Below are 115,343 nucleotides of genomic sequence, written 5' to 3' on the forward strand. Positions count from 1 at the left end.
CACTCGTAGGGCAAATGCTGCCCGAGCCGACCGAAGTCGCACGGTAGCTGGGCTTCCAGGAGATAGTTGAGGTGAGCGGATAACACGGCGCCGCAAAGTTAACACTGCGGCTCACGGTTTACAACCGCTTCTGCGCTAACAATGAAAAATGCCGTTCAGCCTTAACTGAACGGCATTACGCCCGTGCGGGGCTTTTTCGTTTCGGAGGCTGGGTACGGCTACCAGCGGTCAAGGGCGATTCATCCAATCACGCCTAAGCCGTGCTTGCTGATGACCTGCAATAATCGTGCGGCCATCCCGCTTGGCTTCTTGTCGCCACGTTCCCACTGCTGGACCGTGGAGGTGCTGGTGTTCAGGTACACCGCGAAGACACTCTGGCTGACATTGAAGGCATTGCGAATTCGAGAGATGTCTTCTGCGCCGTAATCCGGTGCCTTCTCGATGCAAGTCGCGTCGAAATCCTTCATCGTTTTCTTGTCGATGATGCCGGCGTCATGCAGGCCGCTTGCGGCACTGTGAATTGCCTCGAAGGCATCGCTTTTGAAACGGGTCTTAGCCATTGCAAATCTCCACAAATTCTCTTGACCTGATCATGCGCTCGACGTCGGCATGCTTCATGGTGTTGTAGGCCGAGGCCAGCTTCCTGAATGCCTTGAGTTCTGCGTCATCGATGTTTTCCCGGTCCTTCTTCGCGAAAAGAAACACAAAGATCCAGAAATTTCCGATCTTGTTGAGCACGATTCCTCGCTTCTGGTTTCGGTCGAGGCGCTTTTTCCAGACGTTGCCGCCGAGATCGTCGCCTTGTCCTGCCATCAGCGCTTTCGCGGCCCGGCAGAGTTCCTCGTCATCGATGTCCTTGTCGGCTGCTGCCTTGCTGAACCACTTCGTCTTGAAGACCCGCTGAAAGAGTGCTGTCATTTTTCTTGGTGGAAGTCAGATGCGCAAACCATAGCACTGAGTGCTATATCGCGCAATAAGACGGCGCTCAACAATCGGCCGCTTGTGTGCGTCAGCGCAACAGACGAATTGCCGCATAATCCACGCTGTACTCCGAACGCCCTCCGCAGATTGTCATGCCCACGTCTTCCAAGCCCACGACCCGGCCCGCTACCGCTTCCCGCGCCAGGTCGGCCACGCAGCCCACTGGCGAGACCACGGCCACGCGGCAGTCGATGGACGACGGGGTGCGTCCTCCGCTGCAGTCGCGCAGCGAGCAGAGCCTGGCGAAGATGGTGGCGGCCTGCCGCGCGCTGGCAGAGGAGCGCGGCAATCTCGACGATATTTCCCTGAACGAGGTCGTCACGGCGGCAAAGTCGTCGATTGGCGCGTTCTACGGCCGCTTCAAGGACAAGGAAGCGTTGCTTGGCTATGTGCTGGAAGTGGCGCTGCGCGAGGCGGAGGGCGTCATGCAGCGGTCGATCGCGGATGAGCCCGTCTGGCAGGCGGGGCCCGCGCAGAAGATCGTCGAGCGCATCGTCGGCAACTATGTCAGCCAGTTCAGGCTGAACCGTGGGTTGTTCCGGGGGTTCCTGCGGCACTACTCCGCGCGCGATTCGCGCGACAATCCGATGCGCGAAGCCAATCGCCGGACATACGCACTGGTGGTGCCCTCGCTGGCAGCGCAGCTTGGCGACAGGGATCAGGACACCGCGATCTTCGAAGTCCGCGCCGCGCTCCAGTTCATGGTGGGAACGCTCGCCAACATCCTGCTCAACGACCCAGGCCCCCTGCACCTGGACGACGACGCACTGGAGCCTCATCTGCATCGCATGATGATCCGCTACCTCGGGTTGCCGGAAGCCGCCGCGCCGGTCGAGCGCCGCCGCAAGCGCTGATCGTCAGGCACCAGGCACCGGGGCGCTCCTCCAGCGAAACCCTATTAGTGTTTGCCCTCTGCTGTCTGAACCGAAAAATAGCACTACCGTTCGTATTCCGGCCGGCTGGCATGTGCCGTCCCGCACGCACACTGTGGTGCGTGTGCGCGTACGCAAGGAGATCACGAGCATGGCAGAAATGCTGACATCGTCACGAGGCAGCGCGGTTCCGCAAGAGGCTGCGGACAGCGATCAGTCCCACGTCTACCAGCCGCGCAAGGCCTGGGCAATCGCCATCTGGCTCACGGCATTCTCGGCGATCAACTTTCTCGACAAGGTCGTGCTGGGCATGCTTGCCGTGCCGATCATGGAGGATTTCCACCTGACGCCCACGCGGTTCGGTGTGATTGCCGGCAGCTTCTTCTGGCTGTTCTCGCTGTCGGCCATCGTGGTCGGCTTCATTGGCAACCGCGTGGCCACGCGATGGATCCTGCTTGGCATGGCATTCGTCTGGTCGGTGGTTCAGCTTCCAGTGGCCTACGCCACCAAGGCATGGGTACTGCTGGCTTCGCGGGTGGCGCTGGGAGCCGGAGAGGGGCCCAGCTTCCCGGTCTCGGCGCATGCACTCTACAAGTGGTTCCCGCATGAACGGCGCAACCTGCCGGTGACGCTGATCAACCAGGGCGCGGTCATCGGCCTGCTTCTGGCGGGTCTGCTCGTGCCCTACATTTCGCGGAACTGGGGGTGGCGCAGCAACTTCATCGTGCTGGCGCTGGCATCGGCCGTATGGGGGCTGGGCTGGCTGTGCTTCGGCCGCGAGGGCACGCTGCATGCCGACGCGGGGGGCAAAGCCGGGCTCGATGGCGGAGCCCCACTGCGCGATGCCGTGCCCCGACGCGTGTCCTACCGCAGGCTGCTGAGCGACCCCACGGTGCTGTCGAGTTGCTTCATCGGCTTTGCTGCCTACTGGAGCCTTGCGCTGGTGCTGACGTGGGTGCCTTCGTATCTGGAACAGGGTCTTGGGTTCGACCGCACCGCCGCCGGAAGAGTATTCGCGCTGCAGGTGGCGTGCGGCATTCCCATCAGCATGACGCTGAGCTGGTATTCGCAGCGCATGCTGCAGCGAGGCGCTTCCACGCGCGCGGCGCGAGCCGTATTCGGCTGCGTTTGCGTGGGACTTGGCGGACTGGGCCTGCTGGCGCAGGCGCTTATCCCGATGGAGACTGGCTACAGGATGGCGATGTTGACGATTGCCGCAACGCTGCCGAACATGGTGTTCACGCTCGGGCCGGCCATCCTGGCGGAGATCACTCCCGATGCACAGCGCAGTGGCATCGTCGCGCTCAACGTTGCGGTCTCGACCTTCGCTGGTGCGATCGCGCCGGTAACCATGGGATGGTTCGTGCAGGCGCATGGCAGCGGTGCCCCGTCGCACGGATACGAGCTAGGTTTTGCGGCGGGCGGCGCGGTGATGCTGGCAGGGTGCGTGGTGGCCTGGATATGGCAGCATCCGGAGCGCTCGCAGCGTCGTCTGGCTGGCTAGTGACAAGGAGGGCAGTCCGCGCGTGGCCGGATGCGTAGCAAGCGTAAAAAAAGCCCGGCGGGCATCGGCGCCAGCCGGGCGGGGTTGCGCAAGGCGCTTCAGTGACTGGCGCTACTGGTGCTACTGCCGCTATCTCCAGCCTGCCTGATGGTGTCCGTCACGTGGCGGCGCGCGTCGAACTCCTCCGCCACCTTGTGGTCGTTAGCGAACTGGGCCTCGACATCGACATTGGCGAATTCGATCGCGCCCATGTCGGCGAATGCATCCTGCACGCGCTGGCTCCACAGGCCGATGTCCTTGACCGTCGGCACGATCCGGCTGAACAGGCGCTGGCGGAACAGCCGCATGGTTTCCGATTCGCGCACGGCCTGCGCGCATTCATCTTCGGGCAAGCCCAGGCGGCTCCAGACTTCCTTCTGGTCGAAACGATCGCGCATCAGGTAGCAGGCTTCGATCACGAAATCCTCCCGCTCGCGCCGCTCGGCCTCCGTCACTTGCGGATAGAGCCCGCGCAGCGCAGTGCGTCCGAAGGCAACGTGCCGTGCCTCGTCCTGCATGACGTAGGCGTTGATCGATGCAGCAAGCGGATTCTTCGAGTAGTCGCGAATGCGCTGGAACGCCGCCAGCGCCAGCCCCTCCACCAGCACCTGCATGCCCAGATAGCAGAAGTCCCAGCGCGAATCGCTGAGCGTGGTTTCCAGCAGCGACTTCAGGCCAGCCGTGATCGGATAGAGCAGCCCGACCTTCTCGTGCAGCAGGCGCGAATAGGCCTCTACATGACGTGCCTCATCCATCGTCTGCGTGGCAGCGTAGAACTTTGCGTCCATGCCCGGCACCATCTGCACGATGCGCGCGGAGACCATCAGCGCGCCTTGCTCGCCATGCAGGAACTGCGACAGCGAATGCGCCTGCTGATGGCGGCGTACTTCGATGCGATCGTTGTGGCCCAGCTTGTCCCACAGCTTGGTGCCGTAGATCGGGATCATGCGATCGTCGAGTTCCTGCGGGTTCTCCGGGTCCAGTTCCTGGGACCAGTCGATGCGGTCACTGGCATTCCATTGCTGCTTCTTGCTGGTCTCGTAGAGCTGGAGCAGCTTCGACGAGCCGTCGTCGTACTCCCAGTTGAACTCGGTCGCTACCTGGCTGCCTACGGACCAGCCGGTCTGGACCACAGGCAGTGTGTAACGGTGCATCGATGTCATGACGTCTCCTTTGGCATGCCGTGGGGTTTGGCCGATCATCGTGACCTGCTGTGCCGGAGCCGGGAAGATCGGCCTTGTTCTTGCGGGGGCTTCCGACTATAAACAGAAGAATAATTCTGTTTCTGATTAAAGCAAGGAGCCGATACAGGTTCCCGCAGGTTCCCGGAAAGAGGAGACACGCATGCAGTTTCATTGCCTGAGCGTTGCCGATGTTGTCGTGGAAACCGAAGACGCGCGCTCCTTCGCGCTGGCCATTCCGGAGCCACTGCGCACATCGTTCCATTACCGTGCGGGTCAGCATCTGACGTTCCGGGTAAGCATTGGCGATGAAGTGCTGACACGCAGCTATTCGCTTTCCAGCTCGCCGGAGGCACCGGGGCTGCCGGTGGTGACCGTCAAGCGGATTGCGCAGGGCAGGGTGTCGAACTGGTTTCACTCGCATGTCCGTCCCGGCAGCGTGCTGGAGGTCAGCGAGCCAACCGGTCGATTCGTGTGCGATGACGGGGGCTCGTCGCTGGTGTTCTGTGCCGCAGGCAGCGGCATCACGCCAATCCTGTCGATGATCCGATCCGCGCTGGCAAGTACCGGGCGCTCCATCACGCTGTTCTATGCCAATCGCGATGCCGGGAGTGTGATCTTCAGGGAAGCCATTGCCACCCTGGCGGCTGCGTATCCGCAACGGCTCAAGGTGCTGCTGCATTACGACGACCAGCACGGCATTCCGGATACCAGCGTCCTTGGCGACCTGCTGCGGCGCGCCGCCGATTTCCAGCTCTATCTCTGCGGCCCCGCACCGTTCATGGCCACCGTTCAGCAGGCTGCCTGCGAGGCGGGTGTGCCGGGCGCGCGCGTGCATCTGGAACGATTCGATGCGGCGCCATTGGCTGCTTCCGATGTTGCGCCGGTCACGGGGACGAACAGCGCGTGCGATGCCCAGGTGGTGATGAAGGGCGAGCAGCATGCCGTGCGTGTGGAGGGCGGCCAGTCACTGCTGCAGGCGATGCTGGAAGCGGGGCTGGATGTGCCCTACGCCTGCGAGGAAGGCTACTGCGGGTCCTGCGCGGCGAAGTGTCTCGATGGCGAGGTTGTCCACGCGCACAACGACGTGTTCAGTGCGGACGAGCTTGCCGCCGGATGGATACTTGCCTGCCAGGCGCGCCCGCGCCAGGGCAGCCCGCTGACCATCACCTACGACGTATGAACCCGACGATCCCAACGATCCCCATGCAGACCGTGGAAGGATTGCGCGCACCGCGCCAGGAGCGCAGCGAGGCCTCCCTGCGCGCCATGCTGGCGGCGGGGAGAGGGTTGATCAACGCATCGGGAAGCCTTACGGGTTTCTCGCTGGCCGAGCTGACGCAGGCGGCTTCCACGTCGGTAGGCGCGTTCTACACGCGCTTTCGCGACAAGGAGACGTTCTGCGCGCTGGTGCTCGAAGACATGCTGGCCGAACTCCGGGCCGGACTCGATGCGCAGATGGCGCATGACGATGTCTGGCGCGACGGGCCGGCCGATGCCATCTGCGCACGCATCATTGCGTTCTATGTCGCCACGTTCCGCTCATACGCCGGCCTGTTCGCCGCCTACCTGCGTCATGCCGCAAGCGGCGGGCCGCTGTGGGGGCCGATCCGGGAAGCCAACCAGCGCATTCTCGATGTCATGGTGCCCTGTCTGTCCAGCCGTCTCCGCGTGGAAGGCCGCGACTGGGCTGACGACGAGATCCGCATGGCGATCCGGCTGGTGGTCAGTACGCTGACAAGCATCGCACTGGAAGTGCCGCATGGCATCGGCCTGCAAGACAAGGGGCTCGAACCCCGTCTGGCCGCGCTGCTGCAACGCTATCTGGCCGGGCCGCCGCATGTCGCGGCTCCATGAACCATCGTTGGTCCCACCAAGGAGACACAGAAGATGAAAGCCGCAGTGATGGAACAGGCAGGCGCGCCGCAGGTCATCCATGACGTTGCCATTTCCGAGCCAGGCCCGCACGAGGTGCTGGTGCGAACGGCCGCCGTGGGGCTGTGCCATAGCGATCTTCACATGATCCAGGGCACGTACCCGCTGCCGCTGCCGGCGGTGCTTGGGCACGAGGTGGCGGGCGTGGTGGAGGCGGTTGGGGCGCAGGTATCCGGGCTGAAGGCGGGCGACCACGTTGTCGGGTGCCTGTCGGTCTATTGCGGCCACTGCGCGATATGCGCATCGGGGCGTCAGGTGCTGTGCCAGAACCCGGACGTCAAGCTCCCGCCGGGCAAGGCCAACCGCTTGCGGCTGGCAGGCAATCCACTGAGCCAGGTATTCAATCTTTCCGGCTTTGCCGAACAGATCCTGGTGCACGAGAACGCGCTCGTGAAGATTCGCGACGATATGCCGCTCGATCGCGCGGCACTGCTTGGCTGCGCGGTCATTACCGGCACAGGCGCGGTCTTCCATAGTGCCAAGGTGCCGCCCGGCAGCAGCGTGGTGGTGGTTGGATGCGGTGGCGTTGGGCTATCCGTGATCAACGGCGCGGCGATTGCCGGCGCGGCGCGCATCATCGCAGTGGACATGCTGCCAGCCAAGCTGGAACTGGCGAGCCAGTTCGGGGCTACCCACGTCGTCAATGCAAGTGAAGGGGACCCGGTGGCGCAGGTGATGAAGCTGACTGGCGGCGGCGCGGAATTCGCGTTCGAATGCATTGGCCTCAAGCAGACCGCCGAACAATGCTATGCGATGCTTGCGCCGGGCGGCACGGCGACTGTGATCGGCCTGTTCCGGCCAGACGCGAAGATTGAACTGCCCGCGCTGGATTTCCTGCGCGAAAAGCGCATCCAGGGCTCGTTCATGGGATCGAATCGCCTGAGCCTGGATATTCCGCGGCTGGTCGAGCTGTACATGCAGGGCAAGCTGATGCTCGACGAACTGATCTCGCAGCGGATCTCGCTGGAAGAGATCAACGAGGGCTTTATCGCCATGCAATCGGGAAGCGTGGCGCGTAGTGTGATTACGTTCCCGGGTGTCGGGGGGCAGTAAGCCGGGGAGCTTGGACTAAGCCGCGCCGCGCTGAGATATGACGCGGGATACGGCGCGGCTTCGTCATTTTGGCTGGCTGCTATTGCGCCGTCCAGCCGCCATCCATCGCCCAGGCCGCGCCGCGTACCTGATCGCCGAACGGTGAGCACAGCATCAGCACCAGGTTGCCCAGTTGCTCCGGCGTGACAAACTGCCCTGAAGGCTGCTTGTCCGACAGCAGGCGTGCCTGCGCCGCATCACTCGAAATGCCGTCACGCGTGGCGATGGTGTCGATCTGCGCGGCCACCAGTGGCGTCAGCACAAAGCCGGGGCAAATCGCATTGCACGTCACGCCAGTCGCGGCGGTTTCCAGCGCCGTGACCTTGGTCAGGCCAACCAGGCCATGCTTGGCCGCAACATAGGCGGCCTTGCCGGTCGACGCGACCAACCCATGCACGGAAGCGATATTGACGATACGCCCCCAGTTCTTCGCGCGCATGGCGGGCAGCACGTGGCGGGTGGTGTGGAAGCTGGACGTCAGGTTGATGGCCAGGATGTCGTCCCACTTCTGCGCCGGGAATTCCTCCACAGGCGCCACGTGCTGGATGCCGGCATTGTTGACGAGGATGTCCACGCCGCCAAAGCGCTCGCGCGCCATGGCGATCATCGCTTCGATCTCGTCGGGCTTTCGCATGTCGGCAGCGTGGTGCGCCACTTGCGCGCCAGTGGTCTGGATTGTGGCGAGCGCGGACTCCACGTCGCCAAAGCCGTTCAGCACGATGTTCGCGCCAGCTTCCGCCAGCGTGTGGGCGATACCCAGTCCGATGCCGCTGGTGGAGCCGGTGACCAGTGCGGTCTTGCCTTGCAGATTGACCATGGCGATTCCTTAGACGAGACCAGTCATGTAGAACACGAAGATCACGAAGAACACCGCCATCGTCTTGATCATCGTGATCGCGAAGATGTCGCGATACGATTCCCGGTGCGTCAGTCCGGTGACTGCCAGCAGCGTGATCACCGCGCCGTTGTGCGGCAGCGTATCCATGCCGCCGCTGGCCATCGACACCACGCGGTGCAGCACCTCCAGCGGAATCTGGGCGGCTTGCGCGCCCTGGATGAAGACTTCCGACATCGCGGCCAGCGCAATGCTCATGCCGCCCGATGCCGAGCCGGTGATGCCAGCCAGCGTGCTGACGGACACCGCCGCGTTGACCAGCGGATTGGGAATGCTGCGCAGCGCGTCGCTGACCACCAGGAAACCCGGCAGCGCGGCAATCACGCCGCCGAAGCCGTATTCCGATGCGGTGTTCATCGATGCCAGCAGCGCACCGGACACGGCGCTCTTGGTGCCTTCGGCAAAGCGCGCGCGCACGGCGCCGAACGCCGTCACCAGCACCACCACGATGCCGAGCATCAGTGCGGCTTCCACGGCCCAGATCGCGGTCACGCTGGCGATCTTGGTTTCAACCGGCTTGGCCAGGCCCGGCAGCGACACGCTGTTGGCTTGGCCATACCAGAGCGGAATCATGCGCGTGAGCCAGAAGTTGGACACGCCGACCACGACCAGCGGCAGGATGGCCAGCAGCGGCGGCGGCAGCTTGCCGCCTTCCACGCGCTGCGGTTCGTTCAGCAGGTTGGTGCCGTAGCCCTCGCCGTTCGCGGCGGCTGCACGGCGGCGCCATTCCAGGTACGACAGGCCGACGATGATGATGAACAGCGAACCGGCCACGCCAAGCGCGGGCGCGGCCCACGACGTGGTCTTGAAGAACGTGGTCGGGATGATGTTCTGGATCTGCGGCGTGCCCGGCAGCGAATCCATCGTGAACGAGAACGCGCCCAGCGCGATGGCACCCGGCATCAGGCGCTTCGGAATGTTGCTCTGGCGATAGAGCTCCGCAGCGAACGGGTAGACCGCGAACACCACCACGAACAGCGACACGCCGCCGTAGGTCAGCAGCGCGCAGACCGCGACGATCACGGCATTGGCGCGCGAACGGCCGATATAGCGGATCGCGGCGGCCACGATCGACTCGGAGAAGCCCGAAAGCTCGATGACCTTGCCGAACACCGCGCCAAGCATGAACACGGGGAAGTAGAGCTTGACGAAGCCGACCATCTTCTCCATGAAGATGCCGGAAAACACCGGTGCGACGGCCGACGGGTCGGTCAGCAGTACCGCGCCAAGCGCGGCGAGCGGGGCAAACAGGATCACGCTGTAGCCGCGATAGGCGGCGAACATCAGGAACGCCAGTGCGGCGAGCACGATGATGAAAGACATGAGGTCTCCGATGACTTGTTATTGGATGCCCCTCACAAGTGGCGCAAGGGACGGCTTTCTGGGGGCAGCTTCTTCAGCACATTCCGTGCCCAAGATTAAAAGTTATCTATAAAGCATTTTAAAGTCATTTCGATGACCGTTGTCTCTACTTGGAGACAATCATGCGTCCTTGCGGCGTCCGTAATTCTTGAATGTGAGACACTGCGCGTCTCCGAATCGAGAATCGAGCCATGCACAAGATTGCCGAGCCCGGTGGCGCACTGCTGTTTGACTATGACTACGTAGCGCGGCGCGCCATGGAGTCGCTGTTCCGGACCTTCGAGAACTTCAGCGAGGGGACGTTCGTGGTTGACGAGCACGCACGCGTGGTGTGGATCAACAAGCGGTATGCCGCGCGCTTCGGCTTCAGCAATCCGCAAGATGCGATCGGGCTCGATTGCGAACAGGTCATCCCGAACAGCCTGATGCGCGAGGTGGTGACCACCGGCAAGCCGATCCTGCTGGACATCCTGGAAACGGGCCGCGAGCCGATGATCGTCACGCGCCTGCCGATCAAGGATGACAGCGGCCGGACCATCGGCGGCGTGGGCTTTGCGCTGTTCGACGAACTCAAGGCCCTCACGCCGATCTATGCGCACTACTCGCGCGTGCAGACCGAACTGGCCGCAGCGCGCCGTTCGCTAGACCAGGCGCGCCGCGCCAAGTACACGTTTGCCAGTTTCGTCGGCACCAGTCCGGCGGCGCAGGAGGTCAAGCGCCAGGCGCGCCGCGCGGCACAGGTGGAGTCGCCGGTGCTGCTGCTTGGCGAAACCGGCACCGGGAAGGAACTGCTGGCGCACGGCATTCACGGCGGCTCCGCGCGTGCCGAAAAGCCGCTTGTCACCGTCAACGTCGCGGCGATTCCCGACACGCTGCTGGAAGTGGAGTTCTTCGGCGCCGCGCCAGGCGCCTATACCGGCGTCGATCGCAAGGGCCGCGTCGGAAAGTTCGAACTGGCCGACGGCGGCACGCTGTTCCTCGATGAAGTGGGCGACATGCCGCTTGCCCTGCAGTGCAAACTGCTGCGCGCGCTGCAGGACCGGGAGTTCGAGCCGTTGGGGTCCAACCGGATCGTGCGTGCCGACGTGCGCATCATCGCCGCCACATCGGCCGACTTGCCGGCACTGGTGGCGGCGGGCAGATTCCGGGCCGATCTCTATTACCGGCTCAATGTGCTGACCATCGAACTGCCGCCGCTGCGCGAACGCCTGGGCGATCTGTTGCCGATGACGTATGCCATGGTCGAGGAACTGTGCATCAAGGCGGAGCGTCAGCCGATGGGCCTGCAGGAAGACGCATTGCAGTTGCTCGCCGGTTACGACTGGCCCGGCAATGTGCGCGAACTCCGCAATGTGCTGGAACGTGTGGTGATGCTCTGCGACGAGGATTCGATCGACGCCGCCATGCTGGCGCCGCTGCTCGGTGTGGGGCGCGTTCCTTCGGTTCGCCAGTTTGCGGCGCCGGTGGTGTTGCCCACGACGCAGGCGCTGCCTGCGGCAGCCGGCGAAGAGGCACCCACCGTGCCCGCCGTGTCAGCTGCGCCGACGCAGTGCTATGCCGACGCCATGGCGCAATTTGAAGCGGCTTTCCTGAACCAGGCGCTCGATGCATGCGGCGGCCGCGTGGCGGAAGCCGCCGAGCGCATCGGCATCAGCCGGGCGGCCTTCTACAAGAAGCTTGCCGCCGCGAAGGGGCGGTAGTCGCCAGGCAGTCATTCCGCAGCCGTTGCGTCATTGCTGACAACCGCGCGCGGCCGCTGCGTTCTGTGGACAGGCTGCGCGCCGCAGTGCGCAGGGGCGAGGCATTTCGCTCGGCGCTTGATCTGACGGTGCATCTTCTGCGCGATCAGGTAGATGTGCTCGTGCAGATCGTGCGGGAAACCGGCATCAACGTCGATCAGATCGAAGACCAGCTCCTGTCGCAGCGGCTGCACACGAACCGGGCGGATCTCGGGGCGATGCGTCGCGGCCTGGCGGACCATCCTCACGGTTTCTGGGTGCTTGTGGTACTGGTGGCCACCTTTACGGTGCTGGCTGGCCGCTGGGCATTCCGCAAGCAGGCAGGGTAGTTGTCAGACGCTTCACCGAAGTGCCACACTGGACAGATACGATTCCCGGCTGCAGCCGTACGTCCCCGCGCGGCGTACGTGATGGAGAAATGCCATGGACTACAACGACGAGGCGCTGATCCGGCGCATTCACCGCGAAGTGGCGGATTACTACGACGAGGAACTCGAACTCGAACTTGAGGATCGCGATCCCGAGCTCGTACAGAGCGTTCTTGCGGGCGATATTGGCGGCCCGGGGGACAACAGCGGGCTCGACGGCGATGACATCGAGCGTGCCGAACGCCATCGCTACTTCCGCGAGCTGTTCCGCCTGCAGGGTGAACTCGTCAAGCTGCAGAGCTGGGTGGTGGAAAAGGGCCACAAGGTCGTCATCCTGTTCGAAGGGCGCGATGCGGCAGGCAAGGGCGGTGTGATCAAGCGCATCACGCAGCGGCTGAATCCGCGCGTCTGCCGCGTGGCCGCGCTGCCGGCGCCGAATGATCGCGAGCGCACGCAGTGGTACTTCCAGCGCTACGTTTCACACTTGCCGGCTGCTGGTGAAATGGTGCTGTTCGACCGTAGCTGGTACAACCGCGCCGGTGTCGAACACGTGATGGGTTTCTGCACCGACGAGCAGTACGAGGAGTTCTTCCGCTCGGTGCCGGAGTTCGAACGCATGCTGGTTCGCTCGGGCATCCAGGTCATCAAGTACTGGTTCTCGATCACCGACGATGAGCAGCATATGCGCTTCCTGAGCCGCATCCACGACCCGCTCAAGCAGTGGAAGCTGAGCCCGATGGATCTGGAGTCGCGCCGCCGCTGGGAGGAATACACGCGCGCCAAGGAAATCATGCTGGAGCGCACCCATATTCCCGAGGCGCCCTGGTGGGTGGTGCAGGCCGTAGACAAGAAGCGCGCGCGCCTGAACTGCATCCATCATCTGCTGCAGCAGATGCCTTACGTGGAGCCGCCACTGCCGCCCATCGTGCTGCCCGAGCGGGAGCGCCATGCCGACTATGTGCGGCAGCCTGTGCCATCGAACATGATCGTGCCGGAGATTTACTGACTAGCGGCTGATCTGGGCTGATCCGGGCTGATCTGCAATGCCGGGCGCATGGCGGCCCCGGTGCTCAAAAAGTGCATGATGCGATGCTTTAATCCCCCTCTTGTGGAGGAGGCGATGCATTAAATCCTAAAAGCGCGTGCGTACGCGTCGTTATTCGGGACAACCCCGGGGGGCGGCGCGCGTCTGCGTGACGCGTGACGGTATTACCGGGGACCGTTTTTTCTTTCCTCGGGAGTCCCTTGATGCGTCGAACCACGGCACGCGCTTCCGCGCGCGCACGGCTTTTTCCGGGCTGGACCAGACTGATTGCGATGAGCGCCCTGGCCCTGGCGGCCTGCGGCGGCGGTGGCGATGGTGGTTCTGGCAGCGCCGCGCCCGCGTCCACAACGACAACTACCACCACGAACACTCCAGCCGCGCCTGCCCCGCTGCAGGTCAGTGGCCTGGACCAGGACTGCAGCGGCTGCGGCGCTGCCACAGCAAGCAGTTATGGCGGCGCGGGCACCGGCATCTGGGGCCGTGCCACGAGTGGTAGCGACATGGATGTCCAGTACGCCATCTCCGGCGTTGCCGGCAGGTCGATCTCGCTGATGCTTACCAACCTGTCCAGCGTCTCGCTGGCCATGCCGGCATCCATATCGTCGAACATGGTGGCCGACATGCTCTCGCCCCAGGCCTTGAGCGCCGTGTCCGATTCCGAAGCCACGCAGCGGGCCATCGGCGAATTCAATCGTGCGGGTTGGGTAGACGCCCTGCAACGCGGTGGGTCGGCGCCGATGCTGAGCACCCAGAGCGTTGCAGCCGCGCCGCCTTTGTCTTCGACGGTTGGCATGACAACAGGCGCGACAAAGAGCTGGTATCACTCCGACGGCACCTGGCGCCCTGCGACGATGCACACGCAGATGACGGCCTCGGATGGCGTGAAGATCAACTTCTGGGTGGAGGATGCCGAGTTCAGCGCGGGCCATATCACCCAGGCCATGGTGGACGGCCTGGCGGCCACGTATGCGGGCACCGGCGGCATCTATGACCGGCTCGTCGGCATCGGTGGGCCGGTATGGGGGCCGAACAGCTATGCCAGTTCGCTGCTGCCGGCCGGCCAGCCGGTTGATATCGTCATTCTCAACTTCAATCGCGACAACCATCCGTTTGGCACGATTGGCTATTTCTGGAGCATGCACAACTTCCTCCAGAGTGCTGCGCCGAACAGCAACCAGGCGATCTCGCTCTACGTGGACAGCGAGACGATGTCGCTGGGCGGCACGCCAGGCATGCAATCGATCCGTACGGTCATGGCGCATGAAAGCACGCACATGCAGAACTTCTACCGCCGGCAGGTCAGCATGGGGCCGGCGTACGCCTATGACACGTGGCTGGAAGAAATGACCGCGATGCAGATGGAAGACTTCCAGAGCAACGCCATCGACCCGACGTACAACCCGATCCGCGATGTGCGGCTGCCTGATTTCTATCGCTACAACGACTACAACTGCAACCTGCTGCAGTTCACGGGCTTCGGCGCAACGTGCGAGAGCTATGCCGTGTCGGGCAGCTTCGGCGGCTTCCTGAATCGTCAGCTTGGTCTCGCGTTCTACAAGGACCTGCTCACGCGCACGGCGAGCACATCGAAGGACACGCTCGATCAGGCCATCCGCGCGGCCCAGCCGAGCTGGACGTTCGAGCAGGCGCTGCTGAACTGGAAGGTGACCACGGCCACCGCGATGCCGGCTGCGTCGGCACCGGCAGGCTTCGGTTACCCGAGCCGGACCGATGGCGCCTTCGTGCTGCCGCTGATCGACCTGTCGCTGCCGGGCTATGCGGCGCTGCGCAAGCTGCCGGCGGCCGTGCCATCGTTCCTGCAGGGCTATGGCACGTATGCTGCCGCGCGCAGCGACACCAATGGCGTGTACAGCGACAAGGTGCGTGTGCCGGCTGGCGCGGCGTTGTCGGTGGTGGTGTACTGATCGGCCTGGACCGCCCATTCCCTGATGTGTCCGGGAGTGGGCGGGGCCGGCTCGGCTCCTGATCGCACGCGCTATAGGCGCTACAGCGGTATCCCCGGAAACGCCTCCTCGAACGTTTGCACCACGCCCGTCATTGCGCCGTCATAGCCGGGCAACGCGTTCACGCGTTCCCGGTAGCTGCCGCTCTTCATCACGTTCACCGCACTCATCAGCGCCGGGGTCTGCAGCGCCTTCTTCTCGATCGCGAAGAAGTAGCGTTCCTTCAGTACCGGCACAAACTCCAGGCCGAAGCGGCGCGCTGCCGTTTCCACGCCAAAGCCCACGTCGGCCATGCCGCTGCCGATATAGGCGGCAACCGCCGCGTGCGTGAATTCCCCGTTGTTGAATCCATCGATCCGGCTGCTGTCGATGCCGCGCCGGGCAAGGATGAGGTCCAGCAGCAATCGCGTGCCAGAACCCACCAGCCGATTGACGAAGCGCACGTCGGGACGCACCAGGTCTTCCAGCGTCTGCACATTGAGCGGATTGCCGGGCCGGACAAACAGGCCCTGCGCGCGCGTGGCCAGATGGATCAGGCAATGGGTTTGCGGTTGGAGCCAGCGCGTGAAGCGACGCAGCGTTTCTTCCTCGAACTCGCCGATCGGCACGTGGAAGCCCGCGATGTCGCAGGCGCCCTCCGCCAGCGCCGCTGCGGCCTCCAGGCTGCCGCAGTACTTCAGGTCGTGCCGCACCTTCTGCTCGTCGAGAAAATCGCGCAGCGCGGCCACGGCAAAGCCATGGCTGGCGTGGATGCGCACGGCTGGATCGGATTCGGCCATCAGCTTCTTCAGCTCCATCTCCAGCTCCGACGCCAGGCTGTCCAGCGTTGGTGACAGCCGCGCGGCAATGCGCTTGCTGGCCCATACGAGCTGCTGTGCCAGCGGCGTCAGGGTTGACCCGCGCCCGCGCGTCTTGGCGATCAGTGCGCCGCCGAACAGGGTTTCGGCATCGCGCAGGATTCCCCATGCGTAGCGATATGACAACGCCACCGCCTCGGCCGACTGAGCGATGTTGCCTGTGGCCTCGATATGGCCCAGAAGCGCCACCAGCCTGGAGACATCCAGTGCTGGCGCGGGTGCCGCGGCCGCGTCATCGCGGATCTGCAGATGGGGAAGGATCGAGATGCGGAGCATATGCGAAAAATAGCATATTGAACGGAGCAAATCACGGTCCTATAGTCGCACAAAGCGGCGAAAAAGCACGCTGCGGTGCCCCCAAATATGTAAAAAAAAGCCGATATCGGTGGGGCCTACAAGAAGGTACGGAGACACACATGCCAGATGCCATCCCCACCGGCAGCGAAGCTGCCGACGCCGTTGCCCGCATCGTCGCGGCGCGCCGTGACATGCCCGGCGCACTGTTGCCGATCCTGCACGACATCCAGGACAGCCAGGGTTTCATTCCCGCCGATGCGGTGCCCGTCATCGCCCGCGCGCTCAATCTTTCGCGCGCCGAGGTGCATGGCGTGATCACGTTCTATCACCACTTCCGCGAGCAACCGGCCGGCAGGCACGTGGTGCAGATCTGCCGCGCCGAGGCGTGCCAGTCCGTGGGCGCCGAAGCGCTTGCCGCGCATGCGAGCAAGGCCCTCGGGTGCGATTTCCACGAAACAACCGCCGATGGCCAGTTCACGCTGGAGCCGGTCTACTGCCTTGGCCAGTGCGCCTGTGGCCCGGCAATGACAATCGGCGACCGACTGCACGCGCGCGTCGACTCGCAACGCTTCGACAAGCTGATCGACGCAGTAAGCGAACGTGAGGAGGCCAAGGCATGAGCACGACGATCTTTGTACCGCGTGATTCCACGGCGCTGGCGCTCGGTGCCGACGAAGTGGCGCAGGCCATCGCGAGCGAAGCGCAAAAGCGCGGCGCCGACGTGCACATCGTGCGCAATGGCTCGCGTGGCCTGTTCTGGCTGGAGCCGCTTGTCGAGGTGCAGACCGATGCGGGCCGTGTGGCCTACGGCCCGGTGACGGAGGACGATGTCGCCGCGCTGTTCGATGCCGGCTTCCTGCACGGCGGCGATCACGCGCTGGCCCAGGGCCTCACCGACGAGATTCCGTTCCTGAAGCAGCAGGAGCGGCTGACGTTCGCGCGGGTCGGCATTACCGACCCGTTGTCGCTCGATGACTATATCGCGCACGAAGGCTTTGCAGGCCTGACGCGGGCACTGTCGATGACACCCGTGCAGATCGTGCAGGAAGTGATCGACTCGGGCTTGCGCGGCCGTGGCGGCGCGGCGTTCCCGACCGGCATCAAATGGAAGACCGTGCTCGCGGCGCGCGCCGATATCAAGTACATCGTCTGCAATGCAGACGAGGGCGATTCGGGCACGTTCTCTGACCGCATGGTCATGGAGGACGACCCGTTCATGCTGATCGAAGGCATGACAATCGCGGCTCTGGCCGTTGGCGCCGAACACGGCTACATCTACACGCGTTCCGAGTATCCCCACGCGATTGCCGCGACCGAAGCAGCAATCGAAATCGCCACGCAGGCAGGCTGGCTTGGCGACGATATCCGCGGCAGCGGCCGCAGCTTCCGGCTCGAAGTGCGCAAGGGCGCCGGTGCCTACGTCTGTGGAGAGGAAACCGCGCTGCTGGAAAGCCTGGAAGGCAAGCGCGGCGTGGTGCGCGCCAAGCCGCCGCTGCCTGCGGTGGAGGGGTTGTTCGGCAAGCCAACAGTCATCAACAACGTGATCTCGCTGGCTACCGTGCCGGTCATCCTCGCGCGTGGCGCGAAGTTCTACCAGGACTTCGGCATGGGCCGCTCACGCGGCACGCTGCCGTTCCAGTTGGCAGGCAATATCAGGCACGGCGGCCTCGTGGAAAAGGCTTTCGGTATCACGCTGCGCGAGTTGATGATCGACTATGGCGGCGGCACGCGCAGCGGCCGCGCGATTCGCGCCGTGCAGGTGGGCGGGCCGCTCGGCGCGTACCTGCCCGAGTCACGCTTCGATACGCCGATCGACTATGAAGCGTATGCGGCATTCGGCGCGGTGGTGGGGCATGGCGGCATCGTGGTGTTCGACGAAACCGTGGACATGGCCAAGATGGCGCGCTACGCGATGGAGTTCTGCGCGATCGAGTCCTGCGGCAAGTGCACGCCATGCCGGATTGGGTCGACGCGCGGCGTCGAGGTGATCGACCGCATCATCGCCGGAGACCAGCCGGTGAAGCATGTGGCGCTGGTGCGCGATCTCTGCGACACGATGCTCAATGGATCGCTCTGCGCGATGGGCGGCATGACGCCGTACCCGGTGCTGTCCGCGCTCGATGAATTCCCCGAGGATTTCGGGATTTCGGCGACGCCGGCGAAAGCAGCCTGACCGCATCGCCACACAAATTTGCACACAGAACGACGCATCCCTCAGGGGTGCGCATCCTCACAGCAGTAAGACGGGAGACATCCCTTGAACGCTCGCGACGATTTTGATTTCGGTACCCCGGCAAGCGACTCGGACACGCAGGTCACGCTGGAGATCGACGGTGTATCCGTCACCGTGCCGGCCGGCACGTCTGTCATGCGCGCTGCCGCCGAGGCTGGCGTAGGCGTGCCCAAGCTTTGCGCCACTGATTCGCTGAAGGCATTCGGATCGTGCCGGTTGTGCCTGGTGGAGATCGAAGGCCGGCGCGGCTATCCGGCATCGTGCACCACGCCGGTGGAAGCGGGCATGAAGGTGCGCACGCAAAGCGACAAGCTTGGCGACCTGCGCCGCGGCGTGATGGAACTCTATATCTCCGATCACCCGCTCGACTGCCTGACCTGCCCGACCAACGGCAACTGCGAGCTGCAGGACATGGCGGGCGTGGTGGGCCTGCGCGAGGTGCGCTACAACGACGGCGCCGGCAGCGCTGCGCCGATCGCCACGCACACGCACATGGCCAAGGATGAATCGAATCCGTACTTCACGTACGACCCATCCAAGTGCATCGTCTGCAACCGCTGCGTGCGCGCCTGCGAGGAAACGCAGGGCACGTTCGCGCTGACCATCAGCGGGCGGGGCTTCGAGTCGCGCGTGGCGGCCGGTACCAGCCAGCCGTTCATGGAATCGGACTGCGTATCGTGTGGCGCGTGCGTCCAGGCCTGCCCGACCGCAACGCTGACGGAAACGTCGGTGATTCAACTCGGCCAGGCGTCGCACAGCAAGGTCACCACGTGTGCATACTGCGGCGTGGGCTGCTCGTTCAAGGCTGAGATGAAGGGCAACGAGGTGGTGCGAATGGTCCCGTACAAGGACGGCGCCGCCAACGAGGGACATGCCTGCGTGAAGGGCCGCTTCGCGTGGGGCTACGCGACGCACAAGGACCGCATCCTGAAGCCGATGATCCGTGCGAAGATCACCGACCCGTGGCGCGAAGTGTCGTGGGAAGAAGCGATCGGCTACGCGGCTTCGCAGTTCCGTCGCATTCAATCGCAGCATGGCAAGGATTCGATCGGCGGGATCGTGTCGTCGCGCTGCACCAACGAGGAAGGCTATCTGGTGCAGAAGCTTGTCCGCGCGGCGTTCGGCAACAACAACGTCGACACTTGCGCGCGCGTCTGCCATTCGCCAACTGGCTACGGCTTGAAGACCACCATCGGCGAGTCGGCCGGCACACAGACGTTCCGCTCGGTGGCCAAGGCCGACGTCATCATGGTGATCGGCGCCAACCCGACCGACGGACACCCGGTGTTTGCATCGCGCATGAAGCGCCGCCTGCGTGCCGGGGCGAAGCTGATCGTGGTGGACCCGCGCCGCATCGACCTGGTGGAGTCGCCGCATATCCGCGCCGACTATCACCTGCAATTGCGCCCGGGCACCAACGTGGCGGTGGTGACGTCGATGGCGCACGTGATCGTCACAGAAGGCCTGCTCGCGGAACAGTTCATTGCCGAGCGCTGCGAGGACCGCGCGTTCCAGCAGTGGCGTGACTTCGTCGCGCAGCCCGAGAACTCGCCCGAAGCGCTGGAGGCGGAAATTGGCGTGCCGGCCGATCTGCTGCGCGGCGCGGCACGGCTCTACGCCACCGGTGGCAATGCCGCGATCTACTACGGCCTGGGCGTGACCGAACATGCGCAGGGGTCCACCACCGTGATGGGCATCGCCAACCTGGCCATGGCCACCGGCAATATCGGCCGCGAAGGCGTTGGCGTGAACCCGCTGCGGGGCCAGAACAACGTGCAGGGCTCGTGCGATATCGGATCGTTCCCGCATGAGCTGCCGGGCTATCGCCACGTTTCGGATTCCACCGTGCGCGGCAGCTTCGAGGCCGAATGGAATGTCACGATCAATCCGGAGCCGGGCCTGCGCATTCCGAATATGTTCGAGGCGGCGATCACGGGTTCGTTCAAGGGCCTGTACTGCCAGGGCGAGGACATCGTCCAGTCCGACCCGAATACGCAGCACGTGGCCCAGGCGCTGTCGTCGATGGAATGCATCGTCGTGCAGGACATCTTCCTGAACGAAACCGCCAAGTACGCGCATGTGTTCCTGCCGGGCTCTTCGTTCCTGGAGAAGGACGGTACGTTCACCAACGCAGAGCGCCGCATCTCGCGTGTGCGCAAGGTGATGCCGCCGAAGTCGGGTTACTCGGACTGGGAAGCGACGATCCTGCTGTCCAACGCGCTTGGCTATCCGATGCACTACAACCATCCGTCCGAGATCATGGACGAGATCGCGCGACTCACGCCGACGTTCGCTGGCGTCAGCTACAGGAAGCTCGAGGAACTTGGCAGCATCCAGTGGCCGTGCAACGCGGAGGCGCCGGAGGGAACGCCGACCATGCACGTGGACGCGTTCGTGCGCGGCAAGGGCAAGTTCATCATCACCAAGTACGTGCCGACCGACGAGCGCGTCAACCGCAAGTACCCGCTGATCCTGACCACGGGGCGCATCCTGTCGCAATACAACGTCGGCGCGCAGACGCGGCGCACGCACAACGTGCACTGGCATGACGAGGACCGGCTGGAGATTCATCCGCACGATGCCGAGGAGCGCGGCATCAAGGACGGCGACTGGGTTGGTATCCAGAGTCGTGCGGGCGAGACCGTACTGCGTGCGATCGTCAGCCAGCGCATGCAACCGGGCGTGGTCTACACCACGTTCCACTTTCCGGAGTCCGGCGCCAACGTGATCACCACCGACAACTCTGACTGGGCCACCAACTGCCCCGAGTACAAGGTGACGGCGGTACAGGTGATGCCGGTGGCGCAGCCGTCCACATGGCAGCGGGAATATCACGCGTTCAATGAAGAGCAGCTTGCGCACCTGCGCGCGGCCAGCGAGCCCGCATCGTCGCGGTGAACCACGGAGCACGGCGATGAAGCGAGACATCACTGACGAAGACGCCGCTGGCGGCATCGAGATGCTGGCGGCGCAGCACACGCGCGCCGTGACCCGCTGGCGTGCAGGCGCTGTATCCGACGAGATCGATCATCTGGCAGAAGAGGTGCCGGTGGCGCTCGAGTACAACGGCATTTCGCATGCGGTCATGCTGGCAACGCCGGCGGACCTGGAGGACTTCGCGATTGGGTTCAGCCTGACCGAGGGCGTTGTCGATAGCCCGCGCGACATCTACGGCATCGACGTGGAACCCGCGGCCAATGGACTGACGGTGAAGGTCGAGATTGCCACCCCGGCATTCGTCGCGCTCAAGGGGCGCCGCCGTGCGTTGGCAGGCCGTACTGGCTGCGGCCTGTGCGGAACTGAATCGCTCGACGAAATCATGCGTACGCCCGGAATCGTGCAAAGTGCCGCGTCATTCCATCCAACCGTGTTCGACGACGCATTCGCCGCGCTGCACAAGCGGCAGGCACTGCTGCGCGATACCGGCGCAACGCACGCGGCAGCCTGGCTGCGCGCCGATGGCGAAGTGGCGCTGGTGCGCGAGGATGTTGGCCGCCACAACGCGCTCGACAAGCTCGCTGGCGCGTTGGCGCGTGGCCAGGAGGATGTCGGAAGCGGCGCTGTGATCGTCACGAGCCGCGCCAGCTACGAGATGGTGCTCAAGACGGCGACGATCGGGGCAGGCATCCTCGCGGCGGTCTCGGGGTCTACCGCGCTGGCCGTGCGGCTGGCCGAATCGGCCGGCGTCACGCTTGCCGGCTTCGTACGTGGGGGCAGCCTTGTCGCGTACACCCATCCCCAACGACTCCTTATTGCATAGGCTCAGGCATGCATATCGACAACCTGATCAAGATGGCCAATCAGATTGGCAATTTCTTCGAAGCAATGCCCGATCGCGATGAAGCGCTGGCCGATATCGCCAGTCATCTGAAGCGTTTCTGGGAGCCGCGCATGCGGCGCGCGCTGCTGGCGCATATCGACGCAACGGACGGGGCGGGGCTGGAGCCGATTGTGCAGACCGCGATAGCGCGTCACCGCGACAAGCTTGCGGTTGCACACGCAGCGGCCTGAATTGCCCAGGAGCGGACCTCGAGTGACCCTTATCGCAGCCGCAAAGGCTCAAGCAGCGCCGCGTCATACTGGGCGCGGGTAATGCGGCCCAGTTCCATCATGCGCAGCAGGATATAGGCCTGGCGCTGCCGCGCGCGGCGCGGGTTCACCACCGGATTGTTGGCCGATGGCGCCTTGGGCAGGCCGGCCAGCATTGCGCATTCGGCCAGCGTGAGCCGATCGACCGGCTTGCCGAAGTAGGTCTCGGCGGCCTCCGCAAAGCCATACGCACCCTGGCCGAGGTAGATCTTGTTCAGATAGACCTCCAGGATCTCGTCCTTGCTCATCGCATGCTCGATCCGGTAGGCGAGCAGGATTTCGTAAAGCTTGCGCGTGTAGGTCTTCTGGCGCGACAGGTAGAAATTACGCGCCACCTGCATCGTGATCGTTGAGGCACCCTGCGACAGGTCGTCGGACAGGTTGGCGATCCCCGCACGCATGGCCCCCACATAGTCGACGCCATCATGCAGGTAGAACCGGTCATCCTCAATGGCGACCACCGCCTCGGGCAGCGTATGCGGAAAATCTGCGAGCTTCACATAGCCGGGGGAGTCGCGGAATGCCGTCATGGCATCGAGCGACGGCAGCTGCCGGTTAGCCATCACGACGACGAACGCGAGCAGCAATGCGCCGCCGATCACGGCGAGCAGCACGAACTTGACGAAGGCGGACCAGAGACGTTGCATGGCGCGTATTGTGCCATTGGCAGTCCGGGCGTGGCCCGGATCGACTTTTCAGATCACATGAAGCCCGCGGTATGAAGGCGTCCCCAGGCACTGCCGGTGGAACTTGTCCTTCGATGCTGCGATCTGAAATAATCGATGCTGATACCGAACGTTTTGGAAGGCGCGCGATGGCGCGCAGAACAGAGATGTCAAACAATATGAATCCTGACACACGTTCCAGTCTGGAGCTGGAGACAATCCCCAATGCACGTGACCTCGGCGGCCTTGTCGGCCTGAACGGCCGCCGCGTGAGCCCCGGCAAGCTCTTTCGCAGCGCGAATCCCGCGCTTGCGAGCGCAGCGGACCTGGACCGGCTGCACGCACTGGACATCGATATCGTTGTCGACTTCCGTTCACCCGACGAGAAGTCGCCCGCCGAGGCCGCTTTCGGCGAGCGCTTTCACTGGGTTTCGGTGCCCGTGCTTGAGGGCAGCATGGCGATGGACGTGCTGATGCCGCGCCTGCGCGCAAGTACGCCCGCACAGATGCATGCGTTCATGCTCGACGTGTATCGCGACTTCCCGGTGCGCTACAGCGAAGCATTCGGCGCATTCCTGCGCCATGCCGAGGCAGGCCGCACGCTGTTCTACCACTGCACCGCCGGCAAGGACCGCACGGGCTTTGCGTCGCTGCTGCTGCTGTCGGCGCTCGGCGTGCCGCAGGATGAAATCGTCGCCAACTACCTTGAGTCCAATCACTGGAACCGGCGCTTCAACGACGACGTGCTCGCGCGGGTCGCTCCAATCGGCGTGCAGGCGGAGGTCATGATGCCGCTGCTGGAGGTGCGGCCCGAGTATCTGGAGGCGTCGATGGATGCCATCGGGCAGGCATACGGCAGCGTGGCGCAGTTCCTCGCCGATGGCTTGCGCATCGACGTGGAGCAGTTGCGCGCGCATTATCTCGAAGCTTGAGCGGATCTACAGCCCGCCGGACTCTCGCAGAATTCTCGCGGTAGACAGCGCGATCATGCCTTCCTCGTCTGTCGGCAGCACCAGCACGGGCACGCGGCTGGAGTCGCGGCTGACGCGCTGGCAGTTCTCGCTGTTTGCCGCGGCATCGAGTGCAATGCCAAACAGATCGGCAAGGTGTGCGCAGATCCGTGCGCGTACGTCCGGGGAATTGGCACCGATGCCGGCCGTGAAGACCAGCCCATCGAGGCCGCCCAGCGTGACCGCGAGCTTGCCAATTTCCTGCGCCGCGCGGTAGGCGTAGAAATCTACCGCGAGCTTCGCGCGAGGCGCATCGCTGGCCAGCAGCGCACGCATGTCGCTGCTGATGCCTGAGATACCCTTGAGCCCCGACTGGCCGTAGAGCATTGCCTGAATCGCGTCCGGCTCCATGCCCTGCGCAGCCAGCCAAAGTACCGCGCCGGGATCGATCGTGCCGCAGCGCGTGCCCATCGGCATGCCGTCCAGCGCCGTGAGCCCCATTGTCGAATCGATACTCCGGCCACCGCGCATCGCGCACAGGCTCGCACCATTGCCAAGGTGGGCAACGATGACGCGGCCTTCGGCCAGATCGGGCGCCACCTGCTGGAGCCGCCGCGCGATATACGCGTAAGACAGCCCATGGAAGCCGTAACGGCGAATGCCGCGTTCGTAGTATTCGAACGGCAGCGCCATCAACTGGGCCATGGGATCGTGCCCGGCATGGAATGCGGTGTCGAAGCAGGCCACCTGCAGGAGATCGGGCGCGGCGCCGCGGATTGCGCGGATGGCCGTCAGGTTGTGCGGCTGATGCAGCGGGGCCAGCGGTATCAGCGTTTCGAGCCGGGCAATCACGTCGTCGTCAATGCGCACCGCATCGGCGAAATCAATCCCTCCGTGTACCACGCGATGTCCGATTGCTACCGGGGGGGTATCGCGCAGCCCGATCTGCAGCGTGAGCCGGATCAGGCGAAATGCGGCGTCGTGATCGGCCACCTGTTCCACTGGAAAGCTTTCGTCGGCCACGCTGCGGCCATCGGCCATGCGCGCCACCAGACGCGGCGCCACGCCGATGCCTTCGATCTGGCCATGCGCGACCAGCGTGGGCTGGATGTCGACGTTCTCGTGAGCCGATTCCGGCACGACATACACGGAGATCTTGACGCTCGACGAGCCCGCGTTGACGACGAGGATGACGGGATTCGTATTGGTCACGCTGGCATTTCTCCTGGGGATCGCTGAGGGAACTGAGGGAATGCTGAACGAACTCAGGCCTTGACTGCCGCCTGGGTGGCGATGCGGCGCGCATGGGCAACGAGTACCGCTATCGCGCAACTGGCAATTCGCGCGCGCACGCTGTCGGCGCGGCTCGTCAGGATGATCGGCACGCGCGCGCCAAGCACGATGCCGGCTGCTTCAGCGCCGGCCAGGAACGTGAGCTGCTTGGCAAGCATGTTGCCGGCCTCGAGGTCCGGCACGAGCAGGATGTCTGGATCACCGGCCACATCGGAGCGGATGCCCTTGGTCTCGGCGGCTTCCTTGCTGATGGCGTTGTCGAAAGCCAGCGGGCCATCGAGAATGCCGCCTTCGATCTGCCCGCGCAGGCTCATCATGCACAGCGCGGCGGCGTCGATCGTCGACGGAATCTTGTCGGTCACCGTCTCCACTGCCGAGAGGATCGCAACCTTGGGCCGCTCGACGCCGAGTATGCGCACGAGGTCGATCGCGTTGCGCACGATGTCGGCTTTCTCGTTCAGCGTGGGGAAGATATTGACGGCAGCGTCGGTGATGAACAGCGGCTTGTGATAGCTCGGCACATCCATCGCGAATACGTGGGACAGGCGCCGCTCCGTGCGCAGGCCGCTTGTACTGCGCGTGACGGCGTGGAGAAGTTCGTCGCTATGCAGGCTGCCCTTCATCAGCAGTTCTGCCCGGCCCGTGCGTACGGCTTCCACGGCGGCTTCTGCGGAAGCGTGGCTATGTGGCGCGTCGATGATCGGTGTGTCGCCCAGCGGCAGGCCATGTTCTTGTGCAACCTGCCTGATGCGGGCCTCGGGGCCAACCAGCAGCGGTATGATCAGGCCAAGGCGAGCGGCCTCCAGTGCGCCATCGAGCGACGACTGGTCGCACGGATGCGCCACGGCCGTCGGGATTGGTGGCAGCCCTTCGCAGCGCGAAAGCAGGATGGCGTACTTGTCGGTGGACGGTGTAGTGGGCATAGGCAGCGTTCCCTGGAACCAAAAGCATTCTGGTAGGCAGGCATCCTGGGGGCCACGGATGCTGCATTGCGCAAACGTCATGCGCAAGTATAGGCGAATGTCGCGCGTGCGGAGATGACACGTACATGTCACTGATTGCGCCGATATTTCAAGCGGGACGACTCGGCCTTGCGCCGGTTGTCATCGCGCCACAACGCTGGTAGATTTTGACTGTTGCATCGCAGCAAGCGCATTGCACGCCACAACGACGATCTGAATCGAATCCGCCAATCCAGACTGGGAGAAACGGAATGACCGCACGTCAACCTGCCACCGGCACCGCCGGCCAAGCGCAGGAATCTTCCCCGGCAGCATCGCCGCCTGCCTCCTTCCCGCCAGTTCCGTTGACACCCGTCGCGCAAGCCGCATGGGAATACGGCATCGACGCCTGGCAGCGTTACATCCTGTTCCTCGACATCCTGCGACGGCGCGGCAATGAATCCGAAGAGCACGAGCGCGGCGGCATGCCGCCAGTGCTTGTGTTCGACTACGAAGTCCTGGTCGATGGCCGCGACCTGCCCAAGCCGGTCAACTATGCGCTGGTGCGGATCGTGCCGCCCGCCGGGCAGCCCACCGACGCCGACAAGCGCCCGTTCGTGGTGATGGACCCGCGCGCGGGCCACGGACCCGGTATCGGCGGGTTCAAGTCCGACAGCGAGATCGGCAATGCGATCCGCGGCGGGCATCCGTGCTACTTCATCACGTTCTTCCGTGACCCGTGTCCGGGCCAGACCATCGAGGACGTGGCGCGCACCGAGGGACTGTTCCTGAAGACAGTGGCCGAGCGCCATCCCGATTCGCCGGGGAAGCCGTTCGTCGTCGGCAACTGCCAGGCGGGCTGGGCGCTGCTGATGCTGGCCGCCGCGGCGCCGGACGTGACGGGCCCGATCCTGCTGGCTGGCGCACCGGTGTCGTACTGGGCGGGTGTGCGCGGCAAGAATCCGATGCGTTACTCCGGTGGCCTGCTAGGCGGAAGCTGGCTGGCGTCACTGACGGCGGACATGGGCAATGGCCGTTTCGACGGCGCCTGGCTCGTGCAGAATTTCGAGAAGCTCAACCCGTCGAACACGCTCTGGGAAAAGCTCTACAACGTGTACGCGAAGGCGGATACGGAAGGGCCGCGCTTCCTCGAATTCGAACGCTGGTGGGGCGGCCACTTCCTGATGAACCGGGAAGAAATCGACTGGATCGTGCAGAACCTGTTCGTCGGCAATCACCTGACCGCCGGCGAGATTCGCAGCAATGACGGCAAGACGGTCGTGGACCTGCGGAACGTGCGTTCGCCAGTGATCGTGTTTGCGTCCTGGGGCGACAACATCACGCCACCGCAGCAGGCGCTGAACTGGATTCCGGATCTCTATGCCAATGTCGACGAGATCGTTGCCAACGATCAGACCATCGTCTACTGCCTGCATCCGTCGATCGGGCACCTCGGCATCTTCGTATCGGGTAGCGTGGCAAACAAGGAGCATTCGGAACTGTTCTGCGCGCTGGACCTGATCGACGTGCTGCCGCCGGGCCTGTATGAAGCGAAGATCGAAGACGTCGCGGCTGGCACGCCGCACACGGATCTGATCGAAGGGCGCTATCTTGTGCGATTCGAACGCCGCACGATCGACGATATCCTGTCGCTCGACGACGGCCGTGAAGATGAGCGTCCCTTCCAGGTGGTGCGCCGCGTAGCCGAGATCAACCAGCATCTCTATCAGACGTTCGCGTCGCCGTTCGTGCGCGCGATGTCCAACGAGACAACGGCCGAGGCAATCCGCGCAGCGCACCCGTCGCGGCTCGAGCGCTCGCTGGCCAGCGACGCCAATCCGTGGATGCATTGGGTAGGGGCGATTGCGCCGGCCGTGCGCGAAGCGCGCCAGCCGGTGTCGCCCGACAACCCGTTCCTGGCAATGCAGCAGGCGTTCTCCGACCAGATCGTGCGCTCGCTTGACCAGTATCGCGATGTCCGCGATGCCTGGCAGGAGCAAGTGTTCGAATCGATCTACGCAACGCCATGGTTGCCCGCGCTGCTGGGCATGACGACGACACCGACGCATGCCGAGTCACCCGCGGTCAAGGCGCTGCGCAAGGAAGTGGCGACCTTGCGCCGCCGCGAGGCGGAGTCGCATATTGGCAAGGGCACTTCGCTCGACGCCTTCCTGCGCATCCTGTCGTACGTAACGGCGGGCCGGTCGGCAATCGAGGAGCGGCCGTTCAATCTGCTGCGCAAGCTGGCCCGCGAGAATCCGCCAGAAAAGCGCATCACGCTGGCCGAGTTCAAGGCCGCCGTGCGGCGTCAGAGCTATGTTGTCAGCCTTGACCCGCAAGGTGCGCTGAAGGCATTGCCGAAACTGGTCCCCGACATGAAGGAGCGTCGCCGGATCATGGTGCTGGTGCATCGCGTGCTGACCGTAGGCGGTCCGCTAGATAGCGAATGGCTCGAGCGATATCGCGAAGTTGCCGAGGTGATGGGTACCGATCACGGCAAGGCCACGCAGGAAACGGGCGCGGACGCCGAAGCCTGATACCTTCCGCCAGTCTTCCCGCTCTCTCCGCAGCGCCGGGAGAGCGGGGCAAATTCCAACCGCCAACCGCCAACCGCTCTCGCGGGAGGATCCGATATGGTGCAAGTACCGAATCCACCTCTTGCCGGCTCACGCGTGCTTGTCGTGGGTGTGGCCAACGAGGACTCGATCGCCTGGGGCTGTGCGCGGGCGTTCCGGGAAATGGGCGCCGACATCGCGCTGACCTATTTGAACGACAAGGCCCTGCCGCACGTGGAGCCGCTCGCGCGGCAGGTCGAGGCGTCGATCCTGATGCCGCTCAATGTCGAGGATGACGCGCAGATGGATGCGCTGTTCGCGCGCATCACGGCGGACTGGGGGCGGCTGGATTCGTTTGTCCACTCCATTGCGTTTGCGCCCAAGGCGGATCTGCAGGGTGGGCTGCTCAATTCGTCGGCGGCCGGTTTTGCGCGGGCAATGGATGTTTCGTGCCACTCGTTCATCCGCATGGCGCGCCGTGCGGTGCCGCTGATGACGCACGGCGGCACGATGTTCGCGATGAGCTATGACGGCGCCAACCGCGTGGTGCCGAACTACAACCTGATGGGGCCGGTGAAGGCCGCGCTCGAAGCCAGTTGCCGCTATCTGGCACATGAGCTTGGGCCGCAGGGCATCCGCGTGCACGCGATTTCGCCCGGGCCGCTCAAGACGCGGGCGGCGTTGGGTCTCAAGGACTTCGACGTGCTGCTGGCCGAGGCGGCGGGGCGTGCGCCGTTGGGCGAACTGGTCGACATCATGGATGTGGGTTTCGCCACGGCCTACCTGGCCACGCCGTACGCGCGGCGCCTGTCCGGCAACACCGTCTATGTCGACGGCGGTGTGCACATCATGGCCTGAGCGCCTGGTATTCGACCGTGTGCGATAAACGCATTGTGTGGAGGACGGGTGGCAATGCGCGGCCTACAATACACACAATGCCAACGCACCACGGGAGAAGCTGCAATGCAGGTACTGATCCGCGGACTGCATCGCAATGTGACCGAGGAAATGCTGCGCGAAAAGCTCAAGATTTACGCGCCGGTCAAATCAATCCAGATCATGCGCGAGGGCGACCCTGATCATCCATGGGCCTGGGTGGATCTGGATATCGACGCCTTCACTGCCTGGCGCCTGCTGCGCCAGTTGGACAAGCAGTACTTCGCGGGCAGCGTCATGCGCTGGTACATCCCGGCGCACCAGAGCTAGCGGTACCATACGCCGTTTCCCACTCTCCTGACGGTTAGCTCATGCTCGAACTGCAGGGCGCGATCTGGTTTCGCGCCGGTACGCACGAATGGGGCGGCAAGGACCGCATTGCGCTGCTGGCCGCCATCGGCGAGCATGGCTCGATCACGGCGGCGGCGCGCGCCGTCGGCCTCAGCTACAAGGCCGCGTGGGACGCCATTGATGCCATGAACAATAGCGCGGGCGAGCCGCTGGTGTCGCGCGCGGCTGGCGGCAAGGGCGGCGGCGGCACCCGGCTGACCGAACGGGCCGAGCGGCTGATTCGCACCTATCGTGCGATGGAAGCTGAGCATGCGCGGTTTGTCGCCTATCTTGACAAGGTCGGCAGCGCGTTGAGCGATGCGGATGCCGACGACCTTCACCTGATGAGGCGCTTCATGATCCAGACCAGTGCCCGCAACAAGCTGTTCGGCCGCGTGGAATCCGTGCGCGGCGGCGCCGTCAACGACGAAATCACGCTGGAGATGCCGGGCGGCCAGCGTATCGTCGCCACCATTACCCATGAAAGCGTGGAGACCCTTGGTCTTGCTCCGGGCGCCGAGGCGTTTGCGCTCGTCAAGGCATCGTCGGTGCTGATCGGCCTGCCCGATCCCAAGGTGCGGCTGTCGGCGCGCAACCAGTTGCCGGGCGTCGTATCGCGCGTGCTGCCGGGGGCCGTCAATGCCGAAGTGGCGCTCGATCTCGATGGTGGCGGCACGGTTGCGGCCATCATTACCAACGCGTCGGTGACGGAACTCGGCCTCAAGGAAGGCACGCGCGCGCTGGCGATCTTCAAGGCATCGAGCGTGATTCTCGGCACGGTGGGGTGAGTTTGGCGCGGCTTGCGCTGGTAGAATGACGGCTGTCGGGCGCTCGTGAGAGCGCCCGTTTCCTTTTTATTCTTTCCAACATGCAAGCTGCCATTGCCGGCTTCAGCCTTGGGCTGTCGCTGATTCTTGCCATCGGTTCACAGAACGCCTTCGTGCTGCGCCAGGGGCTGCGGCGCGAGCACGTATTCTGGGTCTGCCTGATCTGTGCCGTGTCCGACGCCGCGCTGATCTTCATGGGGGTGTCCGGCTTCTCGGTAATGATTCGCAAGCTGCCATGGCTCGGCGATGCCATGCGTTTTGGCGGCGCGGCATTCCTGATCTGGTATGGCGCGCGCAGTCTCTGGACCGCATGGCGCTCGCACGAGGCGCTGATGCCCAGCGACGCAGACTCGCGTCCGCTGGCCGCCACGCTGGCCGTTTGCCTGGCATTCACGTGGCTCAACCCCCATGTCTGGCTCGATACCGTGGTGCTGATCGGCTCTGTATCCACGCAGTTCGCGGGGCACGAGATGGCGTTTGCCACGGGTGCGATGACCGCATCGTTCCTGTTCTTCTTCTCGCTCGGCTATGGCGCGGCGCTGCTGCGTCCGGTATTCGCCAGGCCACGCGCATGGCAGGTGCTCGAAGTGATCGTCGGCCTGACGATGTGGAGTATCGCCGCAAGACTTCTGCTCGACGGAGGGCAGTGACGCCCCTGGTGTGGAGCAGGGCGCCCTGATCGAAGGCGCCTATGTGGACCTGACTCAGGCCACGCGCGCTGGCATCGGCGCATAGACCGGCGCGTGCCGGCGGGCCGTGCCGCTGCCGTAGATGCGGCCCTCACGGATTTCCAGCACGTGGTCGCCAAGGATCTCCACGTCCTGTGGATCGTGCGAGATCACCACCATCGGCACGTCCAGACTCTCCTGCAGCGAACGCAGCTCCTCGCGCATGCGCGTACGTAGCGCAGGGTCCAGCGCGGAGAACGGTTCGTCGAGCAACACGATATCCGGACTTGTCACCAGCGCGCGAGCCAGTGCCACGCGCTGCTTCTGCCCGCCCGAGATCTGGGCCGGGTACTGGTTGACGATCTCGCGCAGGCCAAACGCATCGATCCAGCGTGCGGCCTCCGGCGGCAGCGCACGGCGCGTGGGATTGCGCCAGCCGCGGCTCAGGCCGAATGCGATGTTCTGTGCTACGGTCAGATGCGGAAACAGCGCGTAGTCCTGGAACAGGTAGGCCACGCGGCGCTCCTGCGGCCGTACGTCGATACCGGATTCGCTGTCGAACAGCGTACGACCGTTGAGCACGATGCGTCCGCTGTCCGGGGCCAGCAGTCCCGCGATGGCGCGCAGCGTCAGGCTCTTGCCCGCGCCGGAAGGCCCGAACAGCGCAATGCGGTGGCTGTCCGATTCGAAAGCGATATCGAGCCCGAACTGGCGATCCTGAGACACCAGGCGCTTGCGGACGGTGATCTGCATGCTCATGGCGGCCTCACTTGCCCACGGCTTCGCGCCGGAAGGTGCGCCGCTCGTAGATCTCACCCAAGCCGCGCGCGGCCGGCGGCACCAATCGACCCGCGACTACCAGCAGCACGATGCAGGTGATCGACGTGACCAGCACCAGCAGGTTGGCCGTATTGTCGTCACCAGCCTGCACCGCTTCATAGATGGCGACGGACAGCGTCTGCGTGCGGCCTGGCAGGTTGCCTGCGACCATCAGCGTGGCGCCGAACTCGCCCAGTGCACGCGCAAACGCCAGCAGCACACCGGCAACGATGCCGCGCAGTGCCATTGGCAGCGTGACACGAAAGAAGATGCCGGCCTCCGAGATACCCAGCACGCGCGCGGCGTTTTCGAGCTGGTGATCGACACCTTCGAACGCGGCGCGTGCGGACTTCAATACCAGCGGGAATGCCACCACCGTCGATGCGAGCACCGCGCCCTGCCATGTGAATACCAACTCAATCCCCATCCGGTCCAGCCATGCGCCAAACACGCCGCGCCGGCCCACCAGCACCAGCAGGTAGTAGCCGAGCACCGTCGGCGGCAGCACCAGCGGCAGCGTCAGGATGGCGTCAACCACGTCGCGTGCGGCGGAGCGCCAGCGCGATATCGCGTACGCGGCCGCCACGCCAAGGATGGCATTGAGAAGCGTGGCCCAGCCAGCAACCTTGAGCGATAGCAGCAGCGGTACCCAGACGGCATCCATGGCGGTTATGGCTTCTGGAAGCCGTATTTGGCCAACACGGCCTGGCCTTCGGCCGACAGCACGTACTGGACGAAACCGTTGGCCTGCTGGGCCTGCTTCGTCTGCGCGGTGACGGCGATCGGGTAGGTGACCGGCGTGCGATTCGGCACGCGTACGGCCACCTTGACCTTGTCCGGCATGATCGCGGCATCGGTGGCAAACACGAAGCCGGCGTCTACTTCTCCACGCGCCACGTAATCCAGGCTCTGGCGAACGTTCTGGGCCGGCACGCCCTTGGCGGCCACGGCATCCCAGAGACCCTCGGCCTCCAGCGCCCCCTTGGTATAGCGGCCCACCGGAACCGACGACGGATTGCCATAGGCCACGCGCTTCACGTCGGCGTGCGTCAGGTCCTTGAGCGAAGCGATGCCGAGCTTGCTGTCCTGCGGCACGATCAGCACGACCTGATTGGCGGCGAAGTCCTTGCGGGTGGCCGGCTGCACCACCTTCTCGGCCTCGGCGCGGTCCATCGCCGACTGGTCGGCGGAGGCGAATACGTCTGCCGGGGCGCCCTTGACGATCTGCTGCATCAGCACATCCGACGCACCGAAATTCAGTACGACCTTGGTATCCGGGTGGGCGCGCTCGTATTGCTCGGCCAGCGTCTTGAACGCGTTGGTCAGGCTGGCGGCGGCGGATACCACAAGGTCGGCGGCAAACGCCGAGGGCGCTGCCAGGGCCAGGGTCAGCGCGGCGCCAACGCCGGCGGCGCGGCGCAGGAAGGGCAGGGTGCGGGAGGTCATCGGGTGAAGGGAATCGAAGGGAATCGTGTGCGCAATCGTTACCATGCGCAATATAAGCGTCTATATAACGCAGCGTCAATTGCCCGGACGGATAAGGGACTTCAGCGATTCCGAATGCCGATCGGCGGATGGATATGCCTTTCTTGCCATGTTTGCGCTGCTGTCATCGAAATGACGCGATTTCGCCACTTTCCCGCCATCGCAGTTGCCGAGAATGCCCTGGCTGTATCAAAACCAAAACAATCAACAGGGAACCCGAAACATGCAACTCCATCGCATTCAGGCCGCGACGCTGGCGGCCGTGCTGGTGGGGGTGATCGCGCTGGCCGCCTGCGGCTCAGAGGACACCCCGCCTTCGTCCGGCACTGGTAACGGCAACAACGGCGGCAGCAACGCCGACACGTCGATCCCGGCCGGCACCAAATCCACGCTCGCACTGCTGGAGACCACCGACCTGCACACAAACGTCCTCAGCTACGACTATTTCAAGCTGGCCGAAGACAAGTCGCTGGGCTTCGAGCGTGTTTCCACGCTGATCAAGGCCGCGCGGCAGCAGTTTCCGAACAGCTTGCTGCTCGACAACGGTGACACGATCCAGGGCACCGCGCTGTCGGATTACCAGGCGCTGGTGAAGCCGGTCTCGTGCACCGAGACGCTGGCCATGTACAAGGTCATGAACGCTGCGGGCTTTGATGGCGGCGGCATCGGCAACCACGAATTCAACTACGGGCTGCAGTACCTGAGCCAGGTGACCGGCAACAGGTTCAACGTCGCCGCCCTGCCTGATCCGTCGGCGCAAACCGCGTGCGCGGGGCCGAAGTTCCCGCAGGTGCTGGCCAACGTGTACAGCGTCAAGACGCGCGCACCGCTGTTCCAGCCGTACGCAATCCTGAACAAGACGCTGACCGCCACCGGCCCCGATGGCAAGACCGTGTCCGCGCCGATCAAGGTTGGCATCATCGGCTTCGCGCCGCCGGCCATCATGAGCTGGGACAAGCGCTGGCTCGACGGCAACGTCTATACCGAAGGCCTGGTCGAAACGGCCCAGAAGTACATCCCCGAGATGCGCGCCAAGGGCGCGGACCTCGTCGTCGTGATCTCGCACGGCGGTCTCGACAACTCGGCCTATTCGCCGACGATGGAGAACGGCAGCTACCACCTGTCGAAGGTGCCTGGCGTGGATGCGATGCTGATCGGGCATTCGCACCAGATCTTCCCTGACGCCAACAGCACGGTGGGCCAGTTCAACCTGCCTGGCGTGGACAAGGCGAAGGGCACTGTCAACGGCGTGCCGACCGTGATGGCCAACTACTGGGGCAAGCACCTCGGCGTGATCAACCTGGCGTTGAGCCACGACGGCAAGATCTGGAGCGTCGATCGCACGAAGACCACGGTGGAAGCGCGCTCGATCCAGAACGCCGACAAGACCTACGTGGCCGCCGACGCCAGCGTGGCGCCGACGATCGATACCGAGCATCAGGCGACCATCCAGTACGTCAAGACGCCGATCGGCAATACCGATTACAGGATGTCGAGCTACTTTGCCGACGTGGGCGATCCGGGCGCGATCCAGATCGTCAACATGGCGCAGGCCGCCTACGTGAAGGACTACATTGCGGCCAACCTGCCGGCGCTTGCCTCGCTGCCCGTGCTGTCTGTCTCGGCGCCGTTCAAGAGCGGCTTCGGCGGCGGCAACGACTACACCGACGTCGCATCCGGCAACCTGGCCATCAACAATGCGGCGGACCTCTACCTGTACCCGAATACGGTATACGCGGTGAAGGTCAATGGCGACGACGTGAAGAACTGGCTGGAGACCGCTGCCAAGCGCTTCAACCTGATCGATCCGGCCAAGACGGCGGATCAGCAACTGATCAGCACGTTCCCCGGCTACAACTTCGACATGTTCACCGACCCGGACATGCAGTACGAGATCGACGTGACCCAGCCGATTGGCAGCCGCATCAAGAACCTGACGTACAAGGGTGCGCCGGTGACCGCGGCGTTGAGCTTCATTGTGGCCACCAACAACTACCGTGCCAGTGGCGGCGGCAACTTCCCGGGGCTGGACGGCACCAAGACCGTCTATGCGTCTCCCGATGCCAACCGCGACGTGTTGATCAGCTACATCAAGAAATTGGGCAACGTCACGCGCGTGGCCAATGGCAGTGCGCGTAGCTGGAAGTTCACCAAAGTAGCCACCACGGGCAAGGTGGTGTTCAGTTCGGGTGTCGGCATGCTGCAGCAGGCAAGCGATGCAGGGCTGGCCAACATCTCGCTCGACAAGGCAGACGACGGCTCCGGCAAGAACCTGTCGCAATACAAGCTCGACCTCAACCTCTGATAGACGAATCGACGATGCACGCTACGCCAACGACTCCGGCCGCAACGCGGCGCTTTCCTCGTATCCACCCGCTGTTCGTGGCCGCCACCCTGGCGGTGACGGTCGCAACGGCCGGGGTCGCTGGTGCTGCCGTATGGCGGCAGCAATCCGATGCACGTCAGACGGAGATTGCCCAATGGCAGCTTCTGGCAACGTCGGCGGACGATGCGGCGGCACTGTCAAAGCTCAAGCGCGCCGCTGTCGCGGGTGAGGTTGCGGCACGTGCGGCACTCGGTGAAACAATGCTGTCCCGGCCGGACACCGAGAGCCGCACGCAGGCCGAGCGCTGGCTGCGCCTTGCAGCGGCCAATGGGCACGCCCGTGCGCAGTTCCTGCTTGGCAAGGCCGCCATGCTTGGCGAACTGGCTTCCGGTCAGCCGGACCTGCCGCTAGCATGGCGCGAGCTTGATGCGGCGGCACAGGCTGGCGACGTCGGGGCGGCGTACTACCTTGGGCTGCTCCATCGCGGTGGCTACGGTCGCACGCCGGATCTGGCCGCTGCGGCGCATTGGTTCAACGTGGCCGCCGATGGTGGCGTGGCACAGGCCATGTTCCTGCTTGCCAATGCCTACCGCGATGGCGAAGGCGTGCCGCGTGACGATGCCCGCGCGGTGGCCTGGTACGAGGCCGCCGCCGAGCGAGAGCATCCTGCCTCCAGCCAGGCGCTGGCGATGGCCTATCGCAACGGAGAACTTGGCCTGTCGCAAGACGAAGGCAACTATCGGCAGCACATGGCCGAGGCCGCGCACGCGCTGAAGCATCCGGCCATCAATCCGTAAGGCGGGCGCCGCTACTGATAGCTCATGGTAAAGGTGGCCAGCGCGCGAACAGTGCCCGGCTGGACCGTGCCGTTCGCCACGTACTCGGCGCTCAACCGAATCGTCGTGGCCCCGCTCGATTGTCCTACCTGCCACTGGTTCATGTTTCCCGCGACCGACGAATCCGGCCCGAAACTGATCGCCGTGCCGGATGGGTTCCGGATACGGAGGCGAACGCCGCTTGCCGTGGAGTCGCTGGCGAGCGTCAGAAGATCCGAACGGTTGCCGGGAGTGGTGGCGTCCGTCAGCGTGATGTAGACATTCGACTGCGGGTCGCACTGCAAACCGATGACGATGTTGTTGTTGCCAGGGGCCGAGCCGGTGGAGGTGAGAGCCGCGGCTCGCGCATCGCTCAAAGGCGCCGGAACGTTGGGGGTGGTTACCCGGCAGGACCCGGCAGTGGCGACAGGAGTGGGAAGGAGAAATGTCTGCGCAGTCACTCTTCCGTAAGCGCCACCGCTCGAATAGGAGAAGGTATGAAAGCCAAACAGTGGCGTCCTCGTCAACTCAGTGGCGGTGACCTGCCCAGTCTTGACCAGTTGAAAGCTGACCCTTGCGGTGCCGGTACCGCCACGCTGGATGGTTGGCGCAACGCTGAACGATCCCATTAGGCCCGTGTTGGACAGTACCCTGTTCTCGATGAGGTCAATGACGCGTATCCCAATGCCAGACGTTGCGGTTTCCCATACGCCTCGAACGGTTGTGGAGACAGGTCGTGCAGGCTGCGCGGATGCGCGATACGGGCCGCCTCGCCTCCCACTTCCACATGTGAACGTGTAGGTCAAGGTTTGTACTTCGCTGATTGTTGACCCAACCGGCGTATCGGGAGCAACCCGAATCGATTGGAATGAGAGTGGTCCGGAGACTCGGCCAGGGCATTGGATCGTGTCCCTGAAGTGCTGGGCATTGGCGGCGTCTGGCACCAGGGCCAGCAGGCAAGACGCCAGTGCAAACACCATTGCCGCCAAGCGTCGTCTGAAGTGTGGTTCGAACACCGAAAGTGCCATCATGAAGCTTCCTTCGTGCCGGGCCGGCACATTGACTTGACATGGGAGTACGACGCCGCGGCTTTCGTCCTTGGGGACAACCGATACGCGATCGTGCAGCGCTCGCTGCGCAGCTACTGATAGCTCATGGTGAAGGTGGCCAGCGCGCGAACAGTGCCCGGCTGGACCGTGCCGTTCGCCACGTACTCGGCGCTCAACCGAATCGTCGTGGCTCCGCTTGATTGTCCTACCTGCCACTGGTTCATGTTTCCCGCGACGGACGAATCCGGCCCGAAACTGATCGCCGTGCCGGATGGGTTCCGGATACGGAGGCGAACGCCGCTTGCCGTGGAGTCGCTGGTGAGCGTCAGAAGATCGGAGCGGTTGCCGGGAGTGGTGGCGTCCGTCAGCGTGATGTAGACATTCGACTGCGGGTCGCACTGCAAGCCGATGACGATGTTGTTGTTGCCAGGGGCCGATCCATTGGAGGTGAGAGCCGCGGCTCGCGCATCGCTCAAAGGCGCCGGAACGTTGGGGGTGGTTACCCGGCAGGACCCGGCACTGGCGACAGGAGTGGGAAGGAGAGTTGTCTGCGCTCCATTCCTTGTGCTCGTGTATGTGCCACGCGACGCTTCTGAATAGGTACCAAAGCTCAACAGCGAGACTCTCTGTATCTCAGACGAGGTAGTCTGCCCAGTCTTGAACAGTTGGAAGCTGATTCGTGTGGTAGAGGTGCTGCCTTTCTGGAGGCCGCCTGGCCCAACGCTGAAGGACGCTATCGAGCTCATGGTGGACAGTACTCTGTTGTTGTAGAGGTCGATGACGCGTATTCCAACGCCAGGTGTGCCGGTTTCCCATACACCTTGAACGGCTGCAGATAGCCGTAGTCCAGTCATTCCTACCACGCCGAACGGCCCGCGGTCATTCTTTCCAGTTTGACATCTGAACGTATAGGAAAGGGTTTGCACCTCGCTGATTGCAGACCCAACCGCCGTAGCAGGAGCTACCCGAACTGTCTGGAATGACAGTGGTCCGGAGACCTGGCCGTGGCAATGAGTCTGTTCAAAGCGGCGCTGGGCATTGGCGGTGTCTGGCACCAAAGCCAGCAGGCAAGACGCCAGCGTAAACATCATTGCCACCGAGCGTCGTCTGAAGTGTGGTTCGCGCACCGGGAGTCCCATCATGACGCGTCCTTCGTGCCTGGCCGGCACATTGACTTGACATGGGAGTACGACGTCGCGGTGTTGGTCCTTGGGGGCAATTGATACGCGATCGTGCAGCGTTCGCTGTCGCTCTTGCCCCATGTCACCTGCAGTTGCCCGGATTCCTCCACGCCTCGCGCAAAGACGTTGCCGTTCTGGCCGACCACGCCGACCTCGGCGTTCTTCTCGTTCAGGACCGTTGCGCCGAACGGCGGCGGCGTACCGTCGGACCGGCTGGTGGAAATAATGGCCGAACGGCCAGCGAGCGCGGCAAAGCGGATCTTCACTGCGGCGTTCGCGCGTGGTGCGATCTGGGAACTGGTGGCGTCCATGGAAACGTCCAGCGGCAACCCCTTAGGGTCCAGCTCCACCGTGTTCATGTTGTACGGCTGCAGATAAGGAACGATCGCATAGCCGAACGGATCGATCCTGACGCCAGGAGAATTCATGATGCGGGCGCCCGAGGCACCCTTTGCCTCGACGATGCCGATGGTGTCGCCCAGGAAGTTTGCAAGCGTGACGCCTCCCGGGTGCGCCACCAATGCCCCTTGCAGGCCCGCCGAGTATTGCGAATAGCCGCCACCCCCGCTTGCCGAGGCGGACACGGTGGTATAGGGGCTGCGGTACTGGACGTTGCCGCCGCCCGTTGTGCTGTGTGACGTTCGATCGGCGTTGAGGCCATAGGTGACGGCGTTGTCTTCCAGAGCCGTACCGGTCAGCCGCAACTGCTGCGACGAGTAGCCCGTGGTGTCGTGCGTCGCGCCGCCGGACAGCATCGGCGCGTGTGTACCACTTCCCAGAGGAACAGTCAGGAAGGCGGAGACCTGTGTGTTGAAACGCCCGGTTTGCGCTTCGCGCTGGCGTGAAGCCGCGATGTTGAAGGCCACCGGCATCCCAAGTACGCGCACCGAATTGCTGTACCCGACCTGGTACATCAGCGTGGTGCCGCTGCGATTCCAGTACTGCACTGACGTGCCGGTGAGATAGACATTGCCCCAGCGATCTCCGAGACTCTGGTTCATCGTCAACTGGACCTGGCCGCGCTGCCGGTCTATGCCACGAACGTTGCCGTTGGACGAGCGTGCCGCGAACGCGTCGCGCATCGACCAGAAGCCGTTGGTCGAATAGCGGTATGCGGCAATGGTCATATTGGTGTTCGTCGAGGGGACGAACTTGCTGTAGCTGATGCGCAAGCTTTCGCCGCTGTCATTGTCAACGTCCGGTATCGAAGCCTGAGCGTGCGTGATGTCCAGCGCGAGCGCGCCAATGGGAAGATTGAAGGCGGTGCCAACCAGCATGGCCTGGTAGCCCTCGGCGAGAACAATGCCTCCATAACCCGTGATGAGGTTGCTGATGCCGTACTGCAACGTGCCCTGAACGAGCTTTGCGCCTCGTGACTTGGTGGACGCACTATCGCGGTACTCGCCTGCCGTGGCTGAATAGCGAACGATACCCGGACGGAGAAGCTGCACCACGGATGCATATGGCACCGTAAAGCTGCTCTGGCTGCCATCGGCCTCGGTCACCGTGACCAGCAGGTTGCCGCCGTAGCCGGTGGCATAGAGATCGTTGATCTCGAACGGGCCGGGCGCTACCGTGGTCTCATAGAGCTTGTTGCCGTTCTGCGTGACCGTGACGCGCGCATTGGAACGCGCCACGCCGCGCACGAGCGGCGCATAGCCGCGTGACGAGTCCGGCAGCATGCGATCGTCGCTGGCCAGGTTGACGCCGCGCATGGAGAAGCTGTCGAAGACCGCGCCGTCCGTGTACGCGTCACCAAAGGTGAGCTGGCTGCGCAACGCGGAGATGTCGCGTTGCACATAGGTGGCGACGTTCTGGTAGTCGTAGCTGTTGGGGCCGGTGGACTGCCAGGTCATCGAGGAACGTTGCCGCAGATGCCAGGGGCCGATGTTCAACCCGGAATCGAGACCCAGGTACGTGGTTGTGCCGGCACCCAGTGCCGTTGAATGGAACGTGTTGAGGTTGTAGGCCAGCGTTGCCGACGGAACGCCCTCGTCGAGGAGATCGGGATTCACGCTGCCGCGCGGCATGCGGCGCAACAGTGCCTGTGCCACGCTGATGTCCAGGCGCAGGTCACTGAGGTTGAATGACCATGAGATGTCATCGGATATGGCAGAAGGATGCGTGCATTCGCCGCTGATGGCGCGCGCGATTGCACTCCGGCCAACGGGCGGAAATGCCCGCTCATCGAGATTCAGTCTGGTGACGAGCGCCCGGTTCATGCATGGCGCGACGGTCTCGTTCTGCAACTGAAACCGGACTGTCTCACGTCCGATCCATGCGCCGTTCAGGTAGAGATCCACCGGATAGTCGCCCGGCGTAATGGGATTCCCCACCGCAAAGCGGCTAACGTCGACGTTGCTGCCATCGGATCGTTGGAGGAACTGCGCGTTGAACTGGACTGCTGCGACGGTGGTGGTCCTGCCGGACTCGCCAGCGAATGCTGCAAGAGGCAATGCAGGCAAGGTGGCGGCCAGGACCCAGTGCGCAGCCAGAACGCGCGAAGTGCTCGGCTTTGGCGTACGCATCTTCATTCTTCTTTTGTCGAGTGCTGCTGCCCGGCCCGGTAGATGCCGTCTACGCCCGCACCAAAATCGTTGATGAAGGAGTACTGCACCTGCTCTGGTTCGCTGGAGGCTCCCGGTGTGCCTTCGATGGGAAACTCGATCGTCTCGCCAGGGGCAGCCATTGCCCCATCGTCATTGCCATACTCCGTGCCGTGGGCGGTGGCTTTCACCTTGATGTAGGTAACGTGAAACGGCGTTGGGTTTGTGGCGGTCAGTACATGACGGCCGTCCTCCTTGCGCACGAACTGCCAGGTGGCTTTCGAGGGCGCACTGTTTGCATCGCCTGGTAGCCCGGTTGGGCGGAACAGCAGCTTGATGCGCGTGCGGAATGCGAACTGCAGCGAGTTTTGATGTTCGGCGCTGCCGGATGCCATGGGCGGAACTTCCAGGACGTTGAGCCAGAACAGCGATTCGCGATCACGCGGCAGCGGCTGCTGGAGGTGGATGATGCGCAGCGTCTGCCCCTTCTTCGGGTCCAGTCTGAATAGTGGGGGGGCCAGCGTGAACGGTGACTGTGCGTCTTCGGGTGTCGCGTTCGGATTTCCGCTGTCTATCCACGCCTGCACCAGCGCTGGAGAATCGCCCTCGTTGGTGAGCTTGAGGGTTACCTCCCGTTCCGGCTCGGGGTAGATGACCCGGGTCCCGGTCAGGACAACGGACGCAAGGGTTGCGGGCGCAACCAGTGCCAGGAGGAAGGCAGCGACGGCTGCGCGGCAGCGTGAAATCATGAGCATGATGAACGCGGAGCTGAGGGGGCCGGCATGTTGCCGGCGGGCGGAAGGGCCGGCATGCAGGGCATGCCGGCTGCGGACAAGAGCCTGACTGGTGTCCGGCTTATGGGTAGACGACCGAGTACATCACCGACGTACTGAGGGTGCCAGCGGTGGCGGCGCCGGTTGCGACGTACTCAGCGAAGTACTGCAGCGTTGCCGCGCCGTTTGAGATCGCTACCTGTTGCGAGTTCTGCGAGGCGAATGCAGAGCCAACGGCAATGCTCGTCAGGTCCGCGTTCAGGAGGCCAATCTGCACGTTGCCGGCGGCGGTAACGGCGGGCGTGCTCCCGCTGGCAGGGGCGGTAACCACGGTGTTTCTCAGGCGGCCTGTGCCGAGGTCAACGGTTGCACCCGGTTCAAAGTGAACCGCGGCGTTGCCGGTGTTCGGAGTACAGCCGGTGAGACGGATGTTGAATGGCGTACGGCCCGCGACGTTGTTCGCCGTAGCAAGCGTTGACGAGGAGATGGGCGGCAGTGTCACGGTGAAATTCCGGCCTCCGCCATCGCCGGAGATCGTGCAGGTCTGGGCGCTTACCCGGCCGGTAAAGGTAATGGTGCCGTCGGCTGCAAATGCCGCAGGACTCACGGCGGCCAGGACCAGGGACGTGGCGAGAATTTTTGCTCGGATGTTCTTCACTGTTGAAACCTCATGTCATTAGGTAAATGGATGTCTGTCAGGACAGATCGGCAAGATCGGCAAGATCGGCACGATCGGCGCAATTGGCACGATTGGGAAAAGGGGGGCGCAAGCCACCGATTCGGACAGAGAGGCTCAACAACATGAGTGACAGCCCCTGCAGACCGCGCTACGTCGCCACACATCGCGTCGTCCTGACAGGGGCAAAGACTATCCATTCATGTGATTTCTGATAATCATTGTTCTCCTAAATTTCTCAGCATTTTTATCAGAAAGTTCTTATATCTAATCGGAACTCTTGAGTGTTAAAGGCGACGGAAAATGAATTGACGCGCTATCCGGGGTGGCACGGTGGGCGGGATGTTTTTTCGGAAGATAGCGATGAACGATCGGAGGTTCCCTAACATGATTCCGATGGTCCGCCGCGAAATGAGAAGGGTCAGTCCGCGGTATCCTTCCCCCGTTCCCAACGGAGTTCGCGCCATGAAGACGATCTACCTCGCCGGCTTTGATGTGTTTCGCAAGGACGCGCGTGCCTGGGGCGAGCACCTGAAGACGCTGTGTGCAAGGCACGGCTACGAAGGTCTGTATCCGCTGGACAAGGCCGCGCCGTTCGGACTTTCAGGCCCGGCCACCGCGCAGTGGATCTATGAAGCCAACGTCGCGTTGATCCGTCGTGCCGACATGGTGATGGCGAACCTCGACGACTTTCGCGGCCCCGGTGAGCCCGATAGCGGCACGGCGTTTGAAGTGGGTTTTGCGGTGGCGCTTCAGAAGCCGGTCTGGGGCTATGGCGCCGATGCCGGTACGCTGCTTGACCGCGTGCGCGCCAGCACCGATGCCGATGGGGAAGCACTTGATGCGCGCGGCTATGTGGTGGAAAACTTCGGCCTGCCGATAAACCTGATGCTGGCCTGTAGCGTGCGGCTGGTGACGGGGGACGCCGAAGCGTGCCTGACCGAGATGGCCGAGGCGGACCGCCGCCGCGCTGCACGGCGCACGCAGGCGCTGCAGCAGGGCGGTCCCGAGGATTGAAGCGTCAGCGCTGCAACGACTGCACGCTGGTGGCGATATCGGCGGCGGTTGTCGCCACGATCTGCCGGTAGGCGTTCACCATGCCATCCACCTGCCCAGGCGCGGGCAATTCGGTTTCAGTGCGGCCGCCCAACACCTTGCCATCGGGCAGGCGGCGCACGGTCCAGGCGATTGTCGCGCGGGCGCGCTGACCCAGGTCGGTATCCAGGCGTACCACTTCGGTGGTAACGCGATAGACCGGCTCGACTCCCGACAACCCCTGCTGGTAGGTATCCACCGCGCCAAGTTTCGCCTGCAGTTGCTGCGACAGCGCGTCGCGCAATTCGTCAGGCAGCGGTGCCGACCAGCGCGACTGGTCCAGCAGCTTCACGCCGCCAGCATCCCCGTCGCTCACCACGAACTGCGGCCGGTTCAGGCGTTCGGGCACCCGGACCGGGGAAACTTCGATCCAGACCGGATTCGCGCCGGGCGCGGTGGTAGATACCGTCGAAGCGGCCCCCGACGCCAGCGAGTAGTAGCGCGGCTCGGGCGACGCGCATCCGTTGAGCAACGCAGCGGCCAGCGCCAGCAAAATCAGCGAGCGTTTCATCATTCGTTCTCCGTCTTGCCACGCAGCAGTGCCTCGGGGTGGCGCTCCAGATAGTCAGTCAGCGCGCGCAGCGACACGGCCGTACGCGTGAGTTCCTGCATCATGCGGCGCGTATCCTGCTGCAGCGGTGCGTCCGATGCCAGCGTGCCGTTAGCCGCGTTGAGCGTACGGCGCGCGTCCTGCAGCGCCGCCAGAACCTGCGGCGCCACGTCGCCGTGCAACTGCGTCACGAGCTTGTCGGCGTTGTCGAGCATCTTGTTCATCGACACCACGCTGGTGCGCAGGTCCTGGCCGATCTGATCGAACGGCACCTTGTCGATCTTGTTGACGATATCGCCGAGCTTGGCCTGCAGTTCGTCGAACGTGCCCGGCGTGGTTGGCAACTCGGGCATCTCCGCGTTCAGGTCAAGATCCTTCGGCGGCGGCGCCTTCGGGAAGAAGTCCAGGGCCACGTAAAGCTGCCCGGTGAGCAGGTTGCCGGTGCGCAACTGCGCACGCATGCCGCGCTTGACCAGGCCCAGCACGATATTGCGCTTCTTGGCCTCATCGGACACATCGCGCTCGCGGAAGCCCATGCGGGACGGATAGAACTCCACCACCACGGGCATGCGGAAGGCCTTCTTGTCACGCTGGTACTCGATGCCGATCGAGCGCACCTGGCCGACGATCACGCCGCGGAAATCGACGGGCGCGCCCGGCGAAAGACCGCGAACGGACTGGTCGAAGTTCAGCACCGCCAGCGCCGGTGCCAGTTCCTCGGGCTCCTTCATTGCCTCGGACTGGTCCGCTGCCAGCAGGAACTGCGTGTTCTCGGCCGCCGCCTGGGTGGCAGTGGAGTTGTCCGGCGCCTGGAAGGCCACGCCGCCCAGCAGCACGGTGACCAGCGATTGCGTAGAGATCTTCAGCCCGTTCGCGTCGAGCTTCAGGTCGACGCCGCTGGCATGCCAGAAGCGGGTATCGGCATTGACGAGCTTGTCATAGGGCTTGTTGACGAACACGCGCAGCGAGATGTCGCGACCGTTCGGATCGAGCTGGTACGCCACGACCTGGCCCACCTGCACGCGGCGATAGTAGACCGGCGATCCGATATCGAGCGATCCCAGGTCCTGCGCGCGCAGGACGAACTGGCGGCCGGAGGCGTCGGCGGTTACCACCGGCGGCACTTCCAGGCCAGTGAAGCTGCGCGTGCCCTCATGCGACTTGCCGGCATCCACGCCGATATAGGCGCCCGAAAGCAGCGTTTCCAGACCCGACACACCGCTGATCGCAAAGCGCGGACGGACCACCCAGAAGCGCGTGTCCTTCACGGCGAAGCTCTCGGCGTCCTTGGTCAGCTCGATGGTTGCGATCACGTGCGAGCGATCGGAAGCCAGCCGCACCGACTTGACCAGGCCGATATCGACGTCCTTGTAGCGGACGGCCGTCTTGCCCGGGGTCAGCCCGTCGGCGGACCGGAACGACACGCTGATTTCGGGCCCGCGCGACGCGAGCGTGTTGATCAGCAGCGAGATGCCCACCACGGCGGCGACGATCGGGATCAGCCAAACCAGTGAAGGCAGCCAGCGGGCGCGGCGCTTGCGCGCCGGCTGGGGCACACCCGCGGGAGGCGGGGGAGGGTTGTCAAGATCGGGCATTGTCGGCTTCCGGCGATTCGATGGAGGGGGAGTGCGCGGTCTCGAGAGAGTCCCACAGCAGGCGCGGGTCGAAGCTCAGTGACGCCAGCATTGTCATGACGACAACAGATGCAAACGCAAGCGCTCCGGCCCCGGGGATGATCGTGGCCAGCGCCCCGGCCCGCACCAGCGAGGCCAGCAGCGCCACAACGAAGATATCGAGCATGGACCAGCGGCCGATCACTTCGACCAGTCCGTACAGCCGGGTCTGCTGGCGAATACGCCATGTCGATTTCAGATGCACCGACACCAGCAGCAGCGTCAGGATCATCATTTTCAGCAATGGGACGACGATGCTCGCGACCAGCACCACACCGGCCAGCATGTGCGAACCGGACAGCCACAGGTAGAGCACGCCTGACAGGATCGTGTCGCGCTGCACGCCGAGGATCGACTGGGTGACCATCACCGGCAGCAGATTGGCCGGGATATACAGGATGTACGCGGCCAGCAGGAATGCCCAGGTGCGCGCCAGGCTGGCCGGCTTGCGACGATGCAGCGTGGCGCCGCAGCGCGGGCACGGCTCGCCTTCGAGCGTCATCGGGCTGACCAGGTCGCAGGCATGGCAGGAGATCAGCCCGCGCGACGTGGCGGTAGGCACCTGCGCCAGCGGCGTGCGTTCGTCGTCATCGGTCAGTTCAGCCACCACATCGGCGGCCATGCGGCGCGAGCGTGCAAGCTGGTCACGCGCCTTGGTGGTGCGAGAGGGGCGCTGTGGCTCGCTCATGACGTGGCGTCCGGTGATCCGGGCGGGACGTCGTCCGCGTCGGGGGTTTCAAGGTAGTGCCACAGGTCGCGCGGATCGAACGACAGCATCGCGGCCAGCACCACCACCAGCGCACCGAACGACCACAGCGCCACGCCGGGCAGCACCTGTGCCATTGACGACAGCTTCACCACCGTGACGAGCACGCCGATCATGAAGACTTCGATCATGCCCCATGGCCGCGTCTGGCGGATGCCGCGCACGATGCTGTCGAAACCCGGCGGCATGCGTTTCCTGGCCATCGGCACAAGCAGATAGCACATCATCAGCATCTCTGAAAGCGGAAACAGGATCGTCGTGGCAAACACGAGCATTGCCACCAGCGTCATGTGGTCCGCCTGGAGCGCCTGCACGGCGCCCCACAGCGTGGTTTGCGTGCGCACGCCCTTGAGGTCCATCTCGACGATCGGATACGTGTTCGAGATCAGGAACAGGATCAGCGCGGTCGTCACCAGCGGCAGCAGACGGCGATAGGCGTGCGCGCTTTCGCGATACAGCGCGCCGCCGCAGCGCAGGCAGGTGGCACGCTCGCCGGGCGCGAGCGAGGTTCGCTCGTACAGTGCGTCGCAGTACTCGCACGCCACGAGCCGGTGCAGGTCCGGCTCGGGCATTGCCGGCGTGCCGTGATCGTGGCGCTCAGGCATCCGGCGTCAGGTGGGACGGCGGCGGTGCAGTGACGGTCGTCACGCCGGCGCGTTCCTGATTGCCGATGGTCCAGTCGCGCAGCAGCGCATAGGCCACCGCCAGCACGGTCGGGCCGATGAAGACGCCCAGGAAGCCGAACGCCAGCGCGCCGCCCAGCACACCCATCATGATCCAGATCAGCGGCAGGCCGGTGCCCTTGCTGATCAGCAGCGGCTTGATCACGTTATCGGCCATGCCGACCACCCCGGCGCCCCACACCACCATGAAGATCGCCCAGCCCGTATCGCCGCTGTGATAGAGCCACAGGGCAGCAGGAATCCAGACGAGCGGCGGGCCCACAGGTATTACCGAAAGGAAGAATGTGACAAAGCCGAGAATCGCCGCGCCGGGCACGCCGGCAATCCAGTAGCCGATGCCGGCCAGTACGGCCTGCACGAAGGCGGTGCCCAGCACGCCGTAGACCACGCCCTTGACCGTGCTGCCAGCCAGCGCCAGCAGGTGATCGGCGCGTTCGCCGGCCACGCGGCGCATGCCCCCGCGCAGCCATTCCACGGCGAGTTCGCCGCCGGTGTAGAAGAAGAACGCCAGCACGATCGACAGTGCAAGCTGGCCAAGGCCCGCGCCGATCGACAGGCCAGCGCCGAGCAGCACATGCCCCACCGGTGCAATCAGCTTGCGCAGGCTGGCCAGCGTGTCGGAATCGGCGGTGATGACCTTGTTCCAGCCAGTCTCAAGCTGTGGCCCGACGTAAGGCAGGCTGCTGAGCCAGTCAGGCAATTGCGGAAGGCCATGCTCGGTGTAGCGGTTGACCAGCGCGGTCAGTTCGTCGAGATGGGCCGAGAAGCTGGCGCCGGCGTAAACAAAGGGCCCGAGCACGATCACGGCGGCAATCAGCACGCAGATCAGCGCGGCCAGGACGCGCCGGTTGCCAAGCCAGCGCGTCAGCACGGTATACGGATGCCACGAGCTGAAGGCCAGGATCGCGCCCCATACCAGGGCCGTGGCAAATGGCGCGAGTACGACCAGCGAACCGCCGATCAGGACGATCAGCGCAAATACTGCAGCCAGCTTCTCAATCAGTTGTCCGGAACTCATCTATGCAGGCCAGAGGGCGTCCAAGTTACAAGAACGCCGTAAGCATAGCGGAATTCGATGTGACGTCCGGGTTTCCCCTCAATGCGTCACGAGACGACGGCATCGCGCCGCAGCAGCGCCGCGACCAGATCCGATTGCGTGACCATGCCCACCACGCGCTTGTCGGTGTCGATCACCGGCACATGGTGCAGACCGCCATCGGAAAACGCATGCGCCAGTTCCACCATCGGCTGGTCCGTATGCGCGGTCACCACCACGCGCGTCATCAGCTCGCGCACGGTGCCGTTGACGCGGCGCGAGTTTGCACGGTGCGCGCGGAAGAAGTCGCTTTGCGTGACGATGCCGAGCAGGCGGCGCTGGCGGTCCACTACGGGCAGGGCCTTGATGTGATGACGCGCCAGCAGCGCGGCCGCATCGGCGGCAAGCTGGCCGGGCCGCACGCCCACCACGTCGCGGGACATGATGTCGCCGCAGCGCACGTCGCCAAAGCGGCGCGAGTAGGCGCGCAGTTCGGCGGCGACCAGGATCGCCTCGAGATCGTCTTCCTCGATGTCCAGGAATTCGCCGCGCGCAGCCAGTACCGCGTCAAGGTCGGCACGCGTGAAGCCCACGCGGCGGCTCGGTGGCACGTCACGCGTGAGGTGCTGCGAGGGCGGCTCGGGCGGCCGGTGCGGGTAGCGGCGGCGCGTGAAATTGTTGAACGCCAGCGCCGTGAGCAGCAGCAGCATCGAGTTGATCGCCACCGGCACCACCACGAAGCCGAAGCCAAGCGCCTGCACGGCCGGGCCGCCAAACACGGCCGTGATCGCCACTGCGCCGCTGGGCGGGTGCACACAGCGAAGCTGGAACATCAGCGCGATGGACACCGCAACCGCCACGCCGGCCGCCAGGCCCGGGGCCGGAATCCAGCGCGCGCATGCCACGCCGACCGTGGCGGCCACGAGGTTCCCGCCGATGATCGACCACGGCTGCGCCAGCGGACTGGACGGCACCGCGAACAGCAGCACGGCCGACGCCCCCATCGGTGCCACGAACCACGGATTGAAGCCTTCCAGGAAGTGGCGGCAGATCCATTCAGTGATGAACAGGCCAATCAAGGCGCCGATGCAGCTTTTGAGCCGCTCGCGGCGGTTGGCGGCAATTGGCATCGGCACGAATGTGCGTAGCCAGGCACGAGTTTCGGCCACGGATGTGGAAAGGAATGCGGCAGGCATCGAATTCGGGGGCGTCTTTTGGCGATACGGGGGCGATTCGGGGGCGTTCCGGGGCATCTCCCGGTGGATTCGGGGGCGCTCCAGGCGTTGCAGCGTATCACGCTCCAGGAGCGCGAGCCCGCCAATATATCATGACGTGATATATTCCGCCGGGCCGGCAATTCTGCCGGCAACGAAGCCGCCCCCGCTCATGCATACAGAAGTTCATACAGTCGAAAAACGCGACTACGCGGTCAATCGCCGCCTGCCCATGCTGGCCGCCATCGCGCTGGCCATCGGCGCCATCAGTACCGGCGCCGCGTTCGTGCTGGTCAACCTGATTCACTTCTTCACCAACCTGTTCTTTTTCCAGACGCTGTCTTTCGCCGACCGCTCGCCAGCCGGGCACGCACTGGGCCCCTGGGTCATCGTGGTGCCGATGGTCGGCGGCCTGATCGTCGGCCTGATGGCGCGTTATGGGAGCGACAAGATCCGCGGCCATGGCATTCCCGAGGCCATCGAATCGGTACTGTTCGGCAAAAGCAAGATGTCGGCGAAGGTGGCGGTGCTCAAGCCGCTGTCGTCGGGCATCGTGATCGGCAGCGGCGGGCCGTTCGGCGCCGAAGGGCCGATCATCATGACCGGTGGCTCCATCGCGTCGCTGCTGGCGCAATACCTGCACCTGACCGCAGCCGAGCGCAAGACCTTGCTGGTGGCCGGCGCGTGCGCGGGCATGACCGCGATCTTCGGCACGCCGCTGGCCGCCGTTCTGCTGGCCGTTGAACTGCTGCTGTTCGAACTGCGCCCGCGCAGCCTGCTGCCCGTGGCGCTGGCGTGCGCGGTGGCCGGCTTTCTCCGGCCGTTCGTGTTCGAGGCCGGGCCGCTGTTCCCGCTGCAGACACCGCCGGCCAGCACGCTGGCGCTTGGCTCGTGCGTGCTGGCGGGCCTGCTTTGCGGCGCGCTTGGCGCGGGGCTTACGCTCGCGCTGTATCGCACCGAGGATGCGTTTTCCCATCTGCGCGTGCACTGGATGTGGTGGCCGGCCATTGGCGGCCTGGTGGTGGGGATCGGCGGCTATTTCGAACCGCGCGCGCTGGGCGTGGGCTATGACGTGATCGGTGACCTGCTCAACAACCGGCTGGTGATCGAGGTGGCGCTGGCGCTGCTGGCGGTGAAGGCGGTGATCTGGATTGCCGCACTGGGCTCGGGCACGTCGGGCGGCGTGCTTGCGCCGCTGCTGATGCTCGGCGCGGGCCTTGGGGTGGTGCTGGCGCCGGTGCTGCCGGGCGGATCGCCGACACTATGGGCGCTGGTCTGCATGGCCGGCGTGCTGGGCAGCGTGCTTGGCGCGCCGCTGACCGCCATCGTGTTCGCGTTCGGCCTGACGCACGATAGCGAGGCGCTGCTGCCGCTGTTGCTGACCACTGCCGTGGCTTACGGCTTCTCTGTGCTGACGATGAAGCGCTCGATCATGACCGAGAAGATCGCGCGCCGCGGTTTGCACATCTACCGCGAATACGGCGTTGATCCGCTCGAACGCGCCCATGTGGACGAACTGATGACGCGGGAGGTGGTGTCGATCGACGCCGATCTGCCCGTGGCTGAAGCGCTTCCGCGTCACTTCGGCGATCACGCCGCGCATCGTGCCTACCCGGTGGTCAGGCAGGGCCGCGTGATCGGCATGCTCCATCGCGCGGCGATCGTCGCGGCCCATGCGGGCGACGATGCCGGGCTGACCTGTGGAGATCTTGTGGCGGACACCCATGCCAGGCCCGCGGTGCTGCTGCCGGCGCAGACCGGCCGCGCCGCTGCCGGAAGCATGGCGGCGCTCAGCGTGGCGCGCCTGCCCGTGGTGGACGACGAGGCCACGATGCGGCTGATCGGCATCCTCTCGCTGCGCGACCTGCTTGCGCCCAGCGGCCACGTCCTGCACGAGGAAACCCAACGCGAGCGGCTTCGCGGGATGGCGACAAGGGCATTTAGCCGGCCCGTATAGTGCCTTCCAGGCAACGTCCGATCGCGGTGCTGTCATTTTGTATGGTTGTTCTTATCAGGATGGTCGCCAAGGCTAGCAATCTGACCAGTTTGTTAGCTATTTTTTGACGTGCGCGGGCACCAGAATTCACTCACCAAACGCAAGAGTGAATACAAGGAGCCCCGCCGTGACAGATCGCCCGACCATCCTTCTGGTTGCCCCCACGTTCTATGACGTGTCCTACAGCATCAATCCGTGGATGGACCCCGCGGCATGGGCGCGGGACCCGCGCGGCATGCATCGGCACGCGATGTCGTCGTTCGATGCGCTGCGCGAAGCGCTTGGCACCGCCGGATTCACAGTCGAGGTTGTGGAAGGTGCGCCCGGGCAGCCGGACATGGTGTTCCCCGCCAACGCCGCGGTTGTGCTCGACGGCAAGGCCGTTCTGGCCCGCTTCCGCTATCCACAACGGCGTGGCGAGGAAGCGCCCTTCGCCGGGATCTTCGAGAACCTGCGCGCGCGCGGCCTGATCGACAGCGTCGAAACGCTGCCGGACGGCTGCTACCAGGAAGGCGCCGGGGATTGCATCTGGGACGCGCAGCGCGGTCACTTCTGGGCCGGCTTCGGCCCGCGTTCGACACGCGAGGCGGCGGACGCCATGGCGCAGCATTTCGGCCAGCAGGTGGTCCCGCTGGAACTGGCCACCGAACAAAGCTATCACCTCGATGTCTGCTTCTGCCCGCTGGCCGGCGGCGATGTCCTGTACTACCCGCCAGCATTCAGTGCGTCCGCGCTGCAGACGATTCGCGCCCATGTTCCCGCAGCGCAGCGTATCGAGGCCACCGAGGACGACCTGCGCCACTTCAGCGTGAATGCGGTCAATCTCGACGACCAGGTTGTGATGACGCGCACCACGCCGCATCTGCGGACCGAACTGGGCCGCCGCGGCTACCGGCTGCATGAGGTGGATCTGTCGCCGTACATGCTGTCAGGCGGCGGGGCGTATTGCATGACGTTGCGTCTCGATCGCGTCAGCGCGCCCGTGCAGCGCGCGGCCGCGGCATGAGAGGGAGTCCGAAATGAAGCATGCGCATAAGGAAACCGGGATGACGCGGTTCCTGGACGCAGGGGATGTAGCGGCCCTGGTGCGGACCATCGGCGTATCCACGGCAATCATGCAGATGTCGGACTGTGTGCGTCAGGACTTCCTGCGCTGGCACGCCTTCGAAAAATCGGCACGCATGGCCAGTCATTCGCCGCTCGGCGTGATCGAACTGATGCCCGTCAGCGATGGCGTCCAGTTTGCGTTCAAGTACGTCAACGGCCATCCGCGCAATGCGCTGCACGCGATGCCGACGGTGATGGCGTGCGGCATGCTGGCCGAGGTGCAAACCGGATTTCCGTTGCTGCTGGCAGATCTCACGCTGGCCACGGCCTTGCGTACGGCGGCGGCATCGACGCTCGCCGCGCGCGCAATGGCCAGGCCCGGTGCGCGCACCATGGCCCTGATCGGCAATGGCGCGCAGGCCGAGTTCCAGTCGCTCGCATTTCACGCGAGCGTTGGTATCGAAACTATCCGTGCCTATGACATCGATTCGCACGCCACTGCGCGGCTGATGCGCAATCTGGCGGGCGTGCCGGGGCTGAAGATCGTCCCTGTGAAGTCGGTGCGCGAGGCACTTGCGGGCGCCGACATCGTGACCACGGTGACTGCGGACAAGACGCGCGCGACGATCCTGACGCCGGACATGATCCGGCCCGGCATGCATCTCAATGCTGTGGGCGGCGATTGCCCCGGCAAGACCGAACTACATGTCGATATCCTGCACCGCGCACGCATCGTGGTCGAATACGCGCCCCAGTCGCGCCTGGAGGGAGAGATCCAGCAGTGGCCGGAAGCGCCGGTCAGCGAGCTCTGGGAAGTGTTGTCGGGCACGGCGCGGGGCCGTAGCGATCCCGACGACGTGACGATCTTCGACTCGGTCGGCTTTGCGCTGGAAGATTATTCGGCGCTGCGCTGGCTCCATGCCGCCGCCATTGCGCATCATGCGGGCCGCTTCGTCGAGCTCGTGGCCATGCCGCCCGATCCGCGCGATCTCTATGGCTGGATGATGACGCCCGATGCGGTTGCGTTCGACGACACCGGGGCCGCCGCCGACAAGTCTGTTGCCGTCGCGTGAGGCCCATCGAGCGTGCTCAATGCGAAAAACGGCCCGGACGAATCCGGGCCGTTTGGCCAATCTCGGGAACGGGGATGCTCAGGCGCCCGCGCGTCCCATCATCAGTTGCGCACGCAGGAAGCCCTTGATCTCTTCCAGCGACGGCGTCTTGAGGAACACCATGATGCCCCATTGCTGGAGTGCATCGGCTACCCCTTCGTAGGCCTGGCGGTTTGTAATCACCGCGAAGACCATTCGCTGACGCGAGAAGAAGTTCTGCAGCTTTTCGATCGTCGCAGCCTGCGCATCGTTCAGCTCCTCGACGTAGTAGAGCACCACGCGCGGGCGGGAATCGACCGACGTGATCAGTGTGTCCACGACATCCTCAAGCACCTGGCTCTTCAGCGGCAGCGACCACTTGCCCAACTGGGCGCTGATGCGCTGCGCTTCCGTGTGGTTCGGATGGAAGACCACGAGATCGAGGTCGTGCCCCATGGCGACGTCCGGCAGCGACCGGCTTTCCAGCAGCCGGTGCACGGTTTCCTTGTGGATGCGCCTGTGGCCACCGTTGGTTTTCCAGGCGCCAAGTTCTCCGCGCTCGACCATCTTCTGGACGGTGCCCAATGAGACGTTAAGAAGCTTTGCTGCAGTTCGTGTGCTGTAGTACGGCTTTTCAGCCAGTTCTGGATCCAGTTTCATCCAATCACCCGTAGTATCGATCGGCAACACAGTGCAACAACATGCACTCCGTGGCGCCTTCGGACACGCCACGCCGGCAAAAGAAGCCGGGCTGCCGAATTTTTACTGACCCTGATGCTTTTGCGACCCGCCATTGGCCGGTCTTTGTTGCTTTTGATTTATTGGTTGAAGCGCTTAAATAACCGCTAAATAATCGCTATTAAGTAACCGCTTCAAGTAACGCTTCAGGAACTGCTTCCGGTCGCCGTGCACGCTTTCGGTGCCGCGCTCCGTCAAACGTCTTCAAAGTCAAATGCTGTCAAACGCCAATAGTATGGTTTCAAGATGATTCATCGCTACAGGGAAATCAACGATTGGCGTCGCACTTTTGTTGTTTAACGTACGTCGGGGATTCCAGGTGGACACTGGATGCCAATGATCATGTTGCGATATGTATCAAAGAGCGTCCGCCGTACAGGAGGACAGACACCTCAGCGCCGCTGCCAGTTCCCACCTTGAAGACATTTCGTACATTGCCACAGAGTTATGACGAGAGTCCGTATTTGCGAACCTTGTCGAACAGGGTGGTTTTGGCAATGCCGAGTGCCTCGCCCGCGCGCGTCAGATTGCCGTCGTTGCGGCGCAGCGCATCGGCGATCAATGCGCGTTCGAACTGTTCCACGGCCTGTGCAAGCGGCAACCCGGCCGGTGGCGTGCCATCGTGTGCGGACTCTCCCGGCCGGCAGCCAAGCCCCAGCACGTGGCGCTCGGCGAGATTGCGCAATTCCCGCACGTTGCCAGGCCAGGGGTAGGCCACCAGCGTGGCCAGTTCCGCAGGGGTGACAGGGATCGCTTCGCGCTCGAAGCGCAGCGCCGCCTGTGCAACAAAATGTTCGAACAATAGCGCGATGTCTTCGCGGCGTTCGCGCAGCGGCGGCAGTTCCAGCGTTACCACGTTGAGGCGGTAATACAGGTCCGCACGGAACTGTCCCGCATCGGCCAGTGCACGCAGATCGGCCTTGGTTGCCGCCACGACGCGCGTGTTGACCTGCACCGGCTGGTTCGATCCCAGTCGTTCCACCACGCGTTCCTGCAACACGCGAAGCAGCTTGATCTGCATCTGCATCGGCATGCTCTCGATCTCGTCGAGGAACAGCGTGCCGCCTTCGGCGTGCTCGATCTTGCCGATGCGGCGTTTTGCCGCGCCGGTGAACGCGCCGGCTTCGTGGCCGAATATTTCAGACTCGAAGAGCTGCTCGGGCAGGCCGCCGCAGTTGATTGGCACGAAATGCCGCGCGCGGCGTGCGCTCGATTCGTGCAGGCAGCGTGCCACCAGTTCCTTTCCGGTGCCGGTTTCGCCGTGAATCAGGACATTGGCGGAGGTGTCGCCAAGGCTGGTGATCATCTGGCGCAGCCGTTCGATGGCCGGGGAATGGCCGATCAGCCGTGTGGACAGCGATTCGCGTCCGGACAGCCGCGCACGCAGGTCGGCCACTTCAAGGGCCAGGCGGCGTTTCTCCAGCGCGCGCCGGCAGGTAGCCACGAGCCGTTCGGGCGAGAAGGGCTTCTCCAGGAAATCGTAGGCGCCTTGTTTCATCGCCTGCACGGCCAGCGTGATGTCGCCGTGGCCGGTGATCATGATGACGGGCAGGGTCGCGTCGCGCGTGGCGAGTTCGCGCAGCAGGGCCATGCCGTCGGCGCCGGGCAGGTGGATATCGCTGACGACGATGCCCGCGTAGCCGGCGTCGACTTCGCGCAACGCGGCTTCGGCGCTGCCCACCGCAAGCGTGGCAATGCCTTCCAGGCGCAGCGCCTGTTCGCAGCCAAGCCGCACATCGGGATCATCCTCGACGATCAGCACGGTCAGCTCGGCCATGTGGTTGGCCGTAGGGTCGGCCGGCGCCGCGTCCGCGGCCATGGAGATCTCGATCGGATTAGCCGACATTGCGAAGTGCCTCGCGCGCCTGCGGCAGCGCCAGCGTAAAGCAGGCGCCGCCGTCGGGATGGTTGATCGCGGTCAGGTTGCCGCCGTTCTCGTTGAGGATGCCCGCAGACAGCGTCAGGCCAAGACCCAGACCCTCGCCGGCCGGCTTGGTGGTGAAGAACGGTTCGAACAGCCGTGCGAATGCGGCCTCCGAAAGGCCTGTTCCGTTATCGCGCACGGTCAGGTGGACCATGCCGCCGCCTTCGCCCGTTTCATACGCATGCAGCGAAAGCAGTGGATCTGAGCGGCCACGCAGTGCATCAAGCGCATTGCCGATCAGGTTGACCAGCACCTGTTCGAGCCGGTTCGGGTCGCAGGCCACTGCCAGGTGCGGATCGATATGGCGTTCGATCCGGGGAGCCACCGCAGCCACCCGCGTTTCCAGCAGGAACAGCGCGTTGTCGACGGCCTCGCCAAGGTGTGCCGCGCTGCGCTGGCCCAGCGATGGCTTGCGGGCGAACGACTTGAGTGCGCCCGTGATGCGGCCCATGCGCTCGACCAGGCTAACGATCTTGTCGAGGTTCTGCTGAGCAGTGTCGTAGTCGCCGCGCGCGAGGAACTTGCCGGTATTGCCGGACAGCGTGCGCAGCGCGGTCAGCGGCTGGTTCAGTTCGTGCGCGATGCCTGCCGACATCTGGCCCACGGCGGCAAGCTTGCCGGCCTGCATCAGCCCGTCCTGCGCCTGACGCAGGACCGTTTCGGTGCGAATCCGCTCGGCCACTTCGGACTGGAGCTGATGGTTGGTGGCGGAGAGGTCCGCCGTGCGCTCGGCTACCTTGCGTTCCAGTTCGCTGTTGGCGGCTTCGAGCGCGGCGCGGGCTGCCAGCCGTTCGCCGATGATGCGCCTGCGCACGTTCCACGCGGCGCCCAGCAGCAGCACGAAGGCAGCCAGCACACCGGCCAGCACGGCACTGTTGATCGCCGCCACGCGGTCCTGGGAGGTGTTGCTCAGCAGGGTCAGGTCCCAGTCGGTGCCGGGCAGCGCCAGATGCTGGGCCAGCATTGGCGGGCCCTGGTGCAGCCGCACGAGAGCGTCGCCACCCTGGGCCGGACTATTGCCGAGCGGCCGCAAGGTCGAGAGTCCAAGTTGCGGCAGCGGCGCGCGGTTGTACTGCAGGCTGCGGTCAAGCCTGGCTCGCTGTTCTTCGCTGAGCGGGCGCAGCGCGGCCAGCTTCCAGGACGGGTCTGAGGCCAGGATCACCACTCCGTTCTCATCGGCCAGCAGCATCTGGCTGTCGTTGCCTTGCCAGCGGTTTTCCAGCGGCTCCAGGCCGATCTTGACTACGGCCACGCCCACGGGCCGGTCGCGGTCGCCGAGCGGCGCGGACAGGTAGTAGCCGGATTCACTGCGCGTCGTGCCGACGCCGTAGAAGCGGCCAAGCTGACCCTCGACCGCCGCGCGGAAATAGGGGCGGAAGCTGAGGTCTTCGCCAAGATAGCTGTCCGGGCGCTGGGAGTTGCTCGTGGCCAGCACCTTGCCGTGCGCGTCGAGCACGTAGATCACGCGCGTGCCGGCGCGCCCGTTCAGCGATGCCAGATAGGCGTTGGCCTGCGCAACGCGCTCGGGGTTGCCCGGCTGGCGCAGCAGCCCTTCGATGCGCGCATCCAGCGAAAGCAGGCTCGGCACATAGTCATAGCGCGCCAGTTCGCTTTCCAGCGTCTGGGCGTAGAGCCGCAACTGCACCTGGCCGCGCTCGGCCTGGCGCGCCAGTGCGGTCTCATAGGTATAGCGATAGCCGAGCCAGCCGGCCAGCGTGACCATGGCGGCCAGCGCAAGCAGGGCGAGGAACTGCGCCACGCGGCGCCACGACGAGGGCACGCCGCCGCCCTCGGGCTGACCGGGGACGGCAGGGGATTCTAGGGGGGTAATCATGCGGAATCGGTGAAACGGATGCCGCCGAGTGACGTATCGGGTGGTTCCGGTGGTTCCGGATGCGCTTTCACGCATTTGGGTGATCCGTCGCAATCGGCAAGGCGACGTTTTACCACACCCGGGGCAGCGCCCGCCCGAAATGCAAAAAGGCCCGGTTGCCTGATCGGCAACCGGGCCCTGGCACGCCTGGCAGCAAATTACTTGCTGGCCAGGACCTGAGCGGGTGTCAGGCCGGCATTGCTGTCTTCGGAGGTGTCTGCCTCGTCAGAGAGTTCCGGCGCGCCGATCGCGCCTTCGCTTTTGGCGACGACGGTCGTGGCAATGGCATTGCCAAGCACGTTGGTGACGGTGCGGCCCATATCGAGGATATGGTCGATGCCGAGCACGAGCAGGATGCCAGCCTCGGGCAGGCCGAACATCGGCAGCACGGCGGCCACTACAACCAGCGATGCGCGCGGCACGCCGGCGATGCCCTTGCTGGTCACCAGCAGCACCAGCAGCATGGTGATCTGTTGGCTCAGCGAAAGCTGGATGCCGTACACCTGTGCCACGAACAGCGCGGCAAAGGAGGTGTACATGATCGAACCATCAAGGTTGAACGAGTAGCCCAGCGGCAGCACGAAGTTCGAGATGCGCGACTTGACGCCGAAACGCGTGAGCTGGTCCAGCACCTTCGGGTAGGCCGACTCGCTGCTGGCCGTGGCGAAGCCGATCATCAGCGGCGCGCGCAGCTGGCGGATCAGGCGGAACACGTCGCGCCCCAGGAAGAAGTAGCCACCGGCGATCAGTGCCAGCCACAGCAGCGCCAGCGCCGCGTACACGCTGCCCAGCAGCTTGGCGTACACCACCAGCACGCCCAGGCCCTGCGTGGTGATCACCGCGGAGACCGCGCCGAACACGCCCACCGGTGCGAAGGCCATCACGTAGTTGGTGACCTTGAGCATGACGTGGCCCAGGCCGTCGATGGCGGCCAGCACGGGCTTGCCCACGCCGTCCTTGAGCGTTCCCAGCGCGAAGCCGAAGAACAGCGAGAACACCACGATCTGCAGCACCTCGTTGGTGGCCATCGCCTCCACGAAGCTCTTCGGGAACATGTGGGCGATGAAGTCGCGCAGGTTCAGCGCGCCGGTCTTCAGGTTCGACGCAGCGTCAGCGGCCGGCAGCGGCAGGTTCATGCCGTGGCCCGGCGTGAGCAGGTTGGCCATCATCAGGCCCAGCAGCAGCGACGTGATCGACGCGGCGATAAACCAGGCCATCGCCTTCATGCCGATGCGGCCAACGGTCTTGCCGTCACCCATGCTGGCAATACCGGAGACCAGCGTGGCGAACACCAGCGGGCCGATGATCATCTTGATCATCCGCAGGAACACGTCGGTCAGGATCGACAGGTAGTCGGCAATCGACTTCGCGGCGGCGGCGTCCGGCGCGAGGTTGTGCGCAGCAGTGCCGGCGATTACGCCGAGCAGCATCGCGATGAAGATCAGGGTTGGCAGTCGTTTTGTCATCGTGGGTACATCCTCCTTTTTACTCTGTGTGGCGCACGCATCTCCCGGGGGGCGGTGCGGCCACACGTTGTGTCCTACGGCGGCGCCTAGAGTGCACGACCCGTGCCAGCCCCGTTGCATCTGGATACAGATGTAAGTGGATGAATACAAAGGGATTTTGCGAGTGACTTGCGCGCGTCGTTCGGAATTCCGGACGTACGGGCAAAAACGCCGTTCGGGTTTCCGAACGGCGCGAGCGGGAGGGAATCGATGGATGTGCGGCCCTGTTCACGCGGGGCCGATGTCGTCAGGTTTCGGCGCCTTCGCAGATTTCCAGGAACGCCTCGATCGGCATGGGCCGGCCTATCGCGTAGCCCTGTGCGTAGTCCACCCCGATCGCGCGCAGCGCCTGCAGCGTGGATTCGTCCTCGACCCATTCGGCCACGGTCCGCACGCCGAGCCGGTGGCCGATGTCGTTGATCGAACTGACGATCTCGCGATCCACCACGTTGACGGCCAGGTTGCGGATAAAGCTGCCGTCGATCTTCAGGTAATCGACCGGGAACTGCTTCAGGTACGAAAACGACGACAGGCCCGAACCGAAGTCGTCCAGCGCCACCGTGCAGCCCGCGCGGCGCATCTCGGCCACCAGGCGGCTGGCGGCCGTCATGTTGTTGATCAGCGCGGTTTCGGTGATTTCCAGCAGGATCCGCTCCGCAGGCAGCACGGAGTCTTCCAGTACGGTGTGCAGGAACGGCAGCAGGAACGGCTCGCCAAGCGAATTGGCCGACAGGTTGATCGCCACCGACAGATCCGGCACGCGCGCCAGCCGTTCGCCGTATTGCTGGAGCACGTTGCGGATCACCCAGCGGTCGATGTGGCCCATCAGGTCATAGCGCTCGGCCGCCGGGATGAAGGCGCCGGGCATGATCAGCGTGCCCAGCTCGTCCACCATGCGCACGAGGATTTCCACATGGCGCACGTTTTCGACTTCGGGATGCAGCGGGTGGATTTCCTGCACGTACAGCCGGAAGCGGTTGGCTTCCAGGGCCGAGTGGATGCCCGCGGCAACTTCGAGTTCGCGGTGGTGGCGGCGCGCATCGCTTTCGTCTCGTCGATAGACCGACACGCGGTTGCGGCCGGCTGCCTTGGCCGCGTAGCAGGCCACGTCGGCGCGGCTCATCAGTTCGCCCATCGGCGGCGCGTCGGCGTCGATCGCGGCGATGCCGATGCTTGCGCCCACATCGTAGACACGGCCATTCCACGGGAAGCGGCGCTCGCGGATCGCGTCGATGGCCTTCTGGCAGACCTGCTCGGCGTGGTCGATGCTGCAGTCCTTGAGCAGCAGCGCAAATTCGTCGCCGCCCAGCCGCGCCAGCAGGTCGTCGGGGCGCACGTGGTGGCGGATCACGTGGCCGAGTTCGCGCAGCAGCACGTCGCCGGCGCCGTGGCCGGCCGTATCGTTGACGATCTTGAAGCGGTCCAGGTCGATAAAGCACAGCGCGGCGTGATGGCCGTGCAGCCGCGCTTGCTCGCAGGCTTCGCGCAGGCGCTTCTCGAACCACGCACGGTTCGGCAGGCCGGTCAGCGCGTCATGGGTGGCCGAGTGGGCCAGTTCGCGCTGCAGCGCGCGCGCCGTGGTGATGTCCTGGAACACCAGCACCGCGCCCAGCACGCCGCCATCGTTGGTCAGCACCGGCGCGGCGGAGTCCTGCACGTCGTGCCGTTCGCCGGTCAGGCTCTGCAGCACCGCCCCTTCCTGCAGGTAGGCGGGGCGCAGCGTTTCCAGGCATTGCTCGACCGGGCTGGGGATCGTGAGGCCGGTGATTTCGTCGACGATGCTGAAGACCTGGTCGAGAGGCTGGCCCATCGCCGCGTCCATGCTCCAGCCTGTGAGTTGCTCGGCGATCGGGTTCATGAACGTGACGCGCATGACGCGATCGGTACAGATCACGGCGTCGCCAATCGAGCGCAGCGTGATCTGCAGCCGCTCCTTCTCCTCGAACAATGCCCGGGTCAGCGTGCGCTGTTCGGTGATGTCCCAGTTCGTGCCAACCAGCGCGCGGGTGCCGCCATCTTCCTGGTGCGAGATGGTTGCCATGGCGCGCACATGCCGGACCTCGCCGGTGGGCCGCATGATGCGGTATTCGGTGTCGAACCGCCGGGCGCCGCGTATTGCCTGCCGCATCTCGGAGCTGACGCGGCTGACGTCCTCCGGATGGACCATCGCAATCCACTGGGCCAGCGTCGGCGGGCCCAGTTCGGTGGACGTGCCGTGCAACGCGTGCATGCGCGCATCCCAGGTGATGGTCGCCGTCGTGAAATCCCACTCCCAGATGCCCACGCCCCCGGCTTCGACGGCAAGCTGCGTGCGGCGGGTCAGCGCCTCCAGTTGTTCCTGGGCCAGCTTGCGCGTGTGGATATCCTCGACCTGCACGATGAAGTGGTCGGGCTGGCCCGTGTGCTCGTCGCGCACCAGCGAGACCGCCAGCAGCGCCCACAGGTAGTGTCCCTGCTTGTGCCGATAGCGCTTTTCCAGCCGGTACGAGTCGATCTCGCCAGCCAACAGGCGATCAAGCAGGCTCAGGTCGGCGGCGAGGTCGTCCGGGTGGGTAATGTCGTGGAACGGCAAGTCGCGCAGTTCCTCGGCGCTGTAGCCCAGCAGGTCCACCATCGCGTGGTTGACCAGTTGCCAGCGGCCATCGAGCCCGACCAGCGCCATGCCGATTGCCGAATGCTCCAGCGCCTGGCGGAAGCGCCGTTCGCTGCTGCGCAGTTCGATTCGGCCAGTGCGGTTCTGCTCGGTCATGAAAGCAATGCAGACCGGGAACACCATGATCAGCGCGCCTGACAGTGGCGCCTCACGCGAGGCGAGGAACTGCAACCCGCCAAGATGGGCGATCGCCTCCGCGGACAACGCGGACACCAGCGTCAGCAGCGCCGTGGCAAACGGATTGCTGGCCAGCGCCACGATGACCAGCGGCAGCGACATCACGACGAACGGCTCGTGGCCAGCCAGGATCGCGCCCGCACCAATCCCCATGCAGAGCGCGAACAGTGCCGTCAGGCGGATCAGCATGGGACGCCGCAGCGTGGCATGCACACGCTCGCGCGAGATCGAAACCATCAGCGGCAGCAGCATCACAATGCCGATGGCACCGGCATTCCACCAGTTCCACCAGACACGCGGAAACTGGGTGCCGTATGTGGCGGACAGCACCGTGGCGCCAAGCACGCCGCTGATGGCCGGCCCAACCGTGGCCGCCACGCCGAGCGTCAGGGCGAACGTGGCCAGCGTCCCGACGCGCGCAAGCGCACCGTGGGCGGCCATCAGCCGCAGCAGCATGGCCGTGCAGCCGATCTCAAGCAGGTTCGCACCGGCCAGCAGCAGTGACACAACGATGGGGTGGCCCGCCAGCAAATTGGCGGCGATATCGGCCGCCAGCATCGCCGCCAGCAGCAACGGCGCTTCGCGCCGCGGGCGGTGCAGCAGAAGACCCAGCCCGAACGCGTTGGCCATCCACAACGCCGCGCCGGTTCCCGGCATGCGTCCCATCCAGATGCCTGCCACGGCCAGCGCGAAGTAGCCCGCAGCGGCCAGCAGCAGGCCCCAGCGGGCGGCTGGCACGCGTGGCAAGAGGGAGGAACGGGGAGCGGCCGTTTCAGGCGTCATCTTTTTCGCTATCCGGGAGCGCGGGGGCGCGTGAAGACGCGCTTTTGGCAATGCGGACACGGGTGCGATGGTCGGACCCTGCCCAGCGTAGACCGCACTTTAATCGTGCCGCGTGAAATTCAACAGCCGATTAAACGGGCGCGACGATGCTCTGTTGGGGCTGGCGCTTGGGGCAGAAGTTTGGTATGGCCGCGAATCGCCGCGATTACCTCATGCGTAATCGCGCCGCATCGGCCGGGCGACGATCATCGAGTCATGGCGAATCACAACCCGCTGATGACAAGGAGCACACGATGACCGCACCCGCCGCCAACAACGCCGACAACGCCAATGCCGCGCTGACCGATCTGGCTGACCGCTATCTGGCCGCCTGGAACGAAACCGACGCAGGCCGCCGCCGCGACCTGATCGGCCGCACCTGGACCGAATCGGCGGTCTATGTCGATCCGCTCATGCGCGGCGAAGGCCATGCCGGCATCGACGCGATGATCGCCGGCGTGCAGGCGCGCTTCCCCGGATTCCAGTTCCGCCGCGTTACACCGGTGGACGCCCACGGCGAACACCTGCGCTTTACCTGGGAACTGGGCCCGGATGGGGACGCTGCGCTGGTGGTGGGTACTGACTTCGCCACGGTATCGGCCGACGGCCGGCTCAAGGGCATGACCGGATTCATCGACCGCGCACCGGCCGGGCTGGCCGGCTGAGCGCTCTACTTTTGCCACTGACCAGCGCCCCTCTCCCACAAGTGGGAGATGGGCGTTTTAGCCCCCTGTGCACGCGCCTCCTTCGTATGTACCATCCCGCACAGAACATCCAACAGGCAGCCGCTCCAATCAGCCCGGCGGCTTCAGGCATGGTCAGAGGGGGTACCGATGAACGTCAAACGCTTCTTTCGGATTGCCAGTTCGGCAGCGATCTCTTTCACGGTGTTCGTGGTGGTTGCCGTCGGCAGTACGTACTGGTGGGGCGGGCGCAAGCTCGAACGCAAGGTCGACGTGGCCGTGCAGCCCGTGACCTTCCCGGCCGATGCCACGGCCATCGCCCACGGCAAGTATTTGTACGAGTCGCGCGGCTGCATGGATTGCCATGGCGCAGCGGGCACCGGCAAACAGGTGTTTGACGAAGCGAACGGCTTCCGCGTGCGCGCCCCCGATATCACGCGCGGCAACCTCGCCATCGACAAGTACCAGCCGCAGGATTGGGACCGGACGATTCGTCACGGCGTGGCGCCCTCCGGCCGCCCGCTGCTGGTGATGCCGAGCGAGGACTACAACCGGCTTTCCAATGACGATTTCGCGGCGCTGGTCGCCTATGTCCGCAGCCTGCCGCCCGGTGAAGGCAAGGCTGCCGACCTGCACCTGCCGTGGTTCCTCCAGGGCCTGTACGGCGCCGGCGTCATCAAGGACGCTGCCGAGAAGATCGACCACACATTGCCGCCGTCGCCGGCAATCGCCGCAGCCGTCAACGCGCAGTACGGCGCCTATGTCGCCAATTCCTGCAAGGGTTGCCACGGCGCGACCCTGCGCGGCGGCGATATTCCCGGCGCGCCGCCTGACTGGCCACCCGCCGCTGACCTTCGACCTTCTGGCGTGATGAAGAAATATCCGCAGGCCGACCAGTTCGTGGCCATGATGCGCAGCGGCAAGCGTCCCGATGGGACGGAGGTAAGCCGCGTGATGCCGTTCGGTGCGTTCGCGAAGATGAACGATACCGATCTCAATGCCCTGTATTCGTTCCTCGCCGCGAAATAATCCCCGTTTCGGTGCGCGCGTGGAATGTGAGCGGCGCTGCGCAGATTTTTTCTATTTGCACTATCCTCGTCGGGTCCGCCGGGGTGGCCAGGAATTTGTCATCCTCCCGGCGGCAGGATGAACAACTGAATGGGCAACGCACCCCAGGAGTATCCCCCGATGACTTCCCTCACCATCAACGGCAAGACCGTGGACGTGGACGCCGATCCGTCCACGCCGCTGCTGTGGGCACTGCGCGACAACCTCGGCATGACCGGCACCAAGTTCGGTTGCGGCATGGCCTCTTGTGGCGCCTGCACGGTACATATCAACGGCCAGGCCACGCGTAGCTGCGTGATGCCGATCTCCGGCACGGCCGGCAGCAAGATCACCACCATTGAAGGCGTGGGCGACGACAAGGTCGGCCGCGCCGTGCTGGCGGCCTGGATCAAGCACGACGTCGCGCAATGCGGCTATTGCCAAAACGGCCAGGTAATGAGCGCAGTGGGTCTGCTGCGCACCAAGCCGCGCCCGACCGACGCCGATATCGACCAGGCCATGGCTGGCAATGTTTGCCGCTGCGGCACCTATCAACGGATTCGCGCGGCAATCAAGGAAGCCGCGCGCGCCATCGCCTGAGGAGCCATCATGCGAATTCGTGGCATTGAAGCGCTCGCAGGCGGCAATGGTGCGCAGGCCGGGAAGCCGGATGCGGTTGCACCGCTGACACGCCGCAGCTTCCTGAAGCTGACCGGCATGGCCGGTGGCGGGCTTGCGCTTGGCATCGGCAGTGTCGTGGAAACGGCAGAGGCCCAGGGGCAGGGCGCGGCCAAGCCGGCTTCGCCTCCGCAGGCGTTCCTGCAGATCGCGCCGGACAACACGGTGACGGTTGCCGTGAACCGGCTTGAATTCGGCCAAGGCGTGCACACGGCATTGCCGATGGCGCTGGCCGAAGAACTCGACGTCGACTGGAAGAACGTGCGCGCGATGCTGGCGCCAGCGGGCGATCCGTACAAGGACCCGATGTTCGGCATTCAGATGACAGGCGGCTCCACGGCAGTCAATCACTCGTTCGAACAGTACCGCGAGCTGGGCGCACGGGCGCGGGCAATGCTGATTTCCGCAGCCGCGCAACAGTGGAAGGTGGACCCGGCAAGCTGCACGACGTCGCTCGGCGTGGTGAGTTCTGGCACCAACCGTGCAACCTATGGCGAACTCGCGCAGGCCGCGATGGCGCTGCCGGTGCCCGCGCAGGTCAAGCTGAAGGACCCGTCGCAATTCCGCATCGTCGGCAAGCCGACGCCGCGCCTTGACGCCGCCTCGAAGCTCCATGGCGATGCCGTGTTCGGCCTCGACGTGAAGTTAAAGGACATGAAGGTGGCCGTGGTAGCGCATCCGCCGCGCTTCGGCGGCAAGGTCAAGTCGTTCAACGCCGACAAGGCACGCAAGGTCAAGGGCGTGGCCGATGTCTTCCTCGTGCCCGTGGATCGCGGCGGCACGGGCGTGGCCGTGGTGGCCGACGGCTACTGGCCTGCCAAGACCGCGCGCGAAGCGCTGGAAATCGTCTGGGAAGACACGGGCTCAAAGGTAAGCACCGCCGCGCTGTTCGACGAGTACAGCAAGCTGGCCACGCAGCCGGGCACGGTGGCCAGGCCACTGGACGGCGGCGGCAATATCGACACGGCGCTGTCGGGCGCCGCAAAGGTGATCGAGGCCGAGTATCGCGTGCCGTACCTGGCCCATGCACCGATGGAGCCACTGAACTGCACGATGCAGGCCGAGATCGCGGGCAACAAGCCCACGGCGCTCAAGGTGTGGGTGGGCTCGCAGTTCCAGACCATCGACCAGGCCGCGATGGCGCGCACGCTCGGCCTGACGCCGGACAAGGTCACGCTGAACACGATGATGGCTGGCGGCGGCTTCGGGCGCCGTGCCGTGCCGACTTCCGATTACCTCGTGGAGTCGGCCAACGTGATGCGCAGCTGGATCGCCAACGGCCACACCGAACCGCTCAAGGTGATGTGGAGCCGCGAGGACGACATCAAGGGCGGCTACTACCGTCCGCTGCATGTGCACCGCGCGCGTATCGGGTTGGATGCGCAGGGCAAGGTGGTGGGCTGGCAGCACACGATCGTCGGCCAGTCGATCCTTGCCGGCACGCCGTTCGAGCCGATGATGGTCAAGAACGGCATCGATGCGACGATGGTCGAAGGTATCGCCGAGAACGACTACGGCCTGCCGCTGCAACTGAGCGTGCACGCACCTAAGATCGACGTGCCGGTGCTCTGGTGGCGTTCCGTAGGCAACACGCACACAGCTTTCGTCAAGGAAACACTGGCCGACGAGATGGCCACCGCCGCGAAGCAGGATCCCGTGGCATGGCGCATGGCGCGGCTCGACGAAAAGGCGCACGCGCGCCATCGCGCAGCACTGCAGCTTGCCGTGGACAAGTCCGGCTACGGCAAGAAGAAACTGCCGAAGGGGCATGCGTGGGGCGTGGCCGTGCACGAGTCGTTCGGCTCGGTCGTGGCGTACGTCGTCGACGTGTCGATCGAAAAGGGTCAGCCGAAGGTGCACCACGTCACGGCCGGCGTGCACGCCAACCGCGTGGTCAATCCGCTGACCGCGGAAGCCCAGATCCAGGGCGGCTGCGTGTTCGGCCTGTCGATGACCAAGCCCGGATTTGCGATCGAGATCGAGAACGGCGTGGTGAAGAACAGCAACTTCCCCGACTATCCGCCGCCGCGCATGCCCGATGCGCCGGTGGTGGACGTGTTCTTCGTGCCATCGAACGACAACCCAACCGGCCTCGGCGAACCGGGCGTCCCGGCAATCTCCCCGGCCATCGCCAACGCGCTGTTCCGCCTGACCGGCAAGCGCCAGCGGCAGATGCCGTTTGTGTTGACCTAAGGCGTCTCAACACCTGGGGTTTGCTCCCCTCTCCCGCGCGCGGGAGAGGGGCAGGGGGAGAGGGCCAGCGGCTCAGGATGCGGCAGTCGTAACTTGAACCGCGATGCCCTCACCCAATGCCGCGCTCTGAAAGGATTTCAGATTTTTACTATTTGAGTTGCTGAGCCTCTTTGCTAAAAGCGAGAAATCGTTTTTGGCAAAGTGCGAAAAAATGAGCAACTCAGAGCAGCAGTTCCCTTACCTGGAAAGATTCCTGATCAGTTCGCTATGGCGGCTGAAGGGCAATGCATGCACTGCCGTGGATGCGAATGAGTTTGCACTATCCATGGACCGAGCGGCTCCGCCGCTACGGGATCAGCCACCGCCCCCGCCCAAGCCCAAAGAGCCACCAAAGCCCAAGGAACCGCCCAAGCCGCTACTGGTCTGCCTGATAGAAGCTGCCTCAAAGTTCAATGACTGGGTTAACAGCCCGCCAGCGACCGGATCTGCTCCAACACCTGTATTGCATCGCGGTCTTCCGCCCATCGTCACCCGTCACCGTCTACCGCCATTTGACTTGCAAGACGTTCCCAAGGCCATGGACCGCCTGGGCTGGTCCGTGGCGGCGAAGATTCAGCGCAAGTGGTTCGCCGGGGAACTGAACTACGCGAATACGGATGATGGCGCCCGGATCGGTATCAATCAGAACGGACAGCAGTTCCAGCCCAGCATGATCGATACAACGACGATCAAGATGGACTGGGTACTCAAGTTCCCACGTGCCAAGGCCAGGCTGGATGAACTGCTAAATGAGAAGCTATTTAACCGCCGGGCGATCGATACCTTGAAGCGCATGGCACGCAAGTGGAAATCTTCTCCATACGTGATCGATGCGTGGGAGCGCTGCGAAGGCGACTGGCAGAAATACCATCACGAGTACCAGTATCAACTGGTTCGCGTTGACGACGACTGGGTCAGCAAGGGCTTGCTGTTAGCCGCAGGGGCGGCGACACCGATACTGATGGACGATCTGTACGGGGCGCTAGGTGCGTTCACATTCAATGCTGCCCTGAGCAAGTTCTCCTATTGCAATGGGCAACTGAAGATATTCGAGGTCAACTACTACGTCCGCGATGTGTTCACCTTCCACGATCGCAAGGACGGCACCGCCTCCTCGGCTGGTAGTCAGTATCTGGGCAACTGGAATGAGTATGGGCTGATTGTCGTTCCCTCATACGCGATGCTCGGAGAAGTCTCGAAAGCGCATATGCCGCACGTCGCGCGAAATGCAAAGATCACCAAGGACAATGTCTTCTACACCGTGCGAAATCTCGACTATCGGGAATGGCAACTGAAGCACGGGCAGGGTGGCGACCTTGTGCTGTACTCAAATCGATATCGCTCCTACTTCGGGTACAGGGAGCCTATTGTGATCGAGGTTGATCGATGATGAAGTTCTACAAGAAGCTAGCGATTCTACTGGCCGTGATGTTCGCCACGGTCTACGGCTGCGCTGCCATGTATCGTGCCGGTGCCTATGATTGCGAGCGCGAAGCGGAGGGAGGATACATTGGTGAAGTTTGCTATATGGCGCTGCGCGATAGCACGTTGTTTCGTCTCTACGACATATCAACGGGCCAGAAAATAGCTGAACGGTTCTTCTTCAACGCGTTCGAGAATCGGATTGTTTGGGGGGATGACATCGTCTACTACAGCAACGGCGACGACGGGGAGTATGTTCGGCTCCCGCCGACATGGCTAGACCGCCTGCGGGCAAAGCTGCCTTGAGGTAAGCAAGCAGTTGCGGCGACACAGCCGAGTGCAAAATCCGCCCAGATCGCTCGTCCTACCGCTCCACACCCCCCTCAGCATTTCTCCACGCCTGCACGAACATCCGCAGGTCGCCGGCTGACGCGTCGGTCACGGCCCAGTAGTGCATGCCGTGTGCTTCCCAGCTTTCCAGTTGGTAGCCCTGGCGTTCCGCTTCCCCCAGCTTGCCCGAGTTGTTGCCCGGTATCACGAACACGTCGATCGGGTGCTGGTTGCGCCGATAGACGATGACGGCCACGCGCTGTCCGTCGACGTAGTCGAGCCGTCCGCCGACCAGCGGGAAGCCGGCCGCCCCAAGGTCACGCACGTCGGGCGCGTAGTCGATGCGGCCGTTGAACCAGGGCTTGACCGTGTGCCGGTCCGAGGACACGACATCGATCGCGCGATTTGAGATCAGGCCGCGTACATGGCTGGCCACGATTGCATTGGCCGTCAGGTCGCCCTGCGACGGCTGCCCGTTGTACTGGAACAGGCTCAGTCCCACCGCCGCCATCGTGACGGCGGCCAGCGCCGCGTTGGCCGCCGGCGACCATGTGAACCAGCGGCGCCAGCCTGCCGCTTCCGCTGCGCCGGAGTTGGAGAAACCGGGGTCGGCAGGGGCCGGTAGTGCTGCCATGATGCGTGCGCGCAGTTCGGCGGGCGCGCGGTGATACGTCGCGCCATGCCGGGTGGCTGCGCGCAGCGCCTGCAGGTTGCTCAGGCTTTCCACGCAGCGCTCGCAGTCTTCGAGGTGGCGCTCCAGGCGCACGCTGTCAGCCGCGCCGACTTCGCCATCGGCGCAGGCCTGCAGCAGGTTGCGGGCGTCATTGCAGTCCATGGCGGGGACCTCCTGCGGGTTGGACGATGTCGGCCGATGCGGCGCTGACGGCACTGCGCACAACACCCTCGTCGCGCACGGCCACCACGGCGGCGGCCAGCATGCGCCTGCCGCGCGCCAGCCGTGACATCACCGTGCCGACCGGAATGTCGGCGATGCGAGCGATGTCGCGGTAGTGCAGTTCCTCCAGTTCACGCAACACCAGTACCTCCCGAAACGCGACCGGCAGCCGTTCAAGCGCGGCATGCACCAGTCGCATGTCTTCCTCGCGCAACAGCCACTGCTCCGGGTCGCCGGGCGCGCCGTGCCAGTCGGGCAGGTCTCCCTGCGGCGCGGCCTCGTCGTACTCGGTCTCGGCTGCCGCGCGGCGCTTCTGCCACGTGGTGAACCACGTATTGCGCACGATGGCCAGCAGCCAGGGCCGCGGCTGGTCGCCGCGGAAACTCCCGAACAGCCGGAACGCGCGCAGGAACGCTTCCTGCACCACGTCATCGGCGTCGCCCGGATTGCCGCACAACCAGCGGGCGAGGTTATAGGCGGCGTCCAGATGCGGCAGCACCAGGTCGTCAAAGCGGCGGCGCGTGTTGGCGGCGTCCAAGTCAGTCCTTGCGTGTCGGCTGATCGAAATGGCACAGCACGAAATGGCACAGCGGCATGAGTGCGTCTCCCCCGTTATACCGGCGCTGGGGCGATTCTATTCCCGGCGCCGTCCGACGCCAACGGGGTTCTCCCCACTCCCGGCGGGAGTGGGGCTGGGCAGAGGGCCAGCGCATCAAAATCGGAAACCCCGGGAATAAATCCCCGAGCCGCCCGGTATGACAGTCACCATCCACAGAACGAAGGAGGCTGTCATGCACGGAAACTGGAGTCGGCGCGACATACTGCGCCTGGCGGGCGCGGCGGGCGGCGCCGTGGTCGCATCGGCACTTCCCGGTTGGGCGGCGGGGCGCGACGAGGATTTCGTGTTCGTGCAACTGTCCGATTCGCACTGGGGGTTCGAGGGCCCGCCCAATCCGGACGCGCGCGGCACGCTGCCAAAGGCCGTGGCCGCCGTCAATGCATTGCCAAGCCAGCCCGATTTCATCATGTTCACGGGCGACCTGACGCATTCCACCGACGATCCGGCCGAGCGCCGCCGCCGCATGCGCGAGGTGCGCGACATCATCGCGCCGCTGCGCGCCGGGGCGGTGCACCTGATGCCGGGCGAACACGATGCCAGCCTCGATGCCGGCGAAGCGTTCCGCGAGGTGTTCGGGCAGCCCACGCACTACACGTTCGATCACAAGGGCCTGCACGCGATCGTGCTCGACAACGTGTCCGATCCGGCGGGCATGGTGGGCGAGGCGCAGCGCAAGTGGCTGGCCGACGACCTGGCAAAGCAGCCGCGCGATGCACGCATCGTCGTGTTCACGCACCGGCCATTGTTCGATCTCTATCCGCAATGGGACTGGGCCACGCGTGACGGCGCGCAGGTCGTGGACATCCTGATGCCGTACAAGAACGTCACCGTGTTCTACGGTCATATCCACCAGGAGCATCACCATATGACCGGCCACATCGCGCACCACGCGGCGCAATCGCTGATGTTTCCGCTGCCCCCGGCCGGGTCACAGCCCAAGCGCCTGCCGGTGCCGTGGGACGCCGAGCATCCGTATAAGGGACTTGGCTGGCGCCAGGTAACGGCCACGCCGTCGCCTGAAGGATTCAAACTGGCCGAGGTCACTGTCACCGGGAGCAAGGTATGAGCACCACGGTTACCACCACAATGAATCGCCGGACGATGCTGTCCTGGATGATGGCCGCAGCCGTGCTGCCCGCCGTGTCAGTGGTGAGCCGGAGCGATGCGGCGGCGCCGCGCGTGATCCCGATGCGCGCGCGGCGCTTTGTGTTCATACCCGATCGCCTGAAGCTCAAGGCCGGGGAGACGGTTGTGCTGGCCATCACGGCCGAGGACGTGATGATGGGATTCTCGGCGCCCGACTTCGACGTCCGCGCCGACCTGCCGCCCGGTCAGGCCGTCAAGGTGACGCTGACCGCCGGCAAGCCCGGCAGCTACGGCTTCCTGTGCGACATCTTCTGCGGGTCGGGCCACGAGAACATGAGCGGTCTGATCGAAGTCGCATAGCGGGAGCCAACGGCGAGAGCTACAGGGGGGAGCCTCACTCTCCCTCGCCGCCCATGTACTCGTGCGTCTTCTCGTGCGGGGGACGATGCGTGGGCGGCGGCTTGCGGCCCGTGCGCGCGGCCTTGCGGCGCACGTACCAGTGGTGTGCGCGGTCCAGGTACAGGTAGACCACTGGCGTGCTGAACAGTGTCAGCATCTGCGAGACCACCAGCCCGCCAACCATCGCGTAGCCAAGCGGCCGGCGCAGTTCGGACCCGGCGCCGTGCCCGAGCATCAGCGGCAGGCCCGCCAGCAGCGCGCACATCGTGGTCATCATGATCGGGCGGAAGCGCAGCAGGCACGCCTCGTAGATCGCATCGCGCGGCGCCATGCCGCGTTCGCGCTCGGCCACGAGCGCGAAGTCCACCATCATGATGCCGTTCTTCTTGACGATGCCGATCAGCAGGATGATGCCGATCAGCGCGATCACCGTGAAGTCGTAGCCGCCCAGCATCAGTACCAGCAGCGCGCCGACGCCGGCGGACGGCAGCGTCGACAGGATCGTCAGCGGGTGGATATAGCTCTCGTACAGCAGGCCCAGCACGATATACACGGCGATCAGCGCGGCGGCGATCAGGTACGGCTGCGACGCCAGAGAAGCGCCGAACGCCTGCGCGGTGCCCTGGAACGCGCCGCCCAGCGTGCGCGGCCGGCCCATGCCTGCCAGCGCCTTGGTGATGGCTTCCACCGCATCGCCCAGTGACGCGCCCTGCGCGAGGTTGAACGAGATCGTCACGGCCGGGAATTGCCCCTGGTGGCCGATCGACAGGTAGGCCGTGCGGTTGGTGTCGATTTTCACGAACGATGACAGCGGCACCTGCTCGCCGGTGATTGGCGAGGTCAGGTAGAGCTTGTCGAACAGTCGCGGGTCGTCCTGCAGTTGCGGCGTGGCTTCCAGCACCACGTGGTAGCTGTTGATCTGCGTGAAGTACTGGGCCACCTGCCGCTGGCCAATCGCGTCATAGATCGTGGAATCGATCAGTGCCGGCGTGATGCCGAAGCTCGACGCGCGTGCGCGGTCGATCGTCAGCACGGCCGCCGCCGCGGAGTTCTGCTGGTCGGACGCCACGTCCGCCAGTTGCGGCAACTGGCGGAATCGTTCGAGGATGCGCGGCGCCCAGCTATTGAGTTCGTCGAGATTGGCGTCGGTCAGCGTGTACTGGTATTGCGTGCGCGACAGCCGCCCGCCCACGTTGATATCCTGCCCGGCCTGCAGGAACAGGTTGGCGCCTTCCACCCTGGCCAGCTTTGGCCGCAGCCGCGCGATGATCTCGTCGGCGGTGGCCGTGCGGCCTTCCTCCTTCGGGCGCAGCGCAATGAAGAAATTGCCGGTGTTGACCGTGTTCTGCCCGCCGGTCATGCCGACGGCAGCGATGTCGGGGTCGGCGCGCACCACGTCGGCCAGCGCAACCATGCGCGCATTCATCGACCGGAACGAGGCATCCTGCGCGGATTCCGCGGTGCCGAACACAAAGCCCGTGTCCTGCTGCGGGAAGAACCCTTTCGGGATGACGACGAAAAGGCCCACCGTGATGGCCACGGTCAGAATGAACGTGCACAGCGTCAGGAACTGGTGATCGAGCACATGGTCGAGCCCGCGGCGGTACGCGTCGAGCATCGCGTCGAAGCCGCGTTCGAACATCAGGTAGATGCGTCCGTGGTGCCGCGCATGGGCCGGATCGTGCGGCTGCAGGAACCGTGCGCACATCATCGGCGTCAGCGTCAGCGAGACGATCACCGAAACCGCGATGGTCAGCGTCACGGTCACCGCGAATTCGCGGAACAGCCGGCCGACGATGCCGCCCATCAGCAGCAGCGGGATGAACACGGCCACCAGAGAGACGGAGATCGACACGATCGTGAACGCAATCTCGCCGGCACCCTGCAGCGCCGCGTCCAGCGGCGACATGCCGGCCTCCACGTGCCGATAGATGTTTTCGAGCATCACGATGGCGTCGTCCACCACGAAGCCGACGGCGATGGTCAGCGCCATCAGCGACAGGTTGTCGCGGCTGTAACCCAGCAGGTACATGCCGCCCGCCGTGCCCAGCAGCGCCAGCGGCACGGTCACGCTCGGGATCACCGTGGCCCATACGTCGCGCAGGAACACGAAGATGATGGCGACCACCAGCATGATGGTCAGGATCAGCGTGAACTCGACGTCGGCCTCCGATGCGCGGATGTTCTGCGTGCGGTCCGCCAGCACGTTGACGTTGACCGAGGCCGGAATCGACAGTTGCAGGCGGGGCAGGGCGGCCTTGATCCGTTCGACCGTGGCGATCACATTGGCGCCCGGCTGCTTGGTCACGGCCAGGATGATGGCGCGGCCATTGTGGAACGTGTTGTCGGGCGGCGCGGCCGCGCCGGCGAATGCCCAGCCAGCCAGCCGGTTGTTCTCGGGGCCATCCACGGCGATGCCGACGTCGCGCACGCGCACCGGCGCGCCGTTGCGCCAGGCCAGCACCATGTCGTTCCATGGTGCGGCACGCGTGAGCTGGTCGTTGGTGTAGACGTTGAATGCCTTGGCCGATCCATCGGTGGCGCCAGTGGGCTGGTTGACCGTGGTCGCGGCAATCACGCCGCGGATGTCTTCCAGGCTCAGGCCCATTGCGGCCAGCTTGGCCGGGTCCACCTGGATGCGCACGGCCGGCTTTTGCTGGCCGCCGATATTGACCAGTCCCACGCCGGCGATCTGCGAGATCTGCTGCGCGAGGATGTTGTCGGCGAAGTCGTTGACGGTGGTCAGCGGCAGCGCTTCCGACTGCACGGACAAAACCAGGATCGGCGCATCGGCCGGATTGATCTTGCGGAACGTTGGCGGCGTGGGCAGGTTGGACGGAAGCTGGCCACCTGCTGCGTTGATGGCGGCCTGCACGTCCACGGCGGCGGCGTCGATGCTGCGGTTCAGGTCGAACTGCAGCGTGATCTGCGTGGTGCCCTGGGCGCTGGTCGACGTCATCTGCGTGAGCCCGGCAATCAGCGAGAACTGCCGCTCCAGCGGCTGCGCCACGTTCGATGCCATCGTCTCCGGGTTGGCCCCGGGCAGGTTGACCGTGACCTGGATCGTCGGGAAATCCACCTGCGGCAGCGGGGCGATCGGCAGCAGCGGCCAGGCGGCCAGCCCGACCAGCAGCAGTGCGAGCGCCAGCAGCGAGGTGCCGATCGGCCGCTTGATGAAGGTGGCCGAGATACTCATGAGTGGCTCATCGGAATGCTCACTGGCGCGCGATGGGCGTGGCGCGGGGCGCGGCGTTGGTTGCGGCGCTGGTTGCGGCGCTGGCCGTTCCCGCAGGTGCGCTGGCAGCGCCAGGCCGCGCGGGCGCTTCGGCGATCAGCGCGCCGGGCTGGAGCTTGTACTGGCCGTCGGCCACCACGCGCTCGCCCGGTTGCACGCCCTTTGCGATCACGGCGCGCGCGCCCTGCAGTTCGTCCACTTCTATCGGCTGGAGCTTCACGGTCTGGTTCGGCTGCACCGCGTAGACATAGGTGCCGGCATCGTTACGCTGCACGGCGGACGCCGGGATGACCACGGAGCGGGCGCGCTGGCCCAGTACAAGCCGGGCGTTGACGTACTGTCCGGGCCACAGCAGATGCTTCGGGTTGGGGAAGCGCGCCTTGAGCTGAATCGTGCCGCTGGTGGTGTCGATTGTGTTGTTCAGCAGGATCAGGCCGCCGCGCCCAAGCGCGACATCCGTGCCCCGCTCGTTGGCAAACACGACCAGTGGCGCCTGGCTGGCCTGCATCGCGCGGTTGATGCGGCCGAACGCGTCGTCGGGCAGCGTGAAGACGACATCGATCGGGTCGATCTGCCGGATCACGACCAGTCCCGTGGTGTCCGCCGCATGGACGATGTTGCCGGGATCGACCAGCCGCGCGCCAACCCTGCCGGACAACGGCGCCGTGATCGTCGTGAAATCAAGCTGCACCTTGTCCAGCGCGATCTGCGCTTCGTCGTTGTGCACGGTGGCGATAAGCTGGTTCACCAGCGCGCGCTGGGTATCGAGCGTCTGGCGCGTGGTCGAATCGACCTTCATCAGTGCCTCGTAGCGCTGCAGGTCCAGCCGGGCATTGGCAAGTAGTGCCTCGTCGTGCGCCTTGGTGGCCTGCGCCTGCTGCAGTTGCGCCTGGAATGTGCGCGGATCGATCTGCGCCAGCACCTGGCCTTCCTTGACGTCCTGCCCTTCGACAAAGCCAACGCGCTCAAGCTGCCCGTCCACGCGTGGCTTGACCGTCACCGTTTGCATGGCCTGGACCGTGCCGACGCCGGTCAGGCCAATATCGACATCTTCAGCCTGCGCAACGGCCGTGGTGACCACCACGGCCGGATTGGGCTTGGCGGCCTGGTGCGGGAACAGCAGCTTCCCCAGCGGCCTGGCAAGCAGCCAGACCGCGATGAGCACAATGACGACGATGAGGGCGATGGCCAGCGGCCGCCGGCGAAGTGGGGCAGATGCGGACATGCGCATGACAATGATCGCTTGACTTGACAAGCATAGTCGTCGCTCGCCATGTGTGATACGACCGTCTTATTACTGTTTATTTCAGGCTCACGATGTGTCTTCGGCGTCAAGCATCCGGCCGGCGCGCCCGCCTCCAACCAATCTCCTATTGCGCTGCCGCGATGTGCAGCGTAGAAGGTAGGCGGAAGGCCGCAAGCGCCTGCCTTGCATAACAACGAGAGGGTAAGGAAAAGGGGACAACATGGAGACTCAGGAAAGCGCCCTGACCATGGCACTGCTGACCGTGCCCGCCCGTGCCGCCATCTGCCGGGCTCTGCTGGAGGCAGGCGAGGAAGGCCTGCCGGCCGTGGATCTGGCCGAGCTTGCCGGCCTGACGCTGCGGCGCGCCACGCATCACTTCCAGGAGATGGTGCAGGCCGAGATCCTGGCGCTGGCCATCCGTGACCGCCGTGTCTGCTACGTGCTGAAAGCACGCCGGTCTGTGCGCGAAGCCCTCGATTACGTCGACAATAGCGGCTTGAACTGATTGCACCGGCGAGGCCAGCCCGCCTCGCTGTGTACAAATCGCCACACTTTTGGCCGTGCCGGTCAACGGTCTGCCGTGCGTTGTCGTTCAACAATGGCGACCGCCAAGAAGCAAGTATCAGGAACATCACAGTGAATCTAACCAACCGGGCCGTCACATTGCCGCTCTGGGCGATCTTGTACTTCGTGCTGGGGTACATCTCGCACCAGATCAATGGGCCGTTTGCGGCAGCCGGCTATATGTGGCTCCCCGCTGGCGTGACCATGGCCGCCTTCATGCTGGCCCCGGTACGGCGCTGGCTCGGGCTCGGGCTGGCCTTCCTGGCCGCCCAGATGCTGCTGGGCGTGGTGGAAGGGCGCGACGCGTTCCGCATGGTGCTTTTCTCGCTCGACGAAATCGGCTTTGCGGCGCTGGCCGTGTGGGTGATCCACCTGACGCGGTTCTCGCTGGAGGGCCTGGCGTTCCTGCGCGGGCTGCTGCTGGCAGGCGTGATCGCCAGCGTCGGCGGGGCCGCTTTCGGCGCGGGCTGGTTCTGGTTGTTCCTCGATGTGCCGTTCTGGGCCACCGCCAAGGTGTGGACGGCAGCCGACTTTGTCGGGGTGCTGATCGTTACGCCGGTGTTTGCCGGCTGGGCGCGCTTTCGCGCCACGCGTTCCGGCGGACGCCGCCCTGCCGAGTTTTTCTTCGGCCTGGCCGCGCTGGCGTGCGTGCTGGTGGCCGCCGCGGTTGTGTTCGACGGCACGCGGCTGGCGCAGCTCTCGCTTGGCGTGGCGTACGCGCTGACCTATATCCCGCTGTTCTTCGTGGCCATCGTCGCACTGCTGCTGGGCGGGCGAGGCGGCTCGGTCGCCGTGGCGCTGCTGACGGTGCTTGTGCTGGTCAATACGGCGCAGGGCGACGGCCCGTTTGCCGAGACCGCGCTGGCCCATGGCGACTCGCTGCTGATCGCACAGCTCTACCTGGCCGTGGCCGCGCTGCTGACGCTGCTGATCAGCACGCTGCGCACGGCGCGCGAACAGCTTCACGAGCAGGCCGCCACGCGGCAGAACGATGTGGAGCTTGCGCTGGCCGCCAGCGCGCAGCTCGTCTACAACCTCGATCCGCATAGCGGCCGCATGCGCTGGTGCGGCAGCGTGGAAAGCGCGCTGGGCATGCCAGAGTCGGCGTTCTCCACGCTCGACGATGTGCTGGCCTGCGTGCACCCCGACGATCGCGCGGAAGTGCGCCGCCGCTGGCTGCGCGAATGCGATGGCGAGGCGCGTGGCGACCTGACGTTCAGGCTGCTGCTGCCGGCTGGCGCCACGACGACGGTCGTCGACATGAGCGGCCCGCTGCTTGATGGCGACGACTCGGTCGCGCTGATTGCCGGCGCATGGCGTGTGATCGCCACTCACGAAACGGAAGGGCGGCGCGCGGCATGACAATGCAACAGGCTCCACGTACCGGAGCCCTGCTGATTCACGGATTGGGTGGTACCCAGTACGACCTCGGGCCGATGCACAAGGTGCTGCGCCGCGCGGGTGTGGAGACGCACGCCGTCACGCTGCCCGGCCATGGCGGGGGGCCGGAGGACCTGCTGCCCGTGGTGGCCGAGCAGTGGCTCGAAACGGTGACGAAGGCCTATGACGAACTGGTGGACCAGTACGACACGTTCCACGTGGTAGGCATGTGCATGGGGGCGCTGCTCGCGCTGGAGCTGGGCGCGCTGCGCCAGCACGGCAAGGGCCGGCTGGTGGCGCTGGCGGCCCCCGTCTTTATCGATGGCTGGTCCACGCCGTCCTACCGCTGGCTGCGACATCTGGTCTACCACCTGCCGGGGCTGCCGGCGCGTATCAAGGTGGAGGAGAACGAGCCGTTCGGCATCAAGAACGACCTCGTGCGCGCGATCGTCAAGGCCAAGTTCGAGCGCGGCGACAATTTCCACTATCGCTGGGTCCCGCTGGCATGCATTCGCCAGGTGGACCGTCTGCGCCGCTGGGTGCTGGACAGCGCGCATCGCGTGGTCTGCCCGACGCTGGTCATCAACGCACGCGAGGACGAACTGACGACGCTGCGCTCCTACGACTTCCTGCTCGGCGCGGTGCCGCAGGTGCAGGGCGTGGTGCTGGAGAACAGCTACCACATGGTCTGCGTCGACAACGACCGCGAGCAGGTCATGGCCAGCGTGCTGGATTTCCTGGAACTGGAGGCTTCCGCGGGGCGCCCTCGTGCGCGCCGGTCCGTGGAAGTGCCGATGTCCGCGGACGCCGTTGCGGCACTGACGGGCGAATACCTGTCCGCGCTGACCACGGGGCATTTCGAGGCCGTGTATCCGCTGCTGGACCCGGCCATCGAATGGCGGCATCTGGGCGAGCACCCGCTGGCGGGCGTGTATGCCGATCGCGATGCCGTGATCGGCCTGTTCCAGCGCGCGGGGCAACTGGCCGGTGACACGGTGCGCATCGAGGTTGCCGGTGCGCCGCGCATCGACGGCCAGACCGTGGAGATCGATATCGTCGTGTCCTTCCAGGTCGACGGCGACCCGCTGCAGGCGCGCGGCACGCAGACGCTGCAACTGCGCAATGGCCGCATCCGCGCGGTCGAATACCGTCAGGATACGGACACGGCCAGCGCCGAAGCGCTGGCCAGGCTGACGGGCTAGGCGCGTCACTCTCTGGAAACGGCTTATTAAAAGACTCGGCCCAACTGCAGGTAGATGTTCCACACGCCTTGCGGCGCCGCGGCAAAGCCGAAGTAGAGCGGGCCAATCACGCTGTTGCCGCCGATAAACACGCTTGCGCTGGACCTGTACGGGCCGCTGCCGAAATTGCGCCGCGCCAGCCAGACGTCGCCCGCCTCCAGGCTCGCGCCGAACACCGTGGTGCGCAGGCCAGGCAGCACGAACTCGTGCAGCTCGTTCAGGTAGGTCAGGCGGCCGTACAGCAGATAGTTGCCCGAGAACTGGTCCTGCGCATAGGCGGACAGATGCTGGAAGCCGCCCAGCGTGAAGCCGAGTCCGCCGCTGACGCTGTTATCGGAGCGGTGATCGTTGTAGGTGGCCGCGCCTTCCGCCGCGATGTTCAGCGTATGCCGGCCGATGCTGCCCGCCCATAGCGCCTTGGCGTGCACGTCGTCATAGCTGTTGTTGGTGCCGCCGAACGACATCTGGTTGATGGCGAACAGGTAGTAGCCCTTGCGCGGGAACAGCGGGTCGTCGAGCTGGTCGATCGTGAGCTGCGCGCGCAACACCGGCTGGTTCACATAGTTGTTGTCGAACAGGCTGCGCCGCGTGCTGGTCAGCATGAAGTCCGAGTGGTAACGCACTTCCTGATAGTTCGCGCCAAGCCGGAATTCGCCGAGACGGCCCAGCGGCATGCCCAGGTCGATGCCTGCGATGCCGGTATCCACGCGCACGGCGGTGATCGGCGTGGTGTTGCGGTTCGGGCTGGTGTCGGAATAGATGTCCACGTGCTTGCGCCCGTATTCGAGATACGGCGCGATGTAGAAGCCGAGGCGGTCGAACACGGGCTGGCGCAGCTCCGTGTGCCACTTCGCCTGGGTGCTGCCCAGCACGATGTCATTGCGCCATTCCAGCCCGCTTTGCGTCAGCCACGGATAGCGGTGTCCCAGTTGCAGGTTGAACGCGCCCTTGCCGTCGAACGTGGTCGACATACCGAAGCCGAACAGCAGGAACTGCGGGCCCCAGGATTTTTCCTGCGCGTCGATCTTGAGCACCGAGCGGCCGTTCTCGGTGACCACGTCCTGCGTCACGCTTTCGAAATCGCCGGTGGTCGAGAGTTGCGAGAGGTCCCGGTTGATCGCCTCGGCGTCGTAGGCATCGCCCTCGCGCGCGCCCAGGTACTGCTTGATATAGCTGGGCGGAATGCGGCCCGAGGTGTGGATCTCGATGGCGTCGATGCGCTTCGGTTCGAACTTGGCGCTGTGCGTCGCGCGTTCGGCGAGGTAGTGGTCCCATTCGGCCGGCGGCAATGCCAGCGCCGCCAGCTTCGGTGCAATGCCCTGTGCCGCCGTATAGCCAAGCTGCACGCCACGGCGCGCGTGCGAGAAGTCGGTGAACGCGAGGTCGCCGAGATCGGGTTCCAGCAGCACGTCGCGGGGGCCAAGCAGCGCCTTCTGGGCGGCAAGGTTCTGGTTGGTCAGGATCGTCACCATCTGCTGGGTGACCGCTGCGGGCGAATCGAGCGCGGCGGGGTCGTCCAGCGGCGATGCCACGTTGACCGCAATGACAATGTCGGCACCCATGTCGCGTGCCATCTGCACGGGCAGGTTGCTGACCAGGCCGCCGTCCACCAGCGTACGGCCATTTACCTTGAATGGCGCAAACAACCCGGGCACGGCCACGCTGGCGCGGATGGCGCGCGGCAGCGAGCCCTTGTCCAGGATTACCGGCGCGCCGGTGCCAAGGTCGGTGGCGATCGTGCGGAACGGAGTCGGCAGCTTGTTGAAGTCGATCTCGCCCGGCCACGCGGTGGTCCAGTCCTGCAGCAGCGCCAGCAGCTTGTTGCCCTGGACCAGCCCGACCGGCAGTTTGAACTTGCCATCGCCATAGCCGACCGAGATGCCGATCGGATACTGGAAGCTGTCCTCGCGCAATGCCTGCGGCAGGTGGGCGCGCTCGTTGCGGTCAAAAACGATGTCGCTCAGGTTGGTTTGCGACAGCCGCGTATCAAGTTCGTCCGCAGGAATCCCGCTCGCATACAGTCCACCGACGACCGCCCCCATGCTGGTCGCCGCGATGCAGTCGATCGGTACATGCAATTGTTCTAGCGCCTTGAGCACGCCGATATGGGCGTAGCCGCGCGCGCCGCCGCCGGACAGCACCAGACCAATGCGAGGCCGGCTGGCATCGGCAGCGGAGGTGTGACTTGCATTGCACTCGGCAAATGCCTGTTGAAGCAGGCCTGCCATCAGCAGGCAAAACAGGGGCAGCCAGCGCAGCAGCGCGCGGCGCGGCCCGGGGGCGAGTCTCGACATGACGGTGTTGCCGGGAGGGGGAACGATCGACAGCGCAAGGCGGGGGCATGCGGGAAAAGCGTCGCGGCGCCCCTGCCTGGCGCCGACAGGGAGGATGCAAAAATCCTCCAGGCAGGAGTGTACCCGGCCTGCGGGTGGCGCATCGGCCCCAGCCGGTTTTGGTGTCGTTGCTGTGGTATCCGGGCCAGGAATGGAAGATAACCGGCCGCCAGGCGGCGCGCCGGCATGCCCGGCCCGGTATCAGGCGCGATCACGGCCGCCCCAAGGGCAAGGGCGGCCTTTCAGGCTACGCGCAGGTCGCCTCGCCCGCCTGGCTGGCCCACTTCGTGAGCAGCGCCCGGCCAACGCGCGAGTTGTTCGGGCGGCCGATTGCCTGCGAGATATAGTCGCCGGCGCGCACCACATCGTCGAGTTCGATGCCGGTGTGCAGGCCCATGCCGTGCAACATGTACAGCACGTCCTCGGTGGCCACGTTGCCGGTGGCACCCTTCGCATACGGGCAGCCGCCCAGGCCCGCCACCGATGCGTGGAAGATGCCGATGCCGACATCAAGGCTGGCCAGGATGTTCGACAGCGCCTGGCCATAGGTGTCATGGAAATGGCCAGACAGCCGGTCGATCGGAAACTCGGCGGCGACGGCGCGCATCACTTCCTGCACCCGGGTGGGCGTGCCCACGCCGATCGTGTCGGCAATGTCGATCTCGTCGCAGCCAAGCTCGCGCATGCGGCGCACCACATCCACCACGGAATGGACCGGCACCTCGCCCTGATACGGGCAGCCGAGCGAGCACGAGATGCTGCCGCGCAGCCGCACGCCGGCTTCCTTGGCGGCAGCGGCCACGGGTTCGAAGCGCGCGATCGACTCGGCGATCGAGCAGTTGATGTTCTTCTGCGAGAACGCCTCGCTGGCCGCGCCGAAGATCACGACCTCGTCGGCGCCGGAGGCCACGGCCGCCTCGAAGCCCTTCATGTTCGGCGTCAGCACCGAATACAACGTGCCAGGACGCCGCGCAATGCGCGCCATCACATCGGCGCCATCGGCCATCTGCGGCACCCACTTGGGCGACACGAACGACGCGGCCTCGATGTTGACGAAGCCGGCGTCCGACAGCTTGTTGATCAGCGCGACCTTGACGTCGGTGGGCACGGTCGCCTTCTCGTTCTGCAAACCGTCGCGCGGACCGACCTCGACGATCTTTACGTATTGGGGGATTGTCATTTGGGTCTCCTGTGCTGGGCTTCTGGCGGTGGCTATGGGCTCCCCTCTCCCACAAGTGGGAGAGGGGTGGGGGAGAGGGTATTGCGGTTCAAATCGCGGTCACACACATCTTGAGCCGCCGGCCCTCTCCCCCGGCCCCTCTCCCGCGCGCGGGAGAGGGGAGCAAGCCTGTCAGGCCGCCGCCGCTTCCGAGGCGATTGCCAGCAGTTGCGCGCCTTCGGTCACCTGCTCGCCCACGCCGTAGAGCACTTCGCTCACCACACCATCGGCCGGTGCGGCGATCGTGTGTTCCATCTTCATTGCTTCCATCACCAGCAGCGGCGTGCCGCGCGTGACCTTGCTGCCGGCTTCCACCATCACTGCGATCACCTTGCCCGGCATCGGTGCGGTCAGCTTGCCGCCTTCGCCTTCCGTCTCGCCCGCGTGCGACAGCGGATCGAGCCACTCCAGCACCGTATGGCGGCCATCGTGGAACACGTGGAACGTGTCGCCTTCCACATGCACCTGTCCGTGCGTGCGGCGCGTGCCGAGATCCACGCGGATATCGTCGGCGCTGAACGTGTAGGCGAACGGCGCGGCCTGGTCGGCGTAGATCAGCGTGTTGCGGCGCGTGTCGCGGGCGTCGCCCTTGAGCACCGCTTCGAGCTTGTGGTCGCCGCCGTGGAAGTGCAGCGTGCGCACGTCACGCCCGTTCAGGCGCCAGCCGCCCGCATGGGTCCACGGCGAATGGCGATCGGCTTCGTCGATGCGCCGCGTGCGTGCCTCGCGTTCAAGCAGTGCCGCCACGGCCAGCGAGATCGCTTCCATGGGCACAGTCTTCTGCGGCGGGAACAGCGTTGCCTGGTTGCGTTCGATCAGGCCCGTGTCGAGATCGGCCGTACGGAACGCCTGCGACTTCACCAGCCGCTGCAGGAACGCAACGTTGGTGGATAGCCCCACCACGTGATAGCCAGCCAGCGCCTGGCCCATGCGCGCGAGTGCTTCCTCGCGGTCACGGCCCCAGACGATCAGCTTGGCGATCATCGGGTCGTAGTACGGGCTGATCGTGTCGCCTTCGCGCACGCCCGCGTCGATGCGTACGCCAGCGGGCGCATTGGCGTCGCCGCCGCGTATGAACTGCACGGCGGGCGGCGTGCGCAGGAAGCGCAGCGTGCCCGTGGACGGCAGGAACTGCTTGTCCGGGTTCTCGGCGTAGATACGCGCTTCCAGCGCGTGGCCGTGAATGCGCAACTGGTCCTGCGCCAGCGGCAGCGGCTCGCCGGCGGCCACGCGCAGTTGCCACTCAACCAGGTCCTGCCCGGTGATCATCTCGGTGACCGGGTGTTCCACCTGCAGGCGCGTGTTCATCTCCATGAAGTAGAACGAACCGTCCTGGTTGGCGATGAACTCCACTGTGCCAGCGCCCTCGTAGCCCACCGCGCGCGCGGCGGCCACGGCCGCTTCGCCCATCGCGCGGCGGCGCTCCTCGGTCATGCCCGGCGCCGGCGCTTCCTCCAGCACCTTCTGGTGACGGCGCTGCACCGAGCAGTCGCGCTCGAACAGGTACACGCAGTTGCCATGCGTATCGGCAAAGACCTGGATCTCGATATGGCGCGGGCGGGTCAGGTATTTCTCGACCAGCACCTTGTCATCGCCAAAGCTGGCCGATGCCTCGCGCTTGACCGACGCCAGCGCGGCTTCGAAGCCGTCGCCGGACTCCACCACGCGCATGCCCTTGCCGCCACCGCCCGCGCTGGCCTTGAGCAGCACCGGGTAGCCGATGCGGTCGGCCTCGCGCCGCAGCAGCGCCGGGTCCTGGTCCTCGCCGTGGTAGCCGGGCACCAGCGGCACGGCGGCCTTTTCCATCAACTGCTTGGCTGCGCTCTTGCTGCCCATCGCGTGGATGGCCGAGGCCGGCGGGCCGATAAAGACGAGTCCCGCATCGGCGCAGGCGCGCGCGAAGTCCTCGTTCTCGGACAGGAAGCCGTAGCCGGGGTGGATCGCCTGGGCGCCGGTTTCCTTGGCCATCTCGATGATGTGGTCCGCGCGCAGGTAGCTGTCCCGCGCCGCGGCGCCGCCGATATGAATGGCTTCATCGCAGAACGCGACGTGGCGCGCATCGGCGTCCGCATCGGAGTAGACCGCCACGGTACGGATGCCCAGGCGGCGGCAGGTGGCGGCCACGCGGCAGGCGATCTCGCCACGGTTCGCAATCAGGATCTTGTTGAACATTATTTTCTTCCCCTTACATGCGGAACACGCCGAACTTCATGTCGCCGATTGGCGCATTGAGGCTGGCCGACAGGCCCAGGCCGAGCACCGTGCGCGTCTGCGCGGGGTCGATCACGCCGTCGTCCCAGAGCCGTGCGCTGGCGTAATACGGGTGGCCCTGCTGTTCGTACTGGTCTCGGATCGGCGCCTTGAACGCTTCCTCGTCCTCGCGGCTCCACTGGCCGCCCTTTGCCTCGATGCCGTCGCGCCGCACCGTGGCCAGCACGCTGGCGGCCTGCTCTCCGCCCATCACCGAGATCCGCGCATTCGGCCACATCCACAGGAAGCGCGGCGAGTAAGCGCGTCCGCACATGCCGTAGTTGCCCGCACCAAACGAGCCGCCGATGATCACCGTGAACTTCGGCACCTGTGCCGTGGCCACCGCCGTCACCATCTTGGCGCCGTTGCGCGCGATGCCCTCGTTCTCGTACTTGCGGCCGACCATGAAGCCCGTGATGTTCTGCAGGAACACCAGCGGAATCTTGCGCTGGCAGCACAGTTCGATGAAGTGCGCGCCCTTGAGTGCCGATTCCGAGAACAGGATGCCGTTGTTGGCGATGATGCCCACCGGGTAGCCCCAGATCCGCGCAAAGCCGCACACCAGCGTGGTGCCGTAGCGTGCCTTGAACTCGTCGAACTCGGAGCCGTCCACGATGCGCGCGATGACCTCGCGCACGTCGTACGGCTTGCGCGTGTCGGTCGGGATCACGCCATAGAGTTCCTCGGTCGGGTACAGCGGCTCAACCGGTTCGTGCAGGCGGATCTGGTCCGGCTTGCGGCGGTTCAGGTGCTGCACGATATTGCGTGCGAGCGACAGCGCGTGATGATCGTTCTGCGCGAAGTAGTCCGCCACGCCCGACAGGCGCGTATGCACGTCGGCGCCGCCCAGGTCCTCGGCGGTGACTTCCTCGCCGGTGGCCGCCTTCACCAGCGGCGGGCCGCCCAGGAAGATCGTGCCCTGGTTCTTCACGATGATCGACTCGTCGCTCATCGCCGGCACATACGCGCCGCCGGCCGTGCACGAACCCATCACCACGGCGATCTGCGGAATGCCTTGCGCCGACAGGTTGGCCTGGTTGAAGAAGATGCGGCCGAAGTGGTCGCGGTCGGGGAATACATCGTCCTGGTTCGGCAGGTTGGCGCCGCCCGAATCGACCAGGTAGATGCACGGCAGGTTGTTCTGCTCGGCGATCTCCTGTGCGCGCACGTGCTTCTTGACCGTCATCGGGTAGTACGTGCCGCCCTTGACCGTGGCGTCATTGCAGACGATCACGCATTCCTGCCCGGCCACGCGGCCGATGCCGGTGATGATGCCCGCGCCGGGCGCAGCATCGTCGTACATGTCGTACGCGGCCAGTTGCGACAGCTCCAGGAACGGCGTGCCTGGGTCCAGCAACTGCTGGACGCGGTCACGCGGCAGCAGCTTCCCGCGCGCCAGGTGCTTGTCGCGCGCGGCGTCGCCACCGCCTTCGGCCAGCTTCGCAATCTTTTCCTTGAGATCGGCCACGAGCGCCTGCATCGCCTCGGCATTGGCCTTGAACGTTTCGGAACGGGCGTTGAGTTTGGTTTCTATGGTCGGCATGGCTTATGGCTTGTGACTTGTGGCTTGGGGCTTCACCTGGGGCTGAGTCCGAGTTCCTGCGTCATCTGGTCCCGCATGACGAACTTCTGCACCTTGCCGGTGATCGTCATGGGCATCTCGTCGACAAAGCGAATGTAACGGGGGATCTTGTAGTGGGCAATCTGGTCGCGGCAGTAATCGCGAATTTCTTCCTCGGTGGCGCTCTGGCCCGGCTTCAGCACGATCCATGCGCAGACCTCCTCGCCGTACTTCTGGTCCGGTACGCCGAAGACCTGGACCGACTGGACCTTCGGGTGCCGGAACAGGAATTCCTCGATCTCGCGCGGATAGACGTTCTCGCCGCCACGAATCAGCATGTCCTTCACGCGGCCGACGATGTTGCAGTAGCCCTGTTCGTCGATCGTGGCCAGGTCGCCAGTGTGCATCCAGCCATCGCGGATCGATTCCTGCGTTCTGGCTTCGTCGTCCCAGTAGCCAAGCATCACGGAGTAGCCGCGCGTGCAGAGTTCCCCGGTTGCGCCGACAGGCAGGATCTGACCGTCCACGTCCACCACCTTGCATTCGAGGTGCGGCTGCACGCGGCCGACCGTCGACACGCGCTTGTCGATCGGATCGTCGGTGGCGCTCTGGAACGACACCGGGCTGGTTTCGGTCATGCCGTATGCGATCGTGACTTCAGCCATATGCATGTCCGACACCACGCGCTTCATCACTTCCACCGGACACGGCGCGCCAGCCATGATGCCGGTGCGCAGGCTGGAGAAATCGTACTTGGCGAAGTCGGGGTCGTCGAGCTGGGCGATGAACATCGTCGGCACGCCATGCAACGCGGTGCAGCGCTCCTCGCTGACGGCGGCCATGGTGGCGCCGGGCTGGAATGCCTCGCCCGGGAACACCATGCAGGCGCCGGTGGACACGCACGCCAGTACGCCAAGCACCATGCCGAAGCAGTGGTAGAACGGCACCGGGATGCAGAGCTTGTCCTGTTCGGAAAAGCGCATGGCGCCCGCGATGTAGCGGCCGTTATTGACGATGTTGCGGTGCGTGAGCGTGGCGCCCTTCGGCGCGCCGGTGGTGCCGCTCGTGAACTGGATATTGATCGGGTCGCGCGCGCCCAGCCCTGCGGTGATGTCGTCCAGCACCTGCTTTGGCACGTCCGCGCCGCGTTCGAGCAGCCCGTTGAAGGTCAGCATGCCGGGCGTCGGCAAGTCTTCCATGCGGATCACCCAGCGCAGCATTGGCAGCCGGGCCGCATTCAGCGCGCCGGGTTCGGCCTGGGCCAGTTCCGGGGCCAGTGTCTGGAGCATCTCCAGGTAGCGCGAGGTCTTGAACACTTCCGGCGCGATGATCGCCTTGCATCCGACCTTGTTCAGCGCGTATTCGAGTTCGGCGAGCCGGTAGGCCGGATTGATGTTGACCATGACCAGGCCAACCCGGGCCGTGGCGAACTGCGTCAGCAGCCATTCCACGCGATTTGGCGACCAGATGCCGACGCGGTCACCCTTGCGCAAGCCCAGCGCATGCAGACCCGCGGCCATCCGGTCCACCGCCGCGCTGAACTCGTTCCAGGTCCAGCGGACGTTCTGCTCCCGGAACACCACCGCCGGCCGGTTGCCGAAGCGCCCCACGGTGCTGGCCAGCAGTTCCGGCACGGTCTGCTCGCTGAGTGGGGGTGAAACGTCACCTTTTACGTAGGAAAGTCCCCCGCTGGGCAGCAAGGTACCGGGTTGCATCGCCATACTTGTCTCCTGTCGCGGCCGGATGTATTGTGAGTTGAGTGATACTCAATGCACGGTATCCGGGTCTGTTGAGCTTTTTTCTAGGGATACGATGCGGAAAATGTATACGCTGCCTGTGCAAAGAGCAATTAAAATTTGAGTATAGGTCAACTTTTTGGCGGCCAGGGGCGGAAGGGCGACGCGGCGGCGGGCGCGCCCTCTATAATTCCCGGCCACCACAGTTCAGGGAACGCAAATGCAGCAGACCGTGAATCAGCGTCGCATCCCGGCAGGGGCCAAGGCCGAACAGCGCATTCGCGACATCCTGCGGGCGGGCCGCGAGGTCTTTGCCGAACTCGGCTACGAGCGGGCGACCACCACCGAGATCGCGCAGCGGCTGGGCATATCCGAAGGCACGATCTTCACGTACTTCCACAGCAAGCGGGATCTCTGTGTTCGCGTTATCCAGGACTGGTATGACGAGATCATTGCCGCGATGGAAGGCGGCATGCCGCAGGAGGGCAGCGCCAGGGCCAAGCTCGAGTTCTTCATCGGCACGCACCTGCGCCTGTTCCTGATCCACGGAACGGGTCTCTGCGCGCTGGTCCTGTCGGAGGGGCGCGCCAAGGGGCAGGGGCTCGAAGAAGTGTTCGTGCCGCTGCAACGCCGCTATACCGCGCCGCTCATGGAGCTGCTGGCCACCGCGCAGGCGCGCGGCGAGATTCGGGCCGATATGTCGCTGCGGCTGATGCGCTCGGCCATTCTGGGGCCGATGGAGCACATTCTCTGGGATGCGATCGTAAGCGGTCGCCCGGTCGATATCGATCGCACCACGCAGGACATGATCTCGCTGCTGTGGCCTGCTCTGCAGCCGCAGGACCTGCAGGCCGCCGCGCTGAAGCAGTTCTATGGCGATGTCAGCGCAGCGCTGGCGCGGGCGCAGGCGGCTGGCGAATCAGACAGTTCCTCCTAAAAGGAACCGATCTCCCTGTCCGCAAGCCAGGCTCACTGCAATAGCCAGGCGACTCAATAAACGCCTCCGCAAGACGCTGAACTTGGATACACCGGCTGAACGATTCCATCAAGCTGCTGCGTTGACCGGTTGAATCCACAAGCCAAAGCGGACTTTCGCCGTCGCCAGAATCGGCCGCTCCGCAGAACGCGTGTCCCCGTTCCCAGGGGCATCAGATCACACCTGCTACCTAAAAGTGCGACGGCCATTTTGAGGCTCTCAAGCGAACCATGCTCGAGATCGTGGTCCACGCTTCCGCCCCTCCGCCCCTCCGCCCCTCCGCCCCTCCGCCCCTCCAAGCCGACTTTGGCTGCGACGTCAGTTCGCGCCTGCCGCGGGCCTGCTGCCGCTCACCAGCATCCTGGTGGATGCCGGTTTTACGGCGCAGTAGAACGGATTGACTCCGCGGCCACAAGCGGTCCAGTGCTTACCCTAAGTCGCGGATCGCTGTCGTAAAAAGCCAAGTTCGAGACGTGTGCGGATAAGCAGCAAGCATCGACAGGTCGGATGATCTGGCGCACGAGATCCCTGCCAAGGGATCCCTCCCTTGTCGAACGTGACATCCACGGCCATGGCTTCACGCACGACAGTGATCAAGGGGCCATTCGCGTTCACGTCAACGTCACCACGCAAGTATCGAGATGCTTGAGATGACATTGATGTCCAAAGGCGGGGCGGCACTCTTGGTCACGAGTTTCGAGAATCAACGTAGGAGACAGAAGTGAATCTTGATACGAGCAATGCGATACCGGTTGCGCGAGCGAAGGCCCGCACTGATGCGAGGATCTACGCCTGGGTAGTATTTGCCCTGATGTTTTGCCTGATGTTGTCTGACTACATGTCGCGGCAGGCAATCAATGCATTGTTTCCGCTTCTGAAAGTGCAGTGGCAGGTTTCCGATACACAGCTCGGCTCGATCAGCAGCATAGTGCCGTTGACGGTCGGGGTGCTGACCCTCCCATTCTCGATCATCGCGGACCGCTGGGGACGTGTGAAAAGCATCGCACTGATGGTCGCAGTGTGGAGCGTCGCCACGCTCGGTTGCGCCATCGCCAGCAGCTACCACGAGATGGTCGTCGCACGCTTCTTCGTTGGTATTGGCGAGGCTGCCTACGGCAGCGTCGGGTTCGCCATGCTCCTGAGCATCTTCCCAAAGCACATGCGGTCTAGCGTTTCCGGCGGCTTTACGTCGGCAGGCGCATTTGGCTCGGTGCTTGGGGTTTCGCTTTCCGGCCTGATCGCGACGCACTTTGGATGGCGCTGGTCGATGGGAATCATGGCAGTCATTGGTTTTGTACTCGTGATCATCTATTGCGGCGTGGTCACGGAAAAGAGGCTTGCGGCGGCGCAACCGGACGATGTAAAGGGAACCACGGGGCATGGGCATGTGAAACTGTCACCGGGTGCTCTGTTCTCTGGCGTGTTTCCCAGCCGTTCCGTCTTTTGTGCGTATCTCGGCTGCGCCCTGCAGGTCTTCATTCAGGGCACTCTTTTTGTATGGTTGCCCAGCTACCTGAATCGCTACTGGGGCATGCCCGTCAGCGAGGCTGCCGTTGTTGCGGCGGGACTTGTCCTGGCCAGCGCCGTGGGCCAACTCGTGTGCGGTGTGGCGACCGATCGCGTCAGCGGGGATTCCCTGCTCAAGCGGTGGAACATGGCCATTGGCTATTGCCTGGCGCTAGGCACGCTGCTCGCAATTGCGTTACGCATGCCGCATGGCAATTTGCAACTGGTGCTCCTGGTTCCCGGGGTGTTCTTCCTCGCCAGCTCCTGGAGCACCTGTAGCGCGATCCTTGCCGGGTCCACACCGCCAGCGATTCATGGCTCGGTGTTTGCCACGCTGACGTTGTTCAACAACATCCTGGGCCTCGCCGCAGGCCCCATTGTCACCGGCATGGTGGCGGACGCGGTTGGTCTTGAGGTCGCCATGCGCTGGCTTCCGCTGGCGGCAGTTCTGCCCTTTACCGTATTCGCTGTTGGCAGGTGGTGTTTTGTCGCGGAAAGCAGGGGCTCAGACCCCTTGCTTCGCCACTCCCCGGCGACTTGATGGATGCCGTGGGCAGCCTGACCAGTGTGAGTTCGCGATCCAATCGCCGGAGATCGGTCGTCACCAATGCTCCGGCGTTGATGCAGCGCAGGAAGCGCGGCGGACAATCGTCACAAGGAAGGAGGAAGACAATGGCATTACACATGCGAACGCTAGTTGCAACCGTCTTGTGCGCCACGGCGCTGGTTGTCTCGTACAGTCCAGGCCGGGCGCAGGCTCAGGAAAATTGGCCCACGCACCCGATTCAACTTATCGTGGCTTCGTCAGCCGGCTCGGGAACCGATGCCCTGGCCCGCATCATGGCCAAGCGCCTGTCCGAATCGCTCAAGCAGCCAGTGCTGGTTGACAATCGGCCTGGCGGCAGCGGCGTTATCGGTACGAACGCCGTTGCCAAGGCACCTGCAGACGGCTACACGCTCCTCTACACCACCGCGTCGAACATCGTGGTGTCCCCGGCTGTCCTCAAGTCTGTCCCGGATCCGAGAAAGAGCCTGATGCCCGTTGCGCAGACTGCGGTGGGCGGCATATTCCTGCTGGTAAGCCCCGACCTGCCGGTTCAAAACCTGCCGGAGCTTGTCCAGTTCGTGAAGTCGCATCCCGGTCAATACAGCTATGGTTCGCAGACCGTCGGTTCCGCCGGGAATCTGATGATGGAATGGCTCAAGATGCAGACCGGCATGAAGACTGATCACGTTGCATATCGAACTGCAACTCAGCTTCTCACCGAGCTTTCTTCCGGGGTCCTGAAGATCGCCTTTGCCGACCCCGCCGCGCCAGTGCCGTTCCTGCGTTCAGGGAAGGTCCGTGCTATCGCCATTGCCGGCAACGCGCATGCCCCGCAGTTTCCCGCCGTCAAGACGATGGGTGAGCAGGGTTACAAGTTCGATGCGGTGGGGTGGTTCGGGGTCTTTGCGCCGGCGGGGACGGACCCTGCGATCGTGAAGCGGTTGAACGACGAGATCAACAAGGTGCAAACCGATCCGGGCATGGCCGCGATGATGAACACCATGAACTTCGCACCGCCCCCGGTGACGACTCCGGCCCAGTTCACCAGCATCGTCGACAGGGACATGAAGGTGTGGGCAAAGATTGCCGCCGACGCGAGCATCAAGATTGACGATTGATTCCTCAATCAGTCCAGATCCGGAAAGGTTCAAATGATCAAGGTTGAAAAGCTGACCCGCTGCATTGGCGCTGAAGTATCGGGGGTAGATCTGGGCGATGCATCGCGGGATCCATCCTTGTTTGCGGAGATCAAGGCGCTGCTGCTGCAGCACCGGGTCATCTTCTTCAGGGACCAGCAGATTACCCGTGCAGAGCATGTGGCGTTCGCCAGGAGGTTCGGTGAACTCGAGGACCATCCGGTCGCCGGAAGCGATCCGGAACATCCCGGCCTGGTCCGCATCTACCGGTCAGAGGAAAAGAACCCTCACGAGAACAACTACCACACCGATGGGCAATGGCGCCCGAACCCGACGATGGGCGCCGTGCTGCGCTGCATCGAGTGCCCGGATGACGGGGGAGACACCATTTGGGTCAATATGGTCGAAGCCTATGAGCGCTTGCCCGGCGAGATCAAGCAGAAGATCGCCGGGCTGAAGGCGAAGAGCAATATCGAGCATTCCTTCGGTGCGGCAATGCCGCCGGAGAAGCGCGCCAAACTGGCCGCGGAAAATCCGGAAGTGGAACATCCGGTTGTTCGCACGCACCCCGAGACAGGGGAGAAGATCCTCTACGTAGGCAGCCACACCACGCACTTTTCGAACTTCCACACAGTCGATAACGTGCGCTTCGGCCTGGACAAGACGCCTGGTGCAGCGCAGTTGCTGAGCTATCTGCAGGCCCAGGCTTCGATTCCCGAGTTCCAGGTGCGATTCCGCTGGCGACCGAACAGCGTCGCCGTCTGGGACAACCGCGCGACCCAGCACTATGCCGTCATGGACTACTGGCCCGAGCCGCGAAAGATGGAGCGCGCCGCCATCATCGGCGACAAGCCGTTTTGATTGCCATTCAGCACGTTCACCGTAGCTGCACGAATCCACCGCCGCCTCCACGAAATCCGCGGCGATTCACCTGCCGTTCGTAAGCAAATCACTAGCGAATCGGCCGGCGCAGGAGATCATCGATGAGTGCCGTATAGCTGGCGACCACGCCGGGATTGTTCGGCAAGTAGCGTTCAATCATGTAGCGCTGCCGATCACGGTAGGCGACTGGATCGGCGCCATGATTGTCGATCGATTCGAGCACCCTGCGGGCGCCTTCATGCACGTCATTGCCGCGGTAGTAATAGCCAAGGTCGGCACACAAGGTCGCGTTATGTACCAGCGGATAGCCCTGCCAGCAAACCTCGAGGTAAAAATAATTCAACGGGTTCTCGAACTGGTGCGAAATTACGATATCGGTGTTCGTCGCAAGAAACGCCGGTGTATCGTAGCGCCCGAGAAAGACCGCCTTGTGTGTGCGCACAATGTCGAGTTGATTCATCAGGGCGATGAAGTCGAGATTGTTCTGTGCCAGGGGTAACGCGTTTGTGACCTGAAGCAGTTCGATGTCTCCGGGGCGTTCACGGTAAGCGAGTTCCGCAATCAGGACCGGATACAGGCAGAACTTCACGATATTGATGTTCGGCTCCATCACGGAAAGCCTGCGCGGCCGGTCAAGCGGGTGACAAACGCCACCGTCCGGCAACTCCCGCGCGCGCGCCTCGAGAAAGACTGGGCTCCAGACGAACGGTGCCACACGAGCAGAATGCCGGCGCAGCACTTCGAAGAACGGCTGGCTATTGCTGGCCACCTGGGGAATGACCCAGATATCGTCATAGCGCTGGTTGACGAAAAGATTTGCACCCCAGAGTTGCTTGCCGGAAAGCATCGCTTCCACTGCGTGGATGTATTCGAAGCCGCAGCAATATGACACGATCCGTGCACCGCGGCGCTTCAGGTAGTCGGTGCGGGCGGCATCGAGCTGGCCGCCAAGCTCGATTACGAGATCAATCTGATCCTTGGCATCCTCGAACGAGAAGGTTGGCCAGCGGCCGAGGTCCCACGGCAAATCCCTGGTGACGGGGGTCTCCGTCGTGTTGACAAGCACCGTCTGCGCAACCCCGGCGCAATGGCGAAGCGTCTCCGCAAGGAAGACGGCATTCTGTTTGATGCCGTTATTCCAGATCGATTCGTCGGCTTGATGCAGGCCGATGGTGATGCCGATACGCAAGCCTCTCATGGGGCTGCTCCGCCGACGGCGGCCCCGGTTGCCGGCACCGAGAATTTCACGAACCGGCGAATCGTCAGGCAGCCTGGTGGAGCGTCAATCAGCGAGATCGAGGACCCCGGTTCCTGCGCTCTGGTGTAGACAGCCATGTGCGGTAGAAGCTGGGTCATCTGATAACCCTGCAGGTCCTTTTGCGCGATCTGCTTGCATATGCGATGGTCAAACGCGATGTGCTCGGCCGCAACGGAGCAGGAACCATCGGCCTCCGGGGTTGCCGCCACCGACATTGCCGCGTTGCCGTTCGCATGCTCGAGGCCAAGCAGGGAGAAAACCGGCGCCTTGTCCGGCCTGCGGCGGTCCCAGTCAAGCAATACGTCGCTGTTGCTGGCATCGCGAACCCCGATACCAGCGAGCGCTGAAATCATTGCCAGACATTGATGTACTCCGACGTTGGCAGCTGCGATGGCAAGGGGGTTGCGGGGTGAGGCCGCCGCGCCAGGTTGCGCGAGCACGCCCTGCGCGCGCACGGTGGTCGCCGCGCCGCCACTTGCGATGAGAATTGTCGCCAGCAAGATGAGGCGCCCGCGCAATGCAGAGTACTGGGTCATGTTGACGTGACTCCCGTGAACAGGGCATCAATGGCCTCGCGATACGCCTGGACGTTTCGCTCATCGGCAGGATCAAGTGTGCGCAAGAACGCCTGTGCCGTTTGCCGGTAGCTGCCGAGGTTCGTATCATGCTCGGCAAACGCGCGCACCAGCGCAGCGCCCCCCTCTTCGCAATCGAAGTCATGGTAGCGGTAGCCGCACTCGCCAATCAGGTGCGAGTTATGGACAAGCGGATACCCGCCATGGAGCGCTTCATAGTAGATATAGTTCTGGGCGTTCTCCCAGTGATGGGTTACCACGGCATCGACGTGTTCCGCCATCAACTGATAGGCAGGGAACCTCCCTTCGAAGGAGGCCAGTCCATGGCGAACGATATCGAGGCTTTGCGCAAAGCTGCTGAACCCTGCATGCTCCTTTAGCTGGAGGGTATTGCACACCCAGACGTGTTCCAGAAGAGATGGATTCACCCGGTGCGCGGCCTCGCAGCACAGCATCGGCATATGGCTCGTTTTCACCATGCAGATGTTGGGTTCAAAGATCCCGGCTCTCCAGTGGCGACGCCCCGGCTGGTAGCCGAACGATTTTCCCTGCGGAAGATTCCTGGACGCGCGCTCCAGTACCCACGGACTCCACAGGTGCGGCACGATGCGCACGGGCGCTCGCATGGCGCTACGGAAGTACGGTACGCAAGTGTTCTCGTACTCGGGAAGCGTCCAGATCTCGTGGTAAGGCGATCCGGTGATGAGCAGGGCATGGGGCTTGTTGAAGATCATTCGCTCGACGTCGATAACGTAGTCGTTGCCTACCCGCATCGAGACGATCTTGCCTCCGCGCTCGCAGAACCTGACTGCCCATCCGCGATCGAGTTGCGCGCTCATCTCGATCATCAGGTCAAGGCATTGGCCGGCTTGTTCCATGTCGATCAACGGTACGGGCGACTCATCGATGAACCGCGCCGCATCAGTGACATCGCCATCGCCGCCGCCCACCACCAGGTACACGTCGCTGACGGTCGGTACCCGCTGAAGCAGCATCGTAAGGAATATGCAGTTCTGGAAAATTCCATTCTCCCAGAGCGACTGCTGGCCTTTGCGGACGTAAATTGACACGCCGACCTTGAGTCGGCGAGCGCCACCGGCAGGACCACGCGCGCTATTCAAGTTGAACTCCCGAAGCTTGTGCCATCTGTCAGTGCACGCAGTCGCGTCTCGAACACATCCAGGTTCGCTTGCCGAAACGGATTCACTGCTTCAAACACGGCGCGGGAGCGCTCGCGATACGCGTCCAGTTGCTCATGATGATGGCGCGCCGCTTGGAGCAACAGGCGCCCGCCCTCGGCTGCATCGAATCCCGGGTAGTAGTAGCCTGCGTCGGCCAGCCAGGGCGAGTTGTGAATGAGCGGATAGTCTCCGTACAGTACATCGAGGTAGCTGTAGTTCTGATCGTTTCCCCACTGGTGAGCCACCACGGCGTCCGCATGCTGGGCCATGAAGCCAACCGTGTCATGTCGGCCATGGAATGTGGCGCGATGTTCGCGCACCAGATCCAGGGAGTTGGCCAGGTGCAACATCGTCAGGTGATCCTTCATGTGGAGCGTGTTCAGCACATGCATGGCCGAAACAGTGCCGCGGTCTGCTCGGTAAGCCTCATCGCAGACCAGCATTGGAATGCTCGCGGCTTTGACGACTGAAATATTCGGCTCGAAAATCGCCACGCGCAATCCGCCGCCAACTGCTTCACGTGCGGCGCTTGCTGTTGCGAAACGGAAATCCAATGCGTGCGCCCTGACTTCGGCGATGCGGGCTTCGACAAAGGCCGCATGCCAGATGAACGGCACGATGTGTACCGGGCAGCGATGGAGCGTGCGCAGGAATGGCACGTACAGCCTGTCTTTGGGCATTAGCCAGACTTCATCGCAGCGGTCTGGGCGAGACGCATACACGGGACGCTCGAAAACCGCAGGTTCAATCAGTCCGACATAGGGTTGCCCGCAGCAGAAATAGACCACCTTGCGGCCTCGTGCACGCATCAGGTCCAGCCACTGGCAATCGAGCGCGCCAGCCATCTCGATAATGACATCTACGTCATCGGTCGCTTCCTGCTTCGTGACAAGCCGCAGTCCCGGGGCGATGGCATCGACCTCTGGCGGCAGCTTTTGCTCACTGCCAACGTCGATCAGCACGACAGAATCCACCAGTGACAAGTGTTGAAACGCCTGGGCCAGGAACACGACGTTCTGGCCCAGTCCGTTCTGCCAAATGCTCTGGCTTTCATGTGAGAGAACAGAGATTCCGACACGCATCGATCAGGTCTCCCGATACCGAATCGAACCTTGGGCTTTCTTCTTCCGCCCTCCGGGTCTTGCGTTTCAACAATACGTGGCGTTTTGAGAATATCACGGCAACCCACCGGCGAGATGTCCGTCCGACACGTCGCCCAGAGGGCGGTACTCCGCAGTCAAATGTTATGTATTGTGCGCAAAACGTTCGGGCGTATCCGTCTCAGCGTTCGTGGTGCCGTTGCCGAAGCGTGCTTCGGTTCGCTACCAGCACGACCGAGTGTCTTCTCCGTCCAAACTACGATTTCTCCGGACGGTATCCGGGCCCTGGCGTGGCAACGCCGGAGCGGCGATACGCTGGCTTAGCATTTCTCGGTAAGCGTTCTAGACTTCGAAGTGCGTCCGACAGGCCTAGGGCCATATGGAAGATTCCCTGCACATCATCGCGCAGTCGGTGGCCCATTCCCGACCGTATAGCAAACGGCCGGGGGGCGCGCTTCGCCCGATATGCAGCGGCCTGCCGCCTTTCCTGGGGAGGCTGGCTCACGGTCAGTCCGGGCCGATCGAACCACTCCGTCCAACTGACTTCCTTTCTGGCGTGGTACCCGAGAATCCGGGTTGCGTCCGCTTCGGTGGCTGGCGCTACCGTGCGGCATTTCCGGTTCACCATATCAAACACCAGGTCTTGGCATTTCTGGCCAAGATTGCCGTCGGCATTCACTGGGGGCAACACTGGAATCCCTGCGGTTCCACCTGCCGCCCAGTCGTGCGCAAGACCATCAGGCCGACTCCCATTCCGGCTCATCATCCGGGCACAGGAACTTGGGCAGTTCGACGGCTCGCCTGCTTCCCAGGGCAACTCCGAGGTTCCTGCATGCTTGCGGGATCGACGTTCGGATGGCCCCAGCGTCCCAGCGGGTAGAGCGCTACAGCACGCAAATCGCTTTGGCGATGGCAATCGACAACACCCGGGGGTAAGGGACCGCTTGTGTCCCGTCATTCGGCCATGACAGCTTCATGCCACGTTCCTCCGTCGCCACGCCGCCTTGCAAGAGCGGATCGGGGACTGAGGAGGTTCGCGATGGCAACGCTGCGTGGTCCAGGGCGAGGGTGGAGCCAAATGAACAGGGCATACCGATCGATCTGGAATGAGGCTTTGGGTGCGTGGGTAGCGGTTTCGGAATTGACACATGCGCGGGGAAAACAATCACGGGCAAGTCATGGCGCAACGAGTGCGGAACGACATCGGAAGAAGCCTCTTGCCTGCATCGGGTGGGCCATGTTCGTCGTCGGATCATTTGCCAATCAGGCATGGGCCGGTTCGATATTCAATTGTTCGGGCGATCCAAACAACGCCGGAGGCAGCGCCACCGCCAACGCGACGGGCATTAACGGGGACCGAAACTGGCACAACAATTTCGTCGCCAACACCGCCGAGAGCAATTGCGGAACCGCCACTGGGCTGATCTTTGCCGAGTCTCCTACTGGCAGGGGTGGGGTCGCTGGCACATTGGCGTACATATGGGTCGGCCAGACGGCCAACAACCCCGCGGGTACGATCACGCTTTATGGCCCAGCCGGGATCTCGCTTAATGGCGTGACATCGCTAAATAACAACAAGATCACGAATCTGGCTCCGGGAACAAATCCGACCGACGCGGTAAATTTTTCGCAGCTTACTTCTCTGTCGACGTCGGCCTCCACCGGAATCGGGTCTTTCTCGACGAGCCTGAGCACGACTACAAGCAATGTGGCGTCGTTGTCGACAAGCTTGGATACGACCAACAGCAACGTGACCAGCCTGTCGACGTCGGCCTCTACCGGAATCGGGTCTCTGTCGACGGGCCTGAGCACGACTAACAGCAACGTGGCGTCCTTGTCGACGGGCTTGGACACGACCAACAGCAACGTGACCAGCTTGTCGACATCGGCCTCTACCGGAATCGGATCTCTGTCGACGGGCCTGAGCACGACTAACAGCAACGTGGCGTCCTTGTCGACGGGCTTGGACACGACCAACAGCAACGTGACCAGCCTGTCGACGTCGACATCCACAGGCATCAGCACGGCACAGAGCGGAGTGACTTCGTTATCGACGGGTCTAAGCACGACCAACAGCAACGTGACCAGCCTGTCGACCTCGACGTCCACTGGCATCAGCACGACGCAGAGCGGAGTGACTTCGCTATCGACGGGACTGAGTACGACCAACAGCAACGTGACCAGCCTGTCGACCTCGGCGTCCACTGGCATCAGCACAGCGCAGAGCGGAGTGACTTCGTTATCGACGGGCCTAAGCACGACCAACAGCAACGTGACCAGCCTGTCGACTTCGACATCGACGGGTATCAGCACGGCGCAGAGCGGAGTGACATCGCTGTCCACCGGGTTGAGCACGACCAACAGCAACGTGACCAGCCTGTCGACTTCGACATCGACGGGTATCAGCACGGCGCAGAGCGGAGTGACGTCGCTATCGACGGGACTGAGCACGACCAACAGCAACGTCACGTCGCTGTCCACGGGGTTAAGCACAACCAACAGCAACGTCGGATCACTATCGACGTCAACGTCAACCGGTATCAGTACGGCCCAGAGCGGGGTCAACTCGCTATCAACTGGGCTGAGTACGACAAATAGCAACGTGACCAGCTTGTCGACCTCGACATCGACAGGCATCAGCACGGCGCAGAGCGGAGTAACTTCGTTATCGACGGGCCTGAGTACGACCAACAGCAACGTGACCAGCCTGTCGACTTCGACGTCGACCGGAATCAGCACGGCTCAAAGCGGAGTGAGTTCGCTATCGACAGGGCTGAGCACCACGAACAGCAATGTCTCGTCACTGTCCACGGGGTTGAGCACGACCAATAGCAACATCTTGTCGCTGTCGAGCGGAGTGGCTAATTCGGTTCAATACGACAGCCCGAGCCACACAAGCATTACGCTAGGCGGCGTTGGCGCGACTGCACCTGTCATTCTGGCCAATGTGGCCGCAGGTGTACGACCAACTGATGCCGTGAACGTCGGTCAATTGACCTCGCTGTCAACGTCGTCCTCCGCGGGCATTAGCTCGCTTTCGACCGGCCTCAGTACAACGAGCAGTGCGGTCGGCAGTCTCTCTACGTCGACCTCGACGACCTTGGGCTCACTTTCAACGGGCTTCAGCACACTGTCGACAAGTCTGAACGCGACCAACAACGCTCTGGGCACTCTGTCGGCCTCGACGTCAACAGGAATCAGTTCTCTTTCCACTGGCTTGAGTTCGATAAACAGTACCGTCGCCGGGATCAGCACAAGCAATCAGAATATTTCCGCGCTGTCTACGTCAGTTGCACCCCTGTCCGCTCAATCCATAACCGCGGCGAGTCGTGGTGCGTCCATTGCGGGCACGATCACGGGTGGGGCAAATCCAGGTGGCGCTACCTTGGGAACGCAGGGAAGGGCGTATAACAACACCACAACGCAGGCCGTACTGCCAGCTACCTGCGGGGTGGCAAACGGCGCTGACACGACAGCAACCGGTCTTTGCGCCAATGCCGGCACTATCGCAGGTGTCAACGGCGCTACAACGACAACCACGGCTATGGGCGCAACGGCGTACGGATCCCAATCGCTCGCGCAGGATGCCAATACCACGGCGATTGGATTCAGATCCACTGCGACCAACCAGGGCTCGGTTGCGATTGGCTATCAGAGCCAGGCCATAGGCGACCCCACTGTCGCGGTCGGCGCCAACGCAACAGCGCTCGGGGCCAATGCCGTTGCGCTCGGTGCCGGTTCGACTGCCATTGCATCGAACAGCGTGGCGCTCGGTGCCAATTCGGTCGCAGACCAGCCTAATACCGTATCGGTTGGCTCGCCTGGTAACGAACGACGTATTACCAACGTGGCGCCGGGCGTCAATCCAACGGACGCAGTGAACGTGTCGCAATTGCAGGGGGTACAACAGAGCGTCAATGACGTGGCTCGATCGGCATATACCGGCGTGGCGATGGCGGGTGCACTCGCTGGACTGCCTCAGGTGGAGCAGGGCAAGACATTCCAGTTGGGAGCGGGAGTCGGTGCCTATGCAGGCTATGCGGCGCTTGCGATCGGTGGCAGTGCGCACATCGGGCCGAACCTTATCTTCAAGGCCGGAGCGAGCGCAAGTGGCGGCAACCGCGTGCTGTTCAACACCGGCGTGGGATATTCCTGGTAGGGCGCGCTCATGGCAAGACACTCTTTCGTGCAAAGCGCGTGAAGTACTGAGCGACTAACCGAACTCGTGAAGCGCGCGTGATGGTCGTCGTCGCCCACGCGTAGGTGAACGTCTGGCACGCCTTGGCAGCCGAGCGCATCCTTGAACCTGAAGCTGCAGGCGAGCTGATTCTCATGATCCTCGTCGCGAACAGTCACTCGGCTCCAGATGCTCAATGACCATGGGGACATCTGTTGTGCCGGTATTGCGCTTACGCTCGTTTGATAAGCCGGATAACAAATAGAAGAATGACTGCGCCGATCAATGCCGTGATGATCGAGGCAATCCACCCCCCTCCTGTCGAAATGCCAAGCACGCCCGCCAGCCAACCGCCAATGAATGCGCCCGCAATACCTACGATGATGTCAACAAGCAAGCCGAAACCGCCCCCTTTCACCACGACTCCCGCCAACCACCCTGCAATCGCCCCTATCACAATCCATGCAATCAAACCGTGTCCCATGATTTATCGCTCCAGATTTATTGGTCTCCAACGAGATCGAGAATAGGCATTGCCGGCGCTTGTGCCATGGGACGTAAGGCTTAGATGGCTGCGCCTGAACGTCCCAAGCATCGAACCCGCTATTCGATTCAGCAACATCGTCCCAAGACGCAATGCATTAATGCATTGACGTTCGACGCGTCACGAGTCCTGTCACACGTCTTGACATTCCTGGCACCATTAGTATTTATGCGATTTGCACGAATCTCGCAGAGTCTCGGGCTCGGTTGGTCACCCTCGATCGCCCGGGGCATGTGGAAAAAATGCCTGGCTCGGCGCACAAGGCAACAGATTTACACTCGAGCTTCAGCGAGCGGGCGCTCTGGCGGTGTCGGCCCAACTGGCACGCCTGACTGGTCCAAGTATTGAGTAATCGACAGCCCCGGACTTCGTGCCTGACGCTCATTTGCCGGCATGGCAAAAGCAATGTGGCCGATGCATTACTACCACGTTGCGTTGCCAGGCCGGCGCCGTCGCGAATGCCTAACGGCGGCTGGCGGCCAGCGCGACGATAGCACCTGTGGCTGCCGCGATGGCGGCCACGGTACCCAGGCTTTGCCACGGATGCTCACGGACGTAGCGATCGGTCGTTGTTGTCCACTCGGAAACTCTGGCGCGGCTCTCTTCACGAAGCGCAACAAGACGGTCCTGCAGCGCGCGCTGGCGGGCCTTTAGTACATGGTGCCCGAGGTTGGCCCCTACGCCGGTTTCGGTCTTGACATCATGAAGAAGCGCCTGCACGTCAGTCATCAACGCATCAACGTCGCGGGCCAAGGCGTCCTTGTGCATGGAAAAATTGGATTGAATATCGTTCATCTCGCCCTCCTGTCAGCGAAATAGTTGCGGTGCATCGGCTTCACGACTTGCACTGTGTCAAATATAGGCTTGTGTTGACGGCACAGCGTAACAAGCGGGCTCGATTGCGGCCAGCCCACATCAGTGCTGAAATGAACATATGTGGTTTCCCGGCAGAATTCGCCACGTGCAGGCAGGTCGCGGGGCGGGCATCTGCCGGTCATGTGCGGCACCGGTGCATTTTCCAACCAGACTCGCCCGAACAGGCGAGCAATTCGAGAGTTGCAGCGGGCGCACAAGGGGGTGCCCGCGATGCGTTCTACGCACCTGTTCCGGCCGGTAGTTGGCCTGCTATGGATCATTGCCCTTGCCATACAGCAAGCCGCCGCCGCAATACCGCCTGCAGCGCCGGGGGGCGCCCCTGCGGCCGAGCGCCAACTCAGTCTCCCCAGCACCGCATGGCAGGGCGACTTCGATGCGATGCTGGCGCGGCACGAGCTTCGCGTGCTGGTGCCCTATAGCCGCACGCTCTATTTCAATGACAGGGGCCGCGAAGGCGGGCTGACCGTTGAACTCGTTCGTGACTTTGAGCGGTATGTCAACGCGACCTACGCGGACCGCCTGGGCAGCCGGCCGCTCACGGTGTATGTCATCCCCACTACACGCGACCGGTTGCTCCCGAACCTGAACGCTGGTCTTGGCGATATCGCTGCCGGTAGTCTCACTGTCACCAGCGAGCGGTTGAAAGTGGTCGACTTTGCCGCGCCGCGCAACCTCACGCCGGTGCGAGAGCTGGTGGTGACCGGGCCGAAATCCCCTGCGCTAGCGACGCTGGACGACATGGCCGGCAAGACGGTGCACGTGCGGCGCTCGTCCAGCTACTACGAGAGCCTGATCGCACTCAACGCGCGCCTGAAGGCTCGCGGCAAGCTGCCGATGAAGGTCGTGCTGCTGCCCGACGCGCTCGAAGACGAGGATGCGCTGGAAATGCTCAACGTCGGCCTGCTGCAGATTCTGATTGTCGATGACTACAAAGCACACCTGTGGGCCGCGATACTGCCGAACGTCAGGGTGCACGATGACCTCACTGTGCGAACTGGCGGCGAGATCGGCTGGGCAATTCGCAAGAACAGTCCGCAGTTGAAGGCTGTGCTCACGGACTTCTATCGCAACTATGTCATAAGGCTGGACGTGGTCGAATCTCGCCTCCAGCAATACATGCGGCGCTTCACCCAGATCCACGACAGCAGCGAGGCGGACGGACTTAAGCGCTTTGCACTGACCCTCGCGATCTTTCGGAAATACGGCAAGCAGTATGATTTCGATCCGCTGATGCTCGCGGCGCAAGGCTACCAGGAGTCACGGCTTGATCAGCGCATGCGCAGCCGCATGGGCGCCATCGGCATCATGCAGATCTTGCCCGCAACGGGCAAGCAGTTGAACGTGGGTGACATCAAGGTGGCGGATGCCAACATCCACGCCGGTGCGAAATACATGGATCAACTGATGACCCAGCATTTCCCGGACGCCCACTTCAGCGCAGACGACCGCACGCTGTTCGCGTTCGCGAGCTATAACGCCGGCCCGTCGAACATTGCCAGAATGCGCACGGAGGCCGCTCGGCGTGGACTTGATCCGGACAAATGGTTCAACAATGTCGAGATTGTCGTCGCGGAGAAGATCGGCATGGAAACCACCATCTACGTGCGCAATATCTACAAGTACTACGTCTCGTATCGCTTGATGGCTGAGGCTGAGAGTGAGCGAGCCGGGGTAGAGCGAGAAGTGCGATAGAAAGGCGATGGCCGAGAGGCGCCGAGCAGGATGTGCGGCTGGTGGCTTCGGATACAGTGGCTGAGCCAGACTCCCCGGATGGACACGCCTGGCGGATCTTGTGACATGCGGAGGGAGTGCCAAGGTTTTTTGTAAGCTATTGATTTATAATGACATTTTTGTTGATTGTTCGCTGCGCCGGTCGCATGTGAGTGCAGCGTTAAGTGAACAAAGTTCAACGTTGAGTGAATCTCGACACCAGATAGGCTGCCCCCCGGGAAAACCCCCATTCAGTCGTCGTCTTGAAAACGAAATACCCCGTCCCTATAATTAGCACTCGCTGGGGGAGAGTGCTAACAGCACCAACAGCCTCCCCCGCGGTACCCAAAACTGCTGTACCCGACCTTGATGGCCGTCATTTCCGGACGGCCATTTTGTGAATCAAAACTCACTTTTTGTATTTAGGAGTCCGTATGAACCTGCGTCCTCTGCACGACCGTGTGATCGTGAAGCGTCTGGACAACGAAACCAAGACCGCGTCCGGCATCGTGATTCCCGACAATGCTGCCGAGAAGCCCGATCAAGGCGAAGTGCTCGCCATTGGCCCCGGCAAGAAGGATGACAAGGGCAACAACATCGCCCTCGACGTCAAGGTGGGTGACCGCGTGCTGTTCGGCAAGTACGCCGGCCAGGGCGTGAAGGTGGATGGCCAGGAACTGCTGGTCATGCGCGAAGAAGACATCATGGCTGTCGTCAACAAGTAATCGACGCGCCCAACGTACCCAATTCCTGATCGTCCCCTGAAGTCCAGCGGGACGCATCCATCCAGATTCGGAGATTCAGAACATGGCAGCAAAAGACGTAGTGTTCGGCGACGCCGCACGCGCCAAGATGGTTGAAGGCGTGAACATTCTCGCCAACGCAGTGAAGGTGACCCTGGGCCCGAAGGGCCGCAACGTGGTGCTGGAGCGCAGCTTCGGCGGCCCGACCGTGACCAAGGACGGCGTGTCCGTGGCCAAGGAAATCGAACTGAAGGACAAGCTGCAGAACATGGGCGCGCAGATGGTCAAGGAAGTGGCTTCCAAGACCAGCGACAACGCCGGTGACGGTACCACCACCGCAACCGTGCTGGCCCAGTCGATCGTCCGCGAAGGCATGAAGTTCGTGGCCGCCGGCATGAACCCGATGGACCTGAAGCGCGGTATCGACAAGGCCGTTGGCGCCGCCGTCGAAGAGCTGAAGAAGCTGAGCAAGCCGACCACCACCAGCAAGGAAATCGCCCAGGTTGGCGCGATCTCGGCCAACAGCGACGCCTCGATCGGCGAGCGCATTGCCGAAGCCATGGACAAGGTTGGCAAGGAAGGCGTGATCACCGTGGAAGACGGCAAGTCGCTGGCCGACGAGCTGGAAGTCGTGGAAGGCATGCAGTTCGATCGCGGCTACCTGTCGCCGTACTTCATCAACAACCCGGAAAAGCAGGTTGTTCAGCTGGACAGCCCGTTCGTGCTGCTGTTCGACAAGAAGGTTTCGAACATCCGTGACCTGCTGCCGGTGCTGGAGCAAGTGGCCAAGGCTGGCCGCCCGCTGCTGATCATCGCTGAAGACGTGGAAGGCGAAGCCCTGGCCACGCTGGTGGTGAACAACATCCGTGGCATCCTGAAGACCGCCGCCGTCAAGGCTCCGGGCTTCGGCGACCGCCGCAAGGCCATGCTGGAAGACATCGCCATCCTGACCGGCGGTACCGTGATCGCCGAGGAAATCGGCCTGACGCTGGAAAAGGCCACGCTGCAAGACCTGGGCCAAGCCAAGCGCATCGAGATCGGCAAGGAAAACACCATCATCATCGACGGCGCCGGCGACGCAGCTGCGATCGAAGGCCGCGTGAAGCAGATCCGCGCCCAGATCGAAGAAGCCACCTCGGACTACGACCGTGAGAAGCTGCAAGAGCGCGTGGCCAAGCTGGCCGGCGGTGTTGCGGTGATCAAGGTTGGCGCTGCCACCGAAGTCGAAATGAAGGAAAAGAAGGCCCGCGTGGAAGATGCTCTGCACGCCACTCGCGCTGCCGTGGAAGAAGGCATCGTCCCGGGCGGTGGTGTGGCCCTGCTGCGTGCCCGCGCCGCCATCGCCGGCCTGCACGGCGAGAACCCCGACCAGAACGCCGGTATCAAGATCGTGCTGCGCGCCATGGAAGAGCCGCTGCGCCAGATCGTGCTGAACGCTGGTGAAGAAGCTTCGGTCGTGGTGGCCAAGGTCATCGAAGGCAAGGGTAACTACGGTTACAACGCGGCTTCGGGCGAGTACGGCGACCTGGTGGAAATGGGCGTGCTGGACCCGACCAAGGTGACCCGCACCGCGCTGCAGAACGCCGCTTCGGTGGCTTCGCTGATGCTGACGACCGACTGCGCCGTGGCCGAAACGCCGAAGGAAGAGTCGGCTCCGGCAATGCCGGGCGGCATGGGCGGCATGGGCGGCATGGAAGGCATGATGTAAATCACGCCGGACTGCTGAGCCAATCAGCCTGTCTGTAAAAAACCCCCGAGGGTGCAAGCCCTCGGGGGTTTTTGTTTTTGGGCGATGGAGTCTGGTTATTGGTTGTTTGCTCCCCTCTCCCACGTTGTGGGAGAGGGGTTGGGGGAGAGGGCGTTGAGGTTCAAATTGCGACTTGTCGCGAATTCAACCGCTCGCCCTCTCCCCCGCCCCCTCTCCCGCTTGCGGGAGAGGGGAGAAAGAACCGGCGTCAGCCAATCACACCTCCACGACCTTGCCCCAGTCGAACACCAGATTCTCCGGCACGCCGGTACGCCGCGAGATGTAACCGCGCGGGTTGCACACCACGCGCGAATCGTCGATCCAGTAGTCGAAGCTCGTATGCGTATGGCCGTGGACCCACAGGTCGGCCTGCGCGACGAGATCGGGCCTGCGCGAGATGAAGCCGGCCGAGACAATGTCATGCGCGTAGCGCGCGTCCAGGCTGCCAAGGTCGGGGCCATGATGGGTGACGACCACGGTCTTGCCGTCGAACGGTTGCGCCAATGCATCCGTCAGCCACGCGGTGGCCGTGCGATGCAGCGCGAGCGCGTCGGCAGGCGTGAACAGGCGATGCTGCCCGTGGCCATCGGCGGTGGCAATCAGCCGATGATCGACCATCACGCGCGAGCAGGCCTCCATCGCCTCGTCGATGCGGTTGGCGCCATACAGGCAGTAGTCGCTCCACCACGTGGTGCCAATCACGCGCACGCGCTGGCCATCGGCATCCTCGAAGTCGGCCACGGCATTGTTGAGCAGCGTCACGTTGGGCCATTGCTCGGCCGCGTCGATCATCTGCCGGTCGACCGTATCGAACGTGCTTTCGTAGTACTCGTGATTGCCGGGTACGTAGATCACGGGGCCATCGAACACGCGCGCCGCCCAGTCCAGGCCGTCGCGGCCATTGGCGATGTCGCCGGCCAGGATCGTCAGGTCCGCGGCGCAGGCCGGCACGGCCTCGGGCATGTTGTGTTCGATATGCAGATCGCTCAGGATGCGGAGTTTCATGGGCCTGATTCCTGACAGCCGTGTGGGAGGGATTTATCTCCATGCATTCTTAAGAAGACTTGGGCGATGGTCAAGCAGCGAGTCCGCTCGCGATGAAATGCTGGCGCCCCAAGCAGAAAAGCCCGGACCAAGTCCGGGCAAGACTGTCCACCTGGTGTTGCACCAGGGCCAGACAGCCGGGGGAACCGCAAAGGCAATGTGCCGTTGGAGGTGGTGTTAGTTGCCGCCTGTCATGGTCGGCAGCAGCACCCTGTAGATCTGGATGAATGCCGGCCCCAGCAGCACCAGCAGAAGCGAGGGGAAGATTGTGAAAATCAGCGGAAAGAGCAGCTTCAGCGCGATCTTTGCCGCCTGTTCCTCGGCGCGCATGCGACGTTTGGTGCGCAGCATGTCGGATAGCACGCGCAACGACTCGCCAAGGCTTGTACCAAACCTGTCCGCCTGGATCAGCATGGACGCGAACTTGTCGACGTCTTCCACGCCCGTGCGCAGCGACAGGTTGCTCAGCGCCTTCTCCTTCGAGAATCCCGAGCGCAGCTCCAGCAGCATCAGCTGCAGCTCATCGGCCAGGACGGGGCAGCGCAACGCGAGTTCGTCGGACACGCGCATCAGTGCGGCGTCGAGCCCGAGGCCGGCTTCCACGCAAACCGTCAGCAAGTCGATGACGTCGGGGAACTCCTCGAACACCGTTCGCTGGCGTTGCTTCACTTTGCGGGACAGCACGAGGTTGGGGGCGTAATAGCCGATGGCCGCCAGCACCGCCAGCAACGCAAACATCGCGCTCTGCTGCTGAAAGGCCGGGGTACTGGCCGTCGCAACCAGTCCCACCATCGGCAGCGCCACCGCAAGCACCGTCTTTGCAGCGAAGTACAGCGGGGCGGCGCTTGCGCTTCGCCATCCCGCGTTCATGAAGCGCACGCGAAGTTGCGAATTTTCCCAACCTTCCTTGGGCAGCGAGAGCCGCGAGACAGGCTGCGCCCACCGCACGAGCTTCTCGATCAACGCTTGCTGTTGCCCGGAATCGCCCGCAAAGCCGCCGCCGGTTTCGCTGGCGATCTGCTCCATCCTGCCACGCATGCGGTCCGGCGAGAATACGTAAAGCACGCCGAGTACCGTGCCGAACGCCGCAACAAAGACCAGCGCCAGCACGATCAACTGTTCGGCCTGAAACCCCTGCATGATGTCTTGCATGATCGACTCCCCCTCAGGATGTCCACTGCCCAAGCCTGCTTGTTGTTATTGGCTTCTTCATACCCGGATACGGATGATCTTGCGCATCCAGAACACGCCGGAGATCATCGACACCAATGCGCCGCCGACCATCTTCCATCCGAGCGGATCCTCCCACAGCACCTTCATGAAGCCCGGATTGACGATCAGGATCAGGCCCGCCGTGCCAAACGGAAGCAGCCCGAGAATCCACGCGGAGAGCTTTCCTTCCGCCGACAACACGCGAATCTTGTCGAAGAGCTTCAGCCGCTCGCGCACCATCGTCGCAATGGTGTCGAGGATCTCGGCGAGATTGCCGCCACTCTCGCGCTGGATCAGCACCGCGATGACGAAGTAGCGAAGGTCGCCCACCGGCACGCGAATGGCGAGGTTGGTCATGGCCTCATCAAGCGCAACGCCGTAGTTGATCTCTTCGAATGTGGTGCGGAACTCTGGCCCCAGGGGCGCCTTCATCTCCTGGCCAACCATTCCCAGTGCACCGGCAAACGCGTGCCCGGCGCGCAGTGCGCGGCTGATCATGTCCACGGCATCAGGCAGTTGCACTTCCATCTGCTTGAGCCGCTTGGTGCGCAACCGCATGACGTGCAGGAAGGGCAGGATCCAGACGAATGCCGCTCCCCCCAGCATCACGACCAGCGGAACGGGTACCAGTGGAATCAGCGCCACCGTGCATAGCACCACCAGTCCGCAGAAGCCGAACAACTGTGCCACGGACCACGTGCTGCCGGACTGCTCCAGCCAACGGTCCAGTCCGGCAATGCGCGGCACGCTCATCAACCAGCGCTGCATGCGTGGCGAATCGCTGAGCAGACGCTTCTTGAGAATGGACAGGCGTTCGGCACTGACATGCCCGCCCGCCGAGAGCGCCCTCAGGCGCGCTTCGATGCGTTTGGCTGCTGGGCCGTGGGCGTTGTTCCACCACAGGTAGACGGCTTCGACACCGAGCACCACGGCCACGAACAGCAGGATGCCGAAGGCATAAAAGATCGTGCTCATGTGCTACCCCCCGGAGATGTTCTGGTTGATCAGTGCATCGGCTCAGACTTCAAAGCGCCGTGCAGGGTCATAGGTTTCGTCTGGCAGCCCGACGCCGAATACGCGCAGCCGCTCGGCGAACTTCGGATACACGCCGGTGGCCCTGAAGTGGCCGCGGACGGTGCCATCCTCGGCTACGCCAGTACGCTGGAAGGTGAAGATTTCCTGCGTATTGATGACGTCGCCCTCCATGCCGGTGATCTCCTGGATGCTGATGATCTTGCGCCGTCCGTCAGTCAGGCGGGCGGCCTGCACGACGACGGTGATCGCCGAAGCGATCTGCTGCCGCATGGCCTTGGCTGGCATGGACAGGCCCGCCATGCTGACCATGTTTTCGAGCCGCGTCAGCGCATCGCGCGGCGTGTTCGCGTGGATGGTCGTCAGCGAGCCTTCGTGGCCGGTGTTCATGGCGTTGAGCATGTCCAGCGCCTCGCCGCCACGGATTTCGCCGAGGATGATGCGGTCCGGGCGCATCCGCAACGCATTGCGTACCAGCGCGCGCTGCGTGATCTCACCCTTGCCCTCGATGTTGGGCGGCCGCGTTTCCAGGCGCAGTACGTGGGGCTGGCGCAGTTGCAGTTCAGCGGCATCCTCGATGGTCACCACGCGCTCGTCCTCCGGGATGAAACCCGACAGGATGTTCAGAAGCGTGGTCTTGCCGCTACCCGTGCCGCCCGAGACCAGGACGTTCACCTTCGCATGTGCCAGCGCCTGCAGCAGTTGCGCCATCGGTTGCGTCAGGCTCTTCAACTGCACCAGGTCGGCCACCTGCAGCGGAGTCACCGCGAAGCGCCGAATCGACAGCAGCGGTCCGTCGATGGCCGAGGGTGGGATGATCGCGTTGACGCGCGATCCGTCCGGCAGGCGGGCATCGACCATGGGGCTGGTCTCGTCGATGCGGCGCCCCACGCGCGACACGATCTTCTCGATGACCTTCATCAGATGCGCATCGTCGTAGAACACCACGTCCGTCAGTTCGAGCTTGCCGCGCCGCTCCACATAGGTCTGCCGTGCCGTGTTGACCAGGATGTCAGAGACCGTCGGATCCTTCAGCAGCGGTTCCAGTGGCCCGAATCCGAACATCTCGTCATAAATCTCCACGGTGAGCTGCCGGCGCTCGTTGTCGTTGAGCAGTACCTTCTGTTCGTCGATGATCAGGTTCACCAGCGCGGTAATCTCCTGGCGCACCTGCTCCTGCGGGAAGTGCGCCAGACGCTCCAGTTCCACGCGGTCCAGCACGGTTTCGTGCACGTCGCGCTTGAGCGCGTGGTAGCCCGGCGACGTTGTGTTCGTCGACATGGCGAAGTGGATGGCGGCATGGCCATTGGCCGTGTATGGCGCCCCGGCACTGGCGAGCTGTTCGCGGATTGACATGATGGGCTCCTTGCTAGATGTGTTCGGTTCAGGCGGTCAGGATCTGGCTGACTCAGGTGCTCCTGGCGCGCAGCATCAGCTTGCGCAAGGGGGATACGCTTTCCTGTCGGCTGCGCCGCTCGGCTTCCTGCGCGGGGGACAGGTGCATGGCCATGGCCTGCAGCGCGCGAGTGATGCCGCTGCGTTTGCTCAGCTTTGCAACGGGCTCGCCATGGCTCACGGCTTCATCCACCACCGACGGGTCGTCTGGCAGGGCGAATGCCACCTTGATGCCAAGAATGTCTTCCATCGTGGCGCGCGGCACTTCGTTCTTGCGGCCCACGCGGTTGAGTACCACGCGGATCTTGTCTTCGGGGTAATGCAGTGCGCGCAGGATGTCGATGAGCCGCCGGCCGGGACGGCCAAAGGCAATGCTTGGTTCGGCCACCACGCAGATGCGGTCGCTGTGGTCCAGGATGCCAATCGATAGCGGATCGATGCTCTGCCCGATATCGAAGATCACATAGTCGTAGTTCGGCTGCATGACCGACAGGATCCACTCGAGCTTTTCCTTCTGGATCTGGCTGGCCTTCACCGGATCGGAGGCGCCCGCGAGCATGTCGAATCCGTTGTCAACATGTATGAGGCAGGCCTCCAGAAAGGCCGCGTCCATGCGGTCGATCTGGCTGCAGATTTCCGGCAGCGTGCTCGGTGGCGCCTGATCGGTCACGATGTGCGTGAGGTCTCCAAAGTGCCGGTTCAGGTCCACCACTAGCACGCGCTTGCCGAGGTGACGCGCCAGGGCATCCCCAAGATTCGCGGCGACGAAGCTGGTACCCGCGCCGCCCTTGCACGAGATAATCGAGATGACCTGCGCCACTTCATGCGTGCGCGGAACATGCGTCGCTTCCACCCGCTTCAGTGCCTCGGCAAGCTGTGCCTTGTCCGGCGGCCATGAAAGCACGTCGCAGACGCCGGCGCGAATCGCCTTGAGCAACACGCTGGAATCCTGGGACTGCGTGATCAGGATGCAGGGCAGTTCCGGATGTTGCTGGCGCAGTGTTTCCACCGCGAACATCTGCGCGGGCCCGATATCCGACAGTTCGAGGATCAGCAGGTCGGCCAAGCGCAGCCGGCTTGCCTGGAGTGGCAATCGCGCCAGTCCTTCCTGCAGCGACATGGTCTGGAAGTTGCCGGCGGCAGCGGTGAGCCGGTTGATCTCCGCCAGCCGTTCGGCGTCATCGGATGCGATCAGGATCTTCAGCATGGTGTCCTCGCGATGTTCGGGGCGGATGGGAAGGATGGGTCGTGACGCATCAGCTGCATACCGCACCGCCGGTCGATGTCTGCATGCTTTCGCGCGTCATGGTGGTCGTGAAGGGCGGCATGCCGATCCGCAGCCGCATCACCGGAATCACGGTTGCAATGGTGACGTTGGTCACGCTGACGGTGACGGTCTGGCAGGTGGCGCGCGC

At 63.9% G+C, this 115,343-nt stretch carries 94 protein-coding genes and 2 pseudogenes (1 of these 96 running past the window's edge); 46 read left to right on the forward strand and 50 right to left on the reverse strand.

The window, feature by feature from the left end; translation table 11 throughout:
- Positions 1–239 precede the first annotated feature (239 nt).
- Together B552_RS0108650 and B552_RS0108655 are read right to left on the reverse strand one after the other, a co-directional pair.
- Positions 240–560 (reverse strand): DNA-binding transcriptional regulator, encoded by a 321-nt coding sequence (locus tag B552_RS0108650; RefSeq protein ID WP_019448608.1) that lies wholly within the window; start codon positions 558–560, stop codon positions 240–242.
- Complete coding sequence (locus B552_RS0108655; RefSeq protein WP_019448609.1) at positions 553–918, reverse strand: type II toxin-antitoxin system RelE/ParE family toxin; 366 nt, start codon at positions 916–918, stop codon at positions 553–555. Before B552_RS0108655 ends, B552_RS0108650 begins: the two co-directional genes overlap by 8 nt.
- Before the next feature lie 155 nt (positions 919–1,073).
- Here B552_RS0108655 and B552_RS0108660 point away from each other — a divergent pair, with 155 nt between their 5' ends.
- Positions 1,074–1,835, forward strand: coding sequence for a TetR/AcrR family transcriptional regulator (locus B552_RS0108660; protein WP_026035465.1), 762 nt, complete (start codon positions 1,074–1,076; stop codon positions 1,833–1,835).
- A 169-nt stretch (positions 1,836–2,004) separates the two neighbouring features.
- Positions 2,005–3,357: an MFS transporter gene (locus B552_RS0108665; RefSeq protein ID WP_019448611.1), complete on the forward strand. Its 1,353-nt coding sequence runs from the start codon at positions 2,005–2,007 to the stop codon at positions 3,355–3,357.
- A gap of 98 nt (positions 3,358–3,455) precedes the next feature.
- Here B552_RS0108665 and B552_RS0108670 read toward each other — a convergent pair whose 3' ends face one another.
- Positions 3,456–4,559, reverse strand: coding sequence for a ferritin-like domain-containing protein (locus tag B552_RS0108670; RefSeq protein ID WP_019448612.1), 1,104 nt, complete (start codon positions 4,557–4,559; stop codon positions 3,456–3,458).
- Positions 4,560–4,740: 181 nt separating this feature from the next.
- Here B552_RS0108670 and B552_RS0108675 point away from each other — a divergent pair, with 181 nt between their 5' ends.
- The 3 genes from B552_RS0108675 to B552_RS0108685 are packed head-to-tail and all read left to right on the forward strand — an operon-like array spanning position 4,741 to position 7,565.
- The gene (locus tag B552_RS0108675) at positions 4,741–5,760 is read left to right on the forward strand and encodes a ferredoxin--NADP reductase (protein ID WP_019448613.1); all 1,020 of its coding nucleotides are present in this window, start codon (positions 4,741–4,743) and stop codon (positions 5,758–5,760) included.
- On the forward strand, positions 5,757–6,434 hold the full coding sequence (locus B552_RS0108680) for a TetR/AcrR family transcriptional regulator (RefSeq protein ID WP_019448614.1): 678 nt from the start codon (positions 5,757–5,759) through the stop codon (positions 6,432–6,434). The genes B552_RS0108675 and B552_RS0108680 overlap by 4 nt, the downstream gene beginning before the upstream one ends.
- Before the next feature lie 33 nt (positions 6,435–6,467).
- Positions 6,468–7,565, forward strand: a complete 1,098-nt coding sequence (locus tag B552_RS0108685; protein WP_019448615.1) for a Zn-dependent alcohol dehydrogenase — start codon at positions 6,468–6,470, stop codon at positions 7,563–7,565.
- A gap of 79 nt (positions 7,566–7,644) precedes the next feature.
- Here the strand turns inward: B552_RS0108685 and B552_RS0108690 are convergent, their stop codons facing one another.
- Both B552_RS0108690 and B552_RS0108695 read right to left on the reverse strand, forming a co-directional pair.
- Complete coding sequence (locus tag B552_RS0108690; protein WP_019448616.1) at positions 7,645–8,421, reverse strand: 3-hydroxybutyrate dehydrogenase; 777 nt, start codon at positions 8,419–8,421, stop codon at positions 7,645–7,647.
- Between the two features lie 9 nt (positions 8,422–8,430).
- Positions 8,431–9,822 (reverse strand): GntP family permease, encoded by a 1,392-nt coding sequence (locus B552_RS0108695; RefSeq protein ID WP_019448617.1) that lies wholly within the window; start codon positions 9,820–9,822, stop codon positions 8,431–8,433.
- Between the two features lie 230 nt (positions 9,823–10,052).
- Here B552_RS0108695 and B552_RS0108700 point away from each other — a divergent pair, with 230 nt between their 5' ends.
- From B552_RS0108700 to B552_RS0108715, 4 genes and pseudogenes are all read left to right on the forward strand, one after another.
- Positions 10,053–11,561, forward strand: a complete 1,509-nt coding sequence (locus tag B552_RS0108700) for a sigma-54-dependent Fis family transcriptional regulator (RefSeq protein ID WP_019448618.1) — start codon at positions 10,053–10,055, stop codon at positions 11,559–11,561.
- 17 nt (positions 11,562–11,578) lie between these two features.
- A pseudogene (locus B552_RS0108705) lies at positions 11,579–11,929 on the forward strand (hypothetical protein); the annotation flags it as partial.
- A gap of 94 nt (positions 11,930–12,023) precedes the next feature.
- The gene (gene ppk2 / locus B552_RS0108710; protein ID WP_019448620.1) at positions 12,024–12,974 is read left to right on the forward strand and encodes a polyphosphate kinase 2; all 951 of its coding nucleotides are present in this window, start codon (positions 12,024–12,026) and stop codon (positions 12,972–12,974) included.
- Positions 12,975–13,216: 242 nt separating this feature from the next.
- Entirely contained in the window at positions 13,217–14,938 is a 1,722-nt protein-coding gene (locus B552_RS0108715) for a hemagglutinin (protein ID WP_019448621.1), read from the forward strand.
- 80 nt (positions 14,939–15,018) lie between these two features.
- Here the strand turns inward: B552_RS0108715 and B552_RS0108720 are convergent, their stop codons facing one another.
- Complete coding sequence (locus B552_RS0108720; RefSeq protein ID WP_019448622.1) at positions 15,019–16,110, reverse strand: substrate-binding domain-containing protein; 1,092 nt, start codon at positions 16,108–16,110, stop codon at positions 15,019–15,021.
- 140 nt (positions 16,111–16,250) lie between these two features.
- On the opposite strand from B552_RS0108720, the gene B552_RS0108725 reads away from it, so the two are divergent.
- The 5 genes from B552_RS0108725 to B552_RS0108745 all read left to right on the forward strand — a co-directional run bounded on the left by B552_RS0108725 (position 16,251) and on the right by B552_RS0108745 (position 22,375).
- Entirely contained in the window at positions 16,251–16,751 is a 501-nt protein-coding gene (locus tag B552_RS0108725) for a formate dehydrogenase subunit gamma (RefSeq protein ID WP_019448623.1), read from the forward strand.
- Complete coding sequence (locus B552_RS0108730; protein ID WP_019448624.1) at positions 16,748–18,304, forward strand: formate dehydrogenase beta subunit; 1,557 nt, start codon at positions 16,748–16,750, stop codon at positions 18,302–18,304. Before B552_RS0108725 ends, B552_RS0108730 begins: the two co-directional genes overlap by 4 nt.
- 84 nt (positions 18,305–18,388) lie before the next feature.
- A complete protein-coding gene (fdhF, locus tag B552_RS0108735; protein WP_019448625.1) occupies positions 18,389–21,262 on the forward strand; it encodes a formate dehydrogenase subunit alpha in 2,874 nt (957 codons plus the stop codon).
- A gap of 16 nt (positions 21,263–21,278) precedes the next feature.
- Positions 21,279–22,124, forward strand: a complete 846-nt coding sequence (gene fdhD / locus B552_RS0108740) for a formate dehydrogenase accessory sulfurtransferase FdhD (RefSeq protein ID WP_019448626.1) — start codon at positions 21,279–21,281, stop codon at positions 22,122–22,124.
- Between the two features lie 8 nt (positions 22,125–22,132).
- Positions 22,133–22,375 (forward strand): formate dehydrogenase subunit delta, encoded by a 243-nt coding sequence (locus B552_RS0108745; protein ID WP_019448627.1) that lies wholly within the window; start codon positions 22,133–22,135, stop codon positions 22,373–22,375.
- Positions 22,376–22,404: 29 nt separating this feature from the next.
- On the opposite strand, the gene B552_RS0108750 is transcribed toward B552_RS0108745, so the two are convergent.
- A complete protein-coding gene (locus B552_RS0108750; RefSeq protein ID WP_019448628.1) occupies positions 22,405–23,100 on the reverse strand; it encodes a transglycosylase domain-containing protein in 696 nt (231 codons plus the stop codon).
- Between the two features lie 185 nt (positions 23,101–23,285).
- On the opposite strand from B552_RS0108750, the gene B552_RS0108755 reads away from it, so the two are divergent.
- Positions 23,286–24,050: a tyrosine-protein phosphatase gene (locus B552_RS0108755; protein WP_019448629.1), complete on the forward strand. Its 765-nt coding sequence runs from the start codon at positions 23,286–23,288 to the stop codon at positions 24,048–24,050.
- A 6-nt stretch (positions 24,051–24,056) separates the two neighbouring features.
- On the opposite strand, the gene B552_RS0108760 is transcribed toward B552_RS0108755, so the two are convergent.
- Positions 24,057–25,280 (reverse strand): acetate/propionate family kinase, encoded by a 1,224-nt coding sequence (locus B552_RS0108760; protein ID WP_019448630.1) that lies wholly within the window; start codon positions 25,278–25,280, stop codon positions 24,057–24,059.
- A gap of 53 nt (positions 25,281–25,333) precedes the next feature.
- Positions 25,334–26,284, reverse strand: coding sequence for a phosphate acetyltransferase (locus B552_RS0108765; protein WP_019448631.1), 951 nt, complete (start codon positions 26,282–26,284; stop codon positions 25,334–25,336).
- 290 nt (positions 26,285–26,574) lie between these two features.
- Here B552_RS0108765 and B552_RS0108770 point away from each other — a divergent pair, with 290 nt between their 5' ends.
- The 5 genes from B552_RS0108770 to B552_RS0108790 all read left to right on the forward strand — a co-directional run bounded on the left by B552_RS0108770 (position 26,575) and on the right by B552_RS0108790 (position 31,600).
- Positions 26,575–28,839 carry a DUF3141 domain-containing protein gene (locus B552_RS0108770; RefSeq protein ID WP_019448632.1) on the forward strand — a complete coding sequence of 755 codons (2,265 nt, stop codon included), beginning with the start codon at positions 26,575–26,577 and terminating at the stop codon, positions 28,837–28,839.
- A gap of 96 nt (positions 28,840–28,935) precedes the next feature.
- Positions 28,936–29,715 (forward strand): enoyl-ACP reductase FabI, encoded by a 780-nt coding sequence (gene fabI, locus B552_RS0108775; RefSeq protein WP_019448633.1) that lies wholly within the window; start codon positions 28,936–28,938, stop codon positions 29,713–29,715.
- Between the two features lie 105 nt (positions 29,716–29,820).
- Positions 29,821–30,063: an RNA-binding protein gene (locus B552_RS0108780; RefSeq protein ID WP_019448634.1), complete on the forward strand. Its 243-nt coding sequence runs from the start codon at positions 29,821–29,823 to the stop codon at positions 30,061–30,063.
- A gap of 41 nt (positions 30,064–30,104) precedes the next feature.
- Positions 30,105–30,911 carry a TOBE domain-containing protein gene (locus tag B552_RS0108785; RefSeq protein ID WP_019448635.1) on the forward strand — a complete coding sequence of 269 codons (807 nt, stop codon included), beginning with the start codon at positions 30,105–30,107 and terminating at the stop codon, positions 30,909–30,911.
- Between the two features lie 80 nt (positions 30,912–30,991).
- Positions 30,992–31,600 carry a LysE/ArgO family amino acid transporter gene (locus tag B552_RS0108790; protein WP_019448636.1) on the forward strand — a complete coding sequence of 203 codons (609 nt, stop codon included), beginning with the start codon at positions 30,992–30,994 and terminating at the stop codon, positions 31,598–31,600.
- Between the two features lie 54 nt (positions 31,601–31,654).
- Here the strand turns inward: B552_RS0108790 and B552_RS0108795 are convergent, their stop codons facing one another.
- From B552_RS0108795 to modA, 3 genes are read right to left on the reverse strand one after another with little or no spacing between them, the layout of a single operon-like run.
- Positions 31,655–32,377 (reverse strand): ATP-binding cassette domain-containing protein, encoded by a 723-nt coding sequence (locus B552_RS0108795; RefSeq protein ID WP_019448637.1) that lies wholly within the window; start codon positions 32,375–32,377, stop codon positions 31,655–31,657.
- A 7-nt stretch (positions 32,378–32,384) separates the two neighbouring features.
- Positions 32,385–33,101, reverse strand: coding sequence for a molybdate ABC transporter permease subunit (modB, locus tag B552_RS0108800; RefSeq protein ID WP_019448638.1), 717 nt, complete (start codon positions 33,099–33,101; stop codon positions 32,385–32,387).
- 5 nt (positions 33,102–33,106) lie between these two features.
- Positions 33,107–33,883: a molybdate ABC transporter substrate-binding protein gene (gene modA, locus B552_RS0108805; RefSeq protein ID WP_026035467.1), complete on the reverse strand. Its 777-nt coding sequence runs from the start codon at positions 33,881–33,883 to the stop codon at positions 33,107–33,109.
- Positions 33,884–34,145: 262 nt separating this feature from the next.
- On the opposite strand from modA, the gene B552_RS0108810 reads away from it, so the two are divergent.
- A complete protein-coding gene (locus tag B552_RS0108810) occupies positions 34,146–36,227 on the forward strand; it encodes a bifunctional 2',3'-cyclic-nucleotide 2'-phosphodiesterase/3'-nucleotidase (RefSeq protein WP_019448640.1) in 2,082 nt (693 codons plus the stop codon).
- Positions 36,228–36,241: 14 nt separating this feature from the next.
- Positions 36,242–37,045, forward strand: coding sequence for a tetratricopeptide repeat protein (locus tag B552_RS0108815; RefSeq protein ID WP_019448641.1), 804 nt, complete (start codon positions 36,242–36,244; stop codon positions 37,043–37,045).
- Between the two features lie 11 nt (positions 37,046–37,056).
- Here B552_RS0108815 and B552_RS28820 read toward each other — a convergent pair whose 3' ends face one another.
- The 5 genes from B552_RS28820 to B552_RS0108845 form a co-directional block, all read right to left on the reverse strand.
- Positions 37,057–37,692 carry a fimbrial protein gene (locus B552_RS28820; RefSeq protein ID WP_019448642.1) on the reverse strand — a complete coding sequence of 212 codons (636 nt, stop codon included), beginning with the start codon at positions 37,690–37,692 and terminating at the stop codon, positions 37,057–37,059.
- 512 nt (positions 37,693–38,204) lie between these two features.
- Complete coding sequence (locus tag B552_RS29430) at positions 38,205–39,254, reverse strand: fimbrial protein (RefSeq protein ID WP_083860264.1); 1,050 nt, start codon at positions 39,252–39,254, stop codon at positions 38,205–38,207.
- A complete protein-coding gene (locus B552_RS0108835) occupies positions 39,251–41,821 on the reverse strand; it encodes a fimbria/pilus outer membrane usher protein (RefSeq protein ID WP_157160216.1) in 2,571 nt (856 codons plus the stop codon). Before B552_RS0108835 ends, B552_RS29430 begins: the two co-directional genes overlap by 4 nt.
- A gap of 2 nt (positions 41,822–41,823) precedes the next feature.
- Entirely contained in the window at positions 41,824–42,594 is a 771-nt protein-coding gene (locus B552_RS0108840) for a fimbria/pilus periplasmic chaperone (protein ID WP_019448646.1), read from the reverse strand.
- Positions 42,595–42,694: 100 nt separating this feature from the next.
- A complete protein-coding gene (locus B552_RS0108845; protein ID WP_019448647.1) occupies positions 42,695–43,270 on the reverse strand; it encodes a fimbrial protein in 576 nt (191 codons plus the stop codon).
- A 483-nt stretch (positions 43,271–43,753) separates the two neighbouring features.
- Here B552_RS0108845 and B552_RS0108850 point away from each other — a divergent pair, with 483 nt between their 5' ends.
- The gene (locus tag B552_RS0108850) at positions 43,754–44,305 is read left to right on the forward strand and encodes a nucleoside 2-deoxyribosyltransferase (protein WP_019448648.1); all 552 of its coding nucleotides are present in this window, start codon (positions 43,754–43,756) and stop codon (positions 44,303–44,305) included.
- A gap of 4 nt (positions 44,306–44,309) precedes the next feature.
- Here the strand turns inward: B552_RS0108850 and B552_RS0108855 are convergent, their stop codons facing one another.
- The 6 genes from B552_RS0108855 to B552_RS0108880 form a co-directional block, all read right to left on the reverse strand.
- Complete coding sequence (locus tag B552_RS0108855) at positions 44,310–44,897, reverse strand: PqiC family protein (RefSeq protein ID WP_019448649.1); 588 nt, start codon at positions 44,895–44,897, stop codon at positions 44,310–44,312.
- Positions 44,894–46,528 carry an MlaD family protein gene (locus B552_RS0108860; RefSeq protein WP_019448650.1) on the reverse strand — a complete coding sequence of 545 codons (1,635 nt, stop codon included), beginning with the start codon at positions 46,526–46,528 and terminating at the stop codon, positions 44,894–44,896. The genes B552_RS0108855 and B552_RS0108860 overlap by 4 nt, the downstream gene beginning before the upstream one ends.
- On the reverse strand, positions 46,515–47,294 hold the full coding sequence (locus tag B552_RS0108865) for a paraquat-inducible protein A (RefSeq protein ID WP_019448651.1): 780 nt from the start codon (positions 47,292–47,294) through the stop codon (positions 46,515–46,517). Before B552_RS0108865 ends, B552_RS0108860 begins: the two co-directional genes overlap by 14 nt.
- On the reverse strand, positions 47,291–47,977 hold the full coding sequence (locus tag B552_RS0108870; protein WP_019448652.1) for a paraquat-inducible protein A: 687 nt from the start codon (positions 47,975–47,977) through the stop codon (positions 47,291–47,293). The genes B552_RS0108865 and B552_RS0108870 overlap by 4 nt, the downstream gene beginning before the upstream one ends.
- Positions 47,970–49,073 (reverse strand): AI-2E family transporter, encoded by a 1,104-nt coding sequence (locus tag B552_RS0108875; RefSeq protein WP_019448653.1) that lies wholly within the window; start codon positions 49,071–49,073, stop codon positions 47,970–47,972. Before B552_RS0108875 ends, B552_RS0108870 begins: the two co-directional genes overlap by 8 nt.
- An 86-nt stretch (positions 49,074–49,159) precedes the next feature.
- Positions 49,160–50,287 carry an HPP family protein gene (locus B552_RS0108880; protein ID WP_019448654.1) on the reverse strand — a complete coding sequence of 376 codons (1,128 nt, stop codon included), beginning with the start codon at positions 50,285–50,287 and terminating at the stop codon, positions 49,160–49,162.
- Between the two features lie 190 nt (positions 50,288–50,477).
- Here B552_RS0108880 and B552_RS0108885 point away from each other — a divergent pair, with 190 nt between their 5' ends.
- The 3 genes from B552_RS0108885 to B552_RS0108895 all read left to right on the forward strand — a co-directional run bounded on the left by B552_RS0108885 (position 50,478) and on the right by B552_RS0108895 (position 54,421).
- Positions 50,478–52,262, forward strand: coding sequence for a chloride channel protein (locus tag B552_RS0108885; RefSeq protein ID WP_019448655.1), 1,785 nt, complete (start codon positions 50,478–50,480; stop codon positions 52,260–52,262).
- Between the two features lie 166 nt (positions 52,263–52,428).
- Positions 52,429–53,307 carry an arginine deiminase-related protein gene (locus B552_RS0108890; protein ID WP_019448656.1) on the forward strand — a complete coding sequence of 293 codons (879 nt, stop codon included), beginning with the start codon at positions 52,429–52,431 and terminating at the stop codon, positions 53,305–53,307.
- A 13-nt stretch (positions 53,308–53,320) separates the two neighbouring features.
- On the forward strand, positions 53,321–54,421 hold the full coding sequence (locus B552_RS0108895) for an ornithine cyclodeaminase (protein WP_019448657.1): 1,101 nt from the start codon (positions 53,321–53,323) through the stop codon (positions 54,419–54,421).
- A gap of 78 nt (positions 54,422–54,499) precedes the next feature.
- Here B552_RS0108895 and B552_RS0108900 read toward each other — a convergent pair whose 3' ends face one another.
- From B552_RS0108900 to B552_RS0108920, 5 genes are all read right to left on the reverse strand, one after another.
- Positions 54,500–55,099 carry a helix-turn-helix domain-containing protein gene (locus B552_RS0108900; RefSeq protein ID WP_026035469.1) on the reverse strand — a complete coding sequence of 200 codons (600 nt, stop codon included), beginning with the start codon at positions 55,097–55,099 and terminating at the stop codon, positions 54,500–54,502.
- Positions 55,100–55,622: 523 nt separating this feature from the next.
- On the reverse strand, positions 55,623–56,954 hold the full coding sequence (locus tag B552_RS0108905; RefSeq protein WP_026035470.1) for a sigma-54 dependent transcriptional regulator: 1,332 nt from the start codon (positions 56,952–56,954) through the stop codon (positions 55,623–55,625).
- A gap of 58 nt (positions 56,955–57,012) precedes the next feature.
- Positions 57,013–58,824, reverse strand: coding sequence for a cache domain-containing protein (locus B552_RS0108910; protein WP_237718182.1), 1,812 nt, complete (start codon positions 58,822–58,824; stop codon positions 57,013–57,015).
- 308 nt (positions 58,825–59,132) lie between these two features.
- Positions 59,133–60,440 (reverse strand): dicarboxylate/amino acid:cation symporter, encoded by a 1,308-nt coding sequence (locus B552_RS0108915; RefSeq protein WP_019448661.1) that lies wholly within the window; start codon positions 60,438–60,440, stop codon positions 59,133–59,135.
- A 286-nt stretch (positions 60,441–60,726) separates the two neighbouring features.
- On the reverse strand, positions 60,727–64,092 hold the full coding sequence (locus tag B552_RS0108920; RefSeq protein WP_026035471.1) for a diguanylate cyclase: 3,366 nt from the start codon (positions 64,090–64,092) through the stop codon (positions 60,727–60,729).
- A gap of 293 nt (positions 64,093–64,385) precedes the next feature.
- Between B552_RS0108920 and B552_RS0108925 the strand changes: the two genes are divergently transcribed.
- From B552_RS0108925 to B552_RS0108950, 6 genes are all read left to right on the forward strand, one after another.
- Entirely contained in the window at positions 64,386–64,796 is a 411-nt protein-coding gene (locus tag B552_RS0108925; protein WP_019448663.1) for a nuclear transport factor 2 family protein, read from the forward strand.
- 168 nt (positions 64,797–64,964) lie between these two features.
- On the forward strand, positions 64,965–65,843 hold the full coding sequence (locus tag B552_RS0108930) for a c-type cytochrome (RefSeq protein ID WP_019448664.1): 879 nt from the start codon (positions 64,965–64,967) through the stop codon (positions 65,841–65,843).
- Between the two features lie 159 nt (positions 65,844–66,002).
- On the forward strand, positions 66,003–66,461 hold the full coding sequence (locus B552_RS0108935) for a (2Fe-2S)-binding protein (protein ID WP_019448665.1): 459 nt from the start codon (positions 66,003–66,005) through the stop codon (positions 66,459–66,461).
- A gap of 9 nt (positions 66,462–66,470) precedes the next feature.
- Positions 66,471–68,732 (forward strand): xanthine dehydrogenase family protein molybdopterin-binding subunit, encoded by a 2,262-nt coding sequence (locus B552_RS0108940; RefSeq protein WP_019448666.1) that lies wholly within the window; start codon positions 66,471–66,473, stop codon positions 68,730–68,732.
- A 157-nt stretch (positions 68,733–68,889) separates the two neighbouring features.
- Positions 68,890–70,161, forward strand: coding sequence for a DUF6402 family protein (locus B552_RS0108945; RefSeq protein ID WP_237718178.1), 1,272 nt, complete (start codon positions 68,890–68,892; stop codon positions 70,159–70,161).
- A complete protein-coding gene (locus tag B552_RS0108950; RefSeq protein ID WP_019448668.1) occupies positions 70,158–70,499 on the forward strand; it encodes a hypothetical protein in 342 nt (113 codons plus the stop codon). Before B552_RS0108945 ends, B552_RS0108950 begins: the two co-directional genes overlap by 4 nt.
- 58 nt (positions 70,500–70,557) lie before the next feature.
- Here the strand turns inward: B552_RS0108950 and B552_RS0108955 are convergent, their stop codons facing one another.
- Both B552_RS0108955 and B552_RS0108960 read right to left on the reverse strand, forming a co-directional pair.
- A complete protein-coding gene (locus tag B552_RS0108955) occupies positions 70,558–71,358 on the reverse strand; it encodes an anti-sigma factor (protein ID WP_019448669.1) in 801 nt (266 codons plus the stop codon).
- Positions 71,345–71,956 carry an RNA polymerase sigma factor gene (locus B552_RS0108960; protein WP_019448670.1) on the reverse strand — a complete coding sequence of 204 codons (612 nt, stop codon included), beginning with the start codon at positions 71,954–71,956 and terminating at the stop codon, positions 71,345–71,347. The genes B552_RS0108955 and B552_RS0108960 overlap by 14 nt, the downstream gene beginning before the upstream one ends.
- Before the next feature lie 253 nt (positions 71,957–72,209).
- Here B552_RS0108960 and B552_RS0108965 point away from each other — a divergent pair, with 253 nt between their 5' ends.
- Both B552_RS0108965 and B552_RS0108970 read left to right on the forward strand, forming a co-directional pair.
- Complete coding sequence (locus B552_RS0108965; protein ID WP_019448671.1) at positions 72,210–73,103, forward strand: metallophosphoesterase; 894 nt, start codon at positions 72,210–72,212, stop codon at positions 73,101–73,103.
- Positions 73,100–73,483, forward strand: coding sequence for a cupredoxin domain-containing protein (locus tag B552_RS0108970; RefSeq protein ID WP_019448672.1), 384 nt, complete (start codon positions 73,100–73,102; stop codon positions 73,481–73,483). The genes B552_RS0108965 and B552_RS0108970 overlap by 4 nt, the downstream gene beginning before the upstream one ends.
- Before the next feature lie 34 nt (positions 73,484–73,517).
- Here B552_RS0108970 and B552_RS0108975 read toward each other — a convergent pair whose 3' ends face one another.
- Positions 73,518–76,718, reverse strand: coding sequence for an efflux RND transporter permease subunit (locus B552_RS0108975; protein WP_019448673.1), 3,201 nt, complete (start codon positions 76,716–76,718; stop codon positions 73,518–73,520).
- Between the two features lie 19 nt (positions 76,719–76,737).
- The gene (locus tag B552_RS0108980; RefSeq protein WP_157160217.1) at positions 76,738–77,982 is read right to left on the reverse strand and encodes an efflux RND transporter periplasmic adaptor subunit; all 1,245 of its coding nucleotides are present in this window, start codon (positions 77,980–77,982) and stop codon (positions 76,738–76,740) included.
- Positions 77,983–78,223: 241 nt separating this feature from the next.
- Between B552_RS0108980 and B552_RS0108985 the strand changes: the two genes are divergently transcribed.
- From B552_RS0108985 to B552_RS27350, 3 genes are all read left to right on the forward strand, one after another.
- Entirely contained in the window at positions 78,224–78,508 is a 285-nt protein-coding gene (locus tag B552_RS0108985) for a winged helix-turn-helix domain-containing protein (protein ID WP_019448675.1), read from the forward strand.
- Between the two features lie 131 nt (positions 78,509–78,639).
- Positions 78,640–79,929 carry an MASE1 domain-containing protein gene (locus tag B552_RS0108990; RefSeq protein WP_026035472.1) on the forward strand — a complete coding sequence of 430 codons (1,290 nt, stop codon included), beginning with the start codon at positions 78,640–78,642 and terminating at the stop codon, positions 79,927–79,929.
- A complete protein-coding gene (locus tag B552_RS27350; protein WP_051003549.1) occupies positions 79,926–81,149 on the forward strand; it encodes an alpha/beta fold hydrolase in 1,224 nt (407 codons plus the stop codon). The genes B552_RS0108990 and B552_RS27350 overlap by 4 nt, the downstream gene beginning before the upstream one ends.
- A gap of 26 nt (positions 81,150–81,175) precedes the next feature.
- On the opposite strand, the gene B552_RS0109000 is transcribed toward B552_RS27350, so the two are convergent.
- The 5 genes from B552_RS0109000 to B552_RS0109020 all read right to left on the reverse strand — a co-directional run bounded on the left by B552_RS0109000 (position 81,176) and on the right by B552_RS0109020 (position 90,272).
- A complete protein-coding gene (locus B552_RS0109000) occupies positions 81,176–83,482 on the reverse strand; it encodes a patatin-like phospholipase family protein (RefSeq protein ID WP_019448678.1) in 2,307 nt (768 codons plus the stop codon).
- Between the two features lie 286 nt (positions 83,483–83,768).
- Positions 83,769–84,701 carry a hydroxymethylglutaryl-CoA lyase gene (locus tag B552_RS0109005; RefSeq protein ID WP_019448679.1) on the reverse strand — a complete coding sequence of 311 codons (933 nt, stop codon included), beginning with the start codon at positions 84,699–84,701 and terminating at the stop codon, positions 83,769–83,771.
- A gap of 171 nt (positions 84,702–84,872) precedes the next feature.
- The gene (locus tag B552_RS0109010; protein WP_019448680.1) at positions 84,873–86,912 is read right to left on the reverse strand and encodes an acetyl/propionyl/methylcrotonyl-CoA carboxylase subunit alpha; all 2,040 of its coding nucleotides are present in this window, start codon (positions 86,910–86,912) and stop codon (positions 84,873–84,875) included.
- A 13-nt stretch (positions 86,913–86,925) separates the two neighbouring features.
- Complete coding sequence (locus B552_RS0109015) at positions 86,926–88,533, reverse strand: carboxyl transferase domain-containing protein (protein WP_019448681.1); 1,608 nt, start codon at positions 88,531–88,533, stop codon at positions 86,926–86,928.
- 32 nt (positions 88,534–88,565) lie between these two features.
- Positions 88,566–90,272 carry an AMP-binding protein gene (locus tag B552_RS0109020; RefSeq protein ID WP_026035473.1) on the reverse strand — a complete coding sequence of 569 codons (1,707 nt, stop codon included), beginning with the start codon at positions 90,270–90,272 and terminating at the stop codon, positions 88,566–88,568.
- 235 nt (positions 90,273–90,507) lie between these two features.
- Between B552_RS0109020 and B552_RS0109025 the strand changes: the two genes are divergently transcribed.
- The 4 genes from B552_RS0109025 (at position 90,508) to B552_RS0109040 (ending at position 95,313) form a co-directional block, all read left to right on the forward strand.
- A complete protein-coding gene (locus B552_RS0109025; RefSeq protein ID WP_019448683.1) occupies positions 90,508–91,224 on the forward strand; it encodes a TetR/AcrR family transcriptional regulator in 717 nt (238 codons plus the stop codon).
- A 760-nt stretch (positions 91,225–91,984) separates the two neighbouring features.
- Positions 91,985–93,310, forward strand: coding sequence for an MFS transporter (locus B552_RS0109030; RefSeq protein WP_019448684.1), 1,326 nt, complete (start codon positions 91,985–91,987; stop codon positions 93,308–93,310).
- Between the two features lie 131 nt (positions 93,311–93,441).
- Positions 93,442–94,434 (forward strand): tripartite tricarboxylate transporter substrate binding protein, encoded by a 993-nt coding sequence (locus B552_RS0109035; RefSeq protein WP_026035474.1) that lies wholly within the window; start codon positions 93,442–93,444, stop codon positions 94,432–94,434.
- Positions 94,435–94,470: 36 nt separating this feature from the next.
- On the forward strand, positions 94,471–95,313 hold the full coding sequence (locus B552_RS0109040; RefSeq protein ID WP_026035475.1) for a TauD/TfdA family dioxygenase: 843 nt from the start codon (positions 94,471–94,473) through the stop codon (positions 95,311–95,313).
- 91 nt (positions 95,314–95,404) lie between these two features.
- Here B552_RS0109040 and B552_RS0109045 read toward each other — a convergent pair whose 3' ends face one another.
- From B552_RS0109045 to B552_RS0109060, 4 genes are read right to left on the reverse strand one after another with little or no spacing between them, the layout of a single operon-like run.
- Positions 95,405–96,532: a DUF2827 domain-containing protein gene (locus tag B552_RS0109045; RefSeq protein ID WP_019448687.1), complete on the reverse strand. Its 1,128-nt coding sequence runs from the start codon at positions 96,530–96,532 to the stop codon at positions 95,405–95,407.
- On the reverse strand, positions 96,529–97,128 hold the full coding sequence (locus tag B552_RS0109050; protein WP_019448688.1) for a hypothetical protein: 600 nt from the start codon (positions 97,126–97,128) through the stop codon (positions 96,529–96,531). The genes B552_RS0109045 and B552_RS0109050 overlap by 4 nt, the downstream gene beginning before the upstream one ends.
- A complete protein-coding gene (locus B552_RS0109055; protein ID WP_026035476.1) occupies positions 97,125–98,288 on the reverse strand; it encodes a DUF2827 domain-containing protein in 1,164 nt (387 codons plus the stop codon). The genes B552_RS0109050 and B552_RS0109055 overlap by 4 nt, the downstream gene beginning before the upstream one ends.
- Positions 98,285–99,430: a DUF2827 domain-containing protein gene (locus B552_RS0109060; protein ID WP_019448690.1), complete on the reverse strand. Its 1,146-nt coding sequence runs from the start codon at positions 99,428–99,430 to the stop codon at positions 98,285–98,287. Before B552_RS0109060 ends, B552_RS0109055 begins: the two co-directional genes overlap by 4 nt.
- Before the next feature lie 1,255 nt (positions 99,431–100,685).
- Between B552_RS0109060 and B552_RS29155 the strand changes: the two are divergent.
- Positions 100,686–101,087: pseudogene (locus B552_RS29155) on the forward strand (hypothetical protein); the annotation flags it as partial.
- On the opposite strand, the gene B552_RS29160 reads toward B552_RS29155, so the two are convergent.
- Positions 100,973–102,187, reverse strand: coding sequence for a hypothetical protein (locus tag B552_RS29160; protein ID WP_019448691.1), 1,215 nt, complete (start codon positions 102,185–102,187; stop codon positions 100,973–100,975). The pseudogene B552_RS29155 and the gene B552_RS29160 overlap by 115 nt on opposite strands.
- An 805-nt stretch (positions 102,188–102,992) precedes the next feature.
- Here B552_RS29160 and B552_RS29170 point away from each other — a divergent pair.
- Positions 102,993–103,607 (forward strand): YadA-like family protein, encoded by a 615-nt coding sequence (locus tag B552_RS29170; RefSeq protein WP_019448694.1) that lies wholly within the window; start codon positions 102,993–102,995, stop codon positions 103,605–103,607.
- A 250-nt stretch (positions 103,608–103,857) separates the two neighbouring features.
- Here B552_RS29170 and B552_RS0109075 read toward each other — a convergent pair whose 3' ends face one another.
- Positions 103,858–104,109, reverse strand: coding sequence for a GlsB/YeaQ/YmgE family stress response membrane protein (locus tag B552_RS0109075; RefSeq protein ID WP_019448695.1), 252 nt, complete (start codon positions 104,107–104,109; stop codon positions 103,858–103,860).
- Between the two features lie 522 nt (positions 104,110–104,631).
- The gene (locus tag B552_RS0109080; RefSeq protein WP_019448696.1) at positions 104,632–104,964 is read right to left on the reverse strand and encodes a DUF883 family protein; all 333 of its coding nucleotides are present in this window, start codon (positions 104,962–104,964) and stop codon (positions 104,632–104,634) included.
- A 201-nt stretch (positions 104,965–105,165) separates the two neighbouring features.
- Here B552_RS0109080 and B552_RS0109085 point away from each other — a divergent pair, with 201 nt between their 5' ends.
- From B552_RS0109085 to groL, 3 genes are all read left to right on the forward strand, one after another.
- Complete coding sequence (locus tag B552_RS0109085) at positions 105,166–106,737, forward strand: transporter substrate-binding domain-containing protein (protein WP_237718179.1); 1,572 nt, start codon at positions 105,166–105,168, stop codon at positions 106,735–106,737.
- 452 nt (positions 106,738–107,189) lie between these two features.
- The gene (groES, locus tag B552_RS0109090) at positions 107,190–107,480 is read left to right on the forward strand and encodes a co-chaperone GroES (RefSeq protein WP_008644494.1); all 291 of its coding nucleotides are present in this window, start codon (positions 107,190–107,192) and stop codon (positions 107,478–107,480) included.
- Between the two features lie 82 nt (positions 107,481–107,562).
- Positions 107,563–109,206 (forward strand): chaperonin GroEL, encoded by a 1,644-nt coding sequence (groL, locus tag B552_RS0109095; RefSeq protein ID WP_019448698.1) that lies wholly within the window; start codon positions 107,563–107,565, stop codon positions 109,204–109,206.
- A 255-nt stretch (positions 109,207–109,461) separates the two neighbouring features.
- Here groL and B552_RS0109100 read toward each other — a convergent pair whose 3' ends face one another.
- The 6 genes from B552_RS0109100 to B552_RS0109125 all read right to left on the reverse strand — a co-directional run.
- Positions 109,462–110,250 (reverse strand): metallophosphoesterase, encoded by a 789-nt coding sequence (locus tag B552_RS0109100; RefSeq protein ID WP_019448699.1) that lies wholly within the window; start codon positions 110,248–110,250, stop codon positions 109,462–109,464.
- A gap of 216 nt (positions 110,251–110,466) precedes the next feature.
- Positions 110,467–111,441, reverse strand: coding sequence for a type II secretion system F family protein (locus tag B552_RS0109105; protein WP_019448700.1), 975 nt, complete (start codon positions 111,439–111,441; stop codon positions 110,467–110,469).
- Between the two features lie 57 nt (positions 111,442–111,498).
- The gene (locus tag B552_RS0109110; RefSeq protein ID WP_019448701.1) at positions 111,499–112,476 is read right to left on the reverse strand and encodes a type II secretion system F family protein; all 978 of its coding nucleotides are present in this window, start codon (positions 112,474–112,476) and stop codon (positions 111,499–111,501) included.
- Between the two features lie 42 nt (positions 112,477–112,518).
- A complete protein-coding gene (locus tag B552_RS0109115) occupies positions 112,519–113,889 on the reverse strand; it encodes a CpaF family protein (protein WP_019448702.1) in 1,371 nt (456 codons plus the stop codon).
- A 52-nt stretch (positions 113,890–113,941) separates the two neighbouring features.
- On the reverse strand, positions 113,942–115,135 hold the full coding sequence (locus B552_RS0109120; RefSeq protein WP_019448703.1) for an AAA family ATPase: 1,194 nt from the start codon (positions 115,133–115,135) through the stop codon (positions 113,942–113,944).
- A gap of 49 nt (positions 115,136–115,184) precedes the next feature.
- Positions 115,185–115,343 carry the end of a TadE family protein gene (locus B552_RS0109125; protein WP_019448704.1) on the reverse strand. The gene runs 300 nt beyond the window's last position, so the window shows 159 of its 459 coding nt (coding positions 301–459); its start codon lies beyond the right edge, outside the window; the stop codon is at positions 115,185–115,187.

Origin of the sequence: Cupriavidus sp. BIS7, assembly GCF_000292345.1 — a bacterium.
Taxonomy (GTDB): domain Bacteria; phylum Pseudomonadota; class Gammaproteobacteria; order Burkholderiales; family Burkholderiaceae; genus Cupriavidus.

Coding starts and splice junctions, on each gene's coding strand:
- B552_RS0108650 (WP_019448608.1), bottom strand. CDS start 560: ATGGCTAAGACCCGTTTCAAAAGCGATGCCTTCGAGGCAATTCACAGT.
- B552_RS0108655 (WP_019448609.1), bottom strand. CDS start 918: ATGACAGCACTCTTTCAGCGGGTCTTCAAGACGAAGTGGTTCAGCAAG.
- B552_RS0108660 (WP_026035465.1), top strand. CDS start 1,074: ATGCCCACGTCTTCCAAGCCCACGACCCGGCCCGCTACCGCTTCCCGC.
- B552_RS0108665 (WP_019448611.1), top strand. CDS start 2,005: ATGGCAGAAATGCTGACATCGTCACGAGGCAGCGCGGTTCCGCAAGAG.
- B552_RS0108670 (WP_019448612.1), bottom strand. CDS start 4,559: ATGACATCGATGCACCGTTACACACTGCCTGTGGTCCAGACCGGCTGG.
- B552_RS0108675 (WP_019448613.1), top strand. CDS start 4,741: ATGCAGTTTCATTGCCTGAGCGTTGCCGATGTTGTCGTGGAAACCGAA.
- B552_RS0108680 (WP_019448614.1), top strand. CDS start 5,757: ATGAACCCGACGATCCCAACGATCCCCATGCAGACCGTGGAAGGATTG.
- B552_RS0108685 (WP_019448615.1), top strand. CDS start 6,468: ATGAAAGCCGCAGTGATGGAACAGGCAGGCGCGCCGCAGGTCATCCAT.
- B552_RS0108690 (WP_019448616.1), bottom strand. CDS start 8,421: ATGGTCAATCTGCAAGGCAAGACCGCACTGGTCACCGGCTCCACCAGC.
- B552_RS0108695 (WP_019448617.1), bottom strand. CDS start 9,822: ATGTCTTTCATCATCGTGCTCGCCGCACTGGCGTTCCTGATGTTCGCC.
- B552_RS0108700 (WP_019448618.1), top strand. CDS start 10,053: ATGCACAAGATTGCCGAGCCCGGTGGCGCACTGCTGTTTGACTATGAC.
- ppk2 (WP_019448620.1), top strand. CDS start 12,024: ATGGACTACAACGACGAGGCGCTGATCCGGCGCATTCACCGCGAAGTG.
- B552_RS0108715 (WP_019448621.1), top strand. CDS start 13,217: ATGCGTCGAACCACGGCACGCGCTTCCGCGCGCGCACGGCTTTTTCCG.
- B552_RS0108720 (WP_019448622.1), bottom strand. CDS start 16,110: ATGCTCCGCATCTCGATCCTTCCCCATCTGCAGATCCGCGATGACGCG.
- B552_RS0108725 (WP_019448623.1), top strand. CDS start 16,251: ATGCCAGATGCCATCCCCACCGGCAGCGAAGCTGCCGACGCCGTTGCC.
- B552_RS0108730 (WP_019448624.1), top strand. CDS start 16,748: ATGAGCACGACGATCTTTGTACCGCGTGATTCCACGGCGCTGGCGCTC.
- fdhD (WP_019448626.1), top strand. CDS start 21,279: ATGAAGCGAGACATCACTGACGAAGACGCCGCTGGCGGCATCGAGATG.
- B552_RS0108745 (WP_019448627.1), top strand. CDS start 22,133: ATGCATATCGACAACCTGATCAAGATGGCCAATCAGATTGGCAATTTC.
- B552_RS0108750 (WP_019448628.1), bottom strand. CDS start 23,100: ATGCAACGTCTCTGGTCCGCCTTCGTCAAGTTCGTGCTGCTCGCCGTG.
- B552_RS0108755 (WP_019448629.1), top strand. CDS start 23,286: ATGTCAAACAATATGAATCCTGACACACGTTCCAGTCTGGAGCTGGAG.
- B552_RS0108765 (WP_019448631.1), bottom strand. CDS start 26,284: ATGCCCACTACACCGTCCACCGACAAGTACGCCATCCTGCTTTCGCGC.
- B552_RS0108770 (WP_019448632.1), top strand. CDS start 26,575: ATGACCGCACGTCAACCTGCCACCGGCACCGCCGGCCAAGCGCAGGAA.
- fabI (WP_019448633.1), top strand. CDS start 28,936: ATGGTGCAAGTACCGAATCCACCTCTTGCCGGCTCACGCGTGCTTGTC.
- B552_RS0108780 (WP_019448634.1), top strand. CDS start 29,821: ATGCAGGTACTGATCCGCGGACTGCATCGCAATGTGACCGAGGAAATG.
- B552_RS0108785 (WP_019448635.1), top strand. CDS start 30,105: ATGCTCGAACTGCAGGGCGCGATCTGGTTTCGCGCCGGTACGCACGAA.
- B552_RS0108790 (WP_019448636.1), top strand. CDS start 30,992: ATGCAAGCTGCCATTGCCGGCTTCAGCCTTGGGCTGTCGCTGATTCTT.
- B552_RS0108795 (WP_019448637.1), bottom strand. CDS start 32,377: ATGAGCATGCAGATCACCGTCCGCAAGCGCCTGGTGTCTCAGGATCGC.
- modB (WP_019448638.1), bottom strand. CDS start 33,101: ATGGATGCCGTCTGGGTACCGCTGCTGCTATCGCTCAAGGTTGCTGGC.
- modA (WP_026035467.1), bottom strand. CDS start 33,883: ATGACCTCCCGCACCCTGCCCTTCCTGCGCCGCGCCGCCGGCGTTGGC.
- B552_RS0108810 (WP_019448640.1), top strand. CDS start 34,146: ATGCAACTCCATCGCATTCAGGCCGCGACGCTGGCGGCCGTGCTGGTG.
- B552_RS0108815 (WP_019448641.1), top strand. CDS start 36,242: ATGCACGCTACGCCAACGACTCCGGCCGCAACGCGGCGCTTTCCTCGT.
- B552_RS28820 (WP_019448642.1), bottom strand. CDS start 37,692: ATGGGATCGTTCAGCGTTGCGCCAACCATCCAGCGTGGCGGTACCGGC.
- B552_RS29430 (WP_083860264.1), bottom strand. CDS start 39,254: ATGATGGGACTCCCGGTGCGCGAACCACACTTCAGACGACGCTCGGTG.
- B552_RS0108835 (WP_157160216.1), bottom strand. CDS start 41,821: ATGCGTACGCCAAAGCCGAGCACTTCGCGCGTTCTGGCTGCGCACTGG.
- B552_RS0108840 (WP_019448646.1), bottom strand. CDS start 42,594: ATGCTCATGATTTCACGCTGCCGCGCAGCCGTCGCTGCCTTCCTCCTG.
- B552_RS0108850 (WP_019448648.1), top strand. CDS start 43,754: ATGAAGACGATCTACCTCGCCGGCTTTGATGTGTTTCGCAAGGACGCG.
- B552_RS0108855 (WP_019448649.1), bottom strand. CDS start 44,897: ATGATGAAACGCTCGCTGATTTTGCTGGCGCTGGCCGCTGCGTTGCTC.
- B552_RS0108860 (WP_019448650.1), bottom strand. CDS start 46,528: ATGCCCGATCTTGACAACCCTCCCCCGCCTCCCGCGGGTGTGCCCCAG.
- B552_RS0108865 (WP_019448651.1), bottom strand. CDS start 47,294: ATGAGCGAGCCACAGCGCCCCTCTCGCACCACCAAGGCGCGTGACCAG.
- B552_RS0108870 (WP_019448652.1), bottom strand. CDS start 47,977: ATGCCTGAGCGCCACGATCACGGCACGCCGGCAATGCCCGAGCCGGAC.
- B552_RS0108875 (WP_019448653.1), bottom strand. CDS start 49,073: ATGAGTTCCGGACAACTGATTGAGAAGCTGGCTGCAGTATTTGCGCTG.
- B552_RS0108880 (WP_019448654.1), bottom strand. CDS start 50,287: ATGCCTGCCGCATTCCTTTCCACATCCGTGGCCGAAACTCGTGCCTGG.
- B552_RS0108885 (WP_019448655.1), top strand. CDS start 50,478: ATGCATACAGAAGTTCATACAGTCGAAAAACGCGACTACGCGGTCAAT.
- B552_RS0108895 (WP_019448657.1), top strand. CDS start 53,321: ATGAAGCATGCGCATAAGGAAACCGGGATGACGCGGTTCCTGGACGCA.
- B552_RS0108900 (WP_026035469.1), bottom strand. CDS start 55,099: ATGAAACTGGATCCAGAACTGGCTGAAAAGCCGTACTACAGCACACGA.
- B552_RS0108905 (WP_026035470.1), bottom strand. CDS start 56,954: ATGGCCGAGCTGACCGTGCTGATCGTCGAGGATGATCCCGATGTGCGG.
- B552_RS0108910 (WP_237718182.1), bottom strand. CDS start 58,824: ATGGTCACGCTGGCCGGCTGGCTCGGCTATCGCTATACCTATGAGACC.
- B552_RS0108915 (WP_019448661.1), bottom strand. CDS start 60,440: ATGACAAAACGACTGCCAACCCTGATCTTCATCGCGATGCTGCTCGGC.
- B552_RS0108920 (WP_026035471.1), bottom strand. CDS start 64,092: ATGACGCCTGAAACGGCCGCTCCCCGTTCCTCCCTCTTGCCACGCGTG.
- B552_RS0108925 (WP_019448663.1), top strand. CDS start 64,386: ATGACCGCACCCGCCGCCAACAACGCCGACAACGCCAATGCCGCGCTG.
- B552_RS0108930 (WP_019448664.1), top strand. CDS start 64,965: ATGAACGTCAAACGCTTCTTTCGGATTGCCAGTTCGGCAGCGATCTCT.
- B552_RS0108935 (WP_019448665.1), top strand. CDS start 66,003: ATGACTTCCCTCACCATCAACGGCAAGACCGTGGACGTGGACGCCGAT.
- B552_RS0108940 (WP_019448666.1), top strand. CDS start 66,471: ATGCGAATTCGTGGCATTGAAGCGCTCGCAGGCGGCAATGGTGCGCAG.
- B552_RS0108950 (WP_019448668.1), top strand. CDS start 70,158: ATGATGAAGTTCTACAAGAAGCTAGCGATTCTACTGGCCGTGATGTTC.
- B552_RS0108955 (WP_019448669.1), bottom strand. CDS start 71,358: ATGGACTGCAATGACGCCCGCAACCTGCTGCAGGCCTGCGCCGATGGC.
- B552_RS0108965 (WP_019448671.1), top strand. CDS start 72,210: ATGCACGGAAACTGGAGTCGGCGCGACATACTGCGCCTGGCGGGCGCG.
- B552_RS0108970 (WP_019448672.1), top strand. CDS start 73,100: ATGAGCACCACGGTTACCACCACAATGAATCGCCGGACGATGCTGTCC.
- B552_RS0108975 (WP_019448673.1), bottom strand. CDS start 76,718: ATGAGTATCTCGGCCACCTTCATCAAGCGGCCGATCGGCACCTCGCTG.
- B552_RS0108980 (WP_157160217.1), bottom strand. CDS start 77,982: ATGTCCGCATCTGCCCCACTTCGCCGGCGGCCGCTGGCCATCGCCCTC.
- B552_RS0108985 (WP_019448675.1), top strand. CDS start 78,224: ATGGAGACTCAGGAAAGCGCCCTGACCATGGCACTGCTGACCGTGCCC.
- B552_RS27350 (WP_051003549.1), top strand. CDS start 79,926: ATGACAATGCAACAGGCTCCACGTACCGGAGCCCTGCTGATTCACGGA.
- B552_RS0109000 (WP_019448678.1), bottom strand. CDS start 83,482: ATGTCGAGACTCGCCCCCGGGCCGCGCCGCGCGCTGCTGCGCTGGCTG.
- B552_RS0109005 (WP_019448679.1), bottom strand. CDS start 84,701: ATGACAATCCCCCAATACGTAAAGATCGTCGAGGTCGGTCCGCGCGAC.
- B552_RS0109010 (WP_019448680.1), bottom strand. CDS start 86,912: ATGTTCAACAAGATCCTGATTGCGAACCGTGGCGAGATCGCCTGCCGC.
- B552_RS0109015 (WP_019448681.1), bottom strand. CDS start 88,533: ATGCCGACCATAGAAACCAAACTCAACGCCCGTTCCGAAACGTTCAAG.
- B552_RS0109020 (WP_026035473.1), bottom strand. CDS start 90,272: ATGGCGATGCAACCCGGTACCTTGCTGCCCAGCGGGGGACTTTCCTAC.
- B552_RS0109025 (WP_019448683.1), top strand. CDS start 90,508: ATGCAGCAGACCGTGAATCAGCGTCGCATCCCGGCAGGGGCCAAGGCC.
- B552_RS0109035 (WP_026035474.1), top strand. CDS start 93,442: ATGGCATTACACATGCGAACGCTAGTTGCAACCGTCTTGTGCGCCACG.
- B552_RS0109045 (WP_019448687.1), bottom strand. CDS start 96,532: ATGAGAGGCTTGCGTATCGGCATCACCATCGGCCTGCATCAAGCCGAC.
- B552_RS0109050 (WP_019448688.1), bottom strand. CDS start 97,128: ATGACCCAGTACTCTGCATTGCGCGGGCGCCTCATCTTGCTGGCGACA.
- B552_RS0109060 (WP_019448690.1), bottom strand. CDS start 99,430: ATGCGTGTCGGAATCTCTGTTCTCTCACATGAAAGCCAGAGCATTTGG.
- B552_RS29170 (WP_019448694.1), top strand. CDS start 102,993: ATGGGCGCAACGGCGTACGGATCCCAATCGCTCGCGCAGGATGCCAAT.
- B552_RS0109075 (WP_019448695.1), bottom strand. CDS start 104,109: ATGGGACACGGTTTGATTGCATGGATTGTGATAGGGGCGATTGCAGGG.
- B552_RS0109080 (WP_019448696.1), bottom strand. CDS start 104,964: ATGAACGATATTCAATCCAATTTTTCCATGCACAAGGACGCCTTGGCC.
- B552_RS0109085 (WP_237718179.1), top strand. CDS start 105,166: ATGTGCGGCACCGGTGCATTTTCCAACCAGACTCGCCCGAACAGGCGA.
- groES (WP_008644494.1), top strand. CDS start 107,190: ATGAACCTGCGTCCTCTGCACGACCGTGTGATCGTGAAGCGTCTGGAC.
- groL (WP_019448698.1), top strand. CDS start 107,563: ATGGCAGCAAAAGACGTAGTGTTCGGCGACGCCGCACGCGCCAAGATG.
- B552_RS0109100 (WP_019448699.1), bottom strand. CDS start 110,250: ATGAAACTCCGCATCCTGAGCGATCTGCATATCGAACACAACATGCCC.
- B552_RS0109105 (WP_019448700.1), bottom strand. CDS start 111,441: ATGCAAGACATCATGCAGGGGTTTCAGGCCGAACAGTTGATCGTGCTG.
- B552_RS0109110 (WP_019448701.1), bottom strand. CDS start 112,476: ATGAGCACGATCTTTTATGCCTTCGGCATCCTGCTGTTCGTGGCCGTG.
- B552_RS0109115 (WP_019448702.1), bottom strand. CDS start 113,889: ATGTCAATCCGCGAACAGCTCGCCAGTGCCGGGGCGCCATACACGGCC.
- B552_RS0109120 (WP_019448703.1), bottom strand. CDS start 115,135: ATGCTGAAGATCCTGATCGCATCCGATGACGCCGAACGGCTGGCGGAG.